Source organism: Halomonas sp. NYA30, from assembly GCF_976980765.1.
Genome location: NZ_OZ334477.1, coordinates 3,610,056 through 3,725,398 on the forward strand (window position 1 = coordinate 3,610,056; position 115,343 = coordinate 3,725,398).

100 protein-coding genes, 2 tRNA genes, 7 pseudogenes and 1 other annotated feature (2 of these 110 cut by a window edge) are annotated in these 115,343 nt (G+C 54.7%); of the genes and pseudogenes, 51 read left to right on the plus strand and 58 right to left on the minus strand.

The genetic code is table 11. From position 1 onward, the window contains the following. Positions 1 to 475, plus strand: partial view of an IS1380 family transposase gene (locus tag ACWI0H_RS16805; protein WP_035561701.1) — the end only. It extends 827 nt beyond the left edge of the window; 475 of the gene's 1,302 nt are visible here — the last part of the coding sequence; its start codon lies beyond the left edge, outside the window; it ends in the stop codon at positions 473 to 475. A gap of 352 nt (positions 476 to 827) precedes the next feature. Here the strand turns inward: ACWI0H_RS16805 and ACWI0H_RS16810 are convergent, their stop codons facing one another. Beyond that, positions 828 to 2,153, minus strand: coding sequence for an IS1182 family transposase (locus tag ACWI0H_RS16810; RefSeq protein WP_035561699.1), 1,326 nt, complete (start codon positions 2,151 to 2,153; stop codon positions 828 to 830). 383 nt (positions 2,154 to 2,536) lie between these two features. Between ACWI0H_RS16810 and ACWI0H_RS16815 the strand changes: the two genes are divergently transcribed. Both ACWI0H_RS16815 and ACWI0H_RS16820 read left to right on the plus strand, forming a co-directional pair. Beyond that, entirely contained in the window at positions 2,537 to 3,208 is a 672-nt protein-coding gene (locus tag ACWI0H_RS16815; protein WP_035561696.1) for a response regulator, read from the plus strand. 29 nt (positions 3,209 to 3,237) lie between these two features. Then, on the plus strand, positions 3,238 to 4,560 hold the full coding sequence (locus ACWI0H_RS16820; RefSeq protein WP_035561693.1) for an ATP-binding protein: 1,323 nt from the start codon (positions 3,238 to 3,240) through the stop codon (positions 4,558 to 4,560). Between the two features lie 52 nt (positions 4,561 to 4,612). Here the strand turns inward: ACWI0H_RS16820 and ACWI0H_RS16825 are convergent, their stop codons facing one another. The 5 genes from ACWI0H_RS16825 to ACWI0H_RS16845 form a co-directional block, all read right to left on the minus strand. Continuing rightward, the gene (locus ACWI0H_RS16825; protein WP_179916736.1) at positions 4,613 to 7,810 is read right to left on the minus strand and encodes an efflux RND transporter permease subunit; all 3,198 of its coding nucleotides are present in this window, start codon (positions 7,808 to 7,810) and stop codon (positions 4,613 to 4,615) included. 14 nt (positions 7,811 to 7,824) lie between these two features. Then, the gene (locus ACWI0H_RS16830; protein WP_035561686.1) at positions 7,825 to 9,090 is read right to left on the minus strand and encodes an efflux RND transporter periplasmic adaptor subunit; all 1,266 of its coding nucleotides are present in this window, start codon (positions 9,088 to 9,090) and stop codon (positions 7,825 to 7,827) included. Between the two features lie 21 nt (positions 9,091 to 9,111). After that, positions 9,112 to 10,251 carry a TolC family protein gene (locus ACWI0H_RS16835; protein ID WP_241524677.1) on the minus strand — a complete coding sequence of 380 codons (1,140 nt, stop codon included), beginning with the start codon at positions 10,249 to 10,251 and terminating at the stop codon, positions 9,112 to 9,114. A gap of 285 nt (positions 10,252 to 10,536) precedes the next feature. Then, on the minus strand, positions 10,537 to 10,893 hold the full coding sequence (locus ACWI0H_RS16840) for a P-II family nitrogen regulator (RefSeq protein ID WP_035561679.1): 357 nt from the start codon (positions 10,891 to 10,893) through the stop codon (positions 10,537 to 10,539). Positions 10,894 to 10,910: 17 nt separating this feature from the next. Further along, the gene (locus tag ACWI0H_RS16845) at positions 10,911 to 11,045 is read right to left on the minus strand and encodes an efflux RND transporter permease subunit (protein ID WP_227497867.1); all 135 of its coding nucleotides are present in this window, start codon (positions 11,043 to 11,045) and stop codon (positions 10,911 to 10,913) included. A 90-nt stretch (positions 11,046 to 11,135) separates the two neighbouring features. Between ACWI0H_RS16845 and ACWI0H_RS16850 the strand changes: the two genes are divergently transcribed. From ACWI0H_RS16850 to ACWI0H_RS16885, 8 genes are all read left to right on the plus strand, one after another. After that, on the plus strand, positions 11,136 to 12,437 hold the full coding sequence (locus tag ACWI0H_RS16850; protein ID WP_485874028.1) for an IS1380 family transposase: 1,302 nt from the start codon (positions 11,136 to 11,138) through the stop codon (positions 12,435 to 12,437). Positions 12,438 to 12,607: 170 nt separating this feature from the next. Next, the gene (locus tag ACWI0H_RS16855; RefSeq protein WP_485874029.1) at positions 12,608 to 13,885 is read left to right on the plus strand and encodes an ATP-binding protein; all 1,278 of its coding nucleotides are present in this window, start codon (positions 12,608 to 12,610) and stop codon (positions 13,883 to 13,885) included. Between the two features lie 68 nt (positions 13,886 to 13,953). Beyond that, complete coding sequence (locus ACWI0H_RS16860) at positions 13,954 to 15,816, plus strand: copper resistance system multicopper oxidase (protein WP_485874030.1); 1,863 nt, start codon at positions 13,954 to 13,956, stop codon at positions 15,814 to 15,816. Positions 15,817 to 15,825: 9 nt separating this feature from the next. Further along, positions 15,826 to 16,596 carry a copper resistance protein B gene (locus ACWI0H_RS16865; RefSeq protein ID WP_485874031.1) on the plus strand — a complete coding sequence of 257 codons (771 nt, stop codon included), beginning with the start codon at positions 15,826 to 15,828 and terminating at the stop codon, positions 16,594 to 16,596. Positions 16,597 to 16,726: 130 nt separating this feature from the next. Continuing rightward, a complete protein-coding gene (locus ACWI0H_RS16870) occupies positions 16,727 to 17,143 on the plus strand; it encodes a hypothetical protein (protein ID WP_485874032.1) in 417 nt (138 codons plus the stop codon). 165 nt (positions 17,144 to 17,308) lie between these two features. Further along, positions 17,309 to 18,474, plus strand: a protein-coding gene (locus tag ACWI0H_RS16875; RefSeq protein WP_101146503.1) for an IS3 family transposase whose coding sequence is annotated in 2 segments (ribosomal slippage) — positions 17,309 to 17,570 and positions 17,570 to 18,474 — 1,167 coding nt in all. Because the reading frame shifts where the segments join, the coding sequence is not laid out codon by codon here. 95 nt (positions 18,475 to 18,569) lie between these two features. After that, positions 18,570 to 19,748, plus strand: a complete 1,179-nt coding sequence (locus tag ACWI0H_RS16880; RefSeq protein WP_485874033.1) for a DcaP family trimeric outer membrane transporter — start codon at positions 18,570 to 18,572, stop codon at positions 19,746 to 19,748. Between the two features lie 67 nt (positions 19,749 to 19,815). Continuing rightward, entirely contained in the window at positions 19,816 to 20,067 is a 252-nt protein-coding gene (locus ACWI0H_RS16885) for a hypothetical protein (protein WP_141275942.1), read from the plus strand. A 143-nt stretch (positions 20,068 to 20,210) separates the two neighbouring features. On the opposite strand, the gene ACWI0H_RS16890 is transcribed toward ACWI0H_RS16885, so the two are convergent. From ACWI0H_RS16890 to ACWI0H_RS16900, 3 genes and pseudogenes are all read right to left on the minus strand, one after another. Next, positions 20,211 to 20,540 (minus strand): four-helix bundle copper-binding protein, encoded by a 330-nt coding sequence (locus ACWI0H_RS16890; protein WP_089675918.1) that lies wholly within the window; start codon positions 20,538 to 20,540, stop codon positions 20,211 to 20,213. 225 nt (positions 20,541 to 20,765) lie between these two features. Continuing rightward, a pseudogene (locus ACWI0H_RS16895) lies at positions 20,766 to 22,336 on the minus strand (IS3 family transposase). Between the two features lie 310 nt (positions 22,337 to 22,646). Next, a complete protein-coding gene (locus ACWI0H_RS16900) occupies positions 22,647 to 23,369 on the minus strand; it encodes a cytochrome c biogenesis CcdA family protein (protein WP_022522193.1) in 723 nt (240 codons plus the stop codon). 247 nt (positions 23,370 to 23,616) lie between these two features. Here ACWI0H_RS16900 and ACWI0H_RS16905 point away from each other — a divergent pair, with 247 nt between their 5' ends. The 10 genes and pseudogenes from ACWI0H_RS16905 to ACWI0H_RS16950 form a co-directional block, all read left to right on the plus strand. Next, positions 23,617 to 24,252, plus strand: coding sequence for a peroxiredoxin (locus ACWI0H_RS16905; RefSeq protein ID WP_172420651.1), 636 nt, complete (start codon positions 23,617 to 23,619; stop codon positions 24,250 to 24,252). 71 nt (positions 24,253 to 24,323) lie between these two features. Beyond that, the gene (locus tag ACWI0H_RS16910) at positions 24,324 to 24,731 is read left to right on the plus strand and encodes a heavy metal-responsive transcriptional regulator (RefSeq protein ID WP_035563017.1); all 408 of its coding nucleotides are present in this window, start codon (positions 24,324 to 24,326) and stop codon (positions 24,729 to 24,731) included. Between the two features lie 78 nt (positions 24,732 to 24,809). Next, positions 24,810 to 27,284: a heavy metal translocating P-type ATPase gene (locus tag ACWI0H_RS16915; RefSeq protein WP_485874034.1), complete on the plus strand. Its 2,475-nt coding sequence runs from the start codon at positions 24,810 to 24,812 to the stop codon at positions 27,282 to 27,284. 33 nt (positions 27,285 to 27,317) lie between these two features. Next, entirely contained in the window at positions 27,318 to 27,446 is a 129-nt protein-coding gene (locus ACWI0H_RS16920) for a hypothetical protein (RefSeq protein WP_008958488.1), read from the plus strand. 65 nt (positions 27,447 to 27,511) lie between these two features. Then, positions 27,512 to 28,342: a thiol:disulfide interchange protein DsbG gene (gene dsbG / locus ACWI0H_RS16925; protein WP_008958487.1), complete on the plus strand. Its 831-nt coding sequence runs from the start codon at positions 27,512 to 27,514 to the stop codon at positions 28,340 to 28,342. Between the two features lie 62 nt (positions 28,343 to 28,404). Next, a complete protein-coding gene (locus ACWI0H_RS16930) occupies positions 28,405 to 29,082 on the plus strand; it encodes a TVP38/TMEM64 family protein (RefSeq protein ID WP_044630736.1) in 678 nt (225 codons plus the stop codon). A gap of 89 nt (positions 29,083 to 29,171) precedes the next feature. Continuing rightward, complete coding sequence (locus ACWI0H_RS16935) at positions 29,172 to 29,699, plus strand: DsbE family thiol:disulfide interchange protein (protein WP_035586998.1); 528 nt, start codon at positions 29,172 to 29,174, stop codon at positions 29,697 to 29,699. Between the two features lie 67 nt (positions 29,700 to 29,766). Then, positions 29,767 to 30,579: a prolipoprotein diacylglyceryl transferase gene (gene lgt / locus ACWI0H_RS16940; protein ID WP_008958484.1), complete on the plus strand. Its 813-nt coding sequence runs from the start codon at positions 29,767 to 29,769 to the stop codon at positions 30,577 to 30,579. Further along, on the plus strand, positions 30,576 to 31,118 hold the full coding sequence (locus ACWI0H_RS16945) for a protein-disulfide reductase DsbD domain-containing protein (RefSeq protein ID WP_074211538.1): 543 nt from the start codon (positions 30,576 to 30,578) through the stop codon (positions 31,116 to 31,118). Before lgt (ACWI0H_RS16940) ends, ACWI0H_RS16945 begins: the two co-directional genes overlap by 4 nt. Further along, positions 31,119 to 31,781 (plus strand): annotated as a pseudogene (locus ACWI0H_RS16950) (sulfite exporter TauE/SafE family protein); the annotation flags it as partial. A gap of 68 nt (positions 31,782 to 31,849) precedes the next feature. Here the strand turns inward: ACWI0H_RS16950 and ACWI0H_RS16955 are convergent. Further along, positions 31,850 to 32,275, minus strand: a complete 426-nt coding sequence (locus ACWI0H_RS16955) for a MerR family transcriptional regulator (RefSeq protein WP_044630842.1) — start codon at positions 32,273 to 32,275, stop codon at positions 31,850 to 31,852. Between the two features lie 242 nt (positions 32,276 to 32,517). On the opposite strand from ACWI0H_RS16955, the gene ACWI0H_RS16960 reads away from it, so the two are divergent. The 7 genes from ACWI0H_RS16960 to ACWI0H_RS16990 all read left to right on the plus strand — a co-directional run bounded on the left by ACWI0H_RS16960 (position 32,518) and on the right by ACWI0H_RS16990 (position 36,366). Then, on the plus strand, positions 32,518 to 32,754 hold the full coding sequence (locus ACWI0H_RS16960; RefSeq protein ID WP_062363006.1) for a hypothetical protein: 237 nt from the start codon (positions 32,518 to 32,520) through the stop codon (positions 32,752 to 32,754). A 99-nt stretch (positions 32,755 to 32,853) separates the two neighbouring features. Beyond that, positions 32,854 to 33,294 (plus strand): DUF411 domain-containing protein, encoded by a 441-nt coding sequence (locus ACWI0H_RS16965; RefSeq protein WP_101146721.1) that lies wholly within the window; start codon positions 32,854 to 32,856, stop codon positions 33,292 to 33,294. Between the two features lie 14 nt (positions 33,295 to 33,308). Continuing rightward, positions 33,309 to 33,857, plus strand: coding sequence for a TlpA family protein disulfide reductase (locus ACWI0H_RS16970; protein ID WP_101146722.1), 549 nt, complete (start codon positions 33,309 to 33,311; stop codon positions 33,855 to 33,857). A 12-nt stretch (positions 33,858 to 33,869) separates the two neighbouring features. Further along, complete coding sequence (locus ACWI0H_RS16975; RefSeq protein WP_101146723.1) at positions 33,870 to 34,253, plus strand: hypothetical protein; 384 nt, start codon at positions 33,870 to 33,872, stop codon at positions 34,251 to 34,253. A 16-nt stretch (positions 34,254 to 34,269) separates the two neighbouring features. Next, entirely contained in the window at positions 34,270 to 35,013 is a 744-nt protein-coding gene (locus ACWI0H_RS16980; RefSeq protein ID WP_101146724.1) for a cytochrome c biogenesis CcdA family protein, read from the plus strand. Between the two features lie 23 nt (positions 35,014 to 35,036). After that, positions 35,037 to 35,903 carry a WD40/YVTN/BNR-like repeat-containing protein gene (locus ACWI0H_RS16985; RefSeq protein ID WP_008958473.1) on the plus strand — a complete coding sequence of 289 codons (867 nt, stop codon included), beginning with the start codon at positions 35,037 to 35,039 and terminating at the stop codon, positions 35,901 to 35,903. Continuing rightward, on the plus strand, positions 35,896 to 36,366 hold the full coding sequence (locus tag ACWI0H_RS16990) for a c-type cytochrome (RefSeq protein WP_008958472.1): 471 nt from the start codon (positions 35,896 to 35,898) through the stop codon (positions 36,364 to 36,366). The genes ACWI0H_RS16985 and ACWI0H_RS16990 overlap by 8 nt, the downstream gene beginning before the upstream one ends. A gap of 505 nt (positions 36,367 to 36,871) precedes the next feature. Here ACWI0H_RS16990 and cadR (ACWI0H_RS16995) read toward each other — a convergent pair. Further along, positions 36,872 to 37,279, minus strand: coding sequence for a Cd(II)/Pb(II)-responsive transcriptional regulator (cadR, locus tag ACWI0H_RS16995; protein ID WP_004364961.1), 408 nt, complete (start codon positions 37,277 to 37,279; stop codon positions 36,872 to 36,874). A gap of 95 nt (positions 37,280 to 37,374) precedes the next feature. Between cadR (ACWI0H_RS16995) and ACWI0H_RS17000 the strand changes: the two genes are divergently transcribed. The 3 genes and pseudogenes from ACWI0H_RS17000 (at position 37,375) to ACWI0H_RS17010 (ending at position 40,100) form a co-directional block, all read left to right on the plus strand. Next, positions 37,375 to 38,271, plus strand: a complete 897-nt coding sequence (locus tag ACWI0H_RS17000; protein WP_004574643.1) for a cation efflux transmembrane domain-containing protein — start codon at positions 37,375 to 37,377, stop codon at positions 38,269 to 38,271. A gap of 3 nt (positions 38,272 to 38,274) precedes the next feature. Then, the gene (gene lspA, locus ACWI0H_RS17005; protein ID WP_035565177.1) at positions 38,275 to 38,787 is read left to right on the plus strand and encodes a signal peptidase II; all 513 of its coding nucleotides are present in this window, start codon (positions 38,275 to 38,277) and stop codon (positions 38,785 to 38,787) included. Positions 38,788 to 38,808: 21 nt separating this feature from the next. Beyond that, positions 38,809 to 40,100: pseudogene (locus ACWI0H_RS17010) on the plus strand (ISL3-like element ISPpu12 family transposase). 35 nt (positions 40,101 to 40,135) lie between these two features. Here ACWI0H_RS17010 and ACWI0H_RS17015 read toward each other — a convergent pair. Continuing rightward, a pseudogene (locus ACWI0H_RS17015) lies at positions 40,136 to 40,297 on the minus strand (TorF family putative porin); the annotation flags it as partial. A 14-nt stretch (positions 40,298 to 40,311) separates the two neighbouring features. Then, positions 40,312 to 40,440 (minus strand): annotated as a pseudogene (locus ACWI0H_RS17020) (TorF family putative porin); the annotation flags it as partial. 101 nt (positions 40,441 to 40,541) lie between these two features. Here ACWI0H_RS17020 and ACWI0H_RS17025 point away from each other — a divergent pair. Further along, positions 40,542 to 41,903, plus strand: coding sequence for an IS1380 family transposase (locus tag ACWI0H_RS17025; protein ID WP_045812073.1), 1,362 nt, complete (start codon positions 40,542 to 40,544; stop codon positions 41,901 to 41,903). A gap of 351 nt (positions 41,904 to 42,254) precedes the next feature. Then, a complete protein-coding gene (locus tag ACWI0H_RS17030) occupies positions 42,255 to 42,575 on the plus strand; it encodes a hypothetical protein (RefSeq protein ID WP_164834383.1) in 321 nt (106 codons plus the stop codon). A 505-nt stretch (positions 42,576 to 43,080) separates the two neighbouring features. On the opposite strand, the gene ACWI0H_RS17035 is transcribed toward ACWI0H_RS17030, so the two are convergent. Then, complete coding sequence (locus tag ACWI0H_RS17035) at positions 43,081 to 43,809, minus strand: TorF family putative porin (RefSeq protein ID WP_035566949.1); 729 nt, start codon at positions 43,807 to 43,809, stop codon at positions 43,081 to 43,083. Between the two features lie 281 nt (positions 43,810 to 44,090). Between ACWI0H_RS17035 and ACWI0H_RS17040 the strand changes: the two genes are divergently transcribed. Continuing rightward, on the plus strand, positions 44,091 to 45,176 hold the full coding sequence (locus ACWI0H_RS17040) for an OprO/OprP family phosphate-selective porin (RefSeq protein WP_101146777.1): 1,086 nt from the start codon (positions 44,091 to 44,093) through the stop codon (positions 45,174 to 45,176). Positions 45,177 to 45,349: 173 nt separating this feature from the next. Here the strand turns inward: ACWI0H_RS17040 and cadR (ACWI0H_RS17045) are convergent, their stop codons facing one another. After that, complete coding sequence (cadR, locus tag ACWI0H_RS17045) at positions 45,350 to 45,757, minus strand: Cd(II)/Pb(II)-responsive transcriptional regulator (protein WP_485874035.1); 408 nt, start codon at positions 45,755 to 45,757, stop codon at positions 45,350 to 45,352. A 95-nt stretch (positions 45,758 to 45,852) separates the two neighbouring features. On the opposite strand from cadR (ACWI0H_RS17045), the gene ACWI0H_RS17050 reads away from it, so the two are divergent. From ACWI0H_RS17050 to ACWI0H_RS17065, 4 genes are all read left to right on the plus strand, one after another. Continuing rightward, the gene (locus ACWI0H_RS17050) at positions 45,853 to 46,749 is read left to right on the plus strand and encodes a cation efflux transmembrane domain-containing protein (protein WP_485874036.1); all 897 of its coding nucleotides are present in this window, start codon (positions 45,853 to 45,855) and stop codon (positions 46,747 to 46,749) included. Between the two features lie 3 nt (positions 46,750 to 46,752). After that, positions 46,753 to 47,250 (plus strand): signal peptidase II, encoded by a 498-nt coding sequence (lspA, locus tag ACWI0H_RS17055; RefSeq protein WP_008958331.1) that lies wholly within the window; start codon positions 46,753 to 46,755, stop codon positions 47,248 to 47,250. Positions 47,251 to 47,254: 4 nt separating this feature from the next. Continuing rightward, the gene (lnt, locus tag ACWI0H_RS17060; RefSeq protein ID WP_485876254.1) at positions 47,255 to 48,787 is read left to right on the plus strand and encodes an apolipoprotein N-acyltransferase; all 1,533 of its coding nucleotides are present in this window, start codon (positions 47,255 to 47,257) and stop codon (positions 48,785 to 48,787) included. A gap of 87 nt (positions 48,788 to 48,874) precedes the next feature. Next, a complete protein-coding gene (locus ACWI0H_RS17065) occupies positions 48,875 to 49,096 on the plus strand; it encodes a hypothetical protein (RefSeq protein ID WP_235976140.1) in 222 nt (73 codons plus the stop codon). A gap of 126 nt (positions 49,097 to 49,222) precedes the next feature. Here the strand turns inward: ACWI0H_RS17065 and ACWI0H_RS17070 are convergent, their stop codons facing one another. The 10 genes and pseudogenes from ACWI0H_RS17070 to ACWI0H_RS17115 all read right to left on the minus strand — a co-directional run bounded on the left by ACWI0H_RS17070 (position 49,223) and on the right by ACWI0H_RS17115 (position 61,797). Beyond that, positions 49,223 to 50,128: a hypothetical protein gene (locus tag ACWI0H_RS17070; protein ID WP_485874037.1), complete on the minus strand. Its 906-nt coding sequence runs from the start codon at positions 50,126 to 50,128 to the stop codon at positions 49,223 to 49,225. Between the two features lie 518 nt (positions 50,129 to 50,646). Next, positions 50,647 to 51,447, minus strand: a complete 801-nt coding sequence (locus ACWI0H_RS17075; RefSeq protein ID WP_485874038.1) for a TniQ family protein — start codon at positions 51,445 to 51,447, stop codon at positions 50,647 to 50,649. 14 nt (positions 51,448 to 51,461) lie between these two features. After that, positions 51,462 to 51,743, minus strand: a pseudogene (locus ACWI0H_RS17080) (IS3 family transposase); the annotation flags it as partial. A 37-nt stretch (positions 51,744 to 51,780) separates the two neighbouring features. Beyond that, a protein-coding gene (locus tag ACWI0H_RS17085; RefSeq protein WP_230806374.1) for an IS3 family transposase occupies positions 51,781 to 52,997 on the minus strand; the annotation gives its coding sequence in 2 pieces (ribosomal slippage) (positions 51,781 to 52,712 and positions 52,712 to 52,997; 1,218 coding nt in all). Beyond that, positions 52,606 to 52,722, minus strand: a sequence feature (AL1L pseudoknot). Its footprint overlaps the gene before it by 117 nt. 50 nt (positions 52,998 to 53,047) lie before the next feature. Continuing rightward, positions 53,048 to 53,934, minus strand: a pseudogene (locus tag ACWI0H_RS17090) (IS3 family transposase); the annotation flags it as partial. A gap of 108 nt (positions 53,935 to 54,042) precedes the next feature. Further along, positions 54,043 to 54,852, minus strand: coding sequence for a prolipoprotein diacylglyceryl transferase (gene lgt, locus ACWI0H_RS17095; RefSeq protein WP_101146613.1), 810 nt, complete (start codon positions 54,850 to 54,852; stop codon positions 54,043 to 54,045). Positions 54,853 to 55,131: 279 nt separating this feature from the next. Next, positions 55,132 to 58,257 carry an efflux RND transporter permease subunit gene (locus ACWI0H_RS17100; protein ID WP_485874039.1) on the minus strand — a complete coding sequence of 1,042 codons (3,126 nt, stop codon included), beginning with the start codon at positions 58,255 to 58,257 and terminating at the stop codon, positions 55,132 to 55,134. Next, positions 58,254 to 59,885, minus strand: a complete 1,632-nt coding sequence (locus ACWI0H_RS17105) for an efflux RND transporter periplasmic adaptor subunit (RefSeq protein ID WP_483052374.1) — start codon at positions 59,883 to 59,885, stop codon at positions 58,254 to 58,256. The genes ACWI0H_RS17100 and ACWI0H_RS17105 overlap by 4 nt, the downstream gene beginning before the upstream one ends. Before the next feature lie 35 nt (positions 59,886 to 59,920). Further along, positions 59,921 to 61,225, minus strand: a complete 1,305-nt coding sequence (locus tag ACWI0H_RS17110) for a TolC family protein (protein ID WP_232774886.1) — start codon at positions 61,223 to 61,225, stop codon at positions 59,921 to 59,923. A gap of 161 nt (positions 61,226 to 61,386) precedes the next feature. Continuing rightward, on the minus strand, positions 61,387 to 61,797 hold the full coding sequence (locus tag ACWI0H_RS17115) for a hypothetical protein (protein WP_101146611.1): 411 nt from the start codon (positions 61,795 to 61,797) through the stop codon (positions 61,387 to 61,389). Between the two features lie 327 nt (positions 61,798 to 62,124). On the opposite strand from ACWI0H_RS17115, the gene ACWI0H_RS17120 reads away from it, so the two are divergent. Further along, positions 62,125 to 62,550 carry a MerR family transcriptional regulator gene (locus ACWI0H_RS17120; RefSeq protein ID WP_044630842.1) on the plus strand — a complete coding sequence of 142 codons (426 nt, stop codon included), beginning with the start codon at positions 62,125 to 62,127 and terminating at the stop codon, positions 62,548 to 62,550. A gap of 65 nt (positions 62,551 to 62,615) precedes the next feature. Here the strand turns inward: ACWI0H_RS17120 and ACWI0H_RS17125 are convergent, their stop codons facing one another. The 6 genes from ACWI0H_RS17125 to ACWI0H_RS17150 form a co-directional block, all read right to left on the minus strand. Continuing rightward, the gene (locus tag ACWI0H_RS17125; protein WP_485874040.1) at positions 62,616 to 63,365 is read right to left on the minus strand and encodes a sulfite exporter TauE/SafE family protein; all 750 of its coding nucleotides are present in this window, start codon (positions 63,363 to 63,365) and stop codon (positions 62,616 to 62,618) included. A 1,061-nt stretch (positions 63,366 to 64,426) separates the two neighbouring features. Beyond that, complete coding sequence (locus ACWI0H_RS17130; RefSeq protein WP_022522170.1) at positions 64,427 to 64,882, minus strand: DUF305 domain-containing protein; 456 nt, start codon at positions 64,880 to 64,882, stop codon at positions 64,427 to 64,429. 107 nt (positions 64,883 to 64,989) lie between these two features. After that, a complete protein-coding gene (locus ACWI0H_RS17135) occupies positions 64,990 to 66,381 on the minus strand; it encodes an MBL fold metallo-hydrolase (RefSeq protein ID WP_101146693.1) in 1,392 nt (463 codons plus the stop codon). Between the two features lie 160 nt (positions 66,382 to 66,541). Further along, a complete protein-coding gene (locus ACWI0H_RS17140) occupies positions 66,542 to 66,706 on the minus strand; it encodes a hypothetical protein (protein ID WP_485874041.1) in 165 nt (54 codons plus the stop codon). 313 nt (positions 66,707 to 67,019) lie between these two features. Next, a complete protein-coding gene (locus ACWI0H_RS17145) occupies positions 67,020 to 67,673 on the minus strand; it encodes a 3'-5' exonuclease family protein (protein ID WP_485876255.1) in 654 nt (217 codons plus the stop codon). A gap of 5 nt (positions 67,674 to 67,678) precedes the next feature. Further along, positions 67,679 to 69,523, minus strand: a complete 1,845-nt coding sequence (locus tag ACWI0H_RS17150) for a DUF294 nucleotidyltransferase-like domain-containing protein (RefSeq protein WP_485874042.1) — start codon at positions 69,521 to 69,523, stop codon at positions 67,679 to 67,681. A 716-nt stretch (positions 69,524 to 70,239) separates the two neighbouring features. Here ACWI0H_RS17150 and ACWI0H_RS17155 point away from each other — a divergent pair. The 4 genes from ACWI0H_RS17155 to ACWI0H_RS17170 all read left to right on the plus strand — a co-directional run bounded on the left by ACWI0H_RS17155 (position 70,240) and on the right by ACWI0H_RS17170 (position 76,967). Then, complete coding sequence (locus ACWI0H_RS17155) at positions 70,240 to 70,500, plus strand: DUF4212 domain-containing protein (RefSeq protein ID WP_176302347.1); 261 nt, start codon at positions 70,240 to 70,242, stop codon at positions 70,498 to 70,500. Positions 70,501 to 70,506: 6 nt separating this feature from the next. After that, positions 70,507 to 72,288, plus strand: a complete 1,782-nt coding sequence (locus tag ACWI0H_RS17160; protein WP_485874043.1) for a sodium:solute symporter family protein — start codon at positions 70,507 to 70,509, stop codon at positions 72,286 to 72,288. A 121-nt stretch (positions 72,289 to 72,409) separates the two neighbouring features. Continuing rightward, the gene (locus tag ACWI0H_RS17165) at positions 72,410 to 72,919 is read left to right on the plus strand and encodes a hypothetical protein (RefSeq protein WP_485874044.1); all 510 of its coding nucleotides are present in this window, start codon (positions 72,410 to 72,412) and stop codon (positions 72,917 to 72,919) included. Positions 72,920 to 73,025: 106 nt separating this feature from the next. Next, positions 73,026 to 76,967 (plus strand): hybrid sensor histidine kinase/response regulator, encoded by a 3,942-nt coding sequence (locus ACWI0H_RS17170; protein WP_485874045.1) that lies wholly within the window; start codon positions 73,026 to 73,028, stop codon positions 76,965 to 76,967. A gap of 55 nt (positions 76,968 to 77,022) precedes the next feature. Here ACWI0H_RS17170 and ACWI0H_RS17175 read toward each other — a convergent pair whose 3' ends face one another. The 3 genes from ACWI0H_RS17175 to ACWI0H_RS17185 all read right to left on the minus strand — a co-directional run bounded on the left by ACWI0H_RS17175 (position 77,023) and on the right by ACWI0H_RS17185 (position 80,660). Further along, on the minus strand, positions 77,023 to 77,685 hold the full coding sequence (locus ACWI0H_RS17175; protein ID WP_007113812.1) for a response regulator: 663 nt from the start codon (positions 77,683 to 77,685) through the stop codon (positions 77,023 to 77,025). Positions 77,686 to 77,916: 231 nt separating this feature from the next. After that, positions 77,917 to 79,866 carry an acetate--CoA ligase gene (gene acs, locus ACWI0H_RS17180; RefSeq protein ID WP_485874046.1) on the minus strand — a complete coding sequence of 650 codons (1,950 nt, stop codon included), beginning with the start codon at positions 79,864 to 79,866 and terminating at the stop codon, positions 77,917 to 77,919. 245 nt (positions 79,867 to 80,111) lie between these two features. Beyond that, positions 80,112 to 80,660, minus strand: a complete 549-nt coding sequence (locus ACWI0H_RS17185; protein ID WP_485874047.1) for a SprT family zinc-dependent metalloprotease — start codon at positions 80,658 to 80,660, stop codon at positions 80,112 to 80,114. A gap of 71 nt (positions 80,661 to 80,731) precedes the next feature. Here ACWI0H_RS17185 and ACWI0H_RS17190 point away from each other — a divergent pair, with 71 nt between their 5' ends. Then, the gene (locus ACWI0H_RS17190; protein ID WP_008955962.1) at positions 80,732 to 81,391 is read left to right on the plus strand and encodes a YecA/YgfB family protein; all 660 of its coding nucleotides are present in this window, start codon (positions 80,732 to 80,734) and stop codon (positions 81,389 to 81,391) included. A 15-nt stretch (positions 81,392 to 81,406) separates the two neighbouring features. Here ACWI0H_RS17190 and ACWI0H_RS17195 read toward each other — a convergent pair whose 3' ends face one another. The 7 genes from ACWI0H_RS17195 to ampD all read right to left on the minus strand — a co-directional run bounded on the left by ACWI0H_RS17195 (position 81,407) and on the right by ampD (position 90,753). Then, entirely contained in the window at positions 81,407 to 82,528 is a 1,122-nt protein-coding gene (locus ACWI0H_RS17195) for a phospholipase D-like domain-containing protein (RefSeq protein WP_485874048.1), read from the minus strand. 36 nt (positions 82,529 to 82,564) lie between these two features. Then, complete coding sequence (locus ACWI0H_RS17200) at positions 82,565 to 83,308, minus strand: class I SAM-dependent methyltransferase (RefSeq protein ID WP_485874049.1); 744 nt, start codon at positions 83,306 to 83,308, stop codon at positions 82,565 to 82,567. Then, the gene (tsaB, locus tag ACWI0H_RS17205; protein WP_176302340.1) at positions 83,305 to 84,003 is read right to left on the minus strand and encodes a tRNA (adenosine(37)-N6)-threonylcarbamoyltransferase complex dimerization subunit type 1 TsaB; all 699 of its coding nucleotides are present in this window, start codon (positions 84,001 to 84,003) and stop codon (positions 83,305 to 83,307) included. The genes ACWI0H_RS17200 and tsaB overlap by 4 nt, the downstream gene beginning before the upstream one ends. Positions 84,004 to 84,126: 123 nt before the next feature. Further along, positions 84,127 to 84,780: an adenylate kinase gene (adk, locus tag ACWI0H_RS17210; protein ID WP_008955958.1), complete on the minus strand. Its 654-nt coding sequence runs from the start codon at positions 84,778 to 84,780 to the stop codon at positions 84,127 to 84,129. A gap of 242 nt (positions 84,781 to 85,022) precedes the next feature. Further along, a complete protein-coding gene (aceF, locus tag ACWI0H_RS17215; RefSeq protein ID WP_485874050.1) occupies positions 85,023 to 87,038 on the minus strand; it encodes a pyruvate dehydrogenase complex dihydrolipoyllysine-residue acetyltransferase in 2,016 nt (671 codons plus the stop codon). Positions 87,039 to 87,096: 58 nt separating this feature from the next. After that, positions 87,097 to 89,769, minus strand: a complete 2,673-nt coding sequence (gene aceE, locus ACWI0H_RS17220; protein ID WP_485874051.1) for a pyruvate dehydrogenase (acetyl-transferring), homodimeric type — start codon at positions 89,767 to 89,769, stop codon at positions 87,097 to 87,099. A gap of 402 nt (positions 89,770 to 90,171) precedes the next feature. Continuing rightward, complete coding sequence (gene ampD / locus ACWI0H_RS17225) at positions 90,172 to 90,753, minus strand: 1,6-anhydro-N-acetylmuramyl-L-alanine amidase AmpD (protein WP_035562168.1); 582 nt, start codon at positions 90,751 to 90,753, stop codon at positions 90,172 to 90,174. A 93-nt stretch (positions 90,754 to 90,846) separates the two neighbouring features. Here ampD and nadC point away from each other — a divergent pair, with 93 nt between their 5' ends. Beyond that, positions 90,847 to 91,701, plus strand: coding sequence for a carboxylating nicotinate-nucleotide diphosphorylase (gene nadC / locus ACWI0H_RS17230; protein ID WP_485874052.1), 855 nt, complete (start codon positions 90,847 to 90,849; stop codon positions 91,699 to 91,701). 6 nt (positions 91,702 to 91,707) lie between these two features. On the opposite strand, the gene ACWI0H_RS17235 is transcribed toward nadC, so the two are convergent. Beyond that, positions 91,708 to 92,232, minus strand: a complete 525-nt coding sequence (locus ACWI0H_RS17235; RefSeq protein WP_008955953.1) for a GNAT family N-acetyltransferase — start codon at positions 92,230 to 92,232, stop codon at positions 91,708 to 91,710. A gap of 164 nt (positions 92,233 to 92,396) precedes the next feature. Here ACWI0H_RS17235 and tsaA point away from each other — a divergent pair, with 164 nt between their 5' ends. Then, positions 92,397 to 93,134 (plus strand): tRNA (N6-threonylcarbamoyladenosine(37)-N6)-methyltransferase TrmO, encoded by a 738-nt coding sequence (gene tsaA, locus ACWI0H_RS17240; protein ID WP_485874053.1) that lies wholly within the window; start codon positions 92,397 to 92,399, stop codon positions 93,132 to 93,134. A gap of 28 nt (positions 93,135 to 93,162) precedes the next feature. On the opposite strand, the gene purC is transcribed toward tsaA, so the two are convergent. The 3 genes from purC to dapA all read right to left on the minus strand — a co-directional run bounded on the left by purC (position 93,163) and on the right by dapA (position 95,858). Next, positions 93,163 to 93,879: a phosphoribosylaminoimidazolesuccinocarboxamide synthase gene (gene purC / locus ACWI0H_RS17245; RefSeq protein ID WP_008955951.1), complete on the minus strand. Its 717-nt coding sequence runs from the start codon at positions 93,877 to 93,879 to the stop codon at positions 93,163 to 93,165. A 32-nt stretch (positions 93,880 to 93,911) separates the two neighbouring features. Next, positions 93,912 to 94,895, minus strand: a complete 984-nt coding sequence (locus ACWI0H_RS17250; RefSeq protein ID WP_008955950.1) for an outer membrane protein assembly factor BamC — start codon at positions 94,893 to 94,895, stop codon at positions 93,912 to 93,914. A gap of 78 nt (positions 94,896 to 94,973) precedes the next feature. After that, positions 94,974 to 95,858: a 4-hydroxy-tetrahydrodipicolinate synthase gene (dapA, locus tag ACWI0H_RS17255; protein ID WP_179916824.1), complete on the minus strand. Its 885-nt coding sequence runs from the start codon at positions 95,856 to 95,858 to the stop codon at positions 94,974 to 94,976. 283 nt (positions 95,859 to 96,141) lie between these two features. Between dapA and ACWI0H_RS17260 the strand changes: the two genes are divergently transcribed. After that, positions 96,142 to 96,618 carry a peroxiredoxin gene (locus ACWI0H_RS17260; RefSeq protein ID WP_008955948.1) on the plus strand — a complete coding sequence of 159 codons (477 nt, stop codon included), beginning with the start codon at positions 96,142 to 96,144 and terminating at the stop codon, positions 96,616 to 96,618. Between the two features lie 53 nt (positions 96,619 to 96,671). On the opposite strand, the gene ACWI0H_RS17265 is transcribed toward ACWI0H_RS17260, so the two are convergent. Together ACWI0H_RS17265 and ACWI0H_RS17270 are read right to left on the minus strand one after the other, a co-directional pair. Next, positions 96,672 to 97,772, minus strand: coding sequence for an AI-2E family transporter (locus ACWI0H_RS17265; protein WP_485874054.1), 1,101 nt, complete (start codon positions 97,770 to 97,772; stop codon positions 96,672 to 96,674). Further along, entirely contained in the window at positions 97,769 to 98,032 is a 264-nt protein-coding gene (locus ACWI0H_RS17270; protein ID WP_485874055.1) for a sulfurtransferase TusA family protein, read from the minus strand. Before ACWI0H_RS17270 ends, ACWI0H_RS17265 begins: the two co-directional genes overlap by 4 nt. A 218-nt stretch (positions 98,033 to 98,250) precedes the next feature. On the opposite strand from ACWI0H_RS17270, the gene ACWI0H_RS17275 reads away from it, so the two are divergent. Then, the gene (locus tag ACWI0H_RS17275) at positions 98,251 to 99,714 is read left to right on the plus strand and encodes a M48 family metalloprotease (protein ID WP_485874056.1); all 1,464 of its coding nucleotides are present in this window, start codon (positions 98,251 to 98,253) and stop codon (positions 99,712 to 99,714) included. 114 nt (positions 99,715 to 99,828) lie between these two features. On the opposite strand, the gene nadA is transcribed toward ACWI0H_RS17275, so the two are convergent. From nadA to purL, 8 genes are all read right to left on the minus strand, one after another. Continuing rightward, a complete protein-coding gene (nadA, locus tag ACWI0H_RS17280; RefSeq protein ID WP_485874057.1) occupies positions 99,829 to 100,857 on the minus strand; it encodes a quinolinate synthase NadA in 1,029 nt (342 codons plus the stop codon). A 270-nt stretch (positions 100,858 to 101,127) separates the two neighbouring features. Continuing rightward, positions 101,128 to 101,203, minus strand: a tRNA-Lys gene (locus ACWI0H_RS17285). 92 nt (positions 101,204 to 101,295) lie between these two features. Continuing rightward, positions 101,296 to 101,371: transfer RNA gene (locus ACWI0H_RS17290), tRNA-Lys, on the minus strand. Positions 101,372 to 101,518: 147 nt separating this feature from the next. Next, entirely contained in the window at positions 101,519 to 102,394 is an 876-nt protein-coding gene (gene rluB / locus ACWI0H_RS17295; RefSeq protein ID WP_008957531.1) for a 23S rRNA pseudouridine(2605) synthase RluB, read from the minus strand. Continuing rightward, positions 102,381 to 103,220, minus strand: a complete 840-nt coding sequence (gene scpB / locus ACWI0H_RS17300; RefSeq protein ID WP_101147555.1) for an SMC-Scp complex subunit ScpB — start codon at positions 103,218 to 103,220, stop codon at positions 102,381 to 102,383. The genes rluB and scpB overlap by 14 nt, the downstream gene beginning before the upstream one ends. Further along, on the minus strand, positions 103,217 to 104,167 hold the full coding sequence (locus ACWI0H_RS17305) for a segregation and condensation protein A (RefSeq protein ID WP_485874058.1): 951 nt from the start codon (positions 104,165 to 104,167) through the stop codon (positions 103,217 to 103,219). Before ACWI0H_RS17305 ends, scpB begins: the two co-directional genes overlap by 4 nt. A 99-nt stretch (positions 104,168 to 104,266) precedes the next feature. Then, positions 104,267 to 106,123 (minus strand): DNA repair helicase RadD, encoded by a 1,857-nt coding sequence (gene radD / locus ACWI0H_RS17310; protein ID WP_485874059.1) that lies wholly within the window; start codon positions 106,121 to 106,123, stop codon positions 104,267 to 104,269. 21 nt (positions 106,124 to 106,144) lie between these two features. Further along, positions 106,145 to 110,107, minus strand: coding sequence for a phosphoribosylformylglycinamidine synthase (gene purL / locus ACWI0H_RS17315; protein ID WP_485874060.1), 3,963 nt, complete (start codon positions 110,105 to 110,107; stop codon positions 106,145 to 106,147). Between the two features lie 184 nt (positions 110,108 to 110,291). Between purL and mltF the strand changes: the two genes are divergently transcribed. After that, positions 110,292 to 111,755: a membrane-bound lytic murein transglycosylase MltF gene (gene mltF / locus ACWI0H_RS17320; protein ID WP_485874061.1), complete on the plus strand. Its 1,464-nt coding sequence runs from the start codon at positions 110,292 to 110,294 to the stop codon at positions 111,753 to 111,755. Positions 111,756 to 111,782: 27 nt separating this feature from the next. On the opposite strand, the gene tadA is transcribed toward mltF, so the two are convergent. Then, entirely contained in the window at positions 111,783 to 112,250 is a 468-nt protein-coding gene (tadA, locus tag ACWI0H_RS17325; protein WP_336273680.1) for a tRNA adenosine(34) deaminase TadA, read from the minus strand. Between the two features lie 133 nt (positions 112,251 to 112,383). Between tadA and ACWI0H_RS17330 the strand changes: the two genes are divergently transcribed. Continuing rightward, on the plus strand, positions 112,384 to 113,202 hold the full coding sequence (locus ACWI0H_RS17330; protein WP_101147561.1) for an acyl-CoA thioesterase: 819 nt from the start codon (positions 112,384 to 112,386) through the stop codon (positions 113,200 to 113,202). 71 nt (positions 113,203 to 113,273) lie between these two features. On the opposite strand, the gene ACWI0H_RS17335 is transcribed toward ACWI0H_RS17330, so the two are convergent. Continuing rightward, positions 113,274 to 114,545 carry a malic enzyme-like NAD(P)-binding protein gene (locus ACWI0H_RS17335; protein WP_101147562.1) on the minus strand — a complete coding sequence of 424 codons (1,272 nt, stop codon included), beginning with the start codon at positions 114,543 to 114,545 and terminating at the stop codon, positions 113,274 to 113,276. Between the two features lie 335 nt (positions 114,546 to 114,880). Next, entirely contained in the window at positions 114,881 to 115,096 is a 216-nt protein-coding gene (gene rpmE / locus ACWI0H_RS17340; RefSeq protein ID WP_035562478.1) for a 50S ribosomal protein L31, read from the minus strand. 158 nt (positions 115,097 to 115,254) lie between these two features. On the opposite strand from rpmE, the gene ACWI0H_RS17345 reads away from it, so the two are divergent. Further along, on the plus strand, positions 115,255 to 115,343 hold the beginning of the coding sequence (locus ACWI0H_RS17345; RefSeq protein ID WP_485874062.1) for a primosomal protein N'. 2,158 nt of this gene lie beyond the right edge of the window; only the first 89 of its 2,247 coding nucleotides appear in the window; its start codon is at positions 115,255 to 115,257; the stop codon falls past the right edge of the window.

Sequence of the window (115,343 nt, forward strand, 5' to 3'; positions counted from 1 at the left end):
CTGCGCCACCTATCGATTCCAGTACCAGGCCCACACCTGGAAACACCCCCGCTGGGTGATCGCGCGTCTGGAGGAGGGCGAACTGGGTGCCAACCCCAGGTTCATTCTCAGCTCCCGTTACGACGACGGCGTTAAACTCTACTACGAGCAATACTGTGCCCGGGGTGACATGGAAAACCGGATCAAGGATCAGCAGTTGTGTCTGTTCGCAGATCGCACCTCCAGCACGCGGTGGTGGACCAATCAGTGGCGGTTGCTCTTATCGGGCTTTGCCTACACGTTGTTCGAGCGATTACGGGCCCACTTGAAGAAGACCCCCTTCGAGAGAATGAGCGCCAGTAACCTGCGGCTGAAGCTGATCAAGGTGGGCGCGGTCATCATTCGCAACACTCGACGCATACGGGTGTTGATGAGCGATGCCTATCCTTACAAAGACGAACTCTCTGACCTGGTGCGTCAACTGGTTCCGGAATAGAAGCCTGGGCTCCCCCGGCCCGACTCAATGGGGGAAAGGGGGCCGTGTGTCCGGACAACAGAAATTGATCAGTTATTAATCAATCGCGGCCGCAAATGAGCGGTAGTGGCGGTAACCTGCACAGTCTGCGAGACTTGCCGGGGACCTATGAGAAATCCGGGCTAGGAGTCTGCGCGGCAGAAACGTTTTGAGCCCTCGTTTCCGCCAGACCGGATCATTGTCTGGCCGGAAGGAGTGTTCGCGATATCGGATCGGCTCCATCATCGCTTTCGATCCAGCCAGTTAACCGGTTAAAAGGGGCATCGCAGGGCCCCAGCTGTACCTACCGTGAGCCAAAGGCTGCCTCAGCGACTTATGCCAACCTCATCAGTGAACTCATGCGCCTGAGATTGAGCGACAGACAGACAAGATCCCATTCACCCTGCACCGCCTGAAGGCCCCGCAAGCCGAACTGCCGGAAGCCCAGGACATTCTTGATCCAGCCATTCACCGCCTCAACCATGTGCTTGTGCTGAGCGTAGACTGCTCGCCCCTCCGCCGTGGTAAGCTTCTCCTCCATGCGGGCCGTCGCCGGGTACCGGCTCGCGTTTATATCTCCGGTTTTTTTGCCTTCCCGGCGCAGCGAGACGTAGCCATCTATGCCTTTTGTCTCCAATGCCTGCAAGTCTTCCTCTTTGCGATAACCCGCATCAGCCAGACATTGGCCTGGGTAACTTCCCAGAGTTTCTTTTACCTCGCCCAGCAGCGGCACCAGACAGCCGTTATCACTGGGGTTGTTACCCTGGCGGTTGCCCACGATGATCTGGAACTCGCCATCCACGGCCAGTTGGCCGTTATAGCATTGCTGGAACCCATCATTCGTTTTCATGATCCGGCTTTGGGGGTCGGTAAAGTTACTCTGAGCCTTGTCCTCCGGAACTCCATAATCTCTCTTGAAGTTCCGGCCACCCTTGGGTGAGCGGCGATCATCGTCTGGATGCCGGCCTTTGGCCTCATCTTGCGTTTTTTGATCCGCTTCCAGTTTCTCCTTCGCTGCCCGGATCTTGTCCAGCCGCCCCTGACGGTGCTGAAGCTCTTCGGGTAACTCGTCGCCCCGCTGATCCGGGCCAAACTGTTGGTCTTCCGATTCATCCACACGGCGAGCCTGGCCACAAAGCTCATCAACCTCTTTTGACAGACGGGCTTCTTCCTCCCGCATGCGGTCATAGCTCATGGCCTTGTGCTTACTGGCGTTGGCCCGGACCTTGGTGCCATCAATCGCCAGCGTACCGAGAGTAACCAATTCCGCTTCCTGGGCGATCCGGACCACCTGAATAAATACGGCCTTGAACGCAGCCAGGTGTTGCTTGCGAAAATCGCAGATAGTGCGGTGTCTGGGGAAATTGCCAGCCGCCAGGACCCGAAGGGCGACATCTTCTTCCAACTTCCGGGCGATCTTTCGTGATGAAAACACGCCGGTCGCGTACGCATAGATCAACACCTTCAACATCATCCGCGGATCGAAAGGCGAGTTGCGCCGACCGCTCCCTTCATACCGGGCGTAGAAGGCACTCAGATCCAGTTCCTCGACCACGTCACTGATGAAATAGGCCAGATGCCCTTCGGGCAGCCACTCGTTCAGGCTCGGGGGAAGAAGCAGTTCCTGATCAGGTGAATAGGGGCGGAAGGTGGTTCCCATCGGATTCTCCGGTGCTGAAGAATTTTTACGTATTATGCCAGAAGGTGGCTCCTGCCGCGCAGACTCCTAGCATAGGCCGGTAACAAACTGTCGAAACCGGCAAGAAGTCCCATTGTGGCAGCTCCTTGTATAAGGCGGCGCCTGGACACACCTGCATAGAAATGTCTATCGCTCATAGGTTGCTCCTAAAACCATGTATATACAGCTTCTCGCGTTCGTGGCTCGATTGTTGACGCTACCCGGTGCAACTGAAATCAAACTGAAAAGTCGACCGGTAACCCCCCATTTTTAACGGGTTGCTGTTTTTCTGGGGAGTTGCCGTTACTGGTACAATCCATGGCAGACTGGCGAAACTTTCCCACCTCGAAAAACGGCGCTTACAAATGAAAATTCTGATTGTTGAGGACAATGCGGTACTTGCCAAAAGAATATCGGACTGGCTTGCGCAGGCGCACTACACAGTCGATATCGCCAAAACCGGCAAAGAAGCGGACTCGTTGATTGAAACAAGCTCCTACCAGGCCGTTATTCTCGATATCGGACTGCCCGATGAAAATGGACTGTCTTTAATGCAAAGATGGAGAAAAAACGGGAAAAAAGAGGCCATCCTTATTCTGACCGCACGCTCCAACTGGACTGAGAGAGTAGAAGGGTTGAACGCGGGTGCCGACGATTACCTTCCCAAACCGTTTGAGTTTGATGAACTGAAAGCCCGGCTCAGTGCGATTATCCGCAGAAAGGACGGCAGAACGACAGACCAGATCAGCGTCGACGGATTTCATCTCAACGCCACCTACCGAACGCTTACCACGCCCGACCAGAAAGAGTTCAGACTGACAGCTACGGAATTCCGCCTTTTGCAGTGTTTCCTCCGTTCACCGGACCGGGTGTTTTCCCAGGACGACCTGGTTGAAACCCTCTACAACATAGAAAGATGCCCCACCAGAAATGTTGTTCAGGTCTATATAGCCAGGCTCAGAAAAATAATAGGGGGCAATAAAATCAAGACTTTGCGTGGCCAGGGCTACTTCTTCGAAAAAGATCCTAACCGCTGAACGCCCGAGTGAACCAACCAGGTTAAAATATGTCTGCTCCGAAAAGTATCCGCAGAACAGCCATTCAGTATGGGGCTGTTTTCAGCCTCGTATATTTTACTCTGATATTCTTTTCACACACCTACGTGATAAAGCAACTATCGGACGAGTCCAGGAAGCAACACCTGAACAAAGAGCTGGGAAACTTTCAGGCAATCATTGAGGCTGAATCCCCCACAACCGACGACCTCAGCAACATGATCAATCAGTTTGAAATGCTTCTGGGGCATGCCATCGTCATCGAAACGGCTAGCGGAAGCGTCCTGGCGAGCCCGAACTTTGACCAGAGCCAACTGCAGGGCGCTGCAGAGAAGCCCGAGGGTTTCATCCACATAGCGCAGGGTGCGAACACGCTTTTCGGGCTCAAACGCATTTTCTCCGCCAGTGAAAAACTGGCCTCAATCACCGTTCTTGAAACCGAGGGGGCGCTCTCTGAACGACCGCTGAAGGCCCACCTGACATTGCTCGGTGCCTCGGCCGTTCTTCTGGCGATACTGCTGGCACTGATTGGAACCACCACACATCTGACGTTAAAGCCCATCAGTAGGATAAAAGAGGACCTGAGACGGCTCCAATCCGGGAAACAAAGTCGTCTGAACCCTCACGTGCCGGAAGAGTTTCGTCCGCTGATCCGGCAGCTCAATGATTTGCTCGAGCTGTCAAACCGGCGGCTGGACCGCCACCGCCGCCTGAATTCCGATCTCTCTCACCTGGTCAAAACCTCTATTTCTGCCAATCTTGCCATTTTGTCGGATATCGATACCTTGCCTCCGTCCCGGGAGGATGTTGTGTTTATGGCCTCTAACTTGCGGGAGCTTGACAAATCCCTGAAATACCGGATGAGCAAAGCAGACATATCAGGCAGACAGATGGGACGGACGTGCATGCCGGTTGAAATCACGGCAAGTGTCATCACCGTTATGGAAAAAATCTTCCCTGACACGGTTTTTCGCCTCCACACCAACTTACCTGAAAACTTCAGCTGGCCAATGGAGCGACAGGATCTTTCAGAGCTACTTGGCAATTTACTCGAAAATGGCGGGAAGTGGTGCCAGACAACCGTCGACGTTACAATCGCCCGCACGTCATCAGGACTCTCCATAGAAGTAGCGGACGATGGCCCCGGAATTTCTCCCGAGGCGGCAGCCACTGTCATGAACAGGGGTACCAGGCTGGATGAAACGGTCGCCGGTTTCGGGCTCGGATTGTCCATCGTGTCCGAGATTGTCGAAGACAACCTCGGACAGATGAACATGGGTACCTCAAAAAACGGAGGAGCCAGCATTGTCATTCTACTGCCACTTCCGGATTAGAAAACCTCCAGAAAGGCAACCGTCGATGACGCAGCGCGGCTTCTCCCATTTTTTACCGTTGGATATCACTCACCTTGGCTCTTGAAAAGCGACCGAACAGAACCGGCAAAACAAAGAGTGTCAGGAAAGTTGCAGTCACGAGACCACCAACAATCACGCTGGCCAGTGGCTTCTGGATTTCAGCACCCACGCCCGTCGACAACAGCATCGGTATCAAACCGAGTGCCGAGGTTATTGCTGTCATCAAGACAGGACGTAAACGGGAGACGGCACCTTCAAACACCGCGGCATCCATGCTCAACCCATCCTGTATTCGCTGATTGATGCTTTCGACCATGACGACCCCGTTAAGCACCGCCACACCAAACAGTGTGATAAATCCAACGGAACTGGGGACTGAAAGGTACTGGCCGGAAATCCAGAGCGAAAAGACGCCACCAATGACAGCAAGCGGCACGTTGACAAGGATTAACAGTGCCTGACCAACCGAACTGAAAGCAAAGTACAGCAACAGCGCAATCAGGCCCAGAGATACAGGGACCACAATGGTCAATCGTTTCTGAGCTCGCTGCTGGTTTTCAAACTGACCACCAATATCCACCGAATAGCCGGGGGGAAGGTTCACTTCTGACGCGATAACATCCTGAATATCGGCAACCACACTGCCCATGTCACGACCCTGCACATTAGACTGAATGACCACACGGCGCTGAACGTCATCGCGGCGCACCTGAGGCGGACCGGACTGAATAGAGATATCGGCAACATCACCAAGTCTCACCCAGGCTCCGGACGGCGCCTGTAACCTGAGATCGGCAATGGCATCCCGGTCTTCCCGGAAACGTTTGGCCAGACGCACATAGATATCATACCGCTCGTTGCCGTTGATGATCTGGCCCGCAGCGGCACCACCCAGTCCGTCCCGGACGACACTCATCACATCAGACACGGCGAGTCCGTACCGGGAGAGTGCCTGACGGTCTGGCTGAACCACCAACTGCGCTTCACCGGCAATCTGCTCCATGGCCACGTCCCGGGTCCCCTGAACAGTTCGGACCGCCGCTTCGATCTGTTGGCCTTTCTCGGCCAGCACCTTGAGATCCGGGCCAAAGAGTTTGATGGCCAACTGCGCGCGGACACCAGACAACAATTCGTCAACCCGAGTTGCAATAGGCTGAGAAAAGTTAAACAGTAGCCCCGGGTGCTGTTCGAGCTTCGCCTCAAACAGGGCCTGCAATTCATAGCGATTACTGGCGCTGGTCCACTCGGCTGTTGGCTTGAGGCCAATGTAGATTTCGATGTTGTTGACGGGCTCCGGATCGCCGCCTATTTCCGCCCGCCCCGCCCGGGACAGCGCGTAGGTCACTTCTGGAAATTCCATCAGCATGGCTTCCAGTTTTGGCGCCACTTCAAGCGCCGTATCAAGGCTTGATGAAGGGGCCAGGGTCACCCGGAGGTTAATCGTGCCCTCTTCCAGTTCAGGCACGAACTCCGTGCCGAGTCGTGGCACAACCAGCGCCGCCAGCACAACAAGAACAGCCGCCGCGCCAACAACCACGCGGCTATGCTTCAGTGACCAGGCAAGCCCCATGCGATAGAGCTTTTCCAGGGGTTTTAGAATGAAGCTTTCCCGCTCCCGGATACCCTTACGGAACATGTATGACGCCAGCGCGGGTACAACCACCAGAGCGACGATCACAGCGGACACAATGGCCAGCATGATGCTGATCGCCATTGGCTGGAAAAGCTTGGCTTCCACACCTTCAAAGCTGAATAAAGGCATGAAAACGACCAGGATAATCGCCGTCGCGAAAAAAATTGGTCGCGCCACTTCCCGGCCTGCCTCCTGCAGTCGAAGCGCAATGCCATGGTCATCGTGTGACGCGTCCAATGGGTCAGGGTCGTTTTTCACCAATTCATCCCGACGGGCGTCATGCTCAGCATCCGGATGCGTCAGATGTTTGAACATGTTCTCGACCATAACAACAGAGCCGTCCACCAGCATGCCAATTGCCACAGCAATGCCGCCCAGAGACATCAGGTTGGCCGAGAGACCGAACCAGGCCATGATCATCAGCGCAATACCGATAGAAATCGGTATAGAAAGCAGCACGAGCGTTGCTGCCCGAAGATTCATCAGAAACAGGGCAAGCACGATCGCAATAAACACAAAAGCCAACAGAAGTGCATTGGTCACCGTCTCTACGGCCTTGGTCACCAGATCCGCCTGGTTGTAATAGGGCTCAAAACGAACCCCACTCGGAAGCGCCTGATTTATGCGATCAATGCGGGCCTCGATGCCGTCGATGGTGGCTTTTGTGTTGGCCCCCATTCGTTTGAGTACAATGCCAGAAACCACTTCACCCAGTTGTTCAACCTGACCGGCTTCATCCTTCCGGGTCATGGTTACCGCACCCTGGCGAATTTCAGTGCCCAGCGCTACCTCGGCGACATCGTTCACTGTCACTGTAATGCCATCACTGGTTTTAACGGGCACCTGACGGATCTGCTCGAGCCCCTGCTCGCCATTACCCAGCCAGCCCATACCGCGAATAACCAACTGCTCCTGCCCGCGGCCCATATACCAGCCCCCAACATTGGAGTTGTTGTTCTCCAGGGCTTCCATGACATCGTTCTGTGATAAGTCATAGGACAGCATTCGCGCCGGGTTCAGGTTAACCTGGTACTGGCGGACCTCTCCGCCAAACGACAGGATTTCCGTAACCCCTTCAGCCGGTATCAGCAACAGTTTGACCAGCCAGTCGTGCAAGCTGCGCAATTCCATTGCGTCGTACCCCGAATCCGGGTCCGCTATCAGCAAGTACTGGTAGACCTGGCCAAGACCGGACGTATTCGGCCCCATTTCAGGCACCCCGACCCCGTCCGGAATCAGCTCCCGCGCGGCCTGCAACCGCTCGAAAACCAGTTGGCGCGCGAAATAGATATCCGTGCCCTCTTTAAAGACCACGGTGACACCAGACAACCCGGTTTTGGAGATGGACCGAACCTCCTCAACATCCGGCAACGCATACATCACCGCTTCAATGGGATAGGTGATCAGCTGCTCGACTTCCTCAGCCGCAAGTCCGGGCGCCTCTGTATTAACAGCGACCTGGACGTTTGTAACGTCGGGGAAAGCATCAAGATTCAGTTTTGGTATCTGAAACGCGGCCGTGGCGATAAGCACTGCAAGCGCAATAAGAACCAACAGGCGGTTCTGAACCGCCCAGTCGACAACTCGGTTGAACATAATGACTCCCGGAATCAGTGGTTGTGCGGATCAAAGCCGCCTTTGGCAATTTCAGAGGCCACAAAAAATGCGCCCCGCAAAACGACTCGTTGGCCCGCAGCCAGGCCGGAAACCTCACGGAGCCCGCCAATTGAGCGGCCCAGTTCCACTTCCACGGGTTCATACTCGCCTTCGGCCTCTTCCACATAGACCGTCCAGTCGCCGTCCGCGCCACGCATCAATGCAGTCTCCGGCACGGCAAGCACCGGCTCGCTGGTCTTAAAACGAAAATACACATCTGCGAACATTCCTGGATGAAAACGATCTTCAGGATTGTCCAGCTCCAGCCTGACAATCCGCGTGCGGGTCACAGGATCAATGGTGTGGGCTTCCTGGGACACCGTTGCCACGGCCACACGACCCGCTGCCCTGACTTCGGCTTCCGCGCCCTTCTCTAGAACAATGTCGGAGCTTGCTGGCAGATGGGCTTCTACCCAAAGCTCACTCTCATCAGCAAGAGTCACCAGCGGCTGGCCAGCCTCAACTCTTTGTCCTTGCTCAAACTCATCGGTCAGTACTGCACCATCCACGCGAGCCCTGAGCATGTATTCACCGAGACTATCCACCCCGCTGGCCTTCAACGCACCAATGTCATCATCGTTCAGCCCGTAAGCAAGCAGAGTCGCGCTTGCCGCTTCAATGTTGGCTTTCGCTGTATTGAACCGCTGATCGCCAACCACGGAACGACCCAGCCCGCTGATTCGCTTCCATTCAGGAAAAGCTTTCCTGTAATCCGCCTGCGCCTGTGCCACCGTCTCACTGAACAGGGTTACCAGCGGCTGGCCCTTGGTTACGTGCTCACCCAGTTCCACGTGACGCCGCAGCACCACTGAGGCAACCCGGGGGGACACGTGATAGCTGGTATAGCCGTTGGTCAGCAGCTCACCGGGCGCGTAAATTTCATAGTCAACGCGCTTGCTTTCGAGGGTTGCTACTTCAATGCCGGCGAGCTCTTTCTGTTTGGCATTGATGCTTGCGGTGGCCGCTTCTTCATGGCCACCGTTCTCGTCTTCGTGGCCGTGCCCCCCTTCCTCTTCATGATCACCTTCCTCCTCATGCTCACCTTCTTCACCATGATCTTCCTTATGCTCGCCCTCCTCACCGGTGACTTCCTGATGATCGTCGCCACTGGCAGCATGATCATGACCGGCTTCCTGATGAGCATCTTCCTCTGCCTGTACAAAAGAAAGTGGGGCTGTAAGCAACGTCAATGCGAATACTGAAATCAGAGCTTTTTTCATAATGAATATCCAGTTTCCAGACTATTGTTGGAAGGGGGTGATCAGTTCGCCAGACTGACTCAATAGCTCAATCAGACCCAGCTGCGCCTGCTTTTCCAGTTCAATACCGGTTTTCAGACTCTCCGCGCGCTGGCCCAGCGCCTGGAGATACTCAGAGGTGGAGAGGTCGCCGACCTGCCACTGCCTCTCAAGCAAATCAGCACTTCGCTGTACACGCCCCTGGGAGAGTTCTGTCCATCGGCTGAGTTGGGTGTCGTATCGCTTCCAGGCAGCTCGGGCGCCCGCCAGACCATACTGCTGCTTCCGATAAAGTGCCTGAAACCGAGCCTCGGCCTCTAATGATCGTCGGTTGGCAGCCTGGATTTCGGCACGGTAGTTATTACGGACATTCAGAGGGATCGAGAACGTCAGGCCAACCAGGTTCTCACCGCCATCACGCCCTCCGCTCAGCCCGACCGTGGGAGATGCCGTCGCTCTGCGACTGACCACCTCGGCTTCGCTCCGCAGCACCTGCCACCTCGCGCGGGCGGCAACAATTGACGGATGAGCCAGCAAATTGTCGTTATCGACCCTGGAAGCAAGAGCCGGCCAAATGTGCCCGGGGATCCCCCCATCCTGAGGCCTCCAGTCCGGCAGACGTTCTTGAACCTGAGTTTCTGCCCGATCAACTGCGGCCTTTGCCTGGGCGACTTCGCTCAACTGACGGGATAGATTTAGAAACAGAAGCTCTGCATCGGCACGCCCCAGATCACCTGCCTGCTGGCGTTGCTCAACCTGCTCCAGCAAGGCATCCAGACGGTGTTGCTGGGATTCCGCAATTTCTTCGGCACGCGTCGCCGCGCGCCACTCGACAAGCGCAAACAGCGACTCGGACGTTTGTGCCAAAACCGCCTCGTTCAAATCAGCTTCAGCGGAAAGCCTGATCAGCTTTGCCTTGTCCTTTAGCGCACCCTGTTGATCAGACCAATCGATCGTTTGTGACAGCCCTGCCTCAAAGTTGTTTTCACTGCCCGTTCTGTCTGCTCCAACAGACAGCTCCGGGTTATACAGCGGTTGTTCGCTTGCCTCAGCATCCGCATCCCGGGCTGCCGCCTGCTCTGTCGCCGCCATGACATCCGGATGCTTGCTTATCTGGCCAGTGAGCCAATTTGTCCAATTCACAGTCTCCGCTTGACCGAACAGAGGAATAGACAATAGTACTGAACACAGCAACGCCCTGGGCGAGTGCTTGCTTGCCTTCATCGACTTTCTCCCGAAGGGGTAAATAGCCACAATTCATGGGCGCGAGGCGTCCATGACAAAGTAGGTAGAGGTGGAGATAGTAAGTGAAAAGGTTGAAATGAACTTGAATTTGGAAGGCATTAGCTCAGGGAACTTGAAAGTGCTCCTCAATAAGGGCGGGGAGAAGCGGCAACGCGACTCATGGCCACGATGCCGCCATCCAATCTAGGAAAAGCGCTGGTTTGATGCCGGTTGAAGTGCGCTCTCGTCGGTCGCACCATCGTCGATACGAACAGCCCGAACCAGGCGGGATACAAGCACCTTGCCGTCACCCGGGTGCCCTTCCTGGGTTCTGCCCGTTCTGACAATGAGTTCCACAACTTCACCAGCGACATCATCGGTCGCTACGTCTATTTCCAGCTTGACCATCTTCACTTTCTCCAGAGGCGACTCATCGCCGACCAGATGACCAAATTCGCCGAGAGACACGACAGCAATACTTGCCACCCCCTTAACTTTGGCCAGAGCATCAACCACATGCTCTGCCATCACTTCTCTGACATACGCTTTTATTTCATACATAAACCGTCTCCTGACTATCAGACTGAAACGTCACGACGTTCAGATGCAAACCACTGGTACACACTGGGCAACACCACCAGCGTCAGCAGCGTTGAAGTGATCAGACCGCCAACCACAACCGTTGCCAGTGGCCGTTGGACATTAGCCCGGATTTCTCATGAGGGGATAAAAGAAAGCGGCTGAAAGTGCTATAGTTTCAGGACCTTACACCGTTCACCAAGCACCAACAGCCGCTATCCAAAATGGTACCTGAAAAACTGACCTTCTCGCCACTGTCTCGCCGTCAAATTGAAGCCGATTTCTCCGGTGGTCATATCACCTCCGATGCCGGCCTGCTTTTGCTTCGCGAAGTCGACAACCAACACCAGCTCACTCAGCGCCTGGCTACGGTGCTGGACGATGCCCGTAATCCGGTACTGGTTCGCCACAAGCTTCAAACCATGATCTGGCAACGGGTCTTTGGCGTAGCCGCCGGATACGAAGATCTGAACGATCACGAAACGTTACGCGCTGACCAGGCACTTCAGACCGCGACTGGCGAAGCGGCCATTCTAGCGGGCAAATCAACACTGTGCCGAATGGAGCAGCGCGTGGACCGGCAGGCCGTGGTCAAGGCCCACGAACTGCTGTGGCATCACTTCATTGAGCAGCACGACGCCCCACCCAAGGAAATCGTGCTGGACTTCGATGGCACCGACGTTCCGGTGCATGGCGACCAGCCCGGCAAGTTCTTTAACGCCTACTACGATCACCATTGTTACTTCCCGCTGTACGTGTTCTGCGGCCGTCACCTGTTGGTGAGCTACCTGCGCACCAGCAATCGAAGCGACAGCCGCCACAGCTGGGCCATTCTGGCCCTGCTGGTGAAGTTCATCCGGCAGTACTGGCCGGATACCCGCATCGTGTTCCGGGGTGACAGCGGCTTTTACCGTCCCCGATTGCTGAGCTGGTGCGACCGGAACAACGTGGACTATCTGGTCGGCATCAGCAAGAACAGCCGGCTGCTCAAGGAGGTAGACGTACCCTCGATGCTGGTTCGCAAGGCTCACAACGAACTGGGTGAAAAAGTCTCCGCCACCTACCGGTTCCAGTACCAGGCCCGAACCTGGAAACACCCCCGCTGGGTGATCGCGCGTCTGGAGGAAGGCGAACTGGGTGCCAACCCCAGGTTCATTATCAGTTCCCGTTACGACGACGGCGTTAAACTCTACTACGAGCAATACTGTGCCCGGGGTGACATGGAAAACCGGATCAAGGATCAGCAGTTGTGTCTGTTCGCAGATCGCACCTCCAGCACGCGGTGGTGGACCAATCAGTGGCGGTTGCTCCTGTCGGGCTTTGCCTACACGCTGTTCGAGCGATTACGGGCCCACTTGAAGAAGACGCCCTTCGAGAGAATGAGCGCCAGTAACCTGCGGCTGAAGCTGATCAAGGTGGGCGCGGTCATCATTCGCAACACTCGGCGCATACGGGTGTTGATGAGCGATGCCTATCCTTACAAAGACGAACTCTCTGACCTGGTGCGTCAACTGGTTCCGGGATAGAAGCCTGGGCTCCCCCGGCCCGACTCAATGGGGGAAAGGGGGCCGTGTGTCCGGACAACAGGAATTGATCGATTATTGATCAGTCACGGCCGCCAATGAGCGGTAATGGCGGTAACCCGCACAGTCTGCGAGACTTGCTGGGGACCTATGAGAAATCCGGGCTAGGAGGCGTGGCACTATTCGTAGTGGTGACGACCTGGCTACTGCATGGCATACTGCTACAGAATCTTGCTCGGGATTTTTTGGGTGAGCGTCTTCAGCGCGAAGCCGACCATGCCGTCACGCAGCTTGAGCAAGGTGAAGCCGCCGTGCCTGCCGCGCTTGACTCGGTTAGCCAAGGCTATCAAGTCTTTCATCATCTCTACGTACTCCGCTTCAACGGCTCGGTCAGCGCTTCCGACCCACAATGGCAGCAACAGCTGGCTTCGCTGCTAGATGAAAGCGGTGATGCTCTAATAGACGTGAATCGCGGCGAGCAACACATGCTCGTCTATCGTCGCCATTTTGAATGGCAGGGCACGCAGGGTGTGCTGCTGGTGGGTGAGGACTTCTCTCAAGTAGAAGCAGGGCTTGCAACATTGCACTGGTGGGTCGGTGGGATTGCCAGCGCGCTGTTAGGAATGCTCATCATACTCAACATGTTAGCGGTTAATCGTGGACTCAAGCCACTCTGGCAACTGCGTCAACAGCTTGAAGCATTGCGAGCGGGCAAACGTGATCGCTTGTCATTAATAGCCCCTTCTGAGCTAGATGAATTAGTCGACCAGTTGAACTGGTTTATGGATGACATTGACCTTCGCTTGAAGCGCTCCAGAGAGTCGGTCGCGAACCTATCACATGCATTAAAAACCCCGCTGGCAGCCGTTACCCAAGTACTGCGTGGCAATCGGCCCATTGATGAAACCCGACGCCATAAACTGCTCAGCCGTATTGAGGATATTAACGCCCAGCTGGATGCGGAGCTGCGTCGCTCACGTATTGCAGGCCCTAACGCGGGGCGAATGGCCAACGTCACGCGTGATAGTTCACGGCTCATCGAGATGTTCCGTAGTCTTTACCCTGAGCGCATTTTCAACCTTACCCACTCGGCACACGAGAAAGACCAAGTGCCTATTGAGGCTCACGACTTTTCTGAAATATTAGGCATCGTGCTCGATAACGCTGGCAAATGGTCAAATAGGTGCGTTAATTGTGTTATTGCCGTCTCCGCTACCACACTCACGCTCACCATTGATGATGACGGCCTCGGCGTTGCAGAAGAGGATCTTTCGCGCTTGGGAGAGCGTGGCGCACGACTGGATGAACGCCGTCCCGGCTACGGTTTAGGCCTGTCGATTCTTGCGCAGTTAGTTGAACGTTACTTGGGGCACTCACATTTTGAGCGTAGTCCACTGGGGGGCTTGCGCGTTACGATTACCCTGCCTCTAGCGGGTGAAGTAGCTAATTAATCATTATTCAGCTTTGTTTCAGGTTCTTCCATCAAGATGGTGCCATTCATCATTGATGGGAGTTACACATGGCACGCTCAAGCATTATTTCTCACCCGCTTTCTCGCCGGCAAGTCCTAAAAGGCGGTGCTGCCTTAGGGTTAGGTTCCGCTGCCGCAATGGGACTAACTCCCGCCTGGGCAAGCCCCTGGGGCCGTACGAATGTCTATGCACAGGGCGTCGAAGAAGGGCCCGAGATATCACTCGCTATCCGCCGTGAATCCATTCCGATTGACGGACAAGAAGCCCACCCTATTAGCATTAACGGTACTAGCCCTGGCCCACTGATTCGTTTGAAAGAAGGTCAAGACGCCGTACTGCGTGTCACCAACCTGCTGGACGAGTCCACCTCCATCCACTGGCATGGTCTTATTCTACCGCCGGAAATGGATGGTGTGCCTGGTGTCAGTTTTGCCGGTATCGCCCCTGGTGAAACTTTTACCTATCGTTTCCCTGTCAGGCAGAACGGCACCTACTGGTACCACAGCCACTCAGGTCTGCAGGAACAGCTAGGCCATGCGGGGCCGCTGATTATCGACGCCGCCGAGCGCGAGCCTATCCGTTACGACCGTGAGCATGTGTTACTGCTCACCGACTGGACCTTTGAAGAACCGATGTCGGTGTTCCGTAATCTGAAAACCATGGAAGGCTATTACAACTTCCAAGAGCGCACGATTGCTGATTTTTTCGCCGATGTACGCGAAAAGGGTTTCTCACAAACCGCCGAGATGCGCGGTATGTGGGCCCAAATGCGTATGAGCTCGCGGGATATCGCCGATGTCACCGGCAGCACTTATACCTACCTGCTCAACGGCCACTCCCCCCAGGAAAACTGGAACGCGCTGTTCAAGGCCGGTGAGCGGGTACGGCTACGCGTGATTAACGGTTCGGCCATGTCATACTTCGATGTCCGTATACCTGGCCTGAAGATGACCGTGGTGGCCGCCGATGGCCAGCCAGTGCAACCCGTGCCTGTTGATGAGTTCCGTATTGGCGTGGCGGAAACGTACGATGTGCTTGTTTCACCAGAAGATGATCGAGCCTATACCATCTTCGCCGAAGCCATGGATCGGAGTGGCTACGCTCGCGCCACGCTAGCCCCGCGTGAAGGCATGCAGGCGGAGATTCCCAAGCGCCGCCAAATTGCCGACCGCGGCATGGAAGCCATGGGCGCTCATGGCATGGGTGACATGGAAGGCATGGAAGGCATGGATCATTCAGGCATGTCGAATATGGAAGGTATGGATCACTCCAATATGCCGGGAATGAGCGGTGACGATGCTGGTATGGAAGGCATGGATCACTCTAATATGGAGGGGATGGATCACTCCAACATGGAGGGCATGGATCATTCTAATATGGGCGGCATGTCGGGCGAGCAGGCGAAAGTCGGCGAAAACGGCATTCTCATTGCCGGTGAAGCCCAGCCCGGCTCTCGCTACGACCAGGCGGGCATCGGCATTGATCCTGACGAACGACGCGTATTGGTTTACCGGGATCTCAAAGCGTTCACACCATGGCCTGATCGCCGTGAGCCAGGCCGTGAGCTTGAGCTGCACCTGACCGGCAATATGGAGCGTTATATGTGGTCGTTCGACGGTAAGAAGTTTAGCGAAGTGACCGGCCCTATTCATTTTGAGAAAGATGAGCGGCTGCGCCTAATTCTGATTAACGACACCATGATGGAGCATCCTATCCACCTCCACGGCATGTGGATGGAGCTGGAAAACGGCCAGGGTGAATTGATTCCGCGCAAACACACCTTGAACGTGAAGCCCGGCGAGCGCGTGTCTGCGCTGATCACTGCAGACGCCGAGGGCAGTTGGGCGTTCCACTGCCACCTTCTCTATCACATGGATGCCGGCATGTTCCGCGTTGTTCAGGTTTCTTAAGGAGGCAGTATGAAAACCAAGTACTACGTAACCCTCGCCAGCGCCGCCCTCGGCATGGCCGCCGCCACGACTGCTCAAGCCGAAGACGGCTATGACGCCCCGGCCGGCTGGCCGTCACCGGTCGTGGAACACCCGATGACCACGGTACTGGTCGATCGCTTGGAATATGCTTCGCCCGACAAGGGGGGGGATGTCTTGGTCTGGGATTTCCAGGCCTGGTATGGCGGTGATTTCAATCGCCTATACGTGGAAGGCGAAGGCGAAAACGTCCAGGGCGATGGCGAAGATGCAGAATTCGAGTCCCTCAACCTGCTTTATAGTCGTTTGATTGCCGACTTCTGGGAACTTCAGGGCGGCATCGGTTATCAGGGCGGTATCGCTACGAATGACTATCCCGAACGCTATTTCGGCGTCATCAGCCTATTGGGGCTCGCCCCCTATCGCTTCGAGACCGATCTCGACTTGATGATAAGCGATGAAGGCGATATCTCCGCCAGCCTGGAAAGCGAGTACGATCTGCGCCTGACTCAGCGGCTCTACCTACAGCCGCGTACCGAAATTGCCGTAGCTGCCAGCGAAGTTAAGGAGTTTGGTGTGGGTGAGGGCCTTAACTCAGTGCGTGTCGGCATGCGCCTGGGCTACGAAGTGACCAGACGCTTTGCGCCTTACGTGGGTGCTTACTGGGTAAAAGAGTATGGCGATACCGCCGACCTATCTCGTGCTGGTGGGAATAATACCGAAGATACCGGCGTGGTGGCAGGTGTCAGGTTAATGTTTTAAATCGTTAAGCACTCTATAACTTGCGCCACCGGAAGGTGGCGTTTTTTTTGCTAAAAAACCACTAAATTCAGCTTCAATTCATACTCTAAGGTTATTATTAAATTGTAAATAACCAACGGAGTAAACCACCATGAAATTTAAAGCAATTATTTTTAGTGCAGTAGTAGCAAGTATCCTCTCTACACCTGTATTAGCGAGCTTAGGCAATACAACACAGGATCTTCCCTTACTAGAAAGAGGCGTATCTTCTACACAGATGCTTGCTCAGGGGCAATCGAAGCGTTTCAATATTAACATTGAACAAGCGACTACACTGAAAGTAGTGAGTGAGCACTTTCCAGGATTTACCAGCACTGGCAACCGCATTTCAGCTGTTCTTTATAATGAGGCGGGACAGCAGGTAGCAGAAGCTTCCAGCCCACGGGGGCACTTCGAACTTATTCGTCAGCTGCAACCTGGAAATTATCAGCTTGAGGTGAGTGGTAGCTCATTGGGAGGTAATAACCAAAGTGACAGTAACCGTTATGAACTACATGTCGCCTATTGATATCCTTTAGTCTTGACATGAATTAAGAAGGTCAGCCATGAGCTGACCTTTTTTATGAAAAACTAGTATCTCGGCAAACAAATTCAGCTTTAATTCAGGAGTTTTTGATCCTGCCCAGTAACGGTGGACACCTCAAGAACGTCATACGTTACGATGAGGTGAACCATGGCAAGATCGACAACATCAATGAAGAAAAAATCATATACCCGTTACTCAGATGCCTACCGGCAAGAAGCCTTAGCGCTTGCGGATCGCATTGGCGTTGCAGCAGCGGCGCGTGAGCTGGGAATACACGCGAGTCAGCTCTATCAGTGGCGATCTAAAGCACAGCTGCAGCAAGACACATCCGAGCGAGAGCGGTCGTTGGCAGAAGAAAACGCCCGCTTGAAGCGCCAACTAGCCGAGGCAAATGAAGAGCTGGCCATCACAAAAAAGGCCGCGGTGTACTTTGCGAAAAGCCTGAAGTGAAGTACGCCTTTATCCACCGTCATCGTCAGGCGTTCAGTATTCAGCGTATGTGCCATGTTGTCGGGGTCGCTCGGAGTGGCTACTACGCTTGGCGGCAACGCGAAGGCGCATCGTCCCCAAAACGCAGCCAGCAAGCCATTATCGATCAGCATGTGGCCAAGGCTTATCACCAACGCAAAGGCCGCTCAGGCGCCCCGAGACTAACGCTAGACCTGCGAGATGATGGGATGCCGATCAACCGTAAGACGGTGGCTGCCAGCTTACAGCGTCAGGGCCTGCGCGCTAAAGCAGCTCGTAAGTTCAAGGCCACCACGAACTCACGGCATTCGCTGCCAGTCGCACCGAATCTACTAGAACAAAACTTCACGGCCTCAGCTCCTAATCAAAAGTGGGTGGGTGACATTACCTACTTGGCGACGGGCGAAGGCTGGCTTTACCTGGCAGTGCTCATTGATCTTTACTCTCGTAAAGTGGTCGGTTGGGCAATGAGTGAGCGTATGACGGCCGATCTTGTCTGTGACGCGCTACAGATGGCGCTATGGAGACGCAAAATGCCCAAAGGCGTGATAGTCCATTCGGATCGAGGTAGTCAGTACTGTTCCACGCGTTACCAATCGCTGCTTACCCGGCATGAGCTTACGTGCAGCATGAGCGCCAAAGGCAACTGCTATGATAATGCCTGTGCCGAAAGCTTCTTCCACAGCCTCAAGGTTGAAGCGATCCATGGGGAGCAATTTACAACGCGAAACGATATGAGGCGCCAGGTGTTTGAGTACGTCGAACTGGACTACAACAAACAACGGCGGCACAGTGCTATTGGGATGATCAGCCCAGAGGCCTTTGAAGCCCGAATGATCGCTTAAACCAGTGTCCACTGTTGCTGGGTAAGATCATTTTCGCTAACCTTATAGTGCCGCAATCGGCGTAAAAACAAACCAATTCATAAAAAGGTGTCATCATGTGGAATAACAAAAAAAAGGCTTCCCTAGGCGGACTGACGGCTATGGCCCTGGCAATGGGGACGACTTCTGCGCTGGCCCTGGAAAGCCAGGTGGGAGAAACCACCGTGGGGCTGTATGGTTACGCCAGGCTGAACATGGCTTACAACTTCGATCGGGATGCCGGATCAGCTAACGAAGGTTACTTTGCTGAAGTCGCAGGATCGGAAGATGAGAGGGATGTCGGGGATCAGTTTCAAGTCACCGCGACACAAAGCCGTATCGGCTTTCGGACCAGTACGCCTGTCGAGGGGAGCACGCTAGACACCGTTATCGAAGGGGATTTCTGGTCCTACAACGATGATAATACGCGCTTCAGACTACGGCATGCCTATGGGTCCTGGAATGGCATCCTTGCCGGGCAGACCTGGTCGAATTACAACACCTTTGTCGCTTCCACGCCCACACTGGATTTCTACGCCACGGCGGGAAGCTATGGTGGCTATGGGTCGCGCCTTGCCCAGTTGCGCTACACCACGGGAGCGTTCTCGATAGCCGTGGAAGACCCTCAAGCTCAATTGGCTGAGAATATAGATGGCTCAGTGCCAGAAGATGGTTTGCTACCGGATAATGACGATGCCGTATCATCGATGCCCGCGTTGAGCCTGCGCTATGAAGATAGTATGGGTGACTTTTCCTACTCAATCGCCGGCATCGCCCGGCAGCTGAAGTACGATACCGGAAGCGAAAAGGATACGGAAATGGGCTATGGGGCCTTCGCCGCAGGTGCCTACCATGCCGGACCGGTGACCTTGAGAGCGATCGTGAGCGCCAGCGAGGGGGCGAACAGTTACCTCTATCTGTCTGGCGATTACTTCAACGGTGCCGATGCCTACGTCGATACCAACGGTAAGCTGCAAACGCTATCTGGCGATAGCGGAGCCCTTGGTCTTTCTTATCAAATATCACCACAGTATTCACTGAACGCGTCCCATGGCTATACCGATGTCGAATTGGGCGACCCTACCGTAGGTGGGAATGCAGGTAGAAAGAACAAGAATACATTTCTTAATCTGATGTGGACTCCCAACGAACGCTTGATGTACGGAATTGAGTACGGCTATTTCGAAACGGAGTTGGCCGATGGCCGTGAAGAAGATGCGAGCCGTGTGATGGTGGCTGCCCAGTATAGTTTCTAGGGTGAGTTAGTAGCATAGCAGAGAAGCTGTTTTGATCGATTGCTTGGGCGTATGCCCAAGCTTTTTTATGGTTCTTCGTCACTTCATGTGGGGCCTGATCGAACAGGCGACCCACAATACCACTGTCACTAAACTGAATAAGAAAGATCAGTCGCGTCGGGAACACTTCCCGGCGGGTGACCTTCTTATTGTTCTGGTGCTCAGCCTGAGCAAACGAGATCTGTTTCATCGAGAACTCTGGCGGGTAGTGGAAAACTGTATTTTGCCCTGCCGGTGGCACTTAGGCAGCAACGGTCGTATTTATGCAGTGTTTCCTTAAAAGAGGCTCGCAGTAGGCTTGCTTCTACTAGAGTTTATTTCAAAATAATTACCTCAATAATTTGAAAGCCTGAGTTAAAGCAAATGAATTTCTCCATAGAAGTTCACGTCGAGCCGGAGCGCTTGCCCCGGCTGGTTTGAAGCTTAGCTGGCCATTGCGGCACATTCTTCAGCGCAGCGATGACAAGCTTGAGCACACTCTTGACAATGGGTTGCATCATGTTTTGCACACTCATCACCACACTTTTTACAAATGTCGGCACATAGACGGCAGATCTCGTGCGCAAACTCGCTTTCTTGTGCCATGAATGAAGCGGCTAACCGGCAAATTTGAGCACATTGCATTTTAAGGCGAATACATTCCGCCATCATTTTTACGTCGTCTTCTTTTAGGCACTCAGTTGCACACTTGTCACAATACGCTGCACATACGTGACAAGCTTCAATGCAATTCTCATATTTTCCAAAATCCATCTCGATTCTCCATTTATTAAATCAGATTTTATTCACCATAGCTCTTGCTTGGCATAATAAAGCTAGAACAACCTAAAAGAAAAATCAAGGAAAGGTAATCAGGTAACTACTCACGAAATATAAAGTTAAAAAGGTAGCTGTGCGCTACTTGCCAATAATTTTTTATTATTCAGTTAAGATTCAGGAAGGCGGTAATTTTCAACCCAGTTGTCCAAATGGCTGCCTCTAAGCAGCCCGTTTATTACGCTCAACTTCCTGCAGCTTGCCAGGGTTGAGCGCTACCGAACCAGGTACTTCCCAGTTTCGGGTGTTGCCTGACCAGCGCTGTGGATGTCGGCGCTTGGCGCTTTCATACACCGCTTTGCGATGTTCAAGGCGTTCTCGGTCGACACCTCGATGCCGATCAGCGGGCGTCACGTAGCGAAGGCCACTGTGCAGGTGCTTTTCGTTGTAAGCACGTTCGAACGTCAGCATCCAGTCACGTACCGCGTTTAGCGATGCAAAGCCCTTTGTAGGCCATGCGGGGCAATATTTGACGGTGCGGAACAACGCTTCTGAGTAAGGGTTGTCATTGCTCACTCTCGGTCGGCTGTAAGACATCAACATCCCAAGCTCTGTTAACCTCGCTTTCAGCGTATAAGACGTCATCGGCGCACCGTTATCCGAGTGCAGCACTGGAGGCTGGTGCCAGCAACCTTCGCGCAATAAGGCGCGTTCCAGCAGGTGTTTCGCTAACTCGCCTGATTCCGCATCGTGGACTTCCCAGGCGATGATTTTGCGACTGTAGATATCCATGATCAGGTAAAGATACCAGTGCTGGCCACGCACAACGGAAGAGCAGTAGCTGATGTCCCAGCACCAGACTTGGTTAGGCCCAGTGGCCGTAAAGCTCGTCGGCTCAGGCACTGGGCGACGTGGCTTCATGCGCCCGCGGTGGTGCTGCTGTTGGTGCTTTTTCAGTACCCGATAGAACGACGACTCGGAGGCCAAGTAGACCCCTTGATCAGCCAGTGACGGCACGATCTGAGACGGCGGTAGGCTTCGATACTCGGGGCGATTGCAGGCGTTTAAAATGGCCTGTTCCTCCTCATGAGTCAGCTGATGCGGCTGACTGCCTTGTACCGCGTGTAGACGCTGATCCTCAGCCACAGCGCCCTCCCCAGAACGCCAGCGTTTCAGCGTGCGCTCACTCACGTCGATAATCGCCGCTGCTTGATAACGGGAAGCGCCCCCGGTGACCGCTTCATCAAACAACGCAATGAGCCTTGCACGTTCCTCAAGCGGTGTCAGTCGTCCCCGCCGCTGTTCGGGTCTTCGCCGTACAAGGCGTCGAGCTTTTTTGAGAGCACCAGTAACGAGGTGGTTTCCGCTAAGGCTCTATCTTTGCGGCGCACTTCCGCTTTGAGCTGTTTGATCGTCTTACGGTCTTCTTTACGCTGCTTTTGTGCCGTTTTTTGCTGATCGTCTTGTTGACCAGCGCCCTGGAGACAAGCGGCTTTCCACTGCTGGATCTGCTCGGGATAAAGACCTTTTTCGCGGCAGTAAGCCCCAAGCTCTGTTTCTGACAGGGTGGCAGTTTCGATGACCACCGCGAGCTTGGCGTCTGGCGACCATTCGCTGTCGCTTTGGGTGTAACCCGGCACAGGTACTCCTTTTTCTCGACACTGTTTTAACCAACTATACAGCGTCGCGTCAGAGATGCCTTCTTCAGTGGCAACTGACACCACACTACGATTGTGGGGCGGCAGTAACTTTTTCAAGACAGCCGCTTTACGCTCTTTAGAATAACGTGGCACACGTGCTCCATGCCGCTCCCTCTGGATGTGATTTAGGCGATATTGCCAACTGGACAACTAGGCTGACAGAGGGGGAAGGCCTACTATAGTAAATGTTTTTCAAAAAATACTGCAGCATTCGCTGCGCCTGGAAGTTAGCTCGCCACGAAGCCCCTAATTAAAGTAAGTAGGTGAGAAAACTAAATTAATAATGAGAGGAATCAAGTTCTAAGCTTTATAAAAATAATCTCCTTTTAGGAGACTAGCTCAGCCTAATAAGCTTCCTAAGGAGTCAGTATGAAAATTAATCTCTACTTCTCTGACGGCCTGGCTACCCCAGGGTCGCCAGGGAGGGAAAAAGGTCGACCATGATACTGGAAAGCCGCGTCATGGTACCCGAGACGATGGCGATGCCCATCAGGATCACAACCGTGCCCGCCACGGGGCGAGCATAGGCGCTCCACCTTCCTAGGCTTTGCCGATGCAGAGCGAATCGGTTAATCAGTAAAGTGCTGGCAAGAAAAGGTAGCGCTAGGCCAGCCGAGTAGGCACTGAGATATATCATTCCAGCCTGGGCACTAGCAGCATTGGACGTGGCCATCAAGATGGCGCCCAGGATGGGGCCGATACAGGGCGTCCAGCCGATGGCAAAAGATACCCCGAACACAGTAGCCGAAAGCGGAGAGCCACCCTGGACATTGGGGGTGAACTGAAAGGTACGCTGGAAAAGCGGCAATCGGAACACGCCGGTCATAAAGAGGCCCAGCACGATCACCGCCGAGCCGGCAACCCAGTTGAATTCTTGGCGATACCCTCGCATCAGTTGCCCGATACTACTGGCGCCGAGCCCGAGTAGGATGAACACGATGCTGAAGCCGAAGACGAAGAAGGCACTGAGGGTCAATGCCTCTAACCGCCTGTCGGCTTTACCGGCACTACCGCCTGTGACCACCGACAGGTAGGCCGGTAACAGGGGCAGCGTGCAGGGCGAGAAGAAGGAGACCAATCCGCCGATAAAGGCGCCGACCAAGCCGATGGAAGAGAGAGATTCCAATGTGTTATCGCAACTTAAGTTATGGAGACGGCCAACAAGGGTATTGATACCAATCCCATGGTGCTACCTCCTATCATATCCATTTTAACGCCGTAAGAATTTTAAGGCTTACAGCTGCTTTAAGGTCAACCTTTATTGACAAATTATTTGTCTCCTATCGAATTGCAAATATTACACATCAGGCTTGACCTTAAAGTTGACTTCAAAGTTATGGTGGCTACTCAATGAATGACATGAGGACATTTCCATGGCGCTACAACTGGGCGAGACAGCACCAAACTTCACGATCGAATCCACACAAGGCACGGTCAACTTTCACCAATGGCTTGACGACAGCTGGGCGGTGCTGTTCTCGCACCCCGCTGATTTTACGCCAGTATGCACCACAGAACTGGGCGCGTTTGCCAAGCGAAAGAACGAATTCACCAAGCGGGGTGCCAAACTGGTTGGGGTTTCGGTGGATCCCCTCAGCTCTCACCACGACTGGGCGGGGGATATTGAACAGACTCAGGGCACGGCCCTGAACTACCCCTTGCTGGCTGACGAAGATCAGGTGGTAGCGAAGCTTTATGGAATGATCCATCCCAAAGCCGACCCCAAACTGACGGTGCGTACGGTCTTCATCATCGATTCTGACAAGAAAATTCGTCTCACTTTGACGTATCCACCCAGCACAGGACGTAATGTCGACGAGATACTGCGGGTTCTCGATTCGCTTCAGCTAACTGACAAGCACAAAGTGGCCACCCCCGTTGACTGGCAAAACGGTGACGATGTCATCATCTCGCCATCGCTATCGAATGATGACGCTAGGCAACACTTTCCCGAAGGCTGGAACACCAAGACGCCCTACCTTAGGGTCGTGCGCCAACCGGAGCAATAGGAGCCCCGACCGGTAGATTCGTTGAGTCAGGCTGCCAGAAGCTTAGATTAATAATGTCGTGAGGTAACGCTATGCAAACACTAAGTATCGGCGAGCTTGCCGAACGAAGCGGGGTCGCTAGCCAGGCGATTCGATTCTACGAAAAAGAGAAACTTATGCCTCCTCCGAGGAGGACCGATGCCAACTATCGGCGTTACCCACTGGAAGCTGTGGATCGGTTGCAGTTTATCGTCCATGCCAAGCAGTGGGGCTTCACGCTGCAAGAGATTCGGGAGCTGCTAATGCTTCAGGATGCTAATGGCGACCGGGCGCAAGCTAAACGCATCGCCGGGGAGAAGCTGCACAAGGTGCGCGAGCAGATCAAACACCTCACGCGGATTGAAGCCGTATTATCGAAAACACTGAGCGAGTGTGCAGGCGAAGGGCCTATGCAGGAAGGCTGCCCGATTGTTGAAGCTATCGCTGAGCAGACTGAATGATCAGCACTTTCTCGACAGCGAACATGGGGAATCAAGCTCGCATATCGGGTCGTCAATAAATAACAGGAGATCTTCATTATGGCGCAAAACGTCGATATCGAGATTCGTGGTATGTCCTGTGCTTCCTGTGTTGGGCGTGTGGAGCGCGCACTCAGCCAGCAGCCAGGCGTGATCAACGCTCAAGTGAACCTCGCCGCACAGAAGGCGGCTATCCAGGTCGAAGCAGGTACCGCGACCACTAGCCTACTCAACGCCATTGAAACGGCGGGCTATCAGCCGGTGGTGGAAAGTCTCGACATTCCCATCACCGGCATGAGTTGCGGATCGTGTGTCTCTCGGATAGAGCGAACGCTAACGAAGCTGCCCGGCATGGTGGAAGTAAGTGTTAACCTCGCCACCCAAAAAGCCTTCGTTCGTTTCCTGCCGGGAGCCGTTTCGTTACCGCGTATTCAGCATGCCATCCGCGAAGCAGGCTATGAACCGCAGGATACCGATACGCCGCCACCAACGGACAGCGAGGATCGGGAAAGAGCCGAGCTTCGCCGTCGAGTCGTGCTCGCGGCAATATTTACGATTCCGGTAGTCATCATCGCCATGGGGAAAATGATTCCCGCTTTTGACACGCTGTTAACAAGTCTAATGCCGCATCGCGCCTGGATGGGCGTCGAGTGGTTATTGGCGACACCGGTGCAGTTTTATGCAGGTGCACGCTTCTATCGTGCCGGCTTCGCCGAACTCCGGCATTTTAATCCGGGCATGAACAGCCTCGTCATGATCGGCTCGAGCGCTGCCTACTTCTATTCAGTCGCCGCCTTGCTGGCGCCCGCGCTCTTCCCCGTCGGAACAGCCGTGAGCTATTTCGAAGCGGCAGCGGTCATTGTGACGCTAATTCTGCTCGGTCGCTATTTTGAACACATTGCCAAAGGTCGCACTTCCGAGGCGATCAAGAAGCTTCTGCAATTACAGGCGAAAACTGCCCGTGTCATCCGCGAGGATGAAACCGTCGAGCTGCCTATCGACGCCGTCGTCACGGGCGATCGTATTTTGGTTCGCCCAGGGGAGCGTGTTCCAGTCGATGGCATCGTTGAGGAGGGTCACTCCTACATTGATGAGTCGATGATCAGCGGTGAGCCAGTGCCGGTCGTCAAACAGAAGGGTTCCGAAGTCGTCGGTGGCACTATCAACAAGAACGGTGCACTTACCTTTCGGGCCACGCGAGTCGGTGCCGACACCGTGCTGTCGCAGATCGTCAAGATGGTGGAAACGGCCCAGGCGGAGAAGCCCCCAATTCAGCAATTAGCCGACAAGGTTGCCGGTGTGTTTGTACCCGTGGTCATCGCTATCGCCGCGATTACCTTTGCACTCTGGTTCGCTTTCGGACCGTCGCCGTCTTTGTCCTTTGCCTTCGTCACTACCGTTAGTGTACTGCTAATTGCCTGCCCCTGTGCGATGGGCCTGGCTACCCCAACGGCCATCATGGTCAGTACCGGGAAAGGGGCCGAGATGGGAGTGCTATTTCGCAAAGGGGCGGCGCTTGAGACGCTGGCCAAGATGAATACGGTGGTGCTGGACAAGACCGGCACTTTGACCCAGGGGCGCCCCGAACTGACCGACTTCGAAGCAATTAACGGTCATGAAAACGACGTGCTGCGACTGGTCGCGGCAGTGGAAGCTCAAAGCGAGCACCCCATCGCCGAAGCTATTGTACAGGGCGCCAAGGCCCGTGGGCTGGAATTACCCTCGGTCAGTCGCTTTAGTGCCGAGCCAGGCTACGGCATTGAAGCCGAGGTCGACGGCCACTTGGTACATGTGGGAGCTGATCGTTACATGCATCGGCTGGAAATCGAGCTCGGCCAGGCAGAAACACGCGCCAAGGTGTTTGCCGAGAACGCCAAGAGCCCGCTCTATGCCGCGGTAGACGGTCAGCTTGCTGCAGTCATCGCGGTGGCGGATCCCCTCAAGGAGGGCTCTGCCGACGCTATCGCAGCACTCAAAGCGCAAGGGCTGGAAGTGGCCATGCTCACCGGCGATAACCGTGCCACTGCCGATGCTATCGCCCGACAGGTTGGCATCCAGCAGGTTCTCGCTGAGGTGCTGCCCGACCAGAAAGCGGCAGAGATCCGGCGTCTCCAGGCGGAGGGCAAGCGTGTCGCTTTTGTGGGGGACGGGATCAACGATGCACCCGCTTTGGCCCAGGCCGACGTGGGCATTGCGATCGGTACTGGCACCGATATCGCCATCGAGTCCGGCGATGTGGTGCTGATGAGTGGCGATTTGCGAGGCATCGTCAATGCCACGGCGCTCTCCAAGCGCACCCACCGGACCATTATCAGCAATTTCGTCTGGGCCTATGGCTACAACGTAGCGCTAATCCCCGTGGCGGCGGGCATGCTCTATCCGTTCATCGGCGTATTGCTCAGCCCCATGCTGGCGGCGGCTGCCATGAGTGTTTCCAGTGTCTTTGTACTGACTAACTCGTTGCGGCTACGCCGTTTCACGCCAGATCCCGGCAATGCCACACCACGTCCAAACGAGGCTGTTCATCGCGCCTAAACCAAACACCGTAGTGTTAAAGAGGAATTCAAAATGATGGGAAGTGATAGTTGCATGTGGGGTATGGCGGGGATGGGCCTAATAGCGATCTTGTTGATTATTGCACTGGGGCTTGGTGTTGCTGCGCTTATCAAGTACCTGTTTTTTAATAAGAAGCACTAAAACCAGCCAGTAAATGTGATCGACCTAATCCCTTGGAAAAACAGTAATTGATAAAGAGAGCATTCATGAGGCATATCCTACATTCTACTTATTACCTAGCCGCTGCAGGTCTGTTAGGTCTTATTACGTTGCCTGCGTTGGCGCAGGAAGCAGGAACCGATGCCAATGAGAGTCATCAGGCCGGCATTGCCGCTAATACTGAGTCTCCCTTGCCCAAGACGATTACCGTGTTGGTGGATCAAGGGTTCACATTCCATGGCATCTTCGAAGCGCCTGACGACCTCCAAGGCTATGCCTTGTCTTATGATAATGAGCCTATGGCGGCTTATATTTCTTCCTCTTCCGACTATGCCGTCATTGGTACGTTAATCGACCCCCAGGGCAATGCCGTCATGGAAAGCCAGCTTCAGGCTCTGGTGCTGGAACCCATGCTGGAAGCTGCCTGGAGTGCGTTTGAAAACACTCGTTTTATCTCGGAGGGGAATGATGATGCATCGCATATTGTTTACACACTAACAGACCCCAACTGCCCCTACTGCAACGCACTCTGGAAGAATTCACGCCCGCTAATCGAGCAAGGCGTACTACAGCTTCGTCACGTGCTGGTCGGCGTGCTATCAGAGGACAGTCTTCGCAAAGCTGCCGCAATCCTTGAAGCCGACAATCCGGCTAGCGCTCTCGAAACCCATGAATTGGAATTTCGCAATGGCGGCATAAAACCGGTGGAGCCGTCGGAGGAGAGTCAAGCGCTGCTCAGAAAGCATGCCCAGATCATGCGCGAGGCCGGTGCTACAGGGACGCCGACCAGCTACTACCGTGATGAAGCCGGGAAAGTACAGCGTATCAATGGTGCAGTGTCGACCGACCAGCTTCGCGAAATATTGGGTGTTGAATGATACTCCATCACGGTACAGGGCTGAGATGACATGTCTCCCTGCTCCCCACAACTGAGATGGACATGGCAACCAAGCTTAGTGTAAAGCAAAAGCTCTTTTTGGGGCTCTCTCTACTGATGGGCTTGGCGTCCCTCTATTGGATCCTGATGGAGACCGGCGCCTTGTCGGTCTTGACCGATAAGCAGGCCTTGCGTGAATGGGTTGATGGGTTGGGCGTCTGGGGGCCATTGGCCATCATCTTTATGATGATTACGGCCATTGTCATGAGCCCGATCCCCAGTGGTCCGATTGCCATGGTGGCCGGTGCGATCTACGGCCCAGTTTGGGGAACGGCCTATGTCGTTATCGGTGCCGAAGCCGGCGCTCTGCTCGCTTTCTGCATTGCTCGTTTGTTCGGCTATGAGGTAATGCAACGCTGGTCGCGTACGCGTCCCATCCTTAACTGGCTGGGGAAGGAACGCTCTCAAACCGGCTTGATGCTCATCGTTTTTGCATCCCGATTGGTGCCCTTCATTTCGTTTGATGCCATCAGCTACGCGGCAGGTATTACACCCCTGTCCTTCTGGCGCTTTTTGATCGCCACATTGGCCGGCGTAATCCCCACGGCGTATCTGATCGTCAAGTTCGGCGAAGTGCTAATTACCGCCGACTCCCGTGGTCTCACGATCGCGCTGGTCCTCATCAGTGGCATCACATTGCTGCCGCTGCTGGCGAAACGCCTATGGGCTCGGAAGCCATGACCGATGCAACCTAGTGCTCCAAATCAACTTCCGTAAGCACTAACAATGCTCAGCAGGCACTTACCCGCTACTACCTGTGAGACGTATACGTGAAATCTCGGACATTGCTATTTTTACCCCTATTGGGCTTTTTTGGTTTGAGCTTTTTCTTTTATCAGGGCTTATCAATGGATCCTAGCGCCAGAGATTCCCCCTTGTTAGCTCAGCCGTTTCCGGCCTTCAACCTGACGACGCTGGAAGACCCCTCAAGGGTCGTTGATGAATCTCTTTTTAAAGATAAGGTGACATTGGTCAATGTTTGGGGAGAGTGGTGCCCCACTTGCAAGCATGAAATGCCGCAGTTATTGGACTTAGCCGCGCGAGGCGTCCGCTTGGTTGGCATCAACTACAAGGATACCCAGGCAAAGGGACTCGAGTTTCTTGACGAGTTTGGGAATCCTTTTGAAGTCAATATTTTTGATCCAGAGGGTAACCTAGGTTTTGAGCTAGGTGTTTATGGCGCACCCGAAAGCTATCTGGTCGATACCGAGGGCACTATTCGTTACAAACATACAGGTTACATAACTTCTGAAGATGTTGAGCGAGTCATCCAGGAAGTCGAGAAGTGGAAACGATAAAACGGCTCTTAAGACGCAATAATTTTTGTTGATGACTCCAACAGTAACGATTGATTAAGGAAGATATATGCTGCAATACCCTCAAATCGACCCGATCGCCATCGCCATAGGCCCTCTTCAGATTCACTGGTATGGCTTAATGTATGTCATCGGGCTAGTGGCCGCTTGGTGGTTGGGTCGGCGTCGCGCCCACCGACTCGGCCTAAGCCACGATGATATAGGCGACCTGATCTTCTACGCCGCCATCGGCATCATCGTTGGCGGCCGCCTTGGCTATGCACTGTTTTACGGGCTCGAACAACTGCAAGCCAACCCCCTTTGGTTACTAAAAATCTGGGAAGGAGGCATGAGCTTTCATGGCGGCCTTGCCGGTGTGTTAGTGGCTGCCTGGCTGTTTGCTCGCAAACATCAACTGGCTTTTATTCAACTGACCGACTTCATTGCTCCGCTAGTCCCCATCGGCCTGGGAGCGGGTCGCCTCGGGAACTTCATCAATCACGAGTTACCGGGGAGAGTTAGTGATGTACCTTGGGCAATGGTGTTTCCATCCATGATGGAGCTGGGCCCAGAGCCACGGCATCCTTCGGCTCTCTACGAGTTTGCCCTTGAAGGTGTCGTGTTGTTTGCCGTGCTGTGGTGGCTATCGCGCCGACCACGTCAGCGGGGCCTCATCTCTGGGCTGTTCCTGCTTCTGTATGGAGCCTTCCGTTTCATCGTAGAGTTCGTGCGCCTCCCCGACCCTCAGTTGGGATTCATCGCTTTTGGCTGGTTAACCATGGGGCAGCTACTGACACTACCAATGATCGTCGCGGGCTTTGCTCTGGTCGCTTGGTCCAGAGGTCAGCCAATGGATAAGCCAAAGGCGGCGTTAAACTCATGAAACAAGTCTTCGCTTTTCTAACGGTGGCACTCTTTATAGTCACCCCGGTAGCGGCACGTGAAGAGATGTTTGAGGTTGGTGACAAAAGTTCCCCCTTTAACCGTTCGCCCCAACGTGACTTTCTACCGGCTAAAGAAGCCTTCCGAACCACCACCTGGCGAGACGATGATCGAGTTTATATCGGCTTCACCGCCGCCGAAAATTACTACCTTCACCGGCATCAGTTCGCGATTGAGAGTCTCTCTCAAGATATCAATTTCGGTGAGTTGGCTTTGCCGCCTGGCGAGCCAATGTCGCACGCGTCTTTAGGGAACATTAACGTTTTCTACGATCAGGTGTTGGTGAGTGCGCCCATCGAGGCGAGCGATACCGTTACCGGGCCGCTGGCCATCATGGTGACCTTTCAGGGCTGTTCCGACCAAGGACTCTGCTATCCACCCGAACAGGTCGAAATCGTATCACCGTACGGTTCGCCTCCGGCGGCCTTCACCATCAGCCCCTCCCGTGATACGGCGGGTAGCTCCAAAGGTGCCCCGTAAATGAATCCCGCCGACATGAGCCTGCCGCCGCTGGCGGCGGCCTTCGTCTTCGGCTTGCTGGGAGGCGCGCACTGTATCGGCATGTGTGGCGGCATCATGAGTGCCCTGACCTTTGCTGTGCCCCCCAGCATGCGACAGCCGAGGCGTTTAGCAGGTCTGTTGCTCGGCTATAATTTAGGTCGTATCAGCAGCTACATGATCGCTGGTGCCTTGGTGGCCCTGCTCGGTTCCGTGCTCAACCATGCACTGGACAGCTTCGCCCTGGTGTTGCGTATCCTGGCGGCGGTCATGTTGATACTAATGGCACTGTATATCGCCAACTGGTGGAAGGGCTTGCTACGTATCGAGGCACTGGGGCGCGTCCTGTGGCGCCGCATCGAACCAATAGGCCGTCGCTTGATGCCTGTTGTAAAAGTACCCCAAGCATTCGCACTTGGCTCGCTATGGGGCTGGATGCCCTGTGGGCTAATCTATTCGATGCTGGCCTGGAGTCTTGCTGTAGCCGAGCCATTGCGTGCCGCCGCGATGATGGGGGCCTTTGGGCTCGGCACCTTGCCTGCCATCCTAGCGACCGGAGTGGCAGCGCGCCGTGTCTCAATATGGATACGTAGCCCCGCGACTCGTACGCTAGCAGCGCTGCTGATTATTACGTTTGCCGTCTGGTAACTCTGGCATCTGCAATCCATGATAGGGATGGTGGATACGCACAGTGCCATGACTTCGCCGCATCACTAATGATTACTTCGCGAATCATTAGCCTCGAAAACTAATTTACCTGTCCCAAGCGATTCGATTAGTTCCTTCAGCCTGAAGCTTTCAGTCATCTTGTCTTGGTTCATGTTATCTAACCATCGCGCTATCACCTGAAGTTCTTGGGTCCTCAAGTGAAGACGTCGCCTTTGAGTGGCGAGTGGTACTGGTTCATTAAACTCTACGGTGCCTTGATCCGCCCAAGATAATATTTGTTTGATCTCTGGAAGACTAACACCCAGCGAACGCAGGCAGTCGATAAAACGTAGGCGCCCCAAGGACTCTATATCGTAGAGTTGATAACCGTTGCGCGGGTCGCGGTGCGGTTGCAACAACCCTTCCCTTGTATAGTGACGTACCGTTTCTGCCGTTACCCCTCCCGTCTGAGCCAGCTCTGAGACTCGCATTGGCTTACCCTCATTTGTTTACTCGTAGCCAGCTTACAACCGCCAGGCTGCCCAAAGGTCAAGTCTTCAGCTGAGCGCTCATGACAAACATTTAGGTTGTATAACGAAATTTAAAATGAGGCCTTGACCTTAAAGTCTTCTTTAAGGATATCTTAAAAAAGCACTCCTGCCACAGGATAAAAACCGTAATCAAGTCCTACCAGCGCGTTTGGCAGAGTGACTCACATACAGAGGAGAGTGTCATGCGTAAACGTAATACTGCGATCCTGTTTACTGCCATTGTTGCTGCCAGCAGCTTCGGAGCTAGCTCGCTTTTTGCCCAAGAAGAGAATCAACAGAAGCCGATGGAGGGCAACGCCATGCATAGCAATATGATGCAAGCAGGGGGTATGCACGACATGATGGGCGATATGAAGTCCATGATGGAAAAATGTAACGCCATGATGGAAAACATGCAGCATGAGAACGACGACGCTTAAAGCGGCTCGGATAGGTTGCTTGTACGCAAGCAACCTTTTCATCATGCGGGTAGCGTCGCTTGGACCTTCCTATCTGATATCTAACCGGACACACAACATATGAAACATTGGAAAGCGCTTGCCGTTACGTCTTTGCTGGCTTTTCCCATATCGGGATTGGCGGCTGATATATCAGCGACTCTCTACAAAAATCCCAATTGCGGATGTTGTGCCGAATATGCCAAGTATTTGGAACAAAACGGCTTCGACGTGGAGACGATCGACACCCATGATCTCGTTAAAATGAAAGCCGAGTATAACATCCCTGAAGAACTGCATGGCTGCCATACCACGGTCGTAGGAGACTATCTCTTCGAAGGGCATGTGCCTGTTGAGAGCGTGACCCAAGTGCTTGATGAAAAGCCCTCTATCATAGGGCTGAGTGTGCCGGGAATGCCGCTTGGCTCACCGGGCATGTCGGGAGAAAAGCGTGGCCCGTTGGAAGTCTATGCCATCGCCTCGCAATCGACTGAGAGCCCCGACATTTACGCGACTCACTAAAGGATAGTGCGGCGATGAAACACCCCATCCTGACAGGACATTTCGTAGCTGTATTTCTGATGACTGCCACATCCCTTGCCATGGCCGCCCCGTCAGAAAGTTCAGGGCCACAGGGGTTTCTTCTCTGGGCTACCCCCAACGATGTGGCACAAATCAGCTTCGAGGATAGCGACGGTACCCCTTTCACGTTGGCTGACTTTGAAGGAAAGCTGATTCTACTCAACATCTGGGCAACATGGTGCGGGCCTTGCCGAGAGGAAATGCCCACTTTAGATGCCCTACAAGATGAGCTTGGCAGCGATGATTTTGAGGTGGTCGCCTTATCGATCGACCGTAAGGGGGTCGAGATTGTTAATGAATTCTATCAAGAGATAGGCATTGAACATCTGGCTCCCTATATAGATAAAACCGGAATGGCTAGCGCAGATCTTGGGGCCGTAGGTATTCCCACGACGCTTCTACTTGACCGCCAAGGCAAAGAAATTGGGCGCCTCGTGGGGGAAGCCGAGTGGAATACTCAAGACATGATCGACTTTCTTGCCGAAATGATTGCAACCAGATAATGAGGTAGCACCATGAGTTGTTGTGACGACAAAACCCAACAGGGCAAACAAAAATCGGGGCTAAATGGCTTTTTGACAGGGTCACGCGGCCTGATGTTGCTGGGTAGCGTGGCAGTGGCTGGCGGCCTTGCTTTTGGCTGGGATAATCTGGTTTTGCTAGGCATTGCGCCTATTCTATTGAGCCTATTGCCATGTCTCATTATGTGCGGATTAGGCCTATGCATGATGAAGTGCAAAGACAAAAAAGGTGAAGCGACCGAGCAAAGCGACGCTACCAATGTTCAGGCTCGGGTAGAAGACGCTTCAGAAGTGAATGCCGGAACAGCGCCTACCACTCGCCAACTAGTCGATCAAAGCGAGTCAATCAAGCAGTCCTCATCTAAATTCCAAGCCTAGCCATGGGTAAAGGGTAATGCTTGAAGTAGCCAATATAGGACTGGTCACTGCCTTTCTGGCAGGCCTGATCTCGTTCATTTCGCCCTGTGTTTTGCCACTTGTGCCTGGCTATCTTTCTTTCATGACCGGCCGCTCGCTCGGACAATTACAGGAAGCGGATAGACGAGAACGTCTGAGGGTGTTAACCCAGTCGGTATGGTTCGTGCTCGGTTTTTCAACCGTTTTTTTGTTGCTGGGAGCCAGCTCCACTGCCATTGGTCGTCTGCTGCTGGTGTATCGCCAAGAAGCAAACCTAGTCGGTGGCCTTATCGTCATCCTGTTTGGCGCCTTCATGACCGGGCTCATGCCATGGCGCTGGTTTCATCAAGAATGGCGGTTTATGGGTCGACTGAAGGACGTCGGTGGAACCCGCAGTGCAGCTTACTTACTTGGTTTAGCGTTTGCATTTGGCTGGACCCCCTGCATTGGCCCAATTCTGGGTGCCATTCTTACCGTCAGCGCCTCCACGGCCAACGCCTGGAGCGGGATGGCGTTGCTCGGCGTTTATTCTTTGGGTCTGGGCGTGCCCTTCATGCTGAGTGCCCTTTCACTTGATCGCTTCATAAAGCACCAGAAATTCCTGCGTCGCTGGGGGCATTTCATACATATAGCGGCTGGGTTGATCATGATTCTGATGGGTAGCTTAATGATCACAGGCAAACTATCCGAGCTGTCATATTGGTTATTGCGTACTTTCCCTGCCCTAGGTGTTATCGGCTAATCGTTATTTAAGGAAATATTGAAATGCACATGATCGTGAGTCGTTTTTTACGTGTCTTCTTACTGACAGGCTTGGCCGCAGTCAGCTTTGGCAGCGCCATTACGGCCTTGGCAACTGAAGAAGGGTTGCTTGCACTGCAATATGACGTAACAGGCAAACGACTGTTTAAAATTGAGGCTAACCAACTATTCCAGCGTGCCGATGAAGGCATGACCTGGAATGCGATTCCCTTGCCCGAAGACGTGAATGAAGGCCAGTTGCGCGCGGTATCGGTCCCCTCCACTGATCCGCAAGCGCTCTATATCGCAGGCCCCTCAATCGGGGTGCAGCGTAGCACCGACAATGGAGAAACCTGGCAAGAGCTTAGCGCTAACCTACCTAGCCGAGAGGTTACTGCGCTAGCTGTACATCGCCGTCAGAACGAAACACTTTATGCGGTAATTGAAGAAGACGGCATCTACCAAAGCGAGGATGCTGGCACCACCTGGAAAAAAATGGACAGTGGTCCTTCACAAAAGATTAACCGACTCGTCCACTCTGACATGGAAGGCAGCATGCAGACCGGCTGGCTCTACGGGGTATCGGACGATGCGGTGCGTCTATCGATGGACTGCTTTTGCGGTTGGAGACCGACCGGAGCACTTGATGCTGGCAGCGTCTATGATGTGGCTTATAGCCTTGGCAACCCAAAGCGAGTCTATGTGGTTACACAGCAAGGACTATGGCGTAGTGAAACGGGTGGTCAAGAGTGGCAACAAGTAGCTGGTGACGGCACAGAGCTCGTTGCACTCACACTCTCCGCCAAAGACACTCTCTATGGTTTAAACCAGAAAGGGGAACTTCTACACAGTGAAGACGAAGGCCAATCCTGGACTTATCCCGATGCGTAAGCACTGTTTTTTCACTGCCTCATGGCTGACGCTAATGGTTGTGGGGCACGCCATGGCTGAGGACCGTCCTTTTTCAAGCGATACTCCTCAGCTGGAAGACGGAAAAAGAGTTTACCGACAATACTGTGCTAGTTGCCACGGTACACAAGGCGAAGGCATGCCCAACTGGGAAGAGCAAAATGCTCTAGGCGAGTTACCTGCTCCACCACATGGGCCAGAGGGCCATACCTGGAAACACTCTGATGCCATGCTCTACCGAATTATTGCCGAGGGTTGGCGCGACCCCTGGAATAAAACCGATAGGCTAACGATGCCAGCGTATCAGGAAGTTTTGGCTCCCAGCGAGATACGAGATGTGGTGAATTATCTCAAGACATTATGGACACAAGAGCAAAGGCGTCACCAAGCAGACGAAAGTATTGAGAACCCCTTTCCAATACAAACTGGAATACCCCCAGAGTAAATAATAGTGTCTATGCCCTATAACAAATTTTCTTAGTCACCTTATGGGTCACCACACTGTTAGCTACCGTCTCAACCGCCCACTTGTGTTATTAAGTAGAAAACAACCTCTTGGTCCTTTTAACTCCGACAAACCTGCTCCCGGCGAATGCTAGCCCTTACTTAGAAAACCAACTTCGCATTGTCAGCGAATAAATATACACTTTAGCGAATCTCAAATGTTTATGTTGAGACATGGAAGTTAACAAATTTCATATAAAATAAACTTATTACCTAACGACTGAGGCGCCTTCAGGCTTAGTAAGATCGACTGGCTCACTTCACAATAAAGTTTTCGTCGCGCCACATATTTGATCTGAAGGCTGTGGAAGGGAGTTAGATTATTATGTTAGGTAAGCAATATAGTGTTAATAAACAACGGGTAAGCGGATTAAATGGTTGATCTTACCTTTGCATGAGAGTGAGACAGACCGGCATCTCATCGGATTATCTGGTTGATGCTTCACCTACTGCTGGTGCATGTTTCCTTCGCTAATTCCAGCAAGAACCCCACACGCCTCAACTTCCCGGTCATCGTTGCAACTCGCTCTCAGTGAAACGAGTTGTTTCTCAAGCGCTTGCAGAGCGGTTATCTGCGACCGCACATGAGAGATGTGATCATCGAGCAAGGCGTTGACGGCGGTACAAGGCTGATGAGGGTCGTCCTGATAGCTCTGTAGTTCGTGAATCTCAGCCAGTGACAGGCCCAGGATTCTGCAGCGACGGATGAAGGCCAGCCCCTCACCATGCTTCTCGGTATAGACACGGTAACCGTTGTCCTGCCGATCAGGCGGCGGCAACAAGCCCTGCTGTTCATAGAAGCGGATCGTCTGTGTTTCGACCCCTACCAACTGCGCCAACTGACCAATGCGCATCAGCCTCCTCCCCAACGGATTCTTTACTCTATTGACCTTATAGTAGCTTTATAGTTTAAAATGGTACCACAACATTGTTCAAGTGGAGTCGTATCATGAGCAAATCCTGTGGTGGCGCCTGTGGCGGTGATGCAACGTCCGCAGCGGATACCGATATACAGGCCTCCTCCGAGGCGCCAGGGAGATGGGTCAGTGTTTATGCCGTGCCGAAGATGGACTGTCCATCAGAAGAACGAATGATTCGGCTAGCCCTGAACGGCTTTGAGGAGATTCGGGCGCTGTCCTTCGACTTGTCGAACCGCCGGCTGAAGGTCGTGCATGACGGCGAGGTCGAGCCCGTCACCTCGAAACTGAAGACCTTGGGGCTAGGCGCCTCGCTTCAGGAAACCGTCGCTGCAAATCCGGAGACCATCAAGGCCGCCGAGTTTTCGGCAGCTTCTGCTAAGCAAGAATCCGGGACCCTGCGCTGGTTGCTCGGCATCAATGCACTTCTGTTCGTGGTGGAAATGACTGCCGGCCTGATCGCCCAGTCCACCGGCCTGATTGGAGAATCCCTGGACAATTTTGCCGATGCGGCGGTGTACGGGCTTGCCCTTTATGCGGTTGGACATAGCGTGAAAATGCAGGTACGTGCCGCGCATCTTGCTGGTGTACTGCAACTGATCTTGGCTGTGGGCGTGCTCGTAGAGGTGGTGAGACGCTTTGTATTCGGTAGTGAGCCTGAATCGCTGGTGATGATGGCTATCGCATTCGTCGCATTGATTGCCAATACCAGTTGTCTGCTGCTCATATCCAAACATCGGGAAGGCGGGGCGCACATGAAGGCAAGCTGGATATTCTCGGCCAACGACGTGGTGATCAACCTGGGGGTCATCACCGCCGGCGCCCTGGTCGCGTGGACCGGTTCCAATTATCCGGATCTGATTATCGGCACCATCGCGGGGGGCATTGTACTTAACGGTGCCAGACGCATTTTGGCGTTGAAGGGTTAAATAATGCTCATTATTGGCAAAAAGCTCTCGCCGTATGCCCTATTGTCCATATCGGGCCTGCTGGCAGCGTCTGATCAGGCTGTAAAGTGGCTGGTGCAGCAATCAATGGCCTATGGCGAGTATGTTTCGGTGACCCCGTTCTTTAACTGGGTGCACCTATGGAACACCGGTGCCGCATTCAGTCTTTTTGCGAATGGTGGAGGCTGGCAGCGCTACTTTTTTATCGGAATCGCGGTAGTGGTCTCGATTTTTCTGATCAAGCTGATCCTTGAAAATCGTCATAAAGGAGAAGCCATCGCTTACAGTCTTATCCTCGGTGGCGCCATGGGCAACCTGATTGACCGGGTCTTTCGCGGCTATGTTGTGGATTCCTTTGATTTCTATTGGCGAGACTGGCATTGGCCGGCCTTCAACCTGGCTGATATTGCAATTGTCCTCGGTGCCTTACTTTTCGTTTCCGGCAGCTTTTTGGGTAAAAAAACAAACACCAATGCCGAGCCGGATGGATCTGACTGACACCTACGCCTATACAACACCATGACCGAACTTCCCGACAACATCCTTCACCTGCCGCAATACCAAGTACTGGGCTGCAAATCAACCGACGACGAAATGCACTTCCAGGTGGACGTGCCCGATCCGATCGCCTGCGAGGAATGCGGCGTGCAGGGTGAGTTCGTGCGGTTCGGCAAGCGTGATGTTCCCCATCGTGATCTGCCCATCCAAGGCAAGCGGGTCACTCTCTGGGTGGTCCGCCGCCGATACACCTGCCGGGCCTGCAAGACAACATTCAGGCCCCAGCTACCGGAGGTGGTGGACGGATTCCGTATGACACTGCGGCTGCATGAGTACGTGGAGAAGGAATCCTTCAACCACCCCTACACCTTTGTGGCGGCACAGAGACCGGCCTGGACGAGAAGACGGTGCGCGACATCTTCAACGCCCGCGCCGAGTTCCTGGGGCGCTGGCACCGCTTCGAGACGCCCCGCATCCTGGGCATTGACGAGCTATACCTGAACAAGCGCTACCGCTGCATCCTGACCAACATCGAGGAGCGAACCCTGCTCGACCTGCTGGCCACCCGCCGCCAGGACGTGGTGACCAATTACCTGATGAAGCTGAAAGACCGGCAGAAGGTCGAGATCGTCAGCATGGACATGTGGAACCCTTACCGGGCAGCGGTCAAGGCCGTGCTGCCACAGGCCCGCATCGTGGTCGATAAGTTCCATGTGGTACGCATGGCCAACGATGCCCTGGAGAAGGTGCGCAAGGGCCTCAGAAAGGAGCTGAAACCCTCCCAGAGCCGAACCCTCAAGGGCGACCGGAAGATCCTGCTGAAACGCGCTCACGAAGTTTCAGATCGGGAACGGCTGATCATGGAGACCTGGACAGGCGCATTCCCGCAACTGCTGGCCGCCTACGAGCACAAGGAACGCTTCTACGGCATCTGGGACGCCATCACACGGCTCCAGGCAGAAGCCGCCCTGGACGAGTGGATAGCCACCATCCCGAAGGGCCAAAAGGAAGTCTGGAGCGATCTGGTCAGGGCAGTGGGAAACTGGCGCGAAGAGACCATGACCTACTTCGAGACGGACATGCCCGTCACCAACGCTTACACGGAGTCCATCAACCGACTGGCCAAGGACAAGAACCGTGAAGGGCGCGGTTACTCCTTCGAGGTGATGCGGGCACGAATGCTCTACACCACGAAGCACAAGAAGAAGGCACCGACTGCGAAGGTCTCTCCTTTCTACAAGAAAACCATCGGTTACGGACTGCCGGACTTCGCAGAGGAACTCAACTACGGAGTCGATCTATCAACCATCTGAGGGTGGTATCAGATTGATGGGGTGAAGGTGCCCCATCAACCATTAAATCCGTATACCCAATAAATGTACCCAACGTCATAACCCAGTTCTTCCACAGAGCCGGAGAATCCGGCATAAAGATCAAGCTCATAGCTGGTGCCGTCACCAAAATCGACATTGGAACCCCAGCCACCGGCGTAGAAGCCCGACGCATGCTCATAACATAATCCAACCCTCCCTGGACAGCCGCAGCCCCGTCTGTCTGGGTGACGCCCCGGAACAGATAGTTGCTGCTGGCGCTCACATTTGAGCTGACGTCAGCGCTAACAATGGCGGGCGCAGCCTGAAGTGCTGCAAGCAAAGTGATACTCCTGAATCCGTGAGACCGGCCCCCAGGAATGCTTCTAACCTACTGAACTGCATGGCAATATAGCGAATATCGCCATTCACCCAGACAGTGCCATGCCCAACGTCAAGTTCCGCGCCAGTCGCCGCACCCTCACCAGCCACGCCGGGCTGTCCATCATCGGGCAATGCTTCGAGATCGCTGGCGTCGACAGCATCGACAGCCGCTTCCCCACCACGCTGGGCATGCGCACCAGTGACGTGATCAAGAGCTACCTGGGCCTGCTGTGTCTGGGCATGAGCGACTATGACGCTGTCGAGAACTTCCGCCGCGACAAGCCCTTCCAACAACTGCTGACCCTGCAGAAGGTGCCGAGCGCGGCGACGCTGCGACAGCGGCTGGAGAAACTTGCCGCCAACGACCTGCAGGCGCGCACCGCCACCTGGTCCACGACCCTGCTGTCACTGATCGAAGCACCGATCACCGCCGAGACGACGCACGTCTGCCTGGACATCGACACCTTCGTCATGGACAACAGCAACTCGAAGAAGGAAGGCGTCTCGCGGACCTACCAGAAGGTCGATGGCTACACACCGATCGCCGCCTATCTGGGCAACGAAGGGTGGTGCCTGGGTCTGGAACTGCGGCCTGGCAAGCAGCACACCATGAAGGAGAGCAACGCCTTCCTGGAGCGGGTGCTGCCTCGCACCCAAGGCCTGACCAAGCAACCGATCCTGTTACGCGAGGACAGCGGCTTCGACAGCCAGGCGCACCTGGCGCTTCTCGAACAGCAGCGCCAGGTCTTTGCCGACGAGGGGCGCCGGCTCGACTATGTCGTCAAATGGAACCCGCGCGGCTCGGCCACGGCTGATCGAGATACCTGGCTGGCGGTGGCGGCGGACTACTGGGAAGAGCTGCGTCCTGGCAAGCGCCAGGCGCTGTGGCTGCAGACCGTCTCGATCCACGACGACAACAAGACCGAATACGTCGTCCAACGCGTGATGCGCCTGGTAGAGCGCACCGCCGATCGCGATGGCCAGTTGCTGCTCGAACCGGACTATGAGTTGGAAGGCTGGTGGACCAGCCTGGACGAGGCGCCGGAGGCGGTGATCAAGCGCTACCAGGCGCATGCCACCCATGAGCAGTTTCACAGCGAGATCAAGACCGATCTCGACCTGGAGCGCTTGCCGTCCGGCAAGTTCGCCACCAACGATCTGATCCTGCATCTCGCCCAGTTGGCCTACAACATCCTGCGCCTGATGGGACAGCTGGGCATGACCGGCGAGCTGAGCCCGGTTCGCCACCCGGCCAAGCGGCGCCGGCTGCGCACCGTGCTACAAGAGCTGGTGCACCGTGCGGCTCTCGTGATTCACAAGGCACGGCAGATCATCCTCGACTTCGGGCAGGATATCGGGCGCATGACGGTGCTCAAGACGCTGCGGAGCCGACTGCGTTATCCACGAGGAACGCCATGCTGACCGTCAATCGGCGACACTCTATCCACAAGCAGTTCCAAGCGACACGCGATCGCCAGATATGTCGTGCCTGGCGGGTGGAAAGGCATGACAAAACGGGCCGTCAGCACCGATCAGCACGGTGGGTTTTGGCAATAACGGGCTTGCGAAAGCCAACTTGCACGGGGCGAATGATCAAAAAGTGCTCGCTGGCGGTGATAGGGAAAGTGTCGGCGCCGGCTTCACGGATTCAGGTATTAGAAACAGTGGTTTATGCCTGTTTGAGTGGCGATATAACATCAATAATCATGCTGGCGCGCTCAATAGTGTTATGTTGAAGGGCGTATAATCACTGTTATGTTTTAAGGAGGTAGTTTGAGTAAAGTCGTTGGACGCTGGCGAATTAAGTGGATGGAAATGTGGGATCAAGACTTTGTTGATCTTATCGAGCCCGGATACTTCCAGTTCGATGAAGATGGCCTCGGCTTTTTTGTATTCGGAGCAGTTGAGGGCCAAATCGACTACCGCATTCCAGATGATGGAGGGCGAGTCGAGTTTTCTTGGTCTGGAAATGATGATGGTCGTGAAAAGTCTGGCCGTGGTTGGTTTCAGTTTTCATCTTCAAATTCAGCGAAAGGGGAACTCTTCATTCATTGTGGAGACGAGTCGGCCGTAGAAATCGAATATCAAACATAACTGTCCCTGCTGTATCGAGACCGCGGCCCGCCTCAAAGCCAATACCGGGCTGTTCTCGAAAGCCATCACCATGGCCTGGTTCAGGGAAACAGCCTGGCTGGCTTTGGCCTGCTGATATTCTTTCAGCGACACACTCTCTTGTGCCTGGGCCGACACCATGGGAGAGACGGCCAAGGCTCCCGGAACTATCATCGCGCACAACAACAATCGTTTGTTCATTCAGTATCATCCTGGCTGTTTGACTGAGGTCAGTGAGTCAGCATTTTTGCGTGGGATTCCGGAGCGACCTTACAGACAAACCTTTAATACAGTTTGAAATTCAGGCACCGGATAAGAAATGAGCTTTGGCGGCAGGGGGGGGGCAGAGGTAAGGGCGAGGATGTCGAGTCACCGGGCGTCAAGGCAGGCGCACGATGGTGGGTTCTTGCATGATAAATAAAAACCGGCCCGTCATTTGGGCCGGCTTTTTATTCTGGATCTGAATTGCTTGTGATCACTTGGCCGATCAGAAACTCCTGCTCCAACCCAGCCAGAACTTCGGATCATCCGAGTTGACAGAGCCAAGCGCGTCGGTTGACTCAATGTCCGCGTACTCCACGTTAACACTGAAAGAACCGAAGTTTCCCGCATCCTTTGTAACGTTGGCGGCGACGTGTGAATAACTTGCCTCGCCGACAGAAGCCTTGCCGTCATCAGCGAAGTCGTAATAGCCAAGCGTCACACCGGCACTGTAGCTGTCCTCCAGAGGCACCCCAACAGAGGCGTAGTAATAGGCATCCCCCTGCACGAACACCCCATCACCACTGGTGTCGCTGTTGATCGTGTAGGCCAGGCCGATGGCCGCAATGCCATAACTGATCTCGCCGTACAGTTCGCCGAAGTCGATGGAGCCCGGCGCGTCAGGATACGCATAATAAATGTACCCAACGTCATAACCCAGTTCTTCCACAGAGCCGGAGAATCCGGCATAAAGATCAAGCTCATAGCTGGTGCCGTCACCAAAATCGACATTGGAACCCCAACCACCGGCGTAGAAGCCCGACGCATGCTCATAATCCAACCCTCCCTGGACAGCCGCAGCCCCGTCTGTCTGGGTGACGCCCCGGAACAGATAGTTGCTGCTGGCGCTCACATTTGAGCTGACGTCAGCGCTAACAATGGCGGGCGCAGCCTGAAGTGCTGCAAGCAAAGTGATACTGATAAAACCTGATTTGGTGAAAAACTGCTTCTTCATAATGGATACCTTCGGTTGGGTTTCATTGCTCCAAATATGATTTAGCAAAATTCCTGCCACATCTTATTTATTCTTGTTTATCATAATTATAGAGACAAATCGGCGCATTCTGAGCTTGCCCCCGAAAAACGACCGCAACACCTAGCGCCCCAGAACCTGTCACTGACCCGGACCGGCGCCCTGTTTTGATGCCATTCTCTGTAACTATTCTGTAATCTTTGCCAAGTAGGCTTTAATAGCGCTTCAACACACATAAGCAAACCAAAAAGGTGAGACAGATCATGAGCAAGAAATATTTGGGCTTGGCTTTGGCGATTTCTGCCGCTTCTGCTGCACAGGCCGGAACTGTTACGACCAGCGGCAAAGACCTTGTGATCGATACCGAGAGCGGTATCAAGGTGAAAACGTCTGACAATTCTGCGTCTTTTCAGCTCGGCGGGCGCCTTCAATGGGATTACGACGCCACGCAGTCTGACGCCAACGGTGTTGACACTACCGATTTCGACGTGCGCCGGGCACGCCTCTACGCCAAGGGCCACTTTGGCGACTGGGCGTACAAAGCCCAGTTCAACGTGGCTGAGAGTGATGGCGCCGACGGCGGGAACGCTGAGGACCTGTACATTCGCTACCTGGGATTTGGCTCGACGGCAACCGTGACTATTGGTAAGCAGAAAGAGCCATTCGGCCTGGAACAATTAACGAGTTCAAAAGACATCTCGGCCCTTGAGCGATCCGCCATGACCGAGCGTTATACCCCCGGTCGCAGCGGCGGCATCCAGCTCAGTGGCAAAGGCAGCAACTGGACCTACGGTATCGGCTATTTCGAGGCAGACGGCGATGGCAGCGACGACTTCAATAACACGGCAGTAACCGCACGGGGCACGGTTGCACCCGTTCAAACGAATAATGCTGTTGTTCATCTTGGTGCGGGTTATACCACGCGTGATGCCGACACTCAGGCCAATGAGGTCGATACGTTTAATCTGGAATTGGCCGGCGCTTCCGGGCCCTTCCATGCCCAGGCCGAATATTTCGATTCCGAGGAAGGCCAGGTGGATGTTGATGGCTATTACGTACAGCTTGGCTGGATCATCACCGGCGAAAGCCGTCCTTACAAAGCCGGAGCATTCAAGCGGGTAAAACCGGCATCACCCAAAGGGGCCTGGGAAGTTGTTGCCCGCTTTGAGGATGGTGACGGAAAATACAGTGATGTGGGGCTGGCCACGACCGACGGTGAGCAAACAACACTGGGCGTTAACTATTACGCCAACAAGAATGTTCGACTTGGAATGAGCTACATGGATGGCGAAGAAGCCAATGGCGCTAGCGGAGATGAAGTGCGTGCGAGGTTACAATATGCATTTTGACCGCATGGAGGTCGCTTGAATGAGTTTGCGGCTTGATATAGTTCTTGAGAGTTAATGAAATACTCAGGTTTTGGGCAGATATTAATGGGTAAGCGGATTAAATGGTTGATCTTACCTTTGCATGAGAGTGAGACAGACCGGCATCTCATCGGATTATCTGGTTGATGCTTCACCTACTGCTGGTGCATGTTTCCTTCGCTAATTCCAGCAAGAACCCCACACGCCTCAACTTCCCGGTCATCGTTGCAACTCGCTCTCAGTGAAACGAGTTGTTTCTCAAGCGCTTGCAGAGCGGTTATCTGCGAGCGCACATGAGAGATGTGATCATCGAGCAAAGCATTGACGGCGGTACAGGACTGATGAGGGTCGTCCTGATAGCGCTGTAGTTCGTGAATTTCTGCCAGTGACAGATCCAGGATGCGGCAGCGACGAATAAAGGCCAGCCGCTCAACGTGTTTCTCGGTATAGACACGGTAACCGTTCTCCTGCCGATCAGGCGGCGGCAACAAGCCCTGCCGTTCGTAGAAGCGGATCGTCTGTGTTTCGACCCCTACCAACTGCGCCAACTGACCAATGCGCATCAGCCTCCTCCCCAACGGATTCTTTACTCTATTGACCTTATAGTAGCTTTATAGTTTTAAATGGTACCACAACATTGTTCAAGTGGAGTCGTATCATGAGCAAATCCTGTGGTGGCGCCTGTGGCGGTGATGCAACGTCCGCAGCGGATACCGATATACAGGCCTCCTCCGAGGCGCCAGGGAGATGGGTCAGTGTTTATGCCGTGCCGAAGATGGACTGTCCATCAGAAGAACGAATGATTCGCCTAGCCCTGAACGGCTTTGAGGAGATTCGGGCGCTGTCCTTCGACTTGTCGAACCGCCGGCTGAAGGTCGTGCATGACGGCGAGGTTGAGCCCGTCACCTCGAAACTGAAGACCTTGGGGCTAGGCGCCTCGCTTCAGGAAACCGTCGCTGCAAATCCGGAGACCATCAAGGCCGCCGAGTTTTCGGCAGCTTCTGCTAAGCAAGAATCCGGAACCCTGCGCTGGTTGCTCGGCATCAATGCACTTCTGTTCGTGGTGGAAATGACTGCCGGTCTGATCGCCCAGTCCACCGGCCTGATTGGAGAATCCCTGGACAATTTTGCCGATGCGGCGGTGTACGGGCTTGCCCTTTATGCGGTTGGACATAGCGTGAAAATGCAGGTACGTGCCGCGCATCTTGCTGGTGTACTGCAACTGATCTTGGCTGTGGGCGTGCTCGTAGAGGTGGTGAGACGCTTTGTATTCGGTAGTGAGCCTGAATCGCTGGTGATGATGGCTATCGCATTCGTCGCATTGATTGCCAATACCGCCTGTCTGCTGATGGTATCCAAACATCGAGGGGGCGGAGCTCATATGAAGGCTAGCTGGATATTTTCGGCCAACGACGTGGTGATCAACCTGGGGGTCATCACCGCCGGCGCCCTGGTCGCGTGGACCGGGTCCAATTATCCGGATCTGATTATCGGCACCATCGCGGGGGGCATTGTACTTAACGGTGCCAGACGCATTTTGGCGTTGAAGGGTTAAATAATGCTCATTATTGGCAAAAAGCTCTCGCCGTATGCCCTATTGTCCATATCGGGCCTGCTGGCAGCGTCTGATCAGGCTGTAAAGTGGCTGGTGCAGCAATCAATGGCCTATGGCGAGTATGTTTCGGTGACCCCGTTCTTTAACTGGGTGCACCTATGGAACACCGGTGCCGCATTCAGTCTTTTTGCGAATGGTGGAGGCTGGCAGCGCTACTTTTTTATCGGAATCGCGGTAGTGGTCTCGATTTTTCTGATCAAGCTGATCCTTGAAAATCGTCATAAAGGAGAAGCCATCGCTTACAGTCTTATCCTCGGTGGCGCCATGGGCAACCTGATTGACCGGGTCTTTCGCGGCTATGTTGTGGATTCCTTTGATTTCTATTGGCGAGACTGGCATTGGCCGGCCTTCAACCTGGCTGATATCGCGTTATTGGCAGGTGTCGTGGTATACGCAGTGGCGCTATGGCGTGAGCGGCCTACATTTAAGCGCACTGAGTAACGCTATGGATGTGGTCGATAAAGATAAAGAATATACGTTTTTTGCTGGGCGACGCTCACCAATAGTCGATTGCGTTGTAGCGCTCGCCGCTGGGGTACTGACTACCTTGAGTGCCGCCCCTTTTTCCCTATGGTGGCTTGGCCCAGTGAGCGTGGCACTGGTCTATTGGAGAATAGCGTCGCTAACGCCCGCCATGGCCACCCTGCGAGGGTGGTGTTATGGGGTAGGCCTGTTCGGTTCAGGCACGTCGTGGGTCTTCGTTGCTATTCACGATTTCGGTGGCACCGGGGCCTTGATGGCGATGTTCCTCACCACGCTATTTGTTAGCGTCCTGGCGCTCTTCTTTGCAGTCCCCTTTGGGCTCTATCGACGCATCACGGGGCCACGGTTCGCCTTTCTTAGCTTTGCCGGTATGTGGGTGGTGAGCGAATGGCTACGCACCTGGTTGCTCACCGGCTTTCCCTGGTTATTGCTGGGCACCTCTCAGATAGATTCTCCACTAGCCCCATGGGCGCCCGTTGGTGGTGTGTACTTGCTGTCACTCATGACCGCGCTGACAGGTACGTTAGGGGTAGAGGTACTGCGTCGCCGCTGGATTTTCCTCGTCCCAATGGCCGCCCTGTGGATCGTTCCATTCCTATTGCCCGCCCAATGGACAACCCCGGCTGGCAAGCCCATCCAGGTGGCATTGTTGCAAGGGAATCTTGATCAGCGCATTAAGTGGACTGCCCAAGGGCAGCGCGAAGCGATCAGTATCTACACGACGATGACACGGGTGCAAGCAAGGGATATCGACCTCATCGTTTGGCCTGAGGCAGCCCTTCCCATGCTTGAGCAGGAAGCACAGCAAATACTGGAACAAGTAGCGTCCGACCTGGGGCCTGACACCGCCTTGTTGACCGGCATTTTGCAACGCGACAGTGAAGGGCGCTCTTATAACAGCGTCATAGGGCTAAATGATGTGCAAGGCGAATACCAGAAGGCGCACTTGGTGCCCTTTGGCGAGTATTTGCCATTCCAAAGCCTCCTCGCTGACACCCTTGCTTTTTTCGACTTGCCAACACCCCGGCTGACCCCTGGTTCAGACGTACAGGCTCCGTTACACGTGGCTGGAACCACCATTGGCAATGCTATCTGTTACGAGATCATTTTCGCCGACCATGTCGCCCAACAGGCGCGTAATGCCGAGCTGCTATTAACGGTTTCCAACGACACGTGGTTTGGGCGTTCCATTGGCCCACACCAACATCTTCAAATGGCGCGTCTACGTGCCCTTGAAAATGGTCGTCACCTACTTCGAGCTACCAGTAATGGCGTGACGGCCATCATCGATTCACAAGGTCACGTCACAGCCCGTGCCCCACAGTTTGAACAGGCCAGTTTAACTGGCGAGGTGACCCCGATGCAGGGCCTAACTCCTTTCACACGCACCGGTAGTGGCCCCGCTTGGATACTCGCTGCCTTACTGACGCTGCTCGGGTTAAAACTGAACTTATCTCGATCAAAAAACGACGCATTAGATGAAAAAGGAACCTAGCGATGCTCCTGGCAAATCAAGATAGGTTGGGAAGGCGGTCAGCCGCTGATTCAAGCCTTTCCGCCGCTTGGAGAAGAAGAGCACAGTATGACCGCACTCACAGAGACCATGACACGCCTTAACCAATACAATGTCGATAACGTAAACCTCGATTACGAGCAGCTCAGCGATGTCCTGTCACTCTCTAACGGGCTTATAACCCCACTACATCCAAAGCAGGAACAGGAGCCACAGCGCCACAGCCCAGAAGAGAAGGCTATCAAGGGCATTTATGAAGACCTGGTTTTGACGTCATCTCAACGGTCATGACACGCCTTTTGGCACCCCCTTGAGCCCTGGCATATAGGTAGAGAGCCATAGCCCCGTCCAAACGGCGGGGCGACATTCGCCTACAGAGTCGCGGGGCCCTCCAAGTGACTGCACGCTATCAGTGTCTTAGCACTCAATATCCAGAGGCAGCCAGTAGGTAACGCCACCCACTACCACCTGTATCCCGTCTGTCGTCCGCTCTACGGTCTGTTGTCGAAGCATTTTCTGCGTTACTTTTGTGTCATGGAAATACTCCATGGCAGCAACGATCCATGCCTCTCTCCAGGCCTCTCCTTGATCAGCACACCGGGCCATCGTCATCAGAGTGCGGGCTAGTGTTTCTTTTCGCCGCTTTCTTGCCCGTTTTACATCCACCCGAGGAGCCAACGTGGTGGCATGTTGGCGATTTAAGAAATTAGTAAACCCCGTCACCGAGGCTGCTTGTCCAGGCACCGCCTGCAAATAGTTGTCCACATCGCCCTGTTGTGGAAGTCGCTGCCCCTCCCGGTCAGTAGCGAGTAGCAATGCGGCTGCCGCTCTTAGTGCAAGTCGTGCGGAGGTGTGGGACGTTTTGCCCGCCTCTATACGGGTTTCTAATTGCTGCCAATAAGCATGCAGCGCTTTTTCTGATAAAGAAGCGGACGGCATAGACCTGAGACACGCTTTGATACGTCGTTTCTCTGAGTCGATCTTGTTTGCTTGGTGATCCGGCTCTACCCCTTGCTCTTCATGCAGCCATCGCATAGGAAGTCTTACACGCCGCAACCCCTCCGCCCCGAAGTGATGAAGCAGCTCCGAATAGCTCGGTATCCGTGACCATGCCTGGTCGACCTCAAGGAAGAACGAGAAGAAATGATTGATCTTGAGAGCAGCCTTATGCGGCCCTGTGGTACGAATCAGCCATTCACCAAATTCCCCAAAGGCCTCACGTAACGCTTTGGTGGTGATACCGGCTTGGCCAATGATGATCCGCTTACGACATGTACGCGTCCAATAGCAGGGCTCACAGGCATCGCCTCGACCCGCTGGCATGGGATTACCACACGATGGGCAGGCAATTTCCCCTCGCTCATTACAGGCTTTGCACAACACATCCCCGTTGGGTGCCACCACCAATAAGCGATGTCGACGACACGCAGAACAGGTACCGTGATCAGCCGTCGCACAGCGTGGACACAAGCGATGAGCATGCCCCATACGCGTCACTCGGGTAAGACGTTGAGAGGATTCCCCACACTCCTCGCAGGACTCTGGCTCTCTGAAATAGGGAGCGCAGGCGATACAGACAGGGCCGTAGGGAGTGACCTTGCCGATGTTGTAGTCTGAACTGGCTTTTCCACATCGTGCACACGGTTTGTCGACGTCGCACTGACGACAGACGGCGTCTGGGTCATTCTTAGGCAAACGAGCTAACTCACCACATCGTGGGCATATCCGCCGCTTAAACTCACGAGCATAGCAAGTTGAGCAGTAACCATGCCCCTTATGGCGTCGCCACAATTTGGAGACTTCTCGACCACACTCATCGCAGTCTACCGTTTTGTGTTGCTTCAAGAGGTTGGCTCCGCTTTCATTCTGCGCTTTAAACGCGCCCAAGAGGCTCTAACAGCACGTTCCGATGCAGGGCGATGATCCGGTTGAACACGGCGGCGATGTGGCCCATGAGGATGATGAGATAATCGTGATAGCATCGGTAACAGTGCAACGGGAGGTGACTTTCGAGGATCAAATAGCGCGCTCGTTTTCACATTGAACGCGACAAACGTCCTGAACGCCTCCTCAACACCTATGCTCATTAACCGCTCAACCGCCGTCAATAAAGCACTCCGCTCGCTAATAGGCAACAGCTCAAACGCCAATCCAGATATAGGCATTCGGTTATTCACGACGGGAATACCTAACGACAGAAGCGCTCCCGCGAGGGGTGACGTAGGCCGCCGACTGGCGCGCCGCATAACGCCAACCAAGAAGCTCGCCATAGAAAACCAATCCGCGAGTGTGATAGAGGTGTTCCCAAATGCCGCCCTATCCCCTTGTAAAACACGATCAGCCAGCACTTGGAAACTGAACGCTTCAGGTAAAGGTGACGTGCATACTGCCTTTCTAAAATTCTCATGGCACCGGCTGCATTGAGCTAAATGTTGATCTTCCGCTGACAGGCGATGAGGCTCTATAGGAGCCTTGCATACCGGGCACTCATCTATCAGTTGCACCCCATGAAAGCGGCACCCAGTGTGCCAAGCGAATCGCCAGTGTCGGCGCAAGTAGGGGGCTGAGTCCTCTGCCAAACACAATGCACAAATCTGTTGTCCTCCATGGCGAGTTCGATTTCGGCTGATCTTACCCAGCAACAGTGGACACTGGTTTAAGCGATCATTCGGGCTTCAAAGGCCTCTGGGCTGATCATCCCAATAGCACTGTGCCGCCGTTGTTTGTTGTAGTCCAGCTCGACGTACTCAAACACCTGGCGCCTCATATCGTTTCGCGTTGTAAATTGCTCCCCATGGATCGCTTCAACCTTGAGGCTGTGGAAGAAGCTTTCGGCACAGGCATTATCATAGCAGTTGCCTTTGGCGCTCATGCTGCACGTAAGCTCATGCCGGGTAAGCAGCGATTGGTAACGCGTGGAACAGTACTGACTACCTTGAACCGCCCCGGTTATTCCGGAGACCGGTTTGTTTGAGTCAGGCAGCTTCACCCGACTCCTCCAATTGACGATAATACGTCCTTTCTCGTTCTGCTGGTGGAACGTTTCCGATGGGTTCCAGCAGTCGGCGGTTGTTGAACCAGTCAACCCACTCCAGCGTGGCATACTCAACGGCATCCAGTCCCCTCCATGGGCCACGATGATGGATCACCTCCGTTTTGAACAAGCCGATGATGGTTTCAGCCAGCGCATTGTCGTAGGAGTCGCCGGTGGTGCCGACTGAGGCATTGATACCCTCGTCAGCCATACGCTCGGTGTAGCGGATCGAGAGATATTGGCTTCCCCTATCACTATGATGGATCAACCCTTGTCTGTGTTTTCGTGCCCACAGAGCTTGCTCCAGAGCGTCCAGCACCAGCGCCGTTCTCATCGACGTCGCTACACGCCAACCCACGATACAGCGTGCATAAACATCGATAACGAACGCAACGTAAACGAAGCCAGACCAGGTAGCGACATAGGTAAAATCGGCCACCCAAAGCTGATTAGGACGCATGGCCGTAAAGTCACGTTTCACTAAATCAGGTGCCCGTTTCTGGCCGGGATCACTGATGGTCGTGAAGGGGCGTTGGCCTCGCACCACGCCGCGAATTCCTAGGCGGCGCATGAGCCGTTCTACAGTGCAACGAGCAACATTAACGCCTTCACGGCGGAGTTGCCGCCAGACCTTACGGGCACCGTAGACGCAGAAGTTTTCTTCCCACACGCGCTGAATCTCAGCGGTAAGAAACGCATCCTGCCGATACCGGTCTGCCCGCCGTTCAGGATCAGCTTCAAGTGCCTTGTGGTGGTAATACGTCGATGGGGCGATTGGCAGTTGACTACAAATCGACTCGACCCCGAACTGAGCACGATGCTCGTCGATAAATGACACCATCAATTGGGTTTGCGGTCGAGCTCCGCCTGGGCGAAAAAAGCAGCCGCCTTACGGAGAATTTCATTGGCACGCTTCAATTCGGTGTTTTCACGCTCTAGCTGCTTGAGCCGTTCATGTTCAGACAGGTTAACCGAGCTGTTTTCCTGCGTGAGTTCTGTGCGTTTGCACCAGGCTCTCAAAGTCTCTGGTGTACAGCCGAACTTGCTGGCAATGGAGCAGATCGCCGCCCACTTGGACGGGTATTCGCCTTGCTGTTCAAGGACTAATCGAACAGCTCGCTCCCGGACTTCTGGGGAATATCGTTTTGGTGAGTTCATAACTCCATCCTCTCAAGATATGGAGTCTCCGGTAAAGACGGGGCGGTTCAACCTCGATCCGAATGGACTATCACGCCTTTGGGCATTTTGCGTCTCCATAGCGCCATCTGTAGCGCGTCACAGACAAGATCGGCCGTCATACGCTCACTCATTGCCCAACCGACCACTTTACGAGAGTAAAGATCAATGAGCACTGCCAGGTAAAGCCAGCCTTCGCCCGTCGCCAAGTAGGTAATGTCACCCACCCACTTTTGATTAGGAGCTGAGGCCGTGAAGTTTTGTTCTAGTAGATTCGGTGCGACTGGCAGCGAATGCCGTGAGTTCGTGGTGGCCTTGAACTTACGAGCTGCTTTAGCGCGCAGGCCCTGACGCTGTAAGCTGGCAGCCACCGTCTTACGGTTGATCGGCATCCCATCATCTCGCAGGTCTAGCGTTAGTCTCGGGGCGCCTGAGCGGCCCTTGCGTTGGTGATAAGCCTTGGCCACATGCTGATCGATAATGGCTTGCTGGCTGCGTTTTGGGGACGATGCGCCGCGTTGCCGCCAAGCGTAGTAGCCACTCCGAGCGACCCCGACAACATGGCACATACGCTGAATACTGAACGCCTGACGATGACGGTGGATAAAGGCGTACTTCACTTCAGGCTTTTCGCAAAGTACACCGCGGCCTTTTTTGTGATGGCCAGCTCTTCATTTGCCTCGGCTAGTTGGCGCTTCAAGCGGGCGTTTTCTTCTGCCAACGACCGCTCTCGCTCGGATGTGTCTTGCTGCAGCTGTGCTTTAGATCGCCACTGATAGAGCTGACTCGCGTGTATTCCCAGCTCACGCGCCGCTGCTGCAACGCCAATGCGATCCGCAAGCGCTAAGGCTTCTTGCCGGTAGGCATCTGAGTAACGGGTATATGATTTTTTCTTCATTGATGTTGTCGATCTTGCCATGGTTCACCTCATCGTAACGTATGACGTTCTTGAGGTGTCCACCGTTACTGGGCAGGATCATTAACGTTCTTCCAATATTATCGACATACCTCATATCACTTGTCTTGCTTATCGGTCCGATGTAGCAACCATGGTTCGCTGACTACGACATGCAGTGGTGACCAGGAACGCACCTGCTGCCAACATTGGTACCGTCAACAACTGTCCCATAGTGAGCCAATCAAAGGCGATGAAGCCCAATTGAGGATCGGGTAAGCGCACAAACTCCACGATGAAACGGAAGGTGCCATACAGAAGCAGGAATAGACCCGAGATAAGCCCTTGAGTTTGCGGTTTCCGTGACACCCACCACAACACGACAAACAGCACCACACCCTCCAGGACAAACTCGTAGAGTGCTGATGGATGTCGGGGTTCAGGCCCCAAGCCCAGCATGGGAGGGAAGATCATCGCCCAGGGCACTTCGCTGGCCCTCCCCGGCAACTCGTGATTGATGAAGTTGCCCAGACGCCCTGCCCCCAGACCGATCGGCACCAGCGGGGCGATGAAATCGGTCAGCTGAAGGTAGGCCAGGCGGTGACGGCGAGCGAACAGCCAGGCGGCTACCAGCACGCCGGCAAGACCTCCATGGAAACTCATGCCCCCTTCCCAAATCTTGAAAAGCCATAGGGGGTTGGCTATCAGCTGGTCGAGCCCGTAGAACAGCACATAGCCCAAGCGCCCTCCAATGATGACGCCCAGAGCGCCATAGAAGATCAGGTCACCGATATCATCGTGGGTCAGGCCGAGGCGGTGCGCTCGCCGCCGCCCCAGCCACCATGCGGCCGTCAGCCCCACCACGTACATTAGGCCATACCAATGTAGCTGTACCGGTCCGAGGGAAAATGCCACTGGATCGATCTGTGGGTACGCAATCATGGCAATTTCCTCGCGCCCTTCAGGCTTCTATGAATCGCTCGACGCTACGCCAGCGGGTTAGCAAATAGCCAAGCGTGCTTTCTTATCTACCAGCATAGCCTAATGGCCTGAATACAAACTGAATCTTGACTCACGAAGTGCAAATTCAACCTAATTCCAGGGGGCATCGCTAGTGCACCTCACATCAAGTACCACTGACGATTCGTGTTAGGCTGGGAGCCCTCGAGATACGGCATTCGCGTATCTAGAATGTGCCACCCAGCCTTGTCGATCCTGACGTTATGCATGATTCACATGGCGGCATTTCCACAGATAGTAGACACAAGGCAATACTAGAAGCGTCAATATCACCGCGCTCAACATACCGCCCACCATCGGGGCCGCAATGCGACTGATCACCTCGGAGCCGGTCCCCGAGCTATACATCAGTGGCAATAGGCCTGCGATCGTCGAGACTGACGTCATCATTACCGGTCTCACCCTGAGAGCAGCACCGTGCAGCACGGCGTGGCGAAGAGTCTCCCGACGGGGTTGTACTCCCTTGTGTTGGCAGCGCTCGAGCATCTGCTGATAGGCCTGGTTGAGATATACGAGCATGATCACTCCGATCTCGACAGCCACCCCCGCTAGAGCGATAAATCCCACTCCCACGGCCACGGAGAAGTTATAGCCCAGCAGGTATATCAACCAGATAGCCCCTACCATGGCCAGCGGCAGCGTGCCCATGATGATGGCTACCTCACTGAAGCGTTTGAAACTCATGTAGAGCAGGATCACTATGATTGCCAATGTGAGAGGCACCACATAGCTCAACTTCTCTTTGGCACGCAACATGTATTCATACTGCCCGGACCACGTCACCGAATAACCGGCGGGCAAATCGAGCTCGTCCGCCACGACGTCCATGGCGCGCTGCACATAGGTACCGACATCCACGCCTTCGATATCCACGAAGGTCCAACCGTTGGGACGTGCGTTCTCGCTCTTGATCGCCGGTGGTCCGTCCTCCACGTAGATGTCCGCCACGTCGGCTAGCGCGATGCGCTGCCCATTGGCGGTCACGATCGGCAGCTCGGCCAGTCGCTCAGGGGAGTCCCGGTAATCCTGTGGGTAGCGCAGGTTGACCGGGTAGCGCTCCAAGCCCTCGATGGTCTGAGTGATGTTCTGACCACCGATAGCGGTTGCCACCACTTGTTGCACGTCTGCAATGTTAAGGCCATAGCGCGCAGCCTGAGCGCGGTTGATATCGACTTTGATATAGCGACCTCCGGCCACCCGCTCGGAATAGACCGACGCAGTACCGGGAACATCGGCAAGGATCGTCTCCAGCTGCTGTCCGATGGACTGAATCTGCTTGAGATCTTCTCCGCCCACCTTGATGCCCACCGGCGTCTTGATCCCGGTCGCCAGCATATCGATGCGCGTCGAAATCGGCATCACCCAGGCATTGGATACCCCCGGTATCCGCACCAGGCTGTCGAGTTCCTTCTTGAGCTTGTCGGTGGTCATCCCCTCTCGCCACTCTTCCCGCGGTTTGAGCTGAATGAATGTTTCGATCATGGTCAGCGGCGCAGGGTCGGTAGCCGTGTCGGCCCGTCCGATCTTGCCAAACACTGTGTCCACCTCCGGCACGCTGGCAATGAGTTTATCGGTCTGCTGAAGGAGCTCCCGCGCCTTGCCGATCGACAGCCCTGGATAAGTGGTCGGCATGTACATCAAGTCGCCTTCATCCAGGGGTGGAATAAACTCGCTGCCAATCTTGCTGACCGGCCAGAAACCTACCAGGGTTATCGCTAGCACCAGGGCGATGGTCGTCTTTGGGAATCTCAATACCGCCTTGAGTACCGGCATGTAGACCCCGACCAGCAGTCGATTGACCGGATTCTTGTGCTCAGGAAGTACGCGGCCGCGGATGAAATAGCCCATCAGCACCGGAACCAAGGTGACCGCCAGCCCGGCACTGGCTGCCATGGCATAGGTCTTGGTGAAGGCCAAGGGTGAAAACATTCGCCCCTCTTGGGCCTCGAGGGTAAAGACAGGAACAAAGCTGACAGTGATGATCAGCAAGCTGAAGAAAAGCGCCGGCCCCACCTCCACCGCCGAATCGGCCACCACCTTCCACCGGTTTTCGGACGTCAGCGGTGTACGCTCCATGTGCTTGTGCAAGTTCTCGATCAACACGACGGCACCATCGATCATGGCCCCGATCGCAATGGCGATACCCGCAAGCGACATGATGTTGGCGTTCATACCTTGCCAGTTCATGACGATGAAGGCAGTGAGAATGCCCATCGGTAGGCTGATCATCGCCACCAGTGCAGAGCGCAGGTGGAACAGAAAGAGTACGCACACCAACGCCACGATGGCCAGTTCCTCGAGCAGACCACGCAACAGGTTGTCCACCGCCTTCTCGATCAAGCCTGAACGGTCGTAGACCGTCACGACCTCGACCCCCTCCGGCAGGCTGGACTGGAGCTGCTCAAGCTTGGCCTTGACGCCATCGATCGTTTTCTGGGCATTCTCTCCTGTGCGCATGACGACGATGCCGCCGACGGTCTCACCTTCCCCGTTCAATTCGGCAATGCCACGGCGCATCTGGGGTCCCACTCCAATGTCGGCAACATCCTTGAGCAGCAGAGGCGTTCCGTTGTCATCCACACCCAGCGGAATACTGGCAAGATCCTCACGACTCTGGATATAACCAGTGGCGCGCACCATGTACTCGGCTTCGGCCATCTCAACGACCGAGGCGCCCACTTCCTGGTTGCCCCGCTGTATGGCAGTCTGGATGTGGGCCAGCGGGATGTCGAAGGCACGCAGTTTCTCCGGATCCACCACCACTTGGTATTGCTTGACCATGCCGCCAAGCGCCGCGACTTCAGAAACGCCCGATACGGTCTGAAGCTCATACTTCAGGAACCAGTCTTGCAGGCTGCGCAGCTCACTGAGGTCATGTTGGCCGGTCCTGTCGATGAGGGCGTAGAGATAGACCCACCCCACGCCAGTGGCATCTGGGCCAAGCTGTGGGCGCGCACTATCCGGTAGCGTGGGCGCTACCTGGGAAAGGTACTCCAGCACACGAGAGCGTGCCCAGTAGGGATCGGTGTCTTCGTCGAAAATCACATAGACGTAGGAGTCGCCGAAGAAGGAGTATCCGCGGACTGTCGCCGCCCCGGGGACCGACAGCATAGCCGTAGTGAGCGGGTAGGTAACCTGATCTTCAACGACCTGCGGTGCCTGTCCAGGGTAGTTGGTCTTGATGATTACCTGCACATCGGACAGGTCCGGCAGAGCATCAATAGGAGTATTCTTGACTGAGTAGATTCCCGCCCCCGCCAGAATCACGGCAGCAAGAAGCACGAGAAAACGGTTGCTGATGGACCAGCGGATCAGAGCAGGAATCATTGCTTACTCTCCCCCGCACCATGACCTTCATGGCTCATCCCGTCTTGATGGTCACTACTCGCGCCACCCCCCACGCCGTGATCCACAACCGAATCGTTGGATGCTTGGGTAGCTACATCGTCTACATGCACGTCTCGGAGGAGATATTCGTCTTCTGCAACCCGCTCAATCTCGACATGGACGTCCATGCCTGCTTTAAGCTGCTCAAGACTGACCGTATCAGCAGCCTGGAAATTCATGCTCATGGCCGGCCATTCCCAAACCGCTATAGGGGCATGGGAAAGCGTTACCATGCCATGATCCGGCATGACATCTTCGACGCGTGCCGGCACCCATACGGTCTCAACAAGGGAATTCTCATCGGCCTCTTCAGCACTGTCACTATGCTCCATTCGTCGAAAGTCTGATGTTCGACTTGACTCGGAATCCAGAAGGAACTGAGCCGACGTAACGATGCGATCGCCCTCCTCAAGGCCCGATAATATCTCGACGGTTTCCCAACCCACGCGCCCGACGTCGACTTCGATCGATTTGAATTTCCCATCACCCAATGCAAGAACGACACGCGACTGGCTTCCGGTGCGAATCAAGGCCTCACGGGGTATTTGCAATGCCTCCAACGTCGTGTTTGACATAATGGTCAGCTGAGAAAACATTCCAGGTTTTAGCGCCAGGTCATCGTTAGCGAAACGCACCCTTACACGAGCCGTACGCGTCTCACTATCAATACTTGGATATATATAGTCCACCACCCCTGTCCACTCCCGTTCGGGTAGATAGTCAAGAGTCATGCGAACCTCATCTCCCTCAGCGATCAACGCTGCCTGGCGCTCAAACACCTCTCCGACAGCCCACACATGATCAAGAACGCCAATACTCATCATGCTCATTCCTGGCTGTACGAACATTCCTTCACGCACCTGCAAATTATCCAGGACGCCACTTTGGGGCGCACGCAAGATGATCGCCTGACTCACTTGACGACTGTCCCTTAGCTTCTGGATAGCCTCATTGGGCACCTGTAACGCGCGCAGCCTTTCCAAGGCGGCAGAAATCAGACGTTGGTTGCCGCGGTTCATTGCAAGCAACAATTCTTCCTGTGCATTCACGAGCGTCGGCGAATAGATCGAGTAGAGCGGTTGACCTTGGGTAACACGATCGCCTTCGGACTTGGCAAATAACTTTTCTATCCACCCCTCGACGCGGGGGTGGATATGCACCAACTTGTCTTCATCGTATTGGACATAGCCAACTGTCCTTACCGTGGCGTCAAATGTATCCTTTTCGACAACGCCCGTTTTAACACCAAAATTGTTGACGACATCAGGAGAAATCTTGACTGTTCCTGGGGTGTCCCCTTCGTCTTGATCATCATAAACAGGCACTAGATCCATCCCCATCGGGGATTTTCCAGGCTTGTCTCGCTTGTAGTTGGGATCCATCGGCGCCACCCAGTAAAGGGGAGTGCGTTCTCCACTCTCTTCCCCACCAGTCTTATTACTATCTTTTCCAATAGCCGTTTCTACTGCGTTCAGGACGAATGTCTTCCCTCCCAGAACCATACTGCCGGACACGCCCAACAGGACGCCTAACGATATAACGAAAAAGTACCTACCCATTTGATTCATCGTGATGTCTCATTCCAGACTTGAGAAGTCGTGAGTTAGCGTGAAGACGTGCCTTGGGACAGCAGGTAGTTGATATCTGAAATCACCTTGAGTCGTTGGGCTTTCAGGCCTATGAGCTCCACACTCGCATTGGTTTCATCAATTCGTGCCCGCACGGCTTCTGCAAAATCACCATCGTCATTGTTATAGGCATTCAGGGAAGCTTCGGCCTGCTCGCTCAGCTCGGGCAATAATCGTTGCGTATACAGGGTTAATCGTTCATCGAGGCGCGCCAACTTAACCCAATTGGTTTCCAGCTGGGCAATCAATTCACGAACCAAGGTTTCTCTCTCGTACCGGACCGCTTCATGACGTGATGCCGCTGCTGCGACATTCTTGTCCTGACGATTTTCCGTGAACACAGGTAGATCGAAGGCCACTCCCACAGAGAACAGGTCGGACCGGCGTCCGCCCATAGGGTCGTCCTCGCGGTAGCCGTACTGTGCCGATACACCCCATTCTGGTTTGTACTGCTGCCTCGCCACATCGACCCCAGTCTCCATGGCATCTATCTTCTGCTCCAATGCCAGCACTGCAGGGTGACGCCTCACTCGCTCATACCACAGCTGACGACTGGGACGTTCAGCGTCAGTGAAGAGGCTTGGCTCTACCAAAACAAGCTCGGGGAAGTCTTCCGCTATCGGTAGCATCGCCTCACTCCCCAACCATTCAGTTAACTGCCGCTCTTCTGCCTCTTGTTGCTGTCTGAGATCGGTCAAGCGATCCTCCAGGCGAGTCAGCTCCAACTGAGCACGAATCACATCGTCTTGGCGGGTCATTCCGAAGGCGGACGCATAACTCACCTCGGCCACCTCCGCTAGCTGCTCGAACAAGCTACGATCACGTTCTATCCGACTGATGCTCAGCTGAGCCCGAGTGGCTTCCAGCCAAAGCTGGCTGACCACAGCCTCGACTCTCGCTTCTCTGTTCTGGCGCAACATCGGCTGCTGGGCGGCAAGCTGCTGCTTCTGTTGCTTGGCAAGCACCAGGCTATCCCCTCTGGGAAACAGCTGGCTGATGCCGATGCTGAACTGGGTCATACCTTCTTGATTCAAGTCAAAGGTATCAACCGGCAGATTTCCCGCTTTCAATGAAATCTGGGGATCAGGGAGCTGGGCCGATGCAATGGCCTCGTTCTCAAGGGCGGTTTCAATGGACGCACTTCCGGTTAACCAGGGGTCCTGATCAATGGCTATCTGTATCGCTTTTTGCAAATTGTCCGTTTCACTTCCGGCAACAGCAATAGCTGGCATCCAGGCGACACCCAAGACACCGCTGAATAACAATGCAGCCTTGATCACAGTGGACCTCCAAACAAAAGGATTACGCTCAAAAAAATACAGAAAATTTAATAAAATAAATAATCAAACATTAAAAACTACGTTTACTAATTACTTTAAAATCATTAAACGAAACATTTAAAGTAATTGTTGGCCAGCATTAGCCGGCCAACTTTAATTTATCACTGAATGTCTACATGCAGACTGTACCGGTGTGTATCACTTTCCCCACGCCCCCCCGTATCTCCTGAAACAATCAAGCGGTACTCGCCTTCATCGAGTCTCTCATCAATTTTGAAGTCTCCATTGACAGAATTAGCTTCCGAAACGATATTGCCGGATGCGTCCATCAGTTTTGCTTTCATGCGAAGCATAAAGTTTGATCCAGGAAAGTGCTCACTAGCTATCTTGACCTCGGAGCTTTCGTTTAATGAGAGCACATACTCATGAGGAAACCCGCTGGTCAATATTCCACTAGGTGTAACTCCCTCCGTCAGCTGTTTGGCCTGAGATTCAGAGTATCCAAAGCTTGCGAATGCTGGTATGGCAACTACGCTAATGATTGCGGCGGCAAGTGACGTTTTGATTTTCATTTTAACTCTCCATTCCTGTTTGATGACACGCTTAGAATACAGCGCTTACCTGCAACCACCCTTAACATCCAAATTGAAAAAAATGACTTGAGTCATTTTTTCTTCTCATACTGCCAAACGAGCTGAGGGTAGGACGTGATGAAGGTTTTTAACCTGTGGCAGAGCAGCTTTTGTAAGATATCCTTAAAGCAGACTTCAAGGTCAAGGCCTCATTTTAAATTTCGATGTACAACCGAAAGGTTTGCCATAAGCGCCCGTTGAAGACTTGACCTTTGGGCAGCCTGGCGGTTGTAAGCTGGCTACGAGTAAACAAATGAGGGTAAGCCAATGCGAGTCTCCGAGCTGGCTCAGACGGGAGGGGTAACGGCAGAAACGGTACGTCACTATACAAGGGAAGGGTTGTTGCAACCGCACCGCGACCCGCGCAACGGTTATCAACTCTACGATATAGAGTCCTTGGGGCGCCTACGTTTTATCGACTGCCTGCGTTCGCTGGGCGTTAGTCTTCCAGAGATCAAACAAATATTATCTTGGGCGGATCAAGGCACCGTAGAGTTTAATGAACCAGTACCACTCGCCACTCAAAGGCGACGTCTTCACTTGCGGACCCAAGAACTTCAGGTGATAGCGCGATGGTTAGATAACATGAACCAAGACAAGATGACTGAAAGCTTCAGGCTGAAGGAACTAATCGAATCGCTTGGGACAGGTAAATTAGTTTTCGAGGCTAATGATTCGCGAAGTAATCATTAGTGATGCTGCGAAGTCATGGCACTGTGCGTATCCACCATCCCTATCATGGATTGCAGATGCCAGAGTTACCAGACGGCAAACGTAATAATCAGCAGCGCTGCTAGCGTACGAGTCGCGGGGCTACGTATCCATATTGAGACACGGCGCGCTGCCACTCCGGTCGCTAGGACGGCAGGCAAGGTGCCGAGCCCAAAGGCCCCCATCATCGCGGCGGCACGCAATGGCTCGGCTACAGCAAGACTCCAGGCCAGCATCGAATAGATTAGCCCACAGGGCATCCAGCCCCATAGCGAGCCAAGTGCGAATGCTTGGGGTACTTTTACAACAGGCATCAAGCGACGGCCTATTGGTTCGATGCGGCGCCACAGGACGCGCCCCAGTGCCTCGATACGTAGCAAGCCCTTCCACCAGTTGGCGATATACAGTGCCATTAGTATCAACATGACCGCCGCCAGGATACGCAATACCAGGGCGAAGCTCTGAGCAGCTAGTACGGCATCATGGGCCCGGCGGCCCGGACGGAAACCGTAACTGTGCTCGCTAAAAGTGGGATCGATCAGCGGTTGTAGAACTTGCAGCAGTGCCTGTTGAATAAGACGGTCAGTCACGGTGGGTATCCCCAGTTCTCGTTCGCTTCCATCTGGCTTCGGAATAGCCACTCGGCGGACAGGCTGAGGATAATATCGACTGGCAAGAAGCTGCTGTCGAATATCGGGCCAGGCCCACCTTAGGTGCTCGGCGGTCTGAGCAATATCCAGACCATCGATGCCTGCTGCTCCCTTGTTGGCACGCACGCGCTTCCATGCACGTAGCATGTTCTCTCTTGCGAAGGCCCGCTCAAGCAGACCTTGCCCTGCGTCCTCCGGCACTTGTCGCGGGAGGCCAGTTTCATCGCTGGAGCAGGACGACAAGGCTTCACCTTGGCATGCCTTCTCCCGCCCCGCAGTCGCGGGCATCTGATGCGTTACTGATCTCATCGACAAGACGTTTGACGCTCCTTCTCGTTCGGCCCTTTGCTCCAAAAAAAAAACGAGGAGCTACTACGGCCTCTGCTGACTTCTCGCTCCGTGGGGTCACGTTGCCCTTTCAGGCATAAGGCGAGATCTCCCCGGGTAAGAACACACTCCTTCACCGCACAACCGCCGGATATACGCTACGTCGCCTTGGCCACAAGAGCTTCGCGGCTTCTTGCCCGCTCGCCCTGCTTGGCAGCGCCTCCTATCCGGTTCTTGTTCATCGGCTCGCGGTTTACGCTCCACGCTTCCTTCCCACGGTTGGTCACCCTTCCGCAGTTGCGCTTCGCTTCGTTCGCTGTGGCCAGCTTACGGGAGGACTTGCACCTCCAGGAGTGCGCCCGTGCCGGGCGCACAAAAAAGGCCAGCACGAAGCTGGCCTTGGCAATCAAATTAAGACTTTTAGTACGTCACGTAAGCTCATTTCGGTTACTGTTATCCTCAGCATTTCACTTCACGAGCCATTATGATACAGCAAAAGTCACATTGACCTGTCCAGTTCGAAATTACCGAGCAAACTCACATCGCTATTATCTACTGGATACAGCTTGCTCAGCTCCGGAGCGAAGACTTCTTGTTTTCCAGCCGAATCAATAGCGCAAAGCATCTATCCACGCGCCAATATGCCCGTATTGTGAAAGCCTGGGTCACCGAAATGGGTCTAGATGCGTCAATCTATGGCACACACTATGCGGCGCACCAAATCGTCTCTGATATATCGACGCACGAAAAACTTAAGGGCTGTACAACTGTTCCTAGGTCTCCCGAAGTTGGAAAGCCACAACCGGTGAGGTAAACAGTGCCTAATGTGATAATCGGAAAGATAAAAATCTGACGTGAACGGTTTTATGAAAAAATAAACATCAGTCCGCTTTTTCCAAGTCGTTTATGAGCTGTTTCATTTCCTCAATTTCGCGACGCTGTGCAGCAATGATTTCATCTGCCAGCTCACGGACACGCGGATCTGAAATTTTCGCTCGCTCACTGGTCAGGATCGCGATTGAATGATGGGGAATCATTGCTTTCATGTAATCGGTGTCATCTACGGTAACCTGGCTACGGACGATCCATAATGCAGCAATGAAAAGCACAGCACTGCCTGCATAGATGGCGATGTTTATCTTTTTTTTCTGATACATATTGAGCATAAAGCTCAACATCACTACCGCCATCACAGCCCCCATGACAAGAGCCATCCATGCTCTAGTTTCGCTCCAGAAAACATGGTCAAAAGCGTACGTGTTCAGATACATCAACCCATACATAATGATTGTCGATGTAGCGACCATTGCGACGAAACGCCAGTAAGACATTTTCATAGATTTTTCCTTTAAAATCAATATAATAATGAAATTATCGCATGATGCCTACGTACTCGTATTTTGCGATTTTGAGCGGCATGGGAGTACTGATACACCGGTTCAGCTCAGCTCGTTTCAATAGGCAGACCTGCTGCGTTCCAAGCCGCCCATGACCCTGGCGTGTTCGCCACGTCGGAGAAGCCAGCTCGCTTCAGAAGGCTGGCGGCAATCGAGGCTCGATAGCCTGATCCGCAGTAAGTGGCGATGGTCTTGTTCGGATCTAATTTATCTAGTTGCTCGGCAAGATGGACGACGTAAATATGCTTTGCGCCCGGTACTCGTCCATTGGCAACCTCATTGGGACTACGCACATCAAGCACCTGAACATCGGGCTCTTCACGCCGAGCGTTCAGCTCGTGGACGGTCCACTCCTGCAACCTGCTCAGGGGTAGTGCCGCATTCTGCCAATCCGTTATACCATTGTGCAGGTAGCCACGAATGTCATCCAGGCCGATGCGGTAGAGCTGGGTAATGGCTTGATGGACATCTTCTGTCGACTCGCCCACCAGCAAAATTGGGCGGGAGTCATAGAGCATCCATCCCGCCCAACTGACAAACTCGTTACGTAACGCGATGTTGATAGCCCCTGGCACATGGCCACCGCCAAATGCCAGTATTGAGCGAATGTCTACGACCTGCATGTTGGCGTTGCCAGCAAGTGATTGAAAGTCATCAGGCGACAGCGGCGGGGCCAGCGATAGGCTTTCCCACTGTTCGATGGCACCGACGTTCAGCTTCTTCAAGCGCGCATAGTGTCGTGGCGGTTCCGGCATATCGGCAAGCAGCGTGTCAATAAACGCCTCTTCGCTACTCTTTTCCTGCAGTACAGAATTAAAAAGCCGTTCGTTGCCAAGCGTAGATTGATGCCTGTCACCTATCGACTTACCGCCCGCCGAACCGGCCCCATGAAAGGAATATATTTCTATCCGATCGCCCAGCGGCAGATAACGATCAAAGAGAGTGTGAAATAGCTCACTGGCCAGCTTTCGTTCACTGCCCTCTCCAAGCAAATCAGGGCGCCCAACATCCAGGTTGAACAACGTGTCGCCAGTGAATAATGCGATGGGGTCACTGCCTTGCTGCGTATCGAACAGCTGAAGAGAAATGTGTTCAGGCGTATGGCCCGGCGAATGCATGATCTGCAGCCTTACCTGGCCGAGTTCCAATACCTCACCATCGCTGACATGGCGAAGGTCGAACCGGTATTCATCGGAGCGGCCACCAATAACCTGCGCACCAGTGCGGTTCGCCAGTGATTGAGCACCGGATACAAACTCTGCATGAATGTGCGTTTCGATGACATAGGCAATTCGCAGGCCTTGCTCTTTTGCCATCTGCAAGTAGATATCAATATCTCGACGAGGGTCGATTACCGCGGCCACTGCCGCCTTGCTGTCACCAACCAGATAGGAAACCTGTGCTAGGCCACTTGTAAAAAAAGACTCGAAAATAAGCATCGCTACCTCCTTTAAAAGATGGGGGGTGTCATTGCCCAATCGTCCAATATTTTTACGTAAAACGCGTGTGCTTCCTCGTTGTCAACTAACATTTAAGATAGAACGATTTGGCCACTGCAACCACAGTGAAACGTAATCGACGTTAATCTCACAAAAAACGTTAGTCTGTTCGGGGGCCCACTTCTCGGCGCAGACGCTTTTGCAGCTTGTTAAATTCACGCTTCTGCTTCGCATCAGCCAGCTCAGGCTGGTCGTGCTCGGCGTCAGCTGGGGTGGCTCCAACCGTATTAAGGTGAGCAGGATCAAAGTGATCAAGAGTTTGCATGGTATAAGCACTGCCGAGGGTAGAAGGCGTGAGATAAAAAAGTAATAACTATTCTAACAACACTCACCGCCTGACCCAACTAATCAGACGTAGCCACACAAGATATCGCAATTGAAAATGACTATTTTGAACGCTGCACCATATCTCGGTGCGAGGGTAGCTTGGAGCGAGGGTCTTTTGTCATGGCCGGAAAATATTCCCGACAGTTCCGGCATTTCCACCATCCATGGCGGTCAGATGACAAAAGTAGCGCCCTGGGAGGGGTTCACAGCGCCCTCGCGGAAAGCTGCCCTCGCCACGATGAAGGAGACTACTATGCCACCTCCGCCATAACGCGCTGCAGGCGCATATACAGCAGAGCGCTGGCGGTGGCTTCTCCAAGCACACTCTGCACGCCCATGTCGGGCACTTGCCAACACGCCAACGCCTGAGCGAAGTTGCTGGGTGCCTCGACCTCCGGGTGCAAACGCCGTAGCTGGCGTTGATGAAGCTTTGCCACGTCGACCTGGGCGTTGGGCAGGGCAAAATTCAATCGCTTAGTGAGCAGCGCATTTAATGCCCCAATACGCTGCTCTAACTGCCAGCCAACGATGGGGCGATTGCCGATAAATTCAACTAATGCGCTCAAGTTATCACTGTTTGGTGGCAACACCGCCCCCGCTTCGCACAGCAAGTGATGGCGGCGCAGCGCTGCGCTTTCGGGCTGCTTCGCGCTGCCTAGGGTGATCACAAAGGCACGACTGGTATGTACCTGCCGTTGGCTCAGCACCACTGCTGCCAAGCTAATTACCGGCACGCAGGGCGCGGGTGTTACCGTGCAGGCGAGCGCCACCAGCTCATCCCCCATATAGGGCTGAAACAGCCAAGCATAGGGAGAGTCAGCACAGCGTCGACGGTCGCTTTCGCGGCGTAGCAAGGTGCGTAATGAACCACTAAAAAGCGTCACGTGTCGATCCAACAGCCGCATTCCGCTCACGAATACTCCAGGTGATAACGATGAGAAAGCCGCTGTTTAAAATCTTTGACGATATGCAGAGCTTCGCGCAGTAGGTCGCGCTCAAGGGAAGAGAGGTCTTGCACCACAACACGGTTAGCGCGACTGCTCTTTTCGGCGCCAGCCTGTTGCGCGTCGACACTCATATCCAATGCGCTTAGCTGCTGTTTAAGACGTAGTTCGGAAAATAGCGCCAACGCCTCGCCGAGGTCATCGGCAAAGCGGCGATCCAAACGCCCATCGGCGGCCAGGGCGTCGAGTCGATCAAGGGTCGAAGTTGCTTTAATACGCCGTTCAAGCGCCATGGTGCGCACACCGTGAACTATGGGAAAAATGCCGCCTTTTTTAATATCAATGCCGTGCTGGGGCTTTTTTAGCGACCCAAAAAGGGTTAACGGCGTAGAGAATCGCAGCGCCGTCCGGGCAAAGTATGAGAGCAACAGTTCATCACCCGAGCAGCGCTCAAACAGTTCGTCCCTTACGCTTTCAAGCAAGCGCGGATTGCCCGCCACTGCGTGGGCATCTAGCATAATGGCGAGCTTCATTAAGCTGTCGCCATCACGCTCATGGGCCCACTTGGCAATGCTGGCTTTCCACTGGGACACCGTGCCTACCCACTCGGGGTTAGACACCATAATGTTGCCGGGGCACGGCGGATAGCCGAGCTGAATCAGGGTATCGGTAAGCGTCTGCATCTGCTTGGCAAGATCAGGCCACTGGGTTTCATCGGCAATAATCAAGCCGTTATCCTGATCGGTTTTTAAAATCTGCTCACCGCGCCCTTCGCTGCCCATCACCATCATGCAGCTCTGGGCGTGGTAACGCTCATCAATGGTGAACTCCCAGGCCTTGCTCATTATGCGACCGTTGAGCGCGGCAAGCAGATCCATCGCAAAGCGCAGCTTAACGCCCTGGGCCATTAGCGCCTTGACCAGCTCTGGTGTACGTTGGCTAGCCGCCAAAAGCGCCTCTAAACTGGTCGCCTGTTCGACCTGTAGACTCACTACATAGCTGCGGCTGGAGAAGTAGCTGAGTACATCAGTAAGCTCCACCACCCCCTTGAGCTCGTTTTGCTCCAGCACCACCACCCGGGCTACTTTATGGCGAGTCATTAGCACTAATGCTTCAAACAAGTATTGATCAGATTCGACCGTCACTAAGTTGAAATGGGCTACCTCATCAACCGGCGATGACACCGCACTGGTGCCTAACACCAAGCCATTTAAAAGATCGGTTTTAGTCACCATGCCAAGCTTACCCTGGGTCTCGACCAGCAGGCTGTCGGCGTGGCTATCATTGAGCTGCTTCACCGCACTGGCAATATCTGTCGTCGCCGCCATCAACAGCGGTTTGCGCATACACTCGCTCACCTTGGCCAGCATAAAGCCCGCCATGGTGACACCGCCTTCGGCACGCTTTTCCGTCAGCATGCGCGCTTTATGGGTCAGGGATTGACGGAAAAAATTACTGAAGTCCGGGTAATGACGACACAGCTGCTGAAACAGTGCCTTGGGCATTAGGTAGCACAAACACTCCTGCTCGGCCTTAAAACGGTAGCGGCTTTTGCCGTTGAGGATACTGATCGCGCCAAATATATCTCCCGCCGTATAGTGTCCAATCCGAGAGCTTGACGAGGGCAGCGTTGGATCAATTTCCGCCACCTCACCTTTATGAATAAGATAAACAAATTCACCCGCCTGCCCGGTCTCTAAAATGGTTTCGTCGCGGTCAAAATAGGCAAGGTCAATACCACGGCGAATGTGGTCACGCCCTTCCTCATCTAAAAGCGTAAACGGCAGTTGGGACAAATCCACATCGACCATGGTGTATGACCTCATTAAACGGAGCCGGGACTAATCAGCCTTTGCCTTAATGCAAGCGAGCGAACATAAGATAAAACAAATAAATATCGTGACTGAGTGCCGCTTCACATAGACTCTCCCACTCCAGTGCATCAAAAAGCAATTATCAATTATTGTATGAAGGAGGTGGTATGGGTATAAGGATTCACTTCAAAAGTAGCAAGTAGATCTTTGTTATACCTTTAGCTATAACGCTAACGTCGAAGCGACTTTTGATACACGACCAAAGTATCTGTTTTCACAAACTGAGCTTAGCTAGATAGACAAGAGCACTATTTAAAGTAGCAAATAATACGCTTTACTGACTTACTAGACTATCGTCCCATAACGCTATAAACGCCTACCAACATCGCTTAACAGGCAATCAAAATCACCTATTTTCAACAACATGGAGAAAAATATTCACTCTTCTTACGTTTATTGATACCAAAGTATGGGATTTATTTTTTTGTATTTATTGCCCACTATTAGCAGTGAGTCATGTGGGGTAATCTCACGTCACTAACTAACTCGACACTCCGTCGCGGATAATGATAATAAAGGTGGCGCTCTGACAAACAGTTGATTCATCACCTATCAGTTCGAGTGGTTTCCGACGTGCGATTACCCATAATGGATCACACGCTATTCCTCGTGAACTTTCCCAACCTTAAAAATCACAAGTGGAGAGAAACACAATGGCAGACGACAAAACCAATGCTGCTGAATACTGGAAAGCAAACGTCCGCTTAATTTTCGGATGCCTAGCCGTTTGGGCATTTGTTTCTTACGGATGCGCTATCCTCTTTCGCCCGCTGCTCGCCGGCATTCCGGTTGGCGGTACTGACCTCGGCTTCTGGTTTGCACAACAGGGCTCTATTTTGACTTTCATTGTCTTGATCTTCTTCTACGCCTGGAAGATGAACAAGCTTGATGAAAAATTTGGCCTTGGGGAGTAAGCCAGCATGAGCCAGTTTGCAATCAACTTACTGTTCGTCGGCGCCTCCTTTGCCCTATATATAGGCATTGCGATTTGGGCGCGCGCCGGCTCAACGAAAGACTTCTATGTCGCAGGCGGCGGGGTTCACCCCATCACCAACGGGATGGCCACTGCGGCAGACTGGATGTCAGCGGCGTCGTTTATTTCCATGGCGGGTCTGCTGGCCTCCGGTGGCTACGCTAACTCCTCCTTCCTGATGGGCTGGACCGGTGGCTACGTTATCCTCGCGATGCTGTTAGCCCCTTACCTGCGTAAGTTTGGTAAGTTCACCGTGCCCGACTTCATCGGTGACCGTTTCTACAGTAACACCGCTCGTTTCGTTGCGATCGTGTGCTTGATTGTAGCCTCGGTTACCTACGTTATCGGCCAAATGACCGGTGCGGGCGTGGCGTTCTCACGCTTCTTGGAAGTCAGCAACACCTGGGGTATCTGGTTAGCCGCGCTGATCGTATTCCTCTACGCCGTATTTGGCGGTATGAAGGGCATCACCTACACCCAGGTGGCGCAGTACATTGTATTGATTATCGCTTACACCATTCCAGCCGTGTTTATTGCCTTCCAGTTGACGGGCAACCCGATTCCCATGTTCGGCATGTTCAGTACCCACACTGAGTCAGGGGTGCCGCTGCTTGAGAAACTGGACGATGTAGTGAATGCGCTTGGCTTCCAAGACTACACGGCGGATGTAGATAACAAACTCAACATGGTGCTGTTCACCCTGTCGCTGATGGTCGGTACTGCCGGTCTCCCCCACGTTATCATTCGCTTCTTCACCGTCCCGAAAGTAGCTGATGCACGCTGGTCTGCTGGTTGGGCACTGGTGTTTATCGCGCTGCTTTATCTAACCGCACCTGCGGTCGGTTCCATGGCACGCCTGAACTTGGCAACGACCGTGTATCCGGAAATGGCGGGGCAGGTAGAGAACTACGAAGAGGCGACACAAAACCCGATCCTCTACGAAGATCGTCCTGAGTGGTTCCGCACCTGGGAAGACACCGGCCTGATCACCTTCAACGACCTGAACAATGATGGCCGTATCCAGATGTATAACGATGCTGTCGACTTTTCAGAGCGTGGCTGGGAAGGCAACGAGCTAGAGGTTAACAACGACATTCTGGTACTCGCTAACCCGGAAATTGCCAACCTACCCGGCTGGGTAATCGGTTTGATCGCGGCAGGCGGTATTGCGGCGGCACTCTCCACCGCAGCAGGTCTGCTGTTGGCGATCTCGTCGGCAATCAGTCACGACTTGATCAAAACAATGATCAATCCGAAGATTTCCGAAAAAGGCGAGATGCTGGCAGCGCGAATCTCCATGGGCGGTGCAATTCTGTTGGCCACGTACTTGGGGCTTAATCCGCCTGGGTTTGCGGCACAGACGGTGGCGCTGGCCTTTGGTATTGCCGGTGCATCGCTCTTCCCTGCACTGATGATGGGCATCTTCTCCAAGCGGATGAACAACTCAGGCGCAATTGCCGGTATGTTGGCAGGCTTGATTTGCACCCTGCTTTACATCTTCACCTTCCTGGGCTGGTTCTTCGTGCCGGGCACCAATATGCTGGCCAATACGCCGGACAACTGGATCCTGGGCATCTCGCCACTCTCCTTCGGTGCGGTAGGCGCGATGATCAACTTCGCCGTTGCCTTCGCGGTCTCCAGAGTGACTGCTGAGCCGCCACAGGAAATTCAGGATCTGGTGGAAAGCGTTCGCTATCCGAAAGGTGCTGGCATGGCGATAGATCACTAAGTCATACTCCTTTCCAACGCGTTAGCGCAACATGGTGCTAACGCTTAGGAAACGACCTCACCATCGGGCTTCCTTACGGAGGCCCGATGCTTTTTAGAGATGGCCTTAGAAAGGAAATTTTATGATTTGGCATTTAATCGCTGCTGTTTTTGCAGGTTTGGCGGCCGCGGGGATTGGCCTGATACTGCGCACCTTAAGCGGCAAGCGTTTGCCTAAGTGGATAGTGCCGGTGTTTGGCGGGCTGGGCATGCTGGGCTATCAAATCCATGTAGAGTACAGCTGGTTTGAGCATAAGCAGGCACAGCTGCCTGAGACCGCCACCTTGATTTCCAGTGATACGGGTACCGCGGTATGGCGCCCTTGGACCTTTGCTATCCCGATGACGACAAAGTTCAGCGTGGTCGATAGCGAAAATATTCGTCTCTTTGAACAGGATGGCGTTCGTTTGGCGGAGTTTATCCTGTATCAATTTGAACGCCATCACACCGATATTTTGATTACCCAACCCTTCCTGCTCAACTGCGAGAGCCGTGAACTAGTTCCCCTGGAGGAAGCGACCCGAGAGCCTATTCTGTCTGAGATTCGTACACTACGGGAAACCTCGCCATTACTAAGCAACGTATGCGGCTAATAAAGTGATGCTCCCAAAAGCGAATTAGCCCATGTAGTCATTGCACTATTTCGCCTAGAATAGAGCCCCTTACAAGCAGGTCGCACACTCTGGCGGGGAGAGAGGCATGTTTCACGGCGGATTACTGGTAGCGGTATCGCTACTTTACATTGCCGTTCTATTTGGCATTGCTTGGTATGGTGACCGCCACGCGCGTACCCATGGCGCTACTCGACGGCGTCCAATTATCTACAGCCTGGCGCTGGCGATTTACTGCACGTCGTGGACATTTTATGGCGCGGTGGGGCAAGCAGCGACCGCAGGCTGGTCGTTTGCAAGCATCTTTGTCGGCCCGATTTTGACATTTTTGCTCTTCTGGCCAGTACTGGCCAAAATGATTCGAGTCGCCAAACATCAAAACGTCACCTCCATTGCCGACTTTATTGCCTCTCGCTATGGTAAAACCCAATCCCTGGCCGCCTTTGCCAGTCTCGTGGCGCTGGTCGGTACTCTGCCCTATATCGCGCTTCAGCTAAAAGCGGTTTCCACCTCGTTTAGTGTGCTCACCGACGCCACCGATGTGACCCATACGCCACTGTTTGGCGATACGGCCTTCTATGTGGCAATTGTCATGGCGGTCTTCGCGATTCTGTTTGGTACCCGGCATACCGATGCCACCGAACACCATGAAGGCTTAATCCATGCGGTAGCGTTTGAATCGCTGGTTAAATTACTGGCTTTTTTGGTGCTAGGGGCCTTTGTCACCTGGGGAATGTTTGGTGGTTTAGGCGAGTTGATGGGCCATGCTGAAAGCCAGCTTGAACTTCAGCGTCAGCTGGCCAATCAGGATTTTGGTCAGAGCTTCTGGGCACAAACCCTGCTAGCGATGCTGGCGATTTTATGTCTGCCTCGTCAGTTCCATGTGGCGGTTGTTGAGAACATTCACCCCGACGATGCCACCAAAGCGCGCTGGCTATTCCCGCTCTACCTGTTAGCAATTGCCTTTTTTGTAGTGCCGCTGGCAGCAGCAGGCCTGCTGCTATTTTCCGAAAGCGGCGTAGAGCCCGACACTTATGTGTTGGCCCTTTCAATGGCCTCAGGCCACGAATGGCTGACGCTGCTTACCTTCATCGGCGGTTTCTCTGCGGCCACCGGTATGGTGATTGTCGCCGCGGTAGCCGTGTCAATCATGATCTCCAATGAAATTGTTATCCCGGCGCTGTTCAGACTGCGCTGGTTTGACACCAAAGCCCGGGATTACGGCCGCCTGGTGCTACGCGCCCGGCGTTTAACGATTGTCGCCGTGCTGGCGATGGCTTACGGCTTCTACCACCTTATCGCTGAGTTTACCTCGCTGGCGTCTATCGGCATGCTCTCGTTTGCCGCGGCGGCACAGTTTGCTCCCGCCGTCATTGGCGGGCTCTACTGGAAGCGCGGTAACCGGCTGGGCGTGGTGGTGGGCATGAATGCCGGTTTTGCCATTTGGGCCTATAGCCTGCTGATGCCTGCCATGATCAATGCCGGTGTGCTGCCAAGCGCCTGGCTTGATGGCGGCCCACTGGGGCTTAACTGGCTCTCTCCCACGGCGCTGTTTGGACTCAACCTGGGTGATAGCTTTACCCATGGCGTTATGCTGTCACTGGGCGTTAACCTGTTCTGCTACATCTTTGTTTCGCAAATCACCTCCCAGCGAGTGGTCGAGCGTATTCAAGCCTCTCTGTTTGTGGACAGCGTAGAAACGCGTCAGACCTCGGTTAACCGCCCCTGGACCGGGGCGACCACGGTGGGTGACTTAAAAGTGCTGTGTGAGCGCTTTTTAGGGGCGGGCCAAGTGGATCGTGCCTTTGAAGACTACGCTCGCCGTGCCGGCAAACCACTCGACGACGGCACCCGTGCTTCAATTGATATTATTCAGTTTACTGAACGCTTTCTGGCCTCGGTGCTGGGCGCGTCCTCGGCTCGGATTGTGGTTAACTCGGCACTCCAGGGCCGCGGTATTGGTATCTCCGATGTGATCTCGATTGTCGATGAAGCCTCTCAAGTACTCGAGTTCAACCGGGCGCTACTTCAGGCCACCATCGAAAATATTAACCAGGGTATCAGCGTGGTTGATCAGAACCTGCGCCTAGTGGTGTGGAACCAGCGCTATTTAGAGCTATTCCGCTTCCCTGACCACTTAATTCGTGTCGGTGCACCCATAGACCGCATTTTCCGCTATAACGCCCACAACGGCGAATACGGCCCAGGTGACCCGGAAGAGCATGTGCAACTGCTGCTCGACAATATCCGCGAAGGCCAGCCCCACCGCTACGTACGCTATCGCCAGGATGGCAGCGTGCTTGAAGTCCAGGGCAATCCCATGCCCGGCGGCGGGTTTGTTTATACTTATCAGGATATTACCCAGCAAAAGCGGATCGAAGAGGCACTGATCCGCTCGGAAAACAATATCCGTATCTATACCGATAATGTGCCAGCGCTGATTGCCTACTTCGACAAAGAGTGCCGCTATTTATTTACCAACCGCGCCTATGAGCAAGCGTTCAACATTGACCGCAACGCCGTCATCGGCCGTCGTTTTGAAGACGTGCTGCCGGTCAAGCAAGCGGAAGAGCGCACACCATGGGTCGCCCGTGCGCTGAATGGCGAGCGGGTCAGCTTTGAAGTCTCGCTACGGGTGAATGAGGCCATGCGCTATATGCTGGTCACGTATACGCCGCACTTTGGCGATAGTCAGGCGATTCTGGGCTTTTTCGCGCTCTATCAGGATATTACCGAGCGCCGCCAAGCTGAAATTGCCCTGAAAGAGACCAACGAAACCCTTGAGGAGCGCGTGCGTGAACGTACTCAGGCGCTTTCTGAAGCCAACTCGGCACTACGCCAGGAGAACCGGGTCCGCGCCGAGGCCGAGTTAGCGCTGCGTCAAGCCAAGCAGTTGGCGGAAGACGCCAACGCCTCCAAGACACGCTTTTTGGCCGCGGCCAGCCATGACTTGCTGCAGCCGCTTAACGCGGCACGGCTGTTTACCTCTGCACTGATGCAAAACGTTACCACCACCGATACTCAACGCATCGTCGGCCATATCGATAACTCGCTGCAAGCCGCTGAGGAGTTGCTCAGCACCCTGCTAGATATCTCCAAGCTGGACGCAGGCGCCCTGACGCCGCGTCGCAGTCACTTTGCCCTGGCGGATATCGTTCGCCCGTTACGCGCCGAGTTTGAGGTGATGGCGGATGATCGCGGATTGGACTTAGAAGTGGTTCCGACCCAGCTGTGGGTCGACTCAGACCCGCAGATGCTGCGCCGAATCGTACAAAACTTCTTATCCAATGCGATTCGCTACACCCAAGAGGGACGCGTACTGCTGGGCTGCCGCCGTCATAATGGCTGGCTCTCGATTGAAGTGTGGGACAGCGGCCCCGGCATTCCCGAATCTAAGCTCACCGAAATTTTTCAGGAGTTTCGCCGTCTGGATCAGGTGTCACGCCACAAAGAGAGCGAGAAAGGCCTGGGGCTGGGGCTGTCGATTGCCGACCGCATGAGCCGTGTGCTGGATCACCCCATCAAAGTACGCTCGACAGTGGGCAAAGGCGCCGTTTTCTCGGTCAGCGTGCCGATCGTTACCGCTCGCGAGCCAAGCAATAGCGAGCTTGAACCTCAGGCACGGCGCGGCAGCCACAAGCTGAGCGGCACACGGATTGTGTGTATCGATAATGAAACGCTGATTTTGGAAGGCATGACCGCCATGCTAAGCGGCTGGGGCTGCGAAGTCTTTACGGCTACCAGTATCGGTGGGGCTAAATCGATTCTACGCAATATGGATGGCGACCCGGACGCTATTTTGGCGGACTATCACCTGGATAACGAAGTCACCGGTCTAATGGCGCTAGAAGCGCTCAGCGAGCGTTTTGAGGGGGCGGTACCGGGCATTGTCATCACCGCTGATCGTACCGAAGCGGTGGCTGAAGAGATCAAGCGGGCGGGCTATCAACTACTGCTGAAGCCCGTAAAACCCGCGGCGCTGCGGGCGCTATTGACGCGCACATTGCAGGCCAATCGCGCGGCGCGTTAAGCGCCGCGGTTCAGGTGCTAATTACTTAGATGCTAAGTATCAAGAAGACAGGTAGTTAGGAAACGACTTTTGGCGGTTCGACTTCCAGTTTCTGAGCCGCAATAACGGCCTGGGTACGTGAGTGCACGCCCAGTTTACGTAGAATCGCGGTCACATGGGCTTTGATCGTCGCTTCAGAAACGCTCAGTTCATAAGCGATCTGCTTATTCAGCAGGCCTTCGGTCAACATGTTCAACACGCGAAACTGCTGGGGCGTCAGCGACGCAATCGCCTCAGCAAAGCGCGATTCTTCTTCGCTGGTCTCTTCCAGCACGTTGGCCAATGCCTCTGGCAACCACACTTCGCCCTGCAGAATTTCACCGACGGCTTCAGCAATGAGTTGTAGAGACGATGATTTAGGGATAAAACCCGACGCGCCGTAGTCAATAGCACGACGCACCACGTAGGGCTCATCACTACCTGATACCACCGCCACGGGGATATCGGGCATCTGGCCACGCAATTGAATCAAGCCGGAAAAGCCGTGGGCTCCCGGCATGTGCAGATCCAGCAGAATCAAATCAGCGTCTGGGTGGCGGTTAACCACGTCAGTGGTGGCTTCCATGGTATCCGCTTCGACAATTTCCGCCTGGGGGGCCAACTGGCGTAACGCTTGGGTCAGCGCTGCACGAAACAGCGGGTGATCGTCAGCGACGATAAACTTATGAGCTACTGCCATGGATATTCCTCCGGTTCCTCGAGCAGCGGGGTTGTCTGCCGCCGCGACGCTAGGCTCTTACGGTTGTGAAGCATGGTACCCCATGGGCTTCATCATGCCCAAGCATCACATGCACAATTTGTAATAGATAGATCATACCAACAAAAACAACAGTGCCGACCTACACGGGTCGGCACTGTTTTCTAGGTAAACAGCCCTTATTAGGCTAAACAGCCTACTACGGTGTCGCCATTATTGATTGGCGCGATGCTCAATCAGCTCATCGACTACCGAGGGATCCGCCAGCGTGCTGGTATCACCTAAACCGTCGCACTCGTTAGCGGCAATCTTGCGCAGGATGCGGCGCATGATTTTACCCGAGCGGGTTTTCGGCAAGCCGGGTGCCCATTGAATAACATCCGGCGAGGCAATCGGGCCAATATCTTTGCGCACCCACTGGGTCAGCTCTTTTTTGAGCTCGTCAGACTCCTCAATACCGTCATTCAGGGTGACATAAATATAGATGCCTTGTCCCTTAATATCGTGCGGGAAGCCAACAACGGCTGCTTCAGCAACGGCGCTGTGCGCTACCAAGGACGATTCAATTTCAGCGGTCCCCATCCGGTGACCGGAAACGTTCAGCACGTCATCCACACGGCCAGTGATCCAGTAGTAGCCATCCTCATCGCGGCGGCAGCCGTCACCGGTAAAGTACATACCGTCATAGGTTGAGAAGTAGGTCTGGATATAGCGCTCGTGGTCACCCCAAATAGAGCGCGCCTGCCCCGGCCAGGAATCGAGAATCACCAGATTACCTTCGGTGGCACCTTCTAGAATGTTACCTTCGTTATCCACCAGCGCGGGCTTGACGCCAAAGAACGGCACGGTCGCAGAGCCGGGCTTGAGCGGTGTAGCGCCCGGAAGCGGGGCAATCATGATACCGCCGGTTTCGGTCTGCCACCAGGTATCTACAATCGGGCACTTTTCGTTGCCGATCACACGATAGAACCACTCCCAGGCTTCCGGATTGATCGGCTCACCCACAGAGCCCAACAGACGCAGGCTATCGCGTTTGCTGGAGTCCATGACGTTGTCGCCATGGGCCATCAGGGCACGCACCGCGGTAGGTGCAGTATAGAGAATATTGACGTTGTGCTTATCAACGATATCGCCCAAACGGCCATGAGTAGGATAGCTGGGAACGCCTTCAAACATGACGGTGGTCGCACCGTTCGCCAAAGGTCCGTAAACGATATAACTATGACCAGTCACCCAGCCCACATCGGCGGTACACCAGTAAATCTCACCCTCTTGATAGTCGAACACGTACTGGTGCGTCATCGCAGCGTAGGTGAGGTAACCACCGGTGGTGTGTTTCAGGCCCTTAGGAGCACCGGTAGAGCCGGAGGTATACAGAATAAACAGCGGATCTTCGGCGCCCATAGCTTCGGCTTCACACTCGCTGGACTGCTTATCTACCAGCTCGTCAAACCACACATCACGGCCATCTTTCCACTCAATTTCACCGCCGGTACGCTTCACCACCAGAACGTTTTTGCACACGTCGGTGCCGTCACGGGTCAGCGCGGCGTCCACGTTCTCTTTTAATGGTACGTGTTTGCCACCACGCACCGATTCATCGGCGGTAATCACCAGCTTGGAGTCGGCGCCAATCACCCGCTGAGCAACAGCATCTGGCGAGAAGCCACCAAAAACGACCGAGTGCACGGCGCCAATGCGCGCACAGGCAAGCATCGCCATGGCAGCTTCGGGAATCATCGGCATATACAGCGTAACGGTATCGCCTTTACGAATGCCCAGCTCTTTCAGCGCGTTGGCTAGCTGATTCGTACGTGCGTAGAGCTCACGATAAGTAATGTGCTTGGAGTCATCGGGATTATCGCCTTCCCAGATAATCGCCGTTTGATCACCGCGTTTCTCTAGATGACGATCCAGGCAGTTGGCGCTGACGTTAAGCAGCCCATCCTCAAACCAGCGAATATCGACATTATCACGCGCAAAAGAGGTGTTTTTGATTTTAGTGGGCGCTTTAATCCAGTCAAGACGCTTGGCCTGCTCGGCCCAGAATCCTTCCGGATCGTCCATCGACTGCTGATACATGGCCTCGTACTTAGCTTTATCGGCCCAGGCATTGGCGGCGAAATCGTCGCGCACCGGATAGACGTTGTGTTGATCGCTCATAAAATTGCCTCTGTCCATGAAAATGCACTTTTCTATAAAGTGCCATCTAAAGAAACTGTAGTCGATACACTAATTGAAGGCATTGCTCGAAGACGCTACTTGAAGACTTTGCTGGGTGTTATTGGCCATTATCAGGGGTATCGACTGCCATGAGTGTCCCCCTAGCATAAACCTCCTCGCCCTGGCTTCCCTTTAGACATTGGTATTATCATTTTTTATTTAAAAAACAAACATTTATAGTTAAATCAAAGCTTATCTTCTGGCCTGTAGACCAAGGTCTTAGCACAGTGACGGCAACGGTAACGACGGCCGTTTGCCACTAAAGCATGACGCCTGGGAGTAAATTGATGAATCCGGCAATCGCACTGGTAGCGATAAGGGGCTGGTTGCGCCTGCTGAATATCAAACTGATGGGTCACATTGGGCACTAAACCGAAAAGATCGCGCATCACCGTCTTCCATTCACGGCCATGGGGTTTCAAGCGGGGACCATTATCTAAATGAAAGACCAACCAGTGGGCCACTTCATGAGGAATAATATCCTCAAAAAAAGCCGTGCGGTTTTCACTCAACAACACCGGGTTAAAACGCAAGCCGCCGTGCCCCAGATGCGCCTGCCCGGCCGACGCACCGCGCAGGTTAAACCACACCTTTGGCGCTGGCAGCGTAGGGCATACTTCACAACAGCGTTGCCACGCCTGCTCCACGCGAACCCGCGCGGCGTGGTGCAACTCTGTTTCCGTCATGTCGGCCAGTTCAGCAGCTGGCCAAGGGGGCAGTGGAGACGTCTTCATTAGTGATAAACTAGCCGTTATGGTTTCCTAGTGACCGATGATTACCGATTCGCATTGATGAGGCTTTACTCATGGCAGAGCGCAGCGACACGCCCGACACAAACACGCCCCCGCAGCCACTGCTCGAGGATGAGCAACTGGACAGACTGGATGACTTCCTCGACTCTGATCAAGTGGATGAAGACGCCCTCGATCTGATCTCCGCTCATGGCTTTTTAGTGGCGCTTGCCGTCGCCCCTAGCGAAGTGCCGCCCGCCCAGTGGTTGGCAGAGCTTTTTCAGGGCGAGCCACGCTATGCCGACGACGCCGAGCGCGATGAGATTATCACCCTGCTCACGCTGCTGCGTGACAATGCGGTGGCAGTACTTGAACAGGGTGGCTTACCCGAACTCCCCTTTGAGCTAACGCTTGGCGGCGAGCCTGCCGAAGAAACACCGATAGGCGACTGGTGCGCGGGCTTTATGGAAGGCGTCTTCAGCGATGAAAGCGCTTGGTTTCAAGACGATGAAGAGGCCGCCGCCACGCTGCTGCTGCCGTTTATGCTGCTCTCCGGCTTGTTCGATGATGAACCCGACATGGCCGAGCTCGCTAAGGATCAAGCGCGCCAGGAGTCGCTGGTGGTGCAGTTGCCGGAACTCGTCTTGGACCTTTACCTGCACTACCGCGTCCCGCCGGAAACTTCCAAACCCAAGCCGCGCAAGAAAACGCCTGCCAAGGGCAAGAAACGCTAACGCTACCCGCGGCCCTTATTTAAGCCGCATGATGATCCCATCCAACACCCCGTAGATCCACTCACGAGCGCGCTGCCCCCAGGGGCGCGCCGCCCAGGCAGCGGCGTCTACTTCCTGGCTTGCGGCAAAGTTACGTACAAAAAGTTCACGCACATCCTCCGCCAATTGAGGGTCTAGCGCCTCTTGATTGGCCTCCAGGTTCCAGTGCAGATTCCAGTGGTCAAAGTTACACGAACCAATGCTTACCCACTTATCGGCGAGCACAAATTTGGCATGGATAAAGGTCGGCTGGAACTCAAAGATGCGCACCCCCGCTTTCATTAGCGAATGGTAAAAGCGTTGACCGGCAAAACGCACGCTAGGATGGTCATGCTTTGCCCCAGGCAGCAGCAGGCGCACATCGATCCCCCGCCGTGCGGCCCGCACCAAGCGACGCCGCAACGCGAAGGTAGGCACGAAATAGGGTGTACATAGCCATAGCCGCGTTTCTGCCTGGTTGACGCGCTCATGCAGTGAATGGCGTATTGCTTGGTATCGATAGCCCCGCGCCGACATCGCCCGCCCCGGCTGGCCATCGGCATGGGCTTGTGGCTCACGCCGTTCAGGCAGTGCACCCGCACTATTATCGCCCTTCTCAGCGCGAGTTAGCCTCGAGCTCCAGAGTCGTCTAAACAGCTGCTCCCAGTCCGCCACCACCGGTCCATCAATACGTAGCGCAATCTCATACCAGGCATTCAGGAACTCATCTACCGCGCCAAAGCCACCGGTAAATGCCCGTTCGCCGTCAATAACGACTATTTTGCGGTGATCGCGGCTTAAGTTAAGCGCTAAGGAGTGAAAGCCAATGGGATTAAAAAAACGCAGTTTTACGCCGCCTTGCTTCAATCGTTGGCGGTCTTCGCTAGACAACCCCATCGAGCCATATCCATCCAGTAGTAAACAGACACGAACCCCACGCTGGGCAGCGTCAATCAGCGCAGTGCTCACTTGATCGGCAAGCTCTCCTGACTCCATCAAATAGAGCTCGACCAACACATAGTGACGAGCGCTATGTACTGCTTCAAACATGGCTGGCAGAAAGCGCGATGCCTCTGGCAGCAGCGTAAATCGATTACCTTCTCGCCACGCATTCTGCATGGGTGCTCCTTGCGTTACTGTCGATAAGCGAGCCGATTAGCGCACTAATGAGCGATGGACATACAAATCATAGCGGCTGGTTTTGCCTTCAAGCGTGTGCTGCGGTGCCGGGCCCTCAATAGGGGGTGCCTTGCGGGGCCGCTTGACTACCACTCGGTGGGTGGCTACCTCCAGCGCCGCTTCAAGCAGGCGCGGGGCATCGTCATCATCCCCGGCCAACTCACGAAACAGACGCATCTCTTTTTTCACCAGCGCTGATTTTTCGCGGTGGGGAAACATCGGATCCAGGTGTATCACCTGCGGCGCAAAATGAGCACTGGCAACAAGCGCCGCCAGAGATTGCGCCGCATCGCCGTGGCGCAGTGTCATTCGGGCGGCAATATCCACCGTGTCGCTATGCCTTAGAGCACGCTTCAGGCCATCGTCCAAAAGCGCCGCAATCGCCGCGACCCGTTCAATCAACAGCACCTGGGCGCCGAGACTGGCCAACACAAACGCATCGCGGCCTAGCCCTGCCGTTGCATCAACAATGCTAGGTGACACGCCCTTGGCTAGCCCACAGGCCTTTGCAACCAGCTGCCCCCGCCCACCGCCAAAACGTCGCCGATGGGCCGCTTTGCCCGCCACAAAATCGACGCTAAGCGGCTTGCCATAGCGTTTTTCATCACCGACCAGCGCCAATCCATCATCGCTTTGTACTAAACGCAGCCCGTCAGGCAGAGCAATGCACTCAACGTCGCTCTCGACATTGGTCTCAACTGGGCTCTTCACAAAGCTCATGCGGGCTTTTTCCAGGCGACGTCATTACGCAGATAAACCGGCTGAACCAAGTGTGCAGTCTGCCCCAACCCAGCGGCAAAATCACGCGCTGCCAGCCACGCCATCTCTTCAGCGCGGGGCTCTAAATCATCCAAATGCTGGGGCATGCTTAGCTGTAAATCGACAGTGAAGCGCTTCCACAACGTAAAGCCGCTGCCTACGCCGACCCAGTCGGTTTCGTCGCCGGGCAAGCGCAGTGCCTCTGGGGCCAGCACGGCTTCGGCGCTCATCGGCGTAATCGTGTCTTTCAGGCAGTGCCAGGTCGCGGCGTACACCTCGCCCATGCGGGCATCTAAAGCCGTCACCACGTGGCGAAGGTGATAGCGGCGGTGAGCCTGAAGCGCCAGTGCTTCCAACGTTGAGATACCCAATAGCGGGCAATCGAGGCCAAACGCCAACCCTTGAGCAGCGCCTGCGGCGATACGCAGCCCGGTAAACGAACCCGGGCCACGACCAAACGCGACGGCATCAAGCTGGGAAGGCGTCACCTGCGCTTCGGCAAGCACTTCATCCACCATTGGCAGCAACCGGCGAGTATGGGCGCGGGGCGTCATCTCAAAGCGCGCCAGGCAAGTAGCCCCCGTCTCGTCTTGGCGCAATAGGGCTGCAGAACACGCGCTAGAGGAGGCGTCCAGGGCAAGCAGATGTAACGGCATAACAAGTGGCCACTCGAAAGAAAGATGGCAGCATTATACCTTTGTCACGCCATCACGACGATGGCCCGCCGAAGCGGGCCATCGTTGGCAGGTAATAACGATGCGATTAAACAATAGCGTTTATTAACTTAGCGCTTCTTTCACCTGACGGGTGATGTCGGTCACGCTGCCTACGCCTTCAATGCGATGATATTGGGGAGCGCTCTGCGGATCCTGCGCGGCCCACTGCTGATAATATTCAACCAGCGGGGCTGTTTGGTCGTGATAAACCGAGAGGCGATTGCGCACCGTAGACTCCTGGTCATCCTCACGCTGAATCAGCGTTTCGCCAGTCACATCATCCTTGCCCGGCTCTTTAGGCGGGTTGTGATCAACGTGATAGACACGGCCCGAGGCTTGGTGAACACGTCGTCCCGCCAAGCGGCTAACGATTTCTTCATCGGGCACGGCAATTTCCACCACGTGATCCAGCTTAACGCCGCCCTCTTTCATGGCGTCAGCCTGGGGAATCGTGCGCGGGAAGCCATCGAATAAAAAGCCATTTTCACAGTCTGGCTGGCTGATACGCTCTTTGACCAGATCGATGATGATGTCGTCAGACACCAAACCACCGCTGTTCATAATCTCTTTTACTTTCAGGCCCAGCTCAGTGCCATCTTTAATGGCCGTGCGCAGCATATCCCCGGTGGAAATCTGCGGAATCTTGAATTGCTCGCAAATAAACTGAGCTTGAGTCCCCTTGCCCGCGCCGGGGGCACCCAACAGGATTAAACGCATGGCTCTGCTCCTTGAAATTCTTAGTATGAAGAATGAGTATGAAAAATCTGTTAACTGACAATAACCGCGCCTCTCAGGCGACACAACTCCCCAAAAGCCTGAGAGACCCGCTTTTATTTCAATTTTTTTAAATTAAAACAGCCAAGTGCCGTAAAACTACCACTTTGGTCGCGCTGCTAGCCATTTAGCAAACACAAGCGGCGCCCCGAGGGGCGCCGCTTGTAAGACTCTATCGCTACCAATTACAGCAGTAAACGACGGATATCGGTCAACACATCTGCCAGGAAGGCGGTGAAGCGAGCTGCGTCAGCGCCATTGATGGCACGGTGATCATAGGAGAGCGACAGCGGCATCATTAAGCGCGGCTGGAAGGCACTGCCATCCCATACCGGCTTCATTTGCGCTTTAGACACACCCAAAATAGCCACTTCCGGCGCGTTAACGATTGGCGTAAACGCCGTGCCACCGATCGAGCCGAGGCTCGAAATAGTGAAGCAGCCACCGGTCATCTCGTCACGCTTGAGCTTTTTGGTTTGTGCTTTCTTACCCAGATCCGCCATCTCCTTGGCAATCTCCACCAAGGACTTTTTATCGGCGTCGCGCACCACCGGCACCATCAGGCCATCGGGGGTATCAACCACGATACCGATATGGACGTAGTTCTTCCATACCAGCGTTTCGCCATCGCCCTTCAGGCTGACGTTGAACTGCGGGAACTTACGCAGCGCAAACGCACAGGCTTTGACCATAAACGGCAGCGGCGTCAGCTTGGCGCCTTGGGCTTCCACTTCGGCTTTCATCGCCTTACGGAACGCTTCCAGCTCGGTAATGTCCGCTTCGTCGAATTGCGTGACGTGGGGAACATTGAGCCAGCTACGATGCAGATTGGTCGCGCCCATTTTGAGCAGGCGCCCCATCGGCTTCTCTTCCACTTCACCAAACTGGCTGAAGTCGACTTCCGGAATTGGCGGGATCCCCGCGCCACCGGTAGCGGCTGCGGCACTTGGTTGAGCCTTGCCTTGATTGGCCACCACTTGCTTCACGTAAGCCTGCACGTCTTCTTTGAGCACGCGGTCTTTCGGCCCACTAGGCTTCACCAAGCCTAGATCAACGCCCAGTTCACGGGCCAGCATACGCACCGCTGGACCAGCGTGAACCAGCTTGCCATCGCGGGGCTTATGGGCCGCCATCTGGGCTTCCGGGCTGGGCGTACCCGCCGGAGACTCAGTGGCCTTGGCCGGCTTATTTTGTTTAGGCTCAGCTTTTTCGGGGGCGGCTTTTTTCGGCGCCGCTTTTTTGCTACCCGCGACTTCGATATAGCCGATTACATCGCCTTCGGAAACGGTGTCGCCCTCTTTAACGGTTAGCTCAAGGAGCTTGCCTTTATAGGGGCTGGGCACGTCCATAGAGGCCTTGTCGGACTCCAGGGTAATCAGTGGGTCTTCTTCGTTGACTTCGTCACCCGCCGCTACGCCGATCTCGATAATCGGCACGTCAGATGCACCGGAAATATCCGGGACGCGAATCTCTTTGCGCTCTGGCTCGCCGCTGGCGGCTTCTTCTGGCTCGTCATCCGGCTCAGCCGCCGCTTGTGGCTCGCTGCTAGTTTGGCTGGATGCCTGGTCGTCAGAAGCGTCTTCGCTGTCATCGCCTTCGCCAACGATCTCCATCTGGCCAATCACATCGCCTTCCGAGACCGTGTCGCCCTCTTTCACGGTAAAGCTAACGATCTTACCGCTATAGGGGCTGGGCACGTCCATGGAGGCTTTATCAGACTCTAGAGTGATCAGCGTGTCTTCGGCCTCGACGTCATCGCCTTCGCTGACCGCGACTTCGATAATTTCGACGCTGTCCGAGCCGCCGAGATCCGGCACTATAATATCAACCGTCTGCTTACCACCAGCTGGCTTTTTAGCCGCAGGCTGCTGCTCTTGAGACGGCTCTTTAGGTTTTTCCTGCTTCGCTGGGGCTTCTTCAGGCTGGCTATCAGACGAGGTCTCTTGGTTCTCGTCGCCGCCACCTTCAACTTCCAGCTCAACGATATCGTCACCTTCGGAGACGCTATCGCCTTCTTTAACCAGCACTTTGAATACCTTGCCGCCTTTCGGGGCCGGTACATCCATACTGGCCTTATCGGATTCCAGCGTGATTAGGGTGTCTTCCGCTTCAATAACGTCGCCTACTGACACCGCAATCTCGATGATTTCGACATCGGTATCGCCGCCGATATCGGGAACTTTGATGATTTCGCTACTCAAGGTCGCGCTCCTTCCAAATCGGATCGAGCCGGTGGGCAAGCGCCCACCGGTCAGCGGTTTAGCTAGTCAGCGGGTTAGGCTTGTTAGCGTCAATGCCGTACTTCTTCAGCGCTTCGCCGACAAGCTTGCGATCAATTTCGCCGCGGTCAGCCAGCGCACGCAGCGCTGCTACCGTTACGAAGTAGCGGTCTACTTCGAAGAAGTAGCGCAGCTTCGCGCGGGTGTCTGAACGGCCAAAGCCATCGGTACCCAATACAGTGTAGTCACCCGGCACCCAAGCGCGCACTTGGTCGGCATACAGCTTCATGTAGTCGGTAGACGCGATAACCGGCCCATCGCGCCCTTCCAAGCACTTAGTGACGTGGGGCTTATTGGCCTCGGCATCAGGGCTCAAAAAGGCTTCACGATCAAGCAGCAGCGCTTCACGACGCAGCTCGTTAAAGCTGGTGACGCTCCAGATGTCGGCGCCAATGCCCCAATCGTTCTCGAGCAACTCAGCGGCGGCTTCCACTTCGCGCAGAATAGTGCCCGAGCCCAGCAGTTGAACGCGGCCTTTGTCACCCTTGGTTTCGCGCAGCAGGTACATGCCTTTGACGATATCGTCAGCGGGTACGTTGTCTAGCGCCGGATGCTCGTAGTTCTCGTTCATGACCGTCAGGTAGTAGAAGCAGTTCTCCTTATCGGTGAACATGCGCTTCAGACCATCCTGCAGAATGACCGCGACTTCATGGGCGTAGGTCGGGTCGTAGCTGCGGCAGTTGGGAATGGTGGAGGCCTGAATCAGGCTGTGACCATCCTGGTGCTGCAAGCCTTCGCCATTAAGTGTGGTGCGCCCCGCGGTACCGCCGACCATAAAGCCGCGGGCCTGTAGGTCGCCCGCCGCCCAGGCCAAGTCACCAATACGCTGGAAGCCGAACATCGAGTAGTAGATGTAGAACGGCAATAGCGTGACATGGTTGTTGCTGTAGGAGGTTGCCGCCGCAATCCAGGCAGACATCGCGCCCGCTTCCGTAATACCCTCTTCAAGAACCTGGCCTTTCTGGTCCTCGCGGTAGTACATGATCTGGCCTTTATCGACCGGCTCATATTTCTGGCCTTCAGCGGTATAAATACCTAACTGACGGAACATACCTTCCATGCCAAACGTACGTGCTTCATCAGGGATAATCGGCACGACTTTTTTGCCGAGCGTTTTATCTTTTACCAGGCCGTTGAGAACCCGCACAAACGCCATGGTGGTGGAGACTTCACGGCCTTTAGAGCCGCCCATTTGTGAGGCAAAGGTTTTATCTTCTAGGGCCGGAATTTCCAGCGCGTCGAAGTCACTGCGACGGCTTGGCAGGTAGCCATTTAAGCGCTCACGCTGAAGATGCATGTACTTAAGCTCGGGGGAATCATCTTCCGGCTTATAGTAAGGCACATCTTTGAGCTGCTCATCGGTCAATGGAATGCCGAAGCGATCACGGAATGTCTTGAGCGCTTCGTACTCCATGCTCTTGACCTGGTGGGCTTCGTTGGCCGCTTCGCCATCGCCGCTACCCATACCGTAACCTTTAACGGTATGTGCCAGGATAACCGTGGGTTTGCCATTAGAGGTGTTGACCGCTTCATTGTAGGCCGCGTAGACCTTAAACGGGTCGTGGCCACCGCGGTTGAGCTTCCAGATATCTTCGTCAGAGAGGTCTTTGACCATCGCTTCGGTTTCGGGGTACTTACCGAAGAAGTGCTCGCGGGTATACGAACCGCCGTTGGCTTTGTAATTCTGGTACTCACCGTCGACTGCTTCATCCATCCGCTTCTGAAGGATGCCTTTATTGTCCTTCTCGAACAGCGGATCCCAATGGCGGCCCCACACGACTTTAATCACGTTCCAACCGGCACCGCGGAAGACACCTTCGAGCTCGTCCATCACCCGCGAGTTACCACGTACCGGGCCATCCAAGCGCTGCAGGTTGCAGTTGATCACGAAGATCAGGTTGTCGAGATTCTCACGGCCGGCCAGTGAGATCGCGCCCAGGGATTCCGGCTCGTCACACTCACCGTCACCCATGAAGCACCAGATCTTGCGGTCATACATATCCTTCAGCTCACGATGATGCAGGTACTTCATCACGTGCGCTTGGTAGATCGCCTGGATCGGCCCAAGCCCCATGGAAACCGTGGGGAACTGCCAATAATCCGGCATCAGCCACGGGTGCGGGTAGGAAGACAGACCATCGCCATCGACTTCCTGGCGGAACTTGTCCATCTGCTCTTCGCTCAGGCGGCCTTCCAGGTAGGAGCGTGCATAAATGCCTGGCGCCACATGCCCCTGAATGTAAATTAAGTCACCAGCAAAATCGTCTTTGGCGGCGCGGAAAAAGTGGTTAAAGCCTACGTCATACAGGGTTGCCGCGGACATAAAGCTGGCAATATGACCACCCAGGCCCGGCTTGGCACGGTTATTACGAATCACCTGAGCAATGGCGTTGTAACGGATCAAAGAGCGGATACGACGCTCCATGAACAGGTCGCCAGGCATCGGGGCTTCGCGGTGAACCGGGATCGTATTACGGTGCGGGGTTGTCACCGAGAAGGGCACCTTCATGCCGTCCCGGCGCAGGCGATCCGCCAGGCGGGTCATCAGGTAGCGGGCACGATCTTCGCCCTCACGATCCAACACCGATTCCAAGGAATCTATCCATTCCGTGGTTTCGATCGGATCGAGATCTTCTCTTGTCTCCAGACTCATAGAGGTCTCTCCGAATGACGATAAATGACAATTAGCCCCGCTACCCTAATGGGCCTGGGGCGGCGGTGTGGAAGTCCACCACGCGCCAACATTCAGCCGGTGAATAAACGCCGGATAGGGGTTTTAGCTCTACATTCAACAAGCTACGTACCGTTTTATGTAGTAAAGCTACACAAATGTCGTAAAAGTTAGCCTTTTGTATAGGGGAAGATACCGCAAAGTCGTCACGCTGCCAATTCTGTCGGGGCGGAAAAGCCTATCGAAAACAAACTATTGCACTGCAACATAAGCAAATTAAAGACCTCATTCTTCAGTATCAAATAAGCCAACAATTGTAATTAAACTACTGTTTTATTGCTTTGTTATTGAAGCACTTAGTTATTAAAACACCTAATCGCCCCCCTACTTCTCAGCCTGTGACGTTAACCGCTGCTGGAAATAAACCCAGTCAAATGCTGGGCCTGGATCTGTTTTGCGCAGCGGCGCGACATGGGCATGGCTGGTGATACGGCGGCTATTAAGCTGTGGATAGCGCGCGATTAGCCAAGTCGTTGCTTCTACCAAGGCGTTGTACTGGGCTTTGGTGTAGGGGGTAATGTCGTCCCCTTCAAGCTCAATGCCTACCGAGAAGTCGTTGAGCGCTGTTCGCCTTTTTAGCTGATATGCATCCCACCAGCAAGAGCGCCCGGCGTGCCATGCGCGCTGATCCGTATCAACAAATTGAACGCACTCTCCATCGCGACGTATTAGCAGGTGCGCAGAGACTCTCAGATGAGCTATTTCAGTGAAAAAGGGATGTTCATCTGCCACCAGCCGATTGGTAAACAGCGCCTCAATGGCATTACCGCTAAACACGCCTGGGGGCAGACTGATCGCATGCAGTAGCAGCAGCGAGACTTCGTCGCTTGGGCGAGCGTCGCAGTTGGGTGAGACCACGTGCCGAGCGCCTTCCCACCAGCCACTTAACGGTTGTTTCTCTTCCACGCGCACGCTCTCCTCTATATTAGCGCTCTCTTTCACTGCTCATTTTCACTATAATACTGGTCACACTTGACGACGTTCTGAGAACTCACTGCCATGCATTATCAATCCGCTCTTGCAGAAGAAATCCGCGCCAGCGCTGCTCGTCTGCTAGCCGAAGACGTGGGCCCAGGTGATATTACCGCGCAATTGATCCCTGAACACCAGTGGGCCAGCGCCGATGTGATTACCCGTGAAGCCGCGGTGCTGTGCGGTGCACCTTGGGTGGATGAGCTTTTTCGCCGCCTGGATAACCGAGTAAGCCTGAACTGGCACGCCGCTGATGGCGATAGACTTGAGGCTGGCCAGTGTTTTTTAACCCTGGAAGGCCCCGCCCGCATCCTGCTCACCGGCGAGCGTGCGGCGCTTAACGTGCTGCAAACGCTGTCTGCCACTGCGACCGCCACCCGTGCTTATGTCGACCTGATTGAAGGTACTGGCGTGCGCCTGCTCGATACCCGCAAAACGCTACCCGGCATGCGCTTGGCGCAAAAATATGCGGTCACCTGCGGTGGCGGCCATAACCACCGCATTGGTCTATGGGACGCGTTTTTGATCAAAGAGAACCACATTGCTGCCTGTGGGGGCATTCAAGCAGCCGTTGCACAAGCACGCAAGCTGGCCAGTGACCTCCCAGTGGAAGTGGAAGTAGAAACCTTTGAAGAGCTGGATCAGGCGTTGGCAGCGGGTGCCGATATTATTATGCTCGACAACTTCGCCATTGAAGACCTGCACGTTGCGGTAGAAATTAACGGCGGCAGAGCCACCCTGGAAGCATCAGGCAATGTGGACGACGCTACGCTACGGGCAATCGCCGATACCGGTGTTGACTGTATCTCTAGCGGTGCGCTAACCAAGGATATCGCCTCAATCGACTTATCGATGCGCATAACCCGCAGCTATAGCGTGTAGCTAGAATTACGTTTCCACGGCGTTAAGTGCCTTGGAAAGCCGATACCGCTTGAGCGACTCACCACTGCGCTCCACCCACTGCTCGCCGTGGTTTTCCCAGCCGCGGCGCATTAGACGCTCGTAAAGCATCGAACTGGCCTCAATCTCCACCTTGCCTTTGCCCTGTTCGAGCAGCATACGCTCAGCGTGAACCAGCAACGTGGTGCCAATGCCGCGCCCAGCAAGAGAAGGCCAGACATAGAGCGTTTCAATCCGCCCGGCATCTAAATCTACCTCAAGAAACCCCACGCAACGTCCATCACAGGTGGCAATTAACGTGGTATATAACGCTTGCCGCACTGCCCAGGCGCTGCCTTCACGGGGTAACGCTTGCGCCCACGCCCGCCGCTCATCCAGCGTATAGTGGGTAGCAGCCCCTTGCATGACGGCGTGGTAAAACACTTCTGCCTGATCGGCGGCATCGCGTGCCAGTGCCGCGCGATACATAACCCGCGCACTCGTTGGCGCTTGCTGCTCATCGCTATTACTCATGCGTCACCTCTGCACTGTTCAGCTAACATTTGATCAATGCCTATTCAAGCAAGACCTCTTCGATCACGCCGCTTTAGATCACACCCTATTGGGTCACGCTGAAGCCATCGGCTGCTTTATACTGTTTTATACTACGCCAATGAATCCTAACAAAAGGCAGTGTGATGGACGATGCCCCTAACAGCGAGCACTTTACGCTATCGCCCATTGGCCACATGGTCAGCGACTACCCTGACAAATTCGGCATTCCGCGCCAACCAGGGCTCGCACCCGCGGCTAACGCCAAGCTTGTGCTCACCGCCCCCTACAATGACCCTCTCGCCGTGCGTGGTTTAGAAAACTTCAGCCACCTGTGGTTAAGCTTTATATTTCATCAAAGCCCGCAACGCTGGTCGCCGCTGGTGAGGCCGCCACGGTTGGGCGGTAATAAAAAAGTAGGCGTTTTTGCCAGCCGTAGCACCCATCGCCCTAATCGTCTGGGGCTATCACTGGTAAGGCTAGTCGGTATCGACACTCAGCAAGGCGTCGTTTTGGCGTTACAGGGCTGCGACTTAGTGAGCGGCACGCCGGTGGTTGATATCAAACCCTACTTGCCCTGGGCTGAATCTCAGCCTGATGCACAGGCTGGTTTTGCACCGAAGACGCCGTCACTGTTGGCGGTGTCGTTTCACCCAGCGGCACTGGACACCCTCACCCAACGCTCAGACAGCGCCACGCTGCATGCATTAATTGAGCAAGTACTAAGCCAGGACCCACGGCCCGCCTATAAGCAAAAAGAGTTAGCGTCTGATCGACTTTACGGGGTACGCCTGCGCGATGTAGACGTTAAGTTTCGTCAGCGTCAACAAGGCGAAGCCACCACCTTAGAGGTGATGGCTATCGAACCTTACGGCGAGCAGTAGAACAAAGCATTAGAACAATGATGACGTTTTAAGCGGGAAAGGTAATACCCAGGCGGCGACCCACTTCTTCATACGCCTCAATCACGCCGCCCAACCCCTGGCGGAAGCGATCCTTATCCAGCTTTTCACGGGTGTTAGCGTCCCAAAGGCGGCAACCATCCGGCGAGAACTCATCCCCTAATACCACCTCACCCTTGAAGACACCAAACTCAAGCTTGTAATCCACCAGCAGCATATCGCCCTCGGCAAACAGCGCTTTGAGGATATGGTTAACCTTGAAGGTCAATGCTTTCATTTTGGCGAGCTGCTCGGGCGTTGCCCAACCGAAGGTCTCCGCCAACGACTCGTTAATCATCGGGTCGCCCTTCTCGTCGTTCTTCAAGAACAGCTCGAAGGTAGGCGGTGTTAGTGCAATACCCTCTTCCACACCTAACCGTTTCACCAAACCACCGGCGGCGATATTGCGCACTACGCACTCCACCGGGATCATCTGCATTTTTTTGACTAGGCTCTCCGTATTGGAGAGCTGTTTTTCAAAGTGAGTGGGAATGCCCGCTTCCTGCAGCCGCTCCATAATGAAGGCGTTAAAGATGTTATTGACCATTCCCTTACGGGCCAGCGACTCCACTTTTTTGCCATCGAAGGCGCTGGTGTCATCACGAAAGTTAAGCACCAACAAATCCGGATCGTCGGTGGTATACACAGATTTCGCCTTACCGGCGTAGAGTTCTTGGCGCTTTTCCATGGGGGCTCCGTAAGGGATCAAGGGTCAATAAATTAACGTAAATAACCGGAGACACGCTCAAGCAGCTCGCGCTGATCATCGGCGCTGAATGCCCGTTCGCTGGCGTTGATGGCACGCAGGATCGTCTTGTCGCCGTCAGGCTGTAGGGCAAGGCGGATCTCTTGGGACATCTTGCGTACGTCCGCGCTGAACACGATTTGCAGCGGGTTACGATTGCGCTCGGTTTCGGTCATATATTCAACCAGGAACTCGTGGCTACTGGGGTCAGAGGCAAGCAAGTCGCGCTGTCCTTCCTGAGCAAAATCCAGTTCAAGATAATGGTTCAGTTCAGCCCATACGCGGTCTACCGGCTGCGGAATAACTACTTCCCACTCTTCACCCTGCTGGCGAACTTGTAACGTTTGCTCATCGGTAAGGCGCTGAGCGGTCCAGGAAGATGACACGCTGGCAGAAGCGCTGCGTGCACTTAGATGGCTTTCCAGTGCGTCCAGACAGCTAGTCATGGTTTGCCCACCGCTTTCACAGCGAACTTCGCTACTGCCTGCACGTAGCGCACTCTGCAGGCGTATTTCCCCCTGGGACGTCACGATAACGCCCTGGGACGCGCTGCTCTGCAGCACATTCAGCTGTCGGCTGCGTACAAACTCTTCCAACTGCGGCCACACCGTACCGGTGTCGGCGGCCACCACTAGCCAGGTTTGATCACCGACTTCGCGGCGCTCAACGTACTCAGGCTCTAAGCCACTGCCAATCGCCAGTGATTGGGGCGGACGAATTTCTGCCGCTTCGTCAAGCCGTGTCCCTTGGGTGGCGGCTTGAGGAACCGGCAGCGCATCGCGGTAACGTTGGGTATTACGGGTCTCTGGCAACACCAACGGAGGCGCCGGAGCAGCCTCGGTGTAGTCCAGGTTACGGTCGTGGTAAAAACCATCCCGTGCGCAACCAGAGAGCGCGACAGCCGCTGCGAGTGCCAGCGGAACCCATTTAAGCGCACGTATTTCAAGCACAGAGCTCATCAAGCCACCTTAAGTCAACAAATCAGGTACCCAGCTCAACTTATCGCTGAGCTGGGTAGCAAAGGGTATTGCGCCAGGTTACTCCTCTACGACGCCTGCCATCTGCAGCGCTTCGCTCACCGTGGCGTGGTACTTTTCAGACAGCCAGGTTAGCGGTAAACGAAGGCCTGCGTCCGCATAACCCATGCGATTAAGCGCCCACTTCACGGGAATAGGATTCGACTCTATGCCCAAATTGGTGTGTAGCGGCATCAGACGGGTATTAATCTGGTGGGCTTTATCAGCATCACCGGCCACGGCAGCGGCGCACAGATCATGCATCGCCCGTGGGGCAACATTCGCCGTCACGGAGATATCGCCATGGCCACCCATCAACATAAAGTCACAGGCGGTCGCATCGTCGCCGGAGTAGAGCATAAAGCCACTGCCCTTTAGGCGTGAGATTAGATCTTCTGCTCGCTCCAGGTTCCCTGTCGCGTCTTTCAAACCAATAATATTATCGACATCGGCCAAGCGTAAGACGGTCTCGTTGTAGAGATCAGAGCAGGTACGGCCCGGCACGTTATACAGAATCACCGGCAGTTTGCTGCCTTCCGCGACCGCTTTAAAGTGCTGATACAGGCCTTCCTGGGTGGGCTTATTGTAGTAAGGGCACACTGATAAGCAGTAATCGGCCCCGACTTCCCCGGCGTAACGCGCCAGCTCAACCGCCTCAGAAGTGGCATTAGCCCCAGTCCCTGCGATAACCGGAATACGACCATTGACCTCTTCGACAACGCTGCGAATCACGTCAAAGTGCTCCGCGAAGGACATGGTAGTGGGTTCGCCCGTCGTGCCAGCAGCCACAATGCCATCGGTGCCATTTTCGAGATGGAAGTTCACCAGACGACGAAGTGCCTCCCAGTCGATGTCGCCATTGACCTTCATAGGCGTCGCCAGGGCGACAATGCTGCCTGTGATCATCCGTTTATTCCTCACCAGCCAAAGTGTGATATCAACTATCTGTGTTTTAAGTGCTATGTATTTTACGTGCTATGTCTTTAGCAAACTGGGCGCCATCGCGATACTTTGTATAAGGCGCTGGCGTTCCACAGAGAGCAAATGGTACTCAGGCGATTCGAGCCTGTACAGCGTAAAGCGGTGCAAGTTTGTCACCGGCCTGATTTGAGCTTTGACAACTGCCCCTGGCTTACGTGTAATCGCGCGTGACTACTAATCTTAACACCCACCCTCAAAAGGACGCCTTATGTCTGTTGAAATTGGTCAACCCGTTGCTGACTTTTCCGCTACTGCAACTGGTGATTCCACCGTGACGCTATCGGAACTGCGCGGCAAACAAGTGGTTATTTATTTCTACCCCAAAGCCAGCACCCCAGGCTGCACCACCGAGGGGGGTGACTTTCGCGACCGTAAAACCGCCTTCGATGCTGCCAATACGGTCATCCTCGGCGTCTCTCGCGACGGCCTACGTGCGCAGGAGAACTTTAAAGCCAAACAGGATTTTAATTTTGATCTTATCTCTGACAAGGACGAAAACGTCTGCACGCTGTTTGACGTTATCAAGCTCAAGAAAATGTACGGCAAGGAGCATCTCGGCATAGAGCGCAGTACCTTCTTGATTGATAAAGAGGGCAAGCTCGCCAACGAATGGCGTGGTGTTAAGGTGCCTGGTCATGTTGATGAGGTACTCGCCGCGGCTGAACAACTTAACGCTGCCAGTTAACCCCTATGCCCGCGCTGAGGATACCCAGCGCGGGCCGTGTTTAAGCGCTACGCTTACTCTTTTGCTGGGGCTTGCAAGCTACGACGCTCCTCTCGCTCCTGCATACTACGCGGCCAAGCGTAGATCAGCGCTTTCAGCAGCGTCGCTAGTGGAATAGCAAAGAAAATACCCCAGAACCCCCAAATCCCGCCGAAGAACAACACCGCCACAATGATAGAAACCGGATGGATATTGTTAGTTTCAGAGAATAAAACCGGGGCTAATACGTTGCCATCGAGCGCCTGAATGACGCCATACGCTACCAGCACATACACAAACTCTTCACTAATACCGAAGTGAAAGCCAGCGACCGCGGCCACCGGCAGCGTGGCGACCGCCGCGCCGATATAGGGCACCAACACGGAGAACCCCACCAATACCGCCAACAGCGCCGTATAGGGCAATCCAAAGAACGCAAAGGTAAAGAAGGTCACGGTGCCCACGATAATAATTTCAATAAACTTGCCGCGAATGTAGTTGGCGATTTGATCATCCATCTCACGCCAAATACGGGATAACAGCGTGCGCTTTTGGGGCAACAGTGAAAGCATAAAGCCCACCAACACGTCACGGTCCTTGAGCATAAAGAAGACCAAAATCGGTACCAACACCAGATAGATGATCACCGCCATGATGTTGCCTAGCGATGCCAGCGATAGGGTTAACGCACGCTGCCCTAACTGGCTAATTTCACGGCTCGCCACGCCTATCCAGTTCTGTATCTGGTCTGGCGTAATAATATTGGGGTAGCGCGCCTGCAACTCATCTAGCCAGCCCTGGCCACTGGCAAACATCCTGGGTGTTTCCTGCACCAGCCCCACGAGCTGATTCCAAATCAGCGGCATTAAAATAAATGCCAAGGTGAGCAGGACACTAATAAACGCCAGGAACACCATGATCACCGCGAGCAAATGTGGCAAACCACGCCGGGTTAGCGCACTCACTACGCCTTGCAGCAAAAACGCGATCACTAACGCGGTGAAAAACGGCGCCAACATACGGCCAAACAAGATAATCGCCGCAAAACCCGCCACCAGAACCACCAACAGAATCAGCGCTTCTTCATCGGAAAAATAGCGTTCAACCCAGCTTTTTAATATCGTGCGCAGGGTCATGAGTGCCCGTCCCCTGCCTTACGAATCCAATAGATATAGACATCGTCACGCTGTTCACGGCCTTCCAGGGTATGCGCGCTTTGATCGGTAAACGACGCCATATCCCGCCACGAACCGGCGTCCGTTGAACGCACCTCCAGCAACTGACCTGCTGCCAAGGTAGCTAAGGCTTGCTTAGCTTTCAGCAGTGGCAATGGGCAATGCAGCCCACAAGCGTCAAGCACCGTATCGGGTTGAAAGCCCCCGGTTTGCTCAGACATACACTCTCCCTCAAAATGACCTGCCTATTCACGGCATAGATTTGTCAATGTTGCTGCATATACATTGTGTAATAGACGCCGCCGCATAAACTGTCTTGTTAGCGATTGATTTCACTAGGTCGTCGATTTAACGGCACTTCCCCGTCTTTATCAATGTCATAGTATTAATCGATGTCATACCCTGACTGTAGCGTTTAACCATCACCCATGAGGATGCCATGCCGACCTTTCGTACCGCTTACCCAGGCTGGATATGTGCGTTCGCTTGCGCCTGTGGCAGTTTACTTTTTAGCCCCCCAAGCGTTGCCATCAACGATTACGGCCTGCCGAGTCTGGGGGCGGCATCTACCTCGGTCAGCAATGAAGAGTACCGCCTGGGCCGCGCGTGGTTACGACAGTTTCGTGCCCAAGCCCCCCAGTGGCAAGATCCTATTACCAGCGACTACCTGGAAAGCCTGATCGCCCGGCTCGCCCCCCATAGCCAGATTAACGGTCTTCGCACTATTACCGTGATGGTGGATAACGAATCGCTTAACGCCTTTGCAGTGCCTGGCGGGGTGGTAGGCATCAACTCAGGACTGTTCGCATTTGCTGAAGATGAAGGCGCCTTCGTTTCGGTGCTAGCCCATGAGCTGGGCCATCTCTCTCAACGCCACTACGCAAGGGGAAGCGCACGGGCAGCACAAACCCAACTGCCGGCCATGGCGGGCATGCTAGCCGGCATGCTAATTGCCGCGAGTGGCGGCGGTGACGCGGGCATGGCGGCCGCCATGGGCTCCCAGGCAGCACTCATACAGGATCAGCTCAGCTATTCACGTTTATTTGAACAGGAAGCCGACAACCTAGGCCTCCAGGCGATGGCCGACGCGGGCTACGACCCAGAAGCCATGGTGCGTATGTTCGCCGCCATGCAGCGCATGGCCCGCCTTCAGGGCGATACACCGCCGGAGTTCCTGCTTAGCCACCCGGTCACCGATAGCCGCTTAACCGCTGCCCAGGATCGCGCTGCCCAGCTCAATGTCGCCGATGCCTATACCAGCGACACCCTTTACGACATGATGCGCGCCCGCGCCCTGTTGAGCATTTATGCCAACACGCCTGAGCAAGCGGCTTCGCGCCTTGCCCAAGAAGGCGCTGACGAGACTGCCCAGAGCTACCTGGACGCCTTGATCGCTGCCCGTAACGGCCAGACTGATAATGCTTTACAACGCCTTGACCAACTTGCCAATCAGCAGCCTGACTTTGCCATGCTCCCCGCCTCTGCCGCGAGCGTCGCTTTAGAGGCCGGTCAGTACGATGAGGCCATCCAGCGCAGCCAGCGATTGCTGCGCTTTATGCCTAATTACCTACCGGCTCAACTGATATTGGCCGAAGCACAGCTACAGCGTGACCCTGAAGCTGCTTACAACCTGCTGCGCGACATAACGTCTCAAAATCCGGAAAATCCGCAAGGGTTTAACCTGCTTTCGGAAGCAGCTGGGCGCAGTGGCCATGATGGCTGGGGCCATTTGGCTCGGGCAGAGCATCTGCAGCTAACCGGCCGGGTAGACAGCGGCATTCGCCAGCTCACCATCGCTCGCGATGCTGCGGAACGTGAAAATGATCAGCAGGTAGTAGCCAGGATTGAACAGCGCCGCGAGGCCTTTATTGAATATCGCGAAGCGCTGGAAGATTTCAATTGATCGTGTAAAACGTTAAAAAGCGCCCGTGGCTTAATCAAGATGATTTAACCAATACGGGCGCAATATTAATCTGTCGTGCTATACCAACCAGCGGTGCTATCTCAAGTAGCGGTGCTAGGCGTTGAAATTAAGCATCCGCTCCAGCGGCATCAGGGCCTTCAAACGCATCGACTCATCGACCTGAATCTCACCACTTCCCTCGCGCAATGCACCCGCCAGGTTATCCAGCGCGTTCATGGCCATCCAGGGGCAGTGCGCGCAGCTGCGACAGGTAGCGCCGTTACCTGCGGTGGGCGCTTCAAACAGGGTTTTATGGGGCACCGCTTGCTGCATTTTGAAGAAGATGCCCCGGTCGGTCGCCACAATCAACTTATCGTTAGGTAACTCTTTAGCTGCCTTAATTAGCTGTGACGTGGAGCCAGCCACATCGGCCAGCCTGACCACGGGCTCGGGCGATTCGGGGTGAACGAGAACAGCAGCATCCGGATAGATACGCTTGAGATCTTCAACGCCTTTGGCCTTGAACTCTTCATGGACGATGCAGGCGCCGTCCCACATCAACATATCCGCACCGGTTTTTTTCTGGATATAGCCCCCCAAGTGTTTATCGGGTGCCCAGAGAATTTTTTCCCCTTTGGCTTGCAGATGCTCGATCACCTCGACAGCGATCGACGAGGTCACCACCCAATCCGCCCGCGCCTTCACTGCGGCGGAGGTGTTGGCATAGACCACCACGGTGCGGTCCGGGTGCGCATCGCAGAACGCGCTGAACGCATCGGCAGGACAGCCAATGTCCAGCGAGCAGGTCGCTTCCAAAGTGGGCATCAGCACACGCTTTTCTGGCGATAGTATCTTGGCGGTTTCACCCATGAAGCGGACCCCCGCGACCACCAGTGTGGTGGCATCGTGACGGGCACCAAAACGCGCCATCTCGAGCGAATCGGCGACACAGCCGCCGGTCTCTTCGGCAAGCTGCTGGATGGCATCATCGGTGTAGTAGTGCGCCACCAAAACAGCATTATGCGCTTTCAGTAGCTGTTTAATTTCTTCTACCCTTGCCCAATCTTCCGCTGGAATACGGGTGGGGCAGTAGGCGGTGGGCAGCGGAGCACTTAGCTCGGCTTGCGTAGTCATCATAGTCATCGTGTCTACCACTGTGACGAACAGGGAATCCCCCTGCTAAACACTGGGTCACGGCACAGGCGCGTTTCGCTCTATTCCCGCACCGCTCGCGTGCGATCGGCCGCTACGTCTCTCGCGGTGGCCTATCGTCTGAATATCTATTCTAGCCCATTCTGATTGGAAATAGCTGCCCGCTGCAAACAGATTGTCACGTAGAGGCATTACCCAAAAGTGCTTTTCACCCGCATAGCAAAACGCCCCTGGCAGCATAGCTGCCAGGGGCGTTGAATTTGGTGGGTCGTGCAGGATTCGAACCTGCGACCAATTGATTAAAAGTCAACTGCTCTACCAACTGAGCTAACGACCCAAATTTGCGCTGCTAAATCATCATACTGTCTTCGTTCACAACCACCCGACGCCCCTTGTTGTTCAAACATATCGTAAAAACAACGGCTTTGATGGTGGGTCGTGCAGGATTCGAACCTGCGACCAATTGATTAAAAGTCAACTGCTCTACCAACTGAGCTAACGACCCGCCTGAACGGATGCATATCCTACGCTTACACCCTTTTGATAGCAAGTGTTTTTTAGTCTCGGATAACAGAAATGAACCATACAACGTGCCTGACTGATCAATACAAACCGGTTCAGGCACGTTCACTTACCTGCTTAACGGGCTTTGTTAACGGGCTTTGCTTTTCGGTTTACGCATCGCTTGAACCGGCTTACGCTTGTGCTTATCGCGGTTCCAGCGGTTCTTTTCATCGGGCGTCAACGCAGGCACTTTACGGGTTTCTAAGTTAGCCAATGTCGCTAAGTCATCCACCTCATCCTGGTTAAGTTCAACCCATTCACCGGCTTTAGCGCGCTTATCGAGGAAGATATTGCCGTAACGCACGCGTTTCAGGCGACTCACCGTTAGGGCTTGCGACTCCCAAAGGCGCCGCACTTCGCGGTTACGACCTTCCAAAATTACCACGTGGAACCAGGTATTGATGCCTTCACCGCCGAACTCCTGTACATCCGTAAAGCGCGCCGGGCCATCTTCCAGCATCACGCCATCAACCATTGCCAGGATATGCTCACGCTTAACTTCACCCATTACGCGAACGGCATACTCACGCTCCACCTGGGTAGAGGGATGCATCAAGCGGTTGGCCAACTCGCCATCCGTGGTAAACAGCAGCAAACCGCTGGTGTTAATATCCAGGCGACCAATCGCAATCCAGCGCTCGCCTTTCAAGCGCGGCAAGCGTTCAAATACGGTGCGCCGACCTTCCGGGTCTTTGCGTGTGCACAACTCGCCTTCCGGCTTGTTGTACATAATCACTCGACGCGGCACTTCCTCTTCAGGGCGCAGCGATACCGGGCGGTCATCAAAGCTGACTTTATCCCGCGCTTCAACACGGTCACCCAGCTTGGCCACCTGGCTATTCACCTTTACACGGCCATCGGAAATTGCCGTTTCCATCTCACGCCGTGAGCCAAGGCCTGCGCGGGCCAGGACTTTTTGCAGCTTTTCGCTGGTAGGGGGCGTGGTGCTATCACTCTGACTCATGGTCGTCTGACCTCACATCGGTAGTCTGCGTGCGCTCGCGCTCTTCTTCGTTCGCGCGCTGCGCACGTGCCGCCAACCGTGCCTGTAAATCGGCAAAGCTTAGCGGCTGGGTTAACGCCGTCTCGGCGTGCGTATCGGCTGTTTCAGCCGACGTTATGTCTTCTTTCTGGGGTGGCGCATCCTGCACCGTTTTGATCGTTTCGTCTAGTGCTTCGTGGTCTGAACCGGTGTCTTGTTCTTCCTGGATGACAGTATCATTGGTCATCCCTGTGTCTTCAGGTATTTCGCTCTCGTCCCAGTTCGCCAGGGTGTGCATCGGCGGCAGCGCATCGAGCGTTTTTAATCCAAAGTCATCTAAAAAGCTCCGCGTGGTGGCATATACCGCCGGGCGCCCCGGCACATCCCGGTGGCCCACTACGCGAATCCAACCGCGCTCCGCCAGGGTGCGCATGATTGAACTGCTTACACTGACCCCACGCACCTCTTCGATATCGCCACGAGTAACCGGCTGGCGGTAGGCGATCAGCGCCAGCGTTTCCAGCAGCGCCCGTGAGTAGCGCTGGGGGCGCTCGTCCCATAACCGCGACACCCATTGCGACAGACGCGGGCGAATGCGTAGCTGATAGCCTGAGACCGTTTCCAATAACTCTAGTGCCCCAGCCGAATGGCGCAGCTGTAAGCGCTCAAGGACATCGCGAAACTCCTTGCGAGTCGGGCATTCGCCTTCAAGAAAAAGCGTTTCTAGACGTTCAAGGGGTAACGGTTCGCCAGCGGCCAGGAGCGCTGCTTCAATAATGTCATCTAACGCGTTGGCGGCGTTACTCATGGCGTCTCTTCTCCAGATTCAAAGGCGGACTCACCATAGGCATCGTCTTCTATCTCGCTCTCCTCAAAAGCACCCTCCTCGTCGTCGGCAAGGGCGGCACGCCGAGCACGTACGTGGATTGGCGAAAGCGGTGCATTCTGAACAATTTCAATCATGGCTTCTTTGGCCAGTTCTAAAATCGCCATAAACGTGACCACCACGCCAGGCCGCCCTTCTTCTAAGGTGAACAACGCTTCAAAGGGGGTATAGCGATGATGCGCATCATCGTGACTGAGTAACTCCATAATCTTGAGCATGCGCTCACGGGTAGATAGCACCTCGCGGCTGATCTGGTGCGCCTGCACCAGCTCGGCGCGTTTGAGTATATCGGAGAGCGCGCTGAGTAATTCATCCAACTCCACCTCAGGGTGAATCACACGAGATTCCAGTGGAGGCAAGCCCGCCTGCACGCTGAACCAGTCACGCCCCATGCGCGGTAGCGTATCCAGTGTCTCGGCTGCCTCTTTGAGGCGTTCGTACTCCTGGAGGCGCCGGATAAGCTCTGCACGAGGATCCTCCTCATCGTCGCCCTCGGCCTTCGGCGGGCGGGGTAACAAGGTACGCGACTTGATCTCAGCGAGCATAGCGGCCATCAGCAGGTATTCACCCGCTAACTCAATCTCCATGGCCTTCATCAGTTCCACGTATTCGATGTACTGGTGGGTGATAGTGGCCACATTGATGGTCAGGATATCCAGGTTCTGACGCCGAATCAGGTAGAGCAGTAAATCCAGCGGGCCTTCAAAGGTCTCCAGAAAGACGCGTAGTGCCTCGGGAGGAATATACAAATCCTCCGGCATTTCCGTTATCTGCTCATTGAACAGGCGCCCAAACGAAACCGCCACTGGGTCAGTGGTCGCAGCGTCAGGATTTTCTAGCTCAGTCGTATCGCTTGGCGTCTCGCTCACGCGGGTCGGCTCTCCTGGTAAAAGGGGATCAACACAATCGCACAGTTTAGCAAAGACGACACCCTTGGCGACGCCCAAGTCGCGGGTAATGAAAGCGCATCATCCTGCCTCCACCGCTTTACGATAGCGTCCTTCGTAGTCAAACAGCTTGTCGCGGATTTGGAAATGGCGGCCCACTTTACGGCCTACGACAAAATCAGGATGACGCAGGCGGCGTTGCTCGGCGACTACCTCATCAGCGCTCAACGGCTGCCATTTGCCTCCAGGTGCGCGCAGGTGATAGCGCAGAAATGCGGCATAGAAGGCACGCCGTTGAGCAGGCGTTTCCAGTGCGAACCACTCGGAGAGCTGGGTGCCATCTTCATCGTGGTAAGTCACTTTCAAACGCGGCAGGCCACGACCATTGGTCGTCGCTTCCAGTTGCATACCGCTTACTCGCAATACTTTGGCATCTTTCAGCTTTAGGGCATCTTTTAGCTTGTCATCTGCGTCCACCAACAGCCTGTCGCAGCCATGGCAGCGCCGGGCAGCGATATCATTTTCGGCACCGCACTCATCGCAGCCTTTAAAGCGAAAACGGAAGTCACATTGCTTTTTATAGGCGCCCGAAACCGCGCCACGATGATAGCTTGCTGCTTTAGAAGGCCGGTCAGGGTCATCGACTAACCCCTGGCACCGGCGGCCAAAGTGCTCGATGACGACGTCACCATCTCGCTTGCCCCAGTATAGGTTGGCATGGCCGCAGGCGGGACACTCGACCTGCACCGGCTCGCTGTCGCTATTAGGCTTCGGCTCACCCACTTCCGGCGCGAAGATATCCCAGGGGTTACCGGCATAGTCCAGAATCAGGCAGTCACTCTTACCCGGCGATAAACGCAGTCCTCTACCCACCATTTGTTGATAAAGGCTAACCGACTCAGTGGGGCGTAAAATAGCGATCAGATCCACGTGGGGAGCATCGAAACCGGTGGTCAGCACCGCGACGTTAACCAGATATTTCAGCTCACGTGCTTTGAAGGCATCAATCAGCGCTGTGCGCTCCTGGGAGGGGGTCGCACCGGTGATAAGCGCCGCTTCGGCTCGCGGCAAATAGCCGATAATTTCTTCGGCATGGGCCACCGTGGCGGCAAAGATCATTATCCCCTGGCGATCAGCCGCGCGTTCGACGATTTGTCCGATAATACCCGGCGTTGCCCGGCTACCCGCCACCACGCGATTGAGTTCCTCCTCCTGAAAAAAACCGCTTGAAGAGGGCTTGAGGGCTGAGAAATCATAGCCCTCAATGGCCATATCCAGGCGCTTGGGAGCCGCCAGATAGCCCTGTTTCACCATCAGCCGCAGCGGCTGCTCAAAGACACAGTCGCGAAAAAAACTCTCTTCACTGCCCCGCACCATGCCGTGGTGATGGCGATAATAGATAAAACCCTGCCCTAACCGATACGGCGTCGCGGTGAGCCCGAGAATTTTAAGCTGTGGGTTTTGGGCCCGCAGATGCTCAATCACTTGGCGGTAGCTGGCGTCTTCGTTAAGCGATACGCGGTGACTCTCATCGATGACCAGCAAGGTAAAATTAGCGTCATTAAAGCGATCTAAGTTGCGCACCACCGACTGCACCGAGCCAAAGACCACTTGCCGACTCGCCTCTTTACGCTTTAAGCCCGCGCTAAAAATATCGGCCTCAAGCCCATACGCCTGATACTTGGCATGGTTCTGCTCCACCAGCTCGCGTACGTGGGCCAGCACTAACACTCGCCCCCGCGCCAGGCGCGCTAACTCAGCAATGACCAAGGATTTACCGCTGCCGGTAGGCAGCACCACCAACGCCGGCTCACTGGAAGCACGAAAATGAACGACCACCCGTTTTACCGCTTCCTGTTGATAGGGGCGCAATTGGGGCGTCTGGGCTATGGATGAGAAAGGCGGCCCTGAGGCCGCCTTGAGGTGTTGCGTCATCATTCACCTATGAGGGTGTATCCGCTAGCCCAACCAAACGCGAGCATTGCGGAATAAGCGCAGCCAAGCACCGTCTTCAGTCCACTCCGCCGGACGCCAAGAGTTGGTGACCGCCCGAGCGACACGCTCAGGGTGCGGCATCATGATAGTCACACGGCCATCAGGCGTGGTTAGCCCCGTAATACCCGACGGTGAGCCGTTAGGGTTCGCGGGGTAACGGGTGGTCGCTTGGCCGTAGTTGTCGATGTAGCGCAGCGCGATCTGGCTACTCGACTGCATGCTACGCAGATGCGCGCTGTCGCGGAACGCCGCCTGCCCTTCGCCATGGGCAACCGCAATGGGCAGTTTAGAGCCTTCCATGCCAGCGAGCAGAATCGAAGGGCTCTTTTCGACCCGCACCATAGAGACCCGCGCTTCAAACTGCTCGGACTCATTGCGCACAAACGTCGGCCAATTTTCCGCGCCAGGAATCAGCGACTTCAGCTGCGAGAGCATCTGACAGCCATTGCAGACGCCCAACGAGAAGCTATCGTCACGGGCAAAGAATGCCGCAAACTGCTCCTGGGCGCGCTCGTTAAACAGCACTGATTTTGCCCAGCCGCCCCCGGCGCCAAGCACATCACCGTAAGAGAAGCCGCCACAGGCGACAAGGCCCTTGAACTCATCCAGCGAAACACGCCCTTCGAGGATGTCGCTCATATGAACATCCACCGCCTCAAAGCCAGCCTTATCGAAGGCCCAGGCCATCTCGACCTGACCGTTAACGCCCTGCTCGCGCAGCACCGCCATGGCGGGCTTGGCAGTATTCACAAACGGCGCACTGATATCGTCGTTGATATCAAAGGTTGGCGTCGCGGAAAGCCCTGGATCACGGCTATCGAGCAAGTTGTCGAATTCGTTCTTGGCGCATTCAGGATTATCGCGCAGCGCCTGCATACGGTAGCTGGTTTCCGCCCAGGTACGCTGGGTCAGCTGACGCGTGGTTTCCAGCAAAGGCTCTTCAAATAGCGTGACGCGCACTTGGTCGTCGTAACGGGGACGAGCAATCACGCCACAGGTTTCAATACCGGCCACGGCAAACTGCGCCAGCACTTCTTCAGTGTGTTGACGGTTGACCTGAATGACCGCGCCCAGCTCTTCGGAGAACAACGCATTCAGTGCCTCTACCGGCTCATCGATCATCCAATCGAGCTTGATCTCAAGCCCCGCATGGGCCGCAAAGGCCATTTCCAGCAGGGTGACCAACAGGCCGCCATCGCTGCGATCGTGGTAGGCCAACAGCTTACCGTCGCGGTTAAGGCCCTGAATGACCTCGAAGAAGGCTTTAATATCCTCCGGGTCGTCTACATCAGGGCAGTCGTTACCCACCTGGCCGTATACCTGCGCCAAGGCAGAACCACCCAAGCGGTTCTGACCGCTGCCCAGGTCGATCAAAATCAGATCAGACTCATCTTGATCCAGATTGATCTGCGGCGTAAGCGTTGCCATTGCATTGGTGACCGGCGCGAAGCCCGTGACGACCAGCGAAAGCGGCGACGTTACGCTCTTGTCTTCGCTTTCACCTTGGTCGTTCTCATCAGTCCAGGCGGTGCGCATGGACATCGAATCCTTGCCCACCGGAATCGCAATGCCCAATGCCGGGCACATCTCCATGCCCACGGCGTAAACAGCATCATAAAGCGCTTGATTTTCACCGGGGTGGTCAGCAGCGCTCATCCAGTTAGCGGAGAGCTTGATATCGCTAAGCTTGGCAATTGGCGCGGCCGCCAGATTGGTAATTGCTTCGGCAACGGCCAAGCGAGCGCTTGCCGCGGGGTTGATCAACGCCACCGGCGGACGCTCCCCCAACGCCATGGCTTCACCGGCCTGGGTATCATAGCTTGCCGTGGTAACCGCCACATCGGCTACCGGCACCTGCCAGGGGCCGACCATTTGATCACGGGCCACTTGGCCGGTAATCGAGCGATCGCCAATGGTGATCAGGAAGCTTTTGGAGGCGACTGTCGGCAGGCGCAGCACCCGATCCAGCGCTTCGCGAAGGTCAAGATTATCGAGCATCATGCCCGAGAGTTCGGGATCGTGGCGTTCAAACTCACGCTGCATTTTGGGTGCTTTGCCGAACAGCACGCTCATCGGCAAATCGACCGGCTTGCTGCTGAAATGGCCATCGCGCACTTCCAAATGGTGCGCTTCCATCGCTTCACCAACCACGGCATAAGGGCAACGTTCGCGCTTACACAGCGCGTCAAAGGTGTCCAGGTCTTCGGGCGCGACGGCTAGCACGTAGCGCTCTTGCGCCTCATTGCACCAGATTTCCAGCGGGCTCATGCCCGGCTCAGCATTTGGCACCGCGCGCAAATCAAAGCGGCCGCCACGGTTGCCGTCTTTGACAAGCTCCGGCAAAGCGTTGGAAAGCCCGCCTGCGCCCACATCGTGAATAAAGCGGATGGGGTTGTGATCGCCCAGCGCCCAGCAGCGGTCTATGACTTCTTGAGCGCGACGCTCGATTTCCGGGTTTTCACGCTGTACCGAGGCGAAATCCAAATCGGCGCTGGAGGTACCGGACGCCATGCTGGAGGCAGCACCGCCGCCCAGACCAATCAGCATCGCCGGGCCGCCCATTACAATCAGCTTGCCGCCGACCGGGATATCGCCCTTTTGGACGTGATGAGCACGAATATTGCCGTAACCACCGGCGAGCATGATCGGCTTGTGGAAACCGCGCCGCTCAATACCGCCTTCGTTCAGGGATTCCTGCTCGTAAGTGCGGAAATAGCCGGTTAGATTGGGGCGACCAAACTCATTGTTGAACGCGGCCCCACCAATCGGGCCTTCGAGCATAATGTTAAGCGCCGACTCCATGCGCCCCGGCTTGCCGTAATCAAACGCTTCCCAAGGCTGCACGAACTCAGGAATGCGCAGGTTGGAGACAGTAAAACCGGATAGACCGGCTTTGGGTTTACCGCCGATACCCGTGGCGCCCTCATCGCGGATCTCCCCACCCGAGCCGGTTGCAGCGCCGGGGAAGGGGGCAATCGCGGTGGGGTGATTGTGGGTTTCGACCTTCATCAGGATGTGAATAGGCTCCTGATGCGTGGCGTAAAGAGCACGCTCGTCCTCTGCTCCTGTCAGCGGCGTTGCAAAGAACCGCCCACCCTGGCTGCCCTTGATGACAGCGGCATTATCACTGTAAGCGGAAAGCACGTTGTCCGGCGACGACGCAAAGGTGTTCTTGATCATCTTAAACAGCGAATGGCTTTGCGGCTCGCCGTCGATCACCCAGTCGGCGTTGAAGATTTTGTGACGGCAGTGCTCGGAGTTAGCCTGGGCAAACATCATCAGCTCAACGTCGCTGGGGTTACGCCCTAGTTCGTTGAAGGCATCTACCAAGTAATCAATTTCATCTTCTGCCAGCGCCAGCCCCAGCGCTTGGTTGGCTGTCGCTAAGGCTTCCCGGCCCCCTTCTAGAATATCCACACTACCCAACGGCGCCGGGTCGTGCTGGGCAAACAGCTTAGTGGCGTCTGATGCATCGGATAGCACGGTTTCAGTCATACGGTCATGCAGCAGTGCCGCCAGCGCGTTCAGGCCCTCTTCATCCGGCATGTCGGTAAAGCTGACCCGATAATCGATGCCGCGCTCGATACGGCTAATCTGGCGCAATCCGCAATTGTGAGCGATATCGGTCGCTTTAGACGACCAGGGCGACTGGGTCCCCAAACGCGGCACCACTAAAAAACGCTGGGCGCTTTTCGGAGCCTCTACGCTTGCGTGAGTGCAATCGCCCGGCACATAGTCAAGTAACTGCACCAAACGCTCGTGGGCGGTATCGTCCAGCGTCTTGCTGTGGTTATGAGCGTTAAGATCGATGAAATGAACATAGTGGGCAGACAGCGCTTCCACCTCGGGAACACGTTCACGCAGCACCGTTAACAGCCGAGCATGACGGAAGGCAGAAAGGGCGGGCGCGCCTCGCAGTTCGAGCATATCCTGAAGCCTCTAGAGCAGGGAAATTCGAGCAGGGAAATCACCGGGCCGCTAGGCGGCCGTGCTTTTATGATAGCGAAAAACGCCTATGATACTGGAAACCAGCCACCACACGAAATCAACAAGGTGACAGCGTGACCCGGGCTGGGTATCGTGGCAGCTTGTTTCATGCCGACAAGACGCCATGCTGACGTTGATTTGCCGACATTTTATAGCCCGTGCCAGCGCTTATTATGCGTTAACTGCCGTTACGCTTTTGACCATGGTGCCCACTCTCTCTCTTGTTCCCCCAGGCGAGCATTTAACGCATATCGGTACAAAAGACTTTATTACCGTTCACACCCGCAACACCCCCACGACCTATTACGAAGGCCGCCAAGGTCCTACCGGCTTTGAATACGAGCTGATGCACCGTTTTGCCGATTACTTGGGAGTGAGCCTTAACCTTGACGCCAGCCACCACCCAGAAAGCGTCTTGCCGGCGGTGCGTGAAAAAGGCGACCTGGGCGCGGCAGCGCTGCCATTACTGCCTGACAGCCCTGGCATCCACTACACACGCCCAATCATTCAAATGCAGCCGCTGGTGGTTTACCGCCGCGGTCTGAATGGCATTAAAGAGCCGAGCGACCTTGTCGGCTTAGAACTTGGTACGCTCAGCGAAGCCGGTACCGATGAAGCGCTGCGCGACCTTCAGCGGCGTCATCCTACCTTGAGCTGGAAAGAGTCTCACGAGCTTGAAGTCGCCGAACTGCTGGCACGCGTTGAGGACGGCACCCTGGACGCCGCGGTCATTTTCGAGCATCAGTTTCGTTTAAATCGGCTTTTTTTCCCCAACGTAGAACGTGGTTTCATACTCGGGGACCCACTTTCCATGGCATGGGCGGTGCCTAGCGGTCGTGGCTTAGGATTGCTTGAATCCGCCAATCGGTTCCTACAAGACCTTCAGGAAAGCGGCACGCTTGATCGGCTGGTAAGCCGCTACTTCGGCCATGACGACTATTTAGAGTATGTCGGCACGCGCACCTTTCTTGATCACCTTGATGCACGCCTGCCCCGTTACACGGAACTGTTCCAGCAGGCTGCCCGCGAAACAGAGTTTGACTGGAAGTTATTGGCGGCAGTGGGGTATCAGGAATCCCACTGGGACCCAGACGCCGTCTCGCCAACAGGCGTGCGTGGCTTGATGATGCTGACCAACCCCACGGCGGGTGAAATGGGCGTGACGGATCGCACAGACCCCGCCCAGAGCATTGACGGCGGTGCCCGCTATTTACGCAGTATTAAAGACCGCTTACCGGAAGGCATTACTGGCGATGATCGCCTGTTTATGGCCATGGCGGCCTACAACGTGGGTCTTGGCCATCTTTATGACGCGCGTAAGATTGCGGAAATGCGTGGCGGCGACCCCGACAGCTGGCAAGATGTGCGCGCGGCGCTACCGCTATTACAGCAGCGTGAATGGCATAGCCAAACGCGTCACGGCTACGCCCGTGGCGGTGAGCCGGTGATATACGTACGCAACATCCGTCGTTATTACGAAATGATTCAATATGTGGAACGTAGTCGTCAGCAATTTTTTCAACTAGAACAAACATCTGTCAACGATGACCCGCTGTTATTGTTTGAACTTGTCCCGCCGCTTGATTAACAGCGCCGTGGCATTTCCAATTCAGTATTACTGATTCAATTCCTCGCGCCGGGCGGCGAAAAATCGCTTCAGCAGCTTTTGCGAGGCTGCGGCCAATACCCCACCGGTCACCGCGATCTGATGATTAAACCACGGCTGTGCCAACAGGTTAGCCTTTGATTCGACCATGCCCGCACGGGGCTCGGCGGCACCGTAGACTAAGCGGGCCAGGCGAGCATGAATCATCGTACCCGCACACATCATGCAGGGCTCCAGGGTGACAAACAGCGTGCAGCCTTCAAGGCGATAGTTGCCCTGGTGCTTGCCCGCCTCGCGTAGGGCACGAACTTCCGCATGGCCGCTAGGGTCGCAGCTGGCCACCGGCGCATTACACCCCACACCAATAATCTCTCCCTGCGCATCGACAACCACTGCCCCTACGGGCACCTCGCCCGCCGCCGCGGCCAGGTGCGCTTGGTCAAGCGCCCGGTGCATGTAAAATTCATCGCTGCGCATAAACGTAAACTCCGCTAAGGTAGCTAAACGACCGTATGAAAGGGGTGCCCGGCGCCGTGGCAGCCTATTACTTTTACCGATAGCATTCTTTCACCGACCGCATTCAAAAGAGACAGCCGCAAGGATACCGAGAATGACAGACGCGCTGAACAAATTGGTAGCGTTACTAGAGCTAGAAACGCTGGAGGAGACGCTATTTCGTGGTCAGAGCCAGGATCTAGGCTTTCCTCAGCTTTACGGTGGCCAGGTTCTTGGCCAAGCGCTGGCGGCCGCCGCGCGCACCGTGCCAGACGAGCGTCGCCCGCACTCTCAACATGGCTACTTTCTGCGCCCCGGCGACCCCCATCGCCCCGTTGTCTATCAAGTGGATACCATTCGCGACGGCGGCAGCTTTACCACCCGCCGCGTTACTGCCATTCAAAAAGGTCGGCCGATCTTTTTCTGCAGCGCCTCTTTTCAGAGCGAGGAAGCAAGCTTTAGCCATCAGCGCGACATGCCGAATGTCGCCACCCCCGAGGCGCTGCTAGAGAGCGGCGATGCCAAACATGACCGCTTTCCCGGCCACCCCATTGAGTTTTTGCATCTCACGGGCAACCCCGACAACGGCACGCCTGCAGGCCAGTGTTTGTGGTTTCGCCTTTCAGGCACACTGCCAGACGACCCGGCCCTGCATCGCCACCTGCTCTCGTACGCCTCTGACTTCAACCTGCTGACCACCAGCCTGATTCCCCACGGCATCGAGTACCGCGACCCCAAGCTGCGCATCGCCAGCCTAGACCACGCCTTATGGCTACACCAGGACACACGCCTGGACGATTGGCTGCTGTATGTTATCGATTCACCCTGGGCAGGCGGCGCTCGCGGGCTGGCGCGGGGGCATATTTATAGTCGCGACGGTCGATTAGTGGCCTCTACCGCTCAAGAAGGGCTAACGCGTTATTCACAAAACTAAACAGATACTCTCTCAAACATTTACGCCCGCTTATTAGCGGGCGTAAATAGTTACCAGAATGCTGCGGTTTATTAGCCACCGTAAACGTCGTTGATAGACGTTAGCGGATAGTGCGCAGGAAACGGTTTGCGCGCCACGCCAGAGTCAACCGCGGCTTGGGCAACCGCCGAGGTGACTCGCGCCAACAGGCGAATATCGACAGGCGTGGGAATGATGTACTCGCGGCCAAAACTCATCTCGGTGCGCTCGTAGGCATCCAGCACTTCCTGAGGAACCGGCTCTCGGGCCAGATCTTTCAGCGCATGCACGGCGGCCAGTTTCATCTCTTCGTTAATGCGTGTAGCACGAACATCCAGCGCACCACGGAAGATAAACGGGAAGCCCAGCACGTTGTTGACCTGGTTCGGGAAATCCGAACGGCCAGTGGCCATGATCACATCCGGGCGCGCTTCGCGGGCAACGTCAGGATGAATTTCCGGATCCGGATTAGTGCAGGCAAAAATCACTGGGTCTGGCGCCATTTTCTTGACCTGTTCAGCGGAGAGCAGGCCCGGGCCGGAAAGGCCGATAAATACGTCAGCGTTGTCGATGGCATCATCCAAGGTGCGCATCTCGGTATCGCGGGCGAATTCAGCCTTGTATTCGTTGATGCCTTCGCGGTCCGTGTGAATGACACCACGGCGATCAAGCATCACAAGATTGTCTTTACTTGCGCCACAGGAGACCAGCAGGCGCATGCAGGCAATCGCCGCCGCTCCTGCGCCCATGCAAACAATCTTAACGTCTTGGATACGTTTACCAGCGATCTCAAGCGCATTGAGCATGCCTGCCGCCGTGACAATCGCGGTGCCGTGCTGGTCATCGTGGAAGACCGGAATACTGCAGCGCTCAATCAGGGCTTTTTCAATTTCAAAGCACTCCGGCGCCTTGATATCTTCAAGGTTGATGCCACCCCAGGTATCGGCAATGCGCGCGACGGTATCGATAAACGCCTGTGGGCTTTCCGCATCCACCTCGATATCCACCGAGTTAATGCCAGCAAAGCACTTAAACAGCACGCCTTTGCCTTCCATGACTGGCTTACTCGCCAGTGGGCCCAGATTACCTAAGCCAAGAATAGCGCTGCCGTCGGTGATAACGGCAACCAGATTACCCTTGCCGGTATAGCGGTAGGCATTTTCCGCATCCCTGGCGATTTCAAGCACTGGCTCAGCCACGCCTGGGCTATACGCCAGCGCCAAATCCCGTGCCGTTGCGGTGGGTTTGGTCAACTCCACCGACAGCTTACCGGGAATCGGTTTTGCGTGATAATCCAAAGCAGCCTGCTTAGTTGCATCCGTCATGGTCAGAGTCCAGTTAACATAAAGTAGATAAGTCGTTTCAGAATATAGAAAAAACCTATGCGCCTCAAGCGTGCCGTCAACTCATATCAAAACGCCCGTTTAACTGAATTTTACCTTCATATTCGCCACATTTCGCAGATATTTGCTGAAACTTATGTAAAACGGCGTTAGCCATAACGCTTTGCTTATTGCTGTACCGCAACATCAGCGCAGCATTTGTGAAAATTTTTTCCACAAAAATAGCCAGTTTTTAGCGAGACAACAAAAAACCCACGCCTTGGCGTGGGTTTTGCGCAAGTACGACCTGTACTTGCGATATGGCTATCCGAGTTGGATTAGCCGCGCTTAACAGCAGCGCCGAAACGCTTGTTGAAGCGCTCTACGCGGCCACCAGTGGTCGCTTGCTTCTGCTTACCAGTATAGAACGGGTGGCAGTTGGAGCACACATCCAGAGAGAAGTCCTGACCTGAAGTAGAACCTACCTGGAAATTAGCACCGCAAGAACAGTTGGCGGTGACCGTGTTGTAATTCGGGTGGATACCTTGTCTCATCTCGAACCTCACGAAGCTATATGCCGCCACCTGATCTCGTGCCAGGCACCGCATACGGGTTTGGAAAAACTACTAACCGGTTGGCCGCTCTTTCGTTACGATAAGATCGCTAAGATTGAGCGGTCGCATATTCTAGCAAAACTAACGCCGGAGGCCAATTGCCTGATTCTGTTTCTTCGCGGGTACCGCCTCAAGTGCTTAACCAAATACTTAAAATAGCGCTGCCCTCACCGCTGCGGCGCCTGTT

What these genes read in the sequence shown, in the direction of transcription:
- ACWI0H_RS16810 (WP_035561699.1), bottom strand. Translation starts at nt 2,153, where the DNA reads ATGGGAACCACCTTCCGCCCCTATTCACCTGATCAGGAACTGCTTCTT.
- ACWI0H_RS16815 (WP_035561696.1), top strand. Translation starts at nt 2,537, where the DNA reads ATGAAAATTCTGATTGTTGAGGACAATGCGGTACTTGCCAAAAGAATA.
- ACWI0H_RS16820 (WP_035561693.1), top strand. Translation starts at nt 3,238, where the DNA reads ATGTCTGCTCCGAAAAGTATCCGCAGAACAGCCATTCAGTATGGGGCT.
- ACWI0H_RS16825 (WP_179916736.1), bottom strand. Translation starts at nt 7,810, where the DNA reads ATGTTCAACCGAGTTGTCGACTGGGCGGTTCAGAACCGCCTGTTGGTT.
- ACWI0H_RS16830 (WP_035561686.1), bottom strand. Translation starts at nt 9,090, where the DNA reads ATGAAAAAAGCTCTGATTTCAGTATTCGCATTGACGTTGCTTACAGCC.
- ACWI0H_RS16840 (WP_035561679.1), bottom strand. Translation starts at nt 10,893, where the DNA reads ATGTATGAAATAAAAGCGTATGTCAGAGAAGTGATGGCAGAGCATGTG.
- ACWI0H_RS16850 (WP_485874028.1), top strand. Translation starts at nt 11,136, where the DNA reads ATGGTACCTGAAAAACTGACCTTCTCGCCACTGTCTCGCCGTCAAATT.
- ACWI0H_RS16860 (WP_485874030.1), top strand. Translation starts at nt 13,954, where the DNA reads ATGGCACGCTCAAGCATTATTTCTCACCCGCTTTCTCGCCGGCAAGTC.
- ACWI0H_RS16865 (WP_485874031.1), top strand. Translation starts at nt 15,826, where the DNA reads ATGAAAACCAAGTACTACGTAACCCTCGCCAGCGCCGCCCTCGGCATG.
- ACWI0H_RS16870 (WP_485874032.1), top strand. Translation starts at nt 16,727, where the DNA reads ATGAAATTTAAAGCAATTATTTTTAGTGCAGTAGTAGCAAGTATCCTC.
- ACWI0H_RS16880 (WP_485874033.1), top strand. Translation starts at nt 18,570, where the DNA reads ATGTGGAATAACAAAAAAAAGGCTTCCCTAGGCGGACTGACGGCTATG.
- ACWI0H_RS16885 (WP_141275942.1), top strand. Translation starts at nt 19,816, where the DNA reads ATGGTTCTTCGTCACTTCATGTGGGGCCTGATCGAACAGGCGACCCAC.
- ACWI0H_RS16890 (WP_089675918.1), bottom strand. Translation starts at nt 20,540, where the DNA reads ATGGATTTTGGAAAATATGAGAATTGCATTGAAGCTTGTCACGTATGT.
- ACWI0H_RS16905 (WP_172420651.1), top strand. Translation starts at nt 23,617, where the DNA reads ATGGCGCTACAACTGGGCGAGACAGCACCAAACTTCACGATCGAATCC.
- ACWI0H_RS16910 (WP_035563017.1), top strand. Translation starts at nt 24,324, where the DNA reads ATGCAAACACTAAGTATCGGCGAGCTTGCCGAACGAAGCGGGGTCGCT.
- ACWI0H_RS16915 (WP_485874034.1), top strand. Translation starts at nt 24,810, where the DNA reads ATGGCGCAAAACGTCGATATCGAGATTCGTGGTATGTCCTGTGCTTCC.
- ACWI0H_RS16920 (WP_008958488.1), top strand. Translation starts at nt 27,318, where the DNA reads ATGATGGGAAGTGATAGTTGCATGTGGGGTATGGCGGGGATGGGCCTA.
- dsbG (WP_008958487.1), top strand. Translation starts at nt 27,512, where the DNA reads ATGAGGCATATCCTACATTCTACTTATTACCTAGCCGCTGCAGGTCTG.
- ACWI0H_RS16930 (WP_044630736.1), top strand. Translation starts at nt 28,405, where the DNA reads ATGGCAACCAAGCTTAGTGTAAAGCAAAAGCTCTTTTTGGGGCTCTCT.
- lgt (WP_008958484.1), top strand. Translation starts at nt 29,767, where the DNA reads ATGCTGCAATACCCTCAAATCGACCCGATCGCCATCGCCATAGGCCCT.
- ACWI0H_RS16945 (WP_074211538.1), top strand. Translation starts at nt 30,576, where the DNA reads ATGAAACAAGTCTTCGCTTTTCTAACGGTGGCACTCTTTATAGTCACC.
- ACWI0H_RS16955 (WP_044630842.1), bottom strand. Translation starts at nt 32,275, where the DNA reads ATGCGAGTCTCAGAGCTGGCTCAGACGGGAGGGGTAACGGCAGAAACG.
- ACWI0H_RS16960 (WP_062363006.1), top strand. Translation starts at nt 32,518, where the DNA reads ATGCGTAAACGTAATACTGCGATCCTGTTTACTGCCATTGTTGCTGCC.
- ACWI0H_RS16965 (WP_101146721.1), top strand. Translation starts at nt 32,854, where the DNA reads ATGAAACATTGGAAAGCGCTTGCCGTTACGTCTTTGCTGGCTTTTCCC.
- ACWI0H_RS16970 (WP_101146722.1), top strand. Translation starts at nt 33,309, where the DNA reads ATGAAACACCCCATCCTGACAGGACATTTCGTAGCTGTATTTCTGATG.
- ACWI0H_RS16975 (WP_101146723.1), top strand. Translation starts at nt 33,870, where the DNA reads ATGAGTTGTTGTGACGACAAAACCCAACAGGGCAAACAAAAATCGGGG.
- ACWI0H_RS16980 (WP_101146724.1), top strand. Translation starts at nt 34,270, where the DNA reads ATGCTTGAAGTAGCCAATATAGGACTGGTCACTGCCTTTCTGGCAGGC.
- ACWI0H_RS16985 (WP_008958473.1), top strand. Translation starts at nt 35,037, where the DNA reads ATGCACATGATCGTGAGTCGTTTTTTACGTGTCTTCTTACTGACAGGC.
- ACWI0H_RS16990 (WP_008958472.1), top strand. Translation starts at nt 35,896, where the DNA reads ATGCGTAAGCACTGTTTTTTCACTGCCTCATGGCTGACGCTAATGGTT.
- cadR (WP_004364961.1), bottom strand. Translation starts at nt 37,279, where the DNA reads ATGCGCATTGGTCAGTTGGCGCAGTTGGTAGGGGTCGAAACACAGACG.
- ACWI0H_RS17000 (WP_004574643.1), top strand. Translation starts at nt 37,375, where the DNA reads ATGAGCAAATCCTGTGGTGGCGCCTGTGGCGGTGATGCAACGTCCGCA.
- lspA (WP_035565177.1), top strand. Translation starts at nt 38,275, where the DNA reads ATGCTCATTATTGGCAAAAAGCTCTCGCCGTATGCCCTATTGTCCATA.
- ACWI0H_RS17025 (WP_045812073.1), top strand. Translation starts at nt 40,542, where the DNA reads ATGCCCAACGTCAAGTTCCGCGCCAGTCGCCGCACCCTCACCAGCCAC.
- ACWI0H_RS17035 (WP_035566949.1), bottom strand. Translation starts at nt 43,809, where the DNA reads ATGAAGAAGCAGTTTTTCACCAAATCAGGTTTTATCAGTATCACTTTG.
- ACWI0H_RS17040 (WP_101146777.1), top strand. Translation starts at nt 44,091, where the DNA reads ATGAGCAAGAAATATTTGGGCTTGGCTTTGGCGATTTCTGCCGCTTCT.
- cadR (WP_485874035.1), bottom strand. Translation starts at nt 45,757, where the DNA reads ATGCGCATTGGTCAGTTGGCGCAGTTGGTAGGGGTCGAAACACAGACG.
- ACWI0H_RS17050 (WP_485874036.1), top strand. Translation starts at nt 45,853, where the DNA reads ATGAGCAAATCCTGTGGTGGCGCCTGTGGCGGTGATGCAACGTCCGCA.
- lspA (WP_008958331.1), top strand. Translation starts at nt 46,753, where the DNA reads ATGCTCATTATTGGCAAAAAGCTCTCGCCGTATGCCCTATTGTCCATA.
- lnt (WP_485876254.1), top strand. Translation starts at nt 47,255, where the DNA reads ATGGATGTGGTCGATAAAGATAAAGAATATACGTTTTTTGCTGGGCGA.
- ACWI0H_RS17065 (WP_235976140.1), top strand. Translation starts at nt 48,875, where the DNA reads ATGACCGCACTCACAGAGACCATGACACGCCTTAACCAATACAATGTC.
- ACWI0H_RS17070 (WP_485874037.1), bottom strand. Translation starts at nt 50,128, where the DNA reads ATGCCAGCGGGTCGAGGCGATGCCTGTGAGCCCTGCTATTGGACGCGT.
- lgt (WP_101146613.1), bottom strand. Translation starts at nt 54,852, where the DNA reads ATGATTGCGTACCCACAGATCGATCCAGTGGCATTTTCCCTCGGACCG.
- ACWI0H_RS17100 (WP_485874039.1), bottom strand. Translation starts at nt 58,257, where the DNA reads ATGATTCCTGCTCTGATCCGCTGGTCCATCAGCAACCGTTTTCTCGTG.
- ACWI0H_RS17105 (WP_483052374.1), bottom strand. Translation starts at nt 59,885, where the DNA reads ATGAATCAAATGGGTAGGTACTTTTTCGTTATATCGTTAGGCGTCCTG.
- ACWI0H_RS17115 (WP_101146611.1), bottom strand. Translation starts at nt 61,797, where the DNA reads ATGAAAATCAAAACGTCACTTGCCGCCGCAATCATTAGCGTAGTTGCC.
- ACWI0H_RS17120 (WP_044630842.1), top strand. Translation starts at nt 62,125, where the DNA reads ATGCGAGTCTCCGAGCTGGCTCAGACGGGAGGGGTAACGGCAGAAACG.
- ACWI0H_RS17125 (WP_485874040.1), bottom strand. Translation starts at nt 63,365, where the DNA reads ATGCTACGTGCATGGAAGCGCGTGCGTGCCAACAAGGGAGCAGCAGGC.
- ACWI0H_RS17130 (WP_022522170.1), bottom strand. Translation starts at nt 64,882, where the DNA reads ATGAAAATGTCTTACTGGCGTTTCGTCGCAATGGTCGCTACATCGACA.
- ACWI0H_RS17135 (WP_101146693.1), bottom strand. Translation starts at nt 66,381, where the DNA reads ATGCTTATTTTCGAGTCTTTTTTTACAAGTGGCCTAGCACAGGTTTCC.
- ACWI0H_RS17140 (WP_485874041.1), bottom strand. Translation starts at nt 66,706, where the DNA reads ATGCAAACTCTTGATCACTTTGATCCTGCTCACCTTAATACGGTTGGA.
- ACWI0H_RS17145 (WP_485876255.1), bottom strand. Translation starts at nt 67,673, where the DNA reads ATGCGGCTGTTGGATCGACACGTGACGCTTTTTAGTGGTTCATTACGC.
- ACWI0H_RS17150 (WP_485874042.1), bottom strand. Translation starts at nt 69,523, where the DNA reads ATGGTCGATGTGGATTTGTCCCAACTGCCGTTTACGCTTTTAGATGAG.
- ACWI0H_RS17155 (WP_176302347.1), top strand. Translation starts at nt 70,240, where the DNA reads ATGGCAGACGACAAAACCAATGCTGCTGAATACTGGAAAGCAAACGTC.
- ACWI0H_RS17160 (WP_485874043.1), top strand. Translation starts at nt 70,507, where the DNA reads ATGAGCCAGTTTGCAATCAACTTACTGTTCGTCGGCGCCTCCTTTGCC.
- ACWI0H_RS17165 (WP_485874044.1), top strand. Translation starts at nt 72,410, where the DNA reads ATGATTTGGCATTTAATCGCTGCTGTTTTTGCAGGTTTGGCGGCCGCG.
- ACWI0H_RS17170 (WP_485874045.1), top strand. Translation starts at nt 73,026, where the DNA reads ATGTTTCACGGCGGATTACTGGTAGCGGTATCGCTACTTTACATTGCC.
- ACWI0H_RS17175 (WP_007113812.1), bottom strand. Translation starts at nt 77,685, where the DNA reads ATGGCAGTAGCTCATAAGTTTATCGTCGCTGACGATCACCCGCTGTTT.
- acs (WP_485874046.1), bottom strand. Translation starts at nt 79,866, where the DNA reads ATGAGCGATCAACACAACGTCTATCCGGTGCGCGACGATTTCGCCGCC.
- ACWI0H_RS17185 (WP_485874047.1), bottom strand. Translation starts at nt 80,660, where the DNA reads ATGAAGACGTCTCCACTGCCCCCTTGGCCAGCTGCTGAACTGGCCGAC.
- ACWI0H_RS17190 (WP_008955962.1), top strand. Translation starts at nt 80,732, where the DNA reads ATGGCAGAGCGCAGCGACACGCCCGACACAAACACGCCCCCGCAGCCA.
- ACWI0H_RS17195 (WP_485874048.1), bottom strand. Translation starts at nt 82,528, where the DNA reads ATGCAGAATGCGTGGCGAGAAGGTAATCGATTTACGCTGCTGCCAGAG.
- ACWI0H_RS17200 (WP_485874049.1), bottom strand. Translation starts at nt 83,308, where the DNA reads ATGAGCTTTGTGAAGAGCCCAGTTGAGACCAATGTCGAGAGCGACGTT.
- tsaB (WP_176302340.1), bottom strand. Translation starts at nt 84,003, where the DNA reads ATGCCGTTACATCTGCTTGCCCTGGACGCCTCCTCTAGCGCGTGTTCT.
- adk (WP_008955958.1), bottom strand. Translation starts at nt 84,780, where the DNA reads ATGCGTTTAATCCTGTTGGGTGCCCCCGGCGCGGGCAAGGGGACTCAA.
- aceE (WP_485874051.1), bottom strand. Translation starts at nt 89,769, where the DNA reads ATGAGTCTGGAGACAAGAGAAGATCTCGATCCGATCGAAACCACGGAA.
- nadC (WP_485874052.1), top strand. Translation starts at nt 90,847, where the DNA reads ATGCATTATCAATCCGCTCTTGCAGAAGAAATCCGCGCCAGCGCTGCT.
- ACWI0H_RS17235 (WP_008955953.1), bottom strand. Translation starts at nt 92,232, where the DNA reads ATGAGTAATAGCGATGAGCAGCAAGCGCCAACGAGTGCGCGGGTTATG.
- tsaA (WP_485874053.1), top strand. Translation starts at nt 92,397, where the DNA reads ATGGACGATGCCCCTAACAGCGAGCACTTTACGCTATCGCCCATTGGC.
- purC (WP_008955951.1), bottom strand. Translation starts at nt 93,879, where the DNA reads ATGGAAAAGCGCCAAGAACTCTACGCCGGTAAGGCGAAATCTGTGTAT.
- ACWI0H_RS17250 (WP_008955950.1), bottom strand. Translation starts at nt 94,895, where the DNA reads ATGAGCTCTGTGCTTGAAATACGTGCGCTTAAATGGGTTCCGCTGGCA.
- dapA (WP_179916824.1), bottom strand. Translation starts at nt 95,858, where the DNA reads ATGATCACAGGCAGCATTGTCGCCCTGGCGACGCCTATGAAGGTCAAT.
- ACWI0H_RS17260 (WP_008955948.1), top strand. Translation starts at nt 96,142, where the DNA reads ATGTCTGTTGAAATTGGTCAACCCGTTGCTGACTTTTCCGCTACTGCA.
- ACWI0H_RS17265 (WP_485874054.1), bottom strand. Translation starts at nt 97,772, where the DNA reads ATGACCCTGCGCACGATATTAAAAAGCTGGGTTGAACGCTATTTTTCC.
- ACWI0H_RS17270 (WP_485874055.1), bottom strand. Translation starts at nt 98,032, where the DNA reads ATGTCTGAGCAAACCGGGGGCTTTCAACCCGATACGGTGCTTGACGCT.
- ACWI0H_RS17275 (WP_485874056.1), top strand. Translation starts at nt 98,251, where the DNA reads ATGCCGACCTTTCGTACCGCTTACCCAGGCTGGATATGTGCGTTCGCT.
- nadA (WP_485874057.1), bottom strand. Translation starts at nt 100,857, where the DNA reads ATGACTATGATGACTACGCAAGCCGAGCTAAGTGCTCCGCTGCCCACC.
- rluB (WP_008957531.1), bottom strand. Translation starts at nt 102,394, where the DNA reads ATGAGTCAGAGTGATAGCACCACGCCCCCTACCAGCGAAAAGCTGCAA.
- scpB (WP_101147555.1), bottom strand. Translation starts at nt 103,220, where the DNA reads ATGAGTAACGCCGCCAACGCGTTAGATGACATTATTGAAGCAGCGCTC.
- radD (WP_485874059.1), bottom strand. Translation starts at nt 106,123, where the DNA reads ATGATGACGCAACACCTCAAGGCGGCCTCAGGGCCGCCTTTCTCATCC.
- purL (WP_485874060.1), bottom strand. Translation starts at nt 110,107, where the DNA reads ATGCTCGAACTGCGAGGCGCGCCCGCCCTTTCTGCCTTCCGTCATGCT.
- mltF (WP_485874061.1), top strand. Translation starts at nt 110,292, where the DNA reads ATGCTGACGTTGATTTGCCGACATTTTATAGCCCGTGCCAGCGCTTAT.
- tadA (WP_336273680.1), bottom strand. Translation starts at nt 112,250, where the DNA reads ATGCGCAGCGATGAATTTTACATGCACCGGGCGCTTGACCAAGCGCAC.
- ACWI0H_RS17330 (WP_101147561.1), top strand. Translation starts at nt 112,384, where the DNA reads ATGACAGACGCGCTGAACAAATTGGTAGCGTTACTAGAGCTAGAAACG.
- ACWI0H_RS17335 (WP_101147562.1), bottom strand. Translation starts at nt 114,545, where the DNA reads ATGACGGATGCAACTAAGCAGGCTGCTTTGGATTATCACGCAAAACCG.
- rpmE (WP_035562478.1), bottom strand. Translation starts at nt 115,096, where the DNA reads ATGAGACAAGGTATCCACCCGAATTACAACACGGTCACCGCCAACTGT.